This window comes from Ruegeria sp. ANG-S4 (assembly GCF_000814005.1).
In the GTDB taxonomy this organism is placed as follows: Bacteria; Pseudomonadota; Alphaproteobacteria; order Rhodobacterales; family Rhodobacteraceae; genus Ruegeria.
On the sequence record NZ_JWLK01000001.1, the window covers coordinates 225,619 to 336,116 of the forward strand.

119 protein-coding genes and 1 tRNA gene (1 of these 120 running past the window's edge) are annotated in these 110,498 nt (G+C 58.8%); 66 read left to right on the plus strand and 54 right to left on the minus strand.

Annotated elements, in window-relative coordinates; all coding sequences use genetic code 11:
* Positions 1-273 precede the first annotated feature (273 nt).
* Positions 274-444 carry a hypothetical protein gene (locus RA28_RS22740; RefSeq protein ID WP_193747336.1) on the minus strand — a complete coding sequence of 57 codons (171 nt, stop codon included), beginning with the start codon at positions 442-444 and terminating at the stop codon, positions 274-276.
* 219 nt (positions 445-663) lie between these two features.
* A tRNA-Ser gene (locus tag RA28_RS01180) sits at positions 664-753 on the minus strand.
* A gap of 595 nt (positions 754-1,348) precedes the next feature.
* Between RA28_RS01180 and RA28_RS01185 the strand changes: the two genes are divergently transcribed.
* Positions 1,349-2,254 (plus strand): FecR domain-containing protein, encoded by a 906-nt coding sequence (locus RA28_RS01185; RefSeq protein ID WP_052261333.1) that lies wholly within the window; start codon positions 1,349-1,351, stop codon positions 2,252-2,254.
* 45 nt (positions 2,255-2,299) lie between these two features.
* Positions 2,300-4,549 carry a CHASE2 domain-containing protein gene (locus RA28_RS01190; protein ID WP_241481042.1) on the plus strand — a complete coding sequence of 750 codons (2,250 nt, stop codon included), beginning with the start codon at positions 2,300-2,302 and terminating at the stop codon, positions 4,547-4,549.
* A 214-nt stretch (positions 4,550-4,763) separates the two neighbouring features.
* Here the strand turns inward: RA28_RS01190 and hemC are convergent, their stop codons facing one another.
* A complete protein-coding gene (hemC, locus tag RA28_RS01195) occupies positions 4,764-5,723 on the minus strand; it encodes a hydroxymethylbilane synthase (protein ID WP_039522835.1) in 960 nt (319 codons plus the stop codon).
* 106 nt (positions 5,724-5,829) lie between these two features.
* On the opposite strand from hemC, the gene hemE reads away from it, so the two are divergent.
* The 7 genes from hemE to uvrC all read left to right on the plus strand — a co-directional run bounded on the left by hemE (position 5,830) and on the right by uvrC (position 13,714).
* On the plus strand, positions 5,830-6,864 hold the full coding sequence (hemE, locus tag RA28_RS01200; RefSeq protein ID WP_039522837.1) for a uroporphyrinogen decarboxylase: 1,035 nt from the start codon (positions 5,830-5,832) through the stop codon (positions 6,862-6,864).
* Between the two features lie 175 nt (positions 6,865-7,039).
* Positions 7,040-7,969 carry an ABC transporter ATP-binding protein gene (locus RA28_RS01205; protein ID WP_039522839.1) on the plus strand — a complete coding sequence of 310 codons (930 nt, stop codon included), beginning with the start codon at positions 7,040-7,042 and terminating at the stop codon, positions 7,967-7,969.
* On the plus strand, positions 7,966-8,727 hold the full coding sequence (locus RA28_RS01210; RefSeq protein ID WP_039522842.1) for an ABC transporter permease: 762 nt from the start codon (positions 7,966-7,968) through the stop codon (positions 8,725-8,727). The genes RA28_RS01205 and RA28_RS01210 overlap by 4 nt, the downstream gene beginning before the upstream one ends.
* A 104-nt stretch (positions 8,728-8,831) precedes the next feature.
* Entirely contained in the window at positions 8,832-9,629 is a 798-nt protein-coding gene (locus RA28_RS01215) for a S49 family peptidase (RefSeq protein ID WP_039522844.1), read from the plus strand.
* A gap of 168 nt (positions 9,630-9,797) precedes the next feature.
* On the plus strand, positions 9,798-10,748 hold the full coding sequence (locus RA28_RS01225) for a calcium/sodium antiporter (protein ID WP_039522849.1): 951 nt from the start codon (positions 9,798-9,800) through the stop codon (positions 10,746-10,748).
* A gap of 21 nt (positions 10,749-10,769) precedes the next feature.
* Positions 10,770-11,549 (plus strand): SDR family oxidoreductase, encoded by a 780-nt coding sequence (locus RA28_RS01230; RefSeq protein ID WP_039522851.1) that lies wholly within the window; start codon positions 10,770-10,772, stop codon positions 11,547-11,549.
* Between the two features lie 290 nt (positions 11,550-11,839).
* Positions 11,840-13,714, plus strand: a complete 1,875-nt coding sequence (gene uvrC, locus RA28_RS01235; protein ID WP_039525476.1) for an excinuclease ABC subunit UvrC — start codon at positions 11,840-11,842, stop codon at positions 13,712-13,714.
* Here uvrC and RA28_RS01240 read toward each other — a convergent pair.
* On the minus strand, positions 13,711-14,595 hold the full coding sequence (locus RA28_RS01240; RefSeq protein WP_039525479.1) for a DMT family transporter: 885 nt from the start codon (positions 14,593-14,595) through the stop codon (positions 13,711-13,713). The two genes, uvrC and RA28_RS01240, sit on opposite strands and share 4 nt — an antisense overlap.
* Before the next feature lie 174 nt (positions 14,596-14,769).
* Here RA28_RS01240 and pgsA point away from each other — a divergent pair, with 174 nt between their 5' ends.
* From pgsA to RA28_RS01255, 3 genes are read left to right on the plus strand one after another with little or no spacing between them, the layout of a single operon-like run.
* Positions 14,770-15,438: a CDP-diacylglycerol--glycerol-3-phosphate 3-phosphatidyltransferase gene (gene pgsA / locus RA28_RS01245; protein WP_039522853.1), complete on the plus strand. Its 669-nt coding sequence runs from the start codon at positions 14,770-14,772 to the stop codon at positions 15,436-15,438.
* A 3-nt stretch (positions 15,439-15,441) separates the two neighbouring features.
* A complete protein-coding gene (gene moaD, locus RA28_RS01250) occupies positions 15,442-15,687 on the plus strand; it encodes a molybdopterin converting factor subunit 1 (RefSeq protein ID WP_039522855.1) in 246 nt (81 codons plus the stop codon).
* Between the two features lie 4 nt (positions 15,688-15,691).
* Positions 15,692-16,135, plus strand: coding sequence for a molybdenum cofactor biosynthesis protein MoaE (locus tag RA28_RS01255; protein ID WP_039522857.1), 444 nt, complete (start codon positions 15,692-15,694; stop codon positions 16,133-16,135).
* Between the two features lie 5 nt (positions 16,136-16,140).
* On the opposite strand, the gene RA28_RS01260 is transcribed toward RA28_RS01255, so the two are convergent.
* The 3 genes from RA28_RS01260 to ubiA all read right to left on the minus strand — a co-directional run bounded on the left by RA28_RS01260 (position 16,141) and on the right by ubiA (position 19,411).
* Complete coding sequence (locus RA28_RS01260; protein ID WP_039522860.1) at positions 16,141-16,461, minus strand: hypothetical protein; 321 nt, start codon at positions 16,459-16,461, stop codon at positions 16,141-16,143.
* A 1-nt stretch (position 16,462) separates the two neighbouring features.
* Positions 16,463-18,382, minus strand: a complete 1,920-nt coding sequence (locus RA28_RS01265) for an OmpA family protein (RefSeq protein WP_039522863.1) — start codon at positions 18,380-18,382, stop codon at positions 16,463-16,465.
* 66 nt (positions 18,383-18,448) lie between these two features.
* Positions 18,449-19,411 carry a 4-hydroxybenzoate octaprenyltransferase gene (gene ubiA / locus RA28_RS01270; RefSeq protein WP_039522867.1) on the minus strand — a complete coding sequence of 321 codons (963 nt, stop codon included), beginning with the start codon at positions 19,409-19,411 and terminating at the stop codon, positions 18,449-18,451.
* Between the two features lie 12 nt (positions 19,412-19,423).
* Here ubiA and RA28_RS01275 point away from each other — a divergent pair, with 12 nt between their 5' ends.
* The 6 genes from RA28_RS01275 (at position 19,424) to pheS (ending at position 25,326) form a co-directional block, all read left to right on the plus strand.
* Entirely contained in the window at positions 19,424-20,149 is a 726-nt protein-coding gene (locus tag RA28_RS01275) for a 16S rRNA (uracil(1498)-N(3))-methyltransferase (protein WP_039522870.1), read from the plus strand.
* The gene (locus RA28_RS01280) at positions 20,119-20,994 is read left to right on the plus strand and encodes a GNAT family N-acetyltransferase (protein WP_241481043.1); all 876 of its coding nucleotides are present in this window, start codon (positions 20,119-20,121) and stop codon (positions 20,992-20,994) included. The genes RA28_RS01275 and RA28_RS01280 overlap by 31 nt, the downstream gene beginning before the upstream one ends.
* On the plus strand, positions 20,991-21,518 hold the full coding sequence (locus RA28_RS01285; RefSeq protein WP_039522875.1) for a hypothetical protein: 528 nt from the start codon (positions 20,991-20,993) through the stop codon (positions 21,516-21,518). Before RA28_RS01280 ends, RA28_RS01285 begins: the two co-directional genes overlap by 4 nt.
* Before the next feature lie 65 nt (positions 21,519-21,583).
* Entirely contained in the window at positions 21,584-22,954 is a 1,371-nt protein-coding gene (locus tag RA28_RS01290) for a glutamate--cysteine ligase (RefSeq protein ID WP_039522877.1), read from the plus strand.
* Between the two features lie 148 nt (positions 22,955-23,102).
* On the plus strand, positions 23,103-24,173 hold the full coding sequence (locus RA28_RS01295; protein WP_039522880.1) for a Hint domain-containing protein: 1,071 nt from the start codon (positions 23,103-23,105) through the stop codon (positions 24,171-24,173).
* Between the two features lie 79 nt (positions 24,174-24,252).
* Positions 24,253-25,326: a phenylalanine--tRNA ligase subunit alpha gene (gene pheS / locus RA28_RS01300; protein WP_039522885.1), complete on the plus strand. Its 1,074-nt coding sequence runs from the start codon at positions 24,253-24,255 to the stop codon at positions 25,324-25,326.
* A 29-nt stretch (positions 25,327-25,355) separates the two neighbouring features.
* Here the strand turns inward: pheS and RA28_RS01305 are convergent, their stop codons facing one another.
* Positions 25,356-25,739 carry a hypothetical protein gene (locus RA28_RS01305; protein WP_039525483.1) on the minus strand — a complete coding sequence of 128 codons (384 nt, stop codon included), beginning with the start codon at positions 25,737-25,739 and terminating at the stop codon, positions 25,356-25,358.
* A 284-nt stretch (positions 25,740-26,023) separates the two neighbouring features.
* On the opposite strand from RA28_RS01305, the gene RA28_RS01310 reads away from it, so the two are divergent.
* From RA28_RS01310 to RA28_RS01320, 3 genes are all read left to right on the plus strand, one after another.
* On the plus strand, positions 26,024-26,818 hold the full coding sequence (locus RA28_RS01310; protein WP_152611985.1) for an alpha/beta hydrolase family esterase: 795 nt from the start codon (positions 26,024-26,026) through the stop codon (positions 26,816-26,818).
* Between the two features lie 78 nt (positions 26,819-26,896).
* Positions 26,897-29,293 (plus strand): phenylalanine--tRNA ligase subunit beta, encoded by a 2,397-nt coding sequence (pheT, locus tag RA28_RS01315; RefSeq protein WP_039522888.1) that lies wholly within the window; start codon positions 26,897-26,899, stop codon positions 29,291-29,293.
* 81 nt (positions 29,294-29,374) lie between these two features.
* Entirely contained in the window at positions 29,375-29,821 is a 447-nt protein-coding gene (locus tag RA28_RS01320) for a YtoQ family protein (protein ID WP_039522891.1), read from the plus strand.
* Positions 29,822-29,864: 43 nt separating this feature from the next.
* Here RA28_RS01320 and RA28_RS01325 read toward each other — a convergent pair whose 3' ends face one another.
* Positions 29,865-30,563, minus strand: a complete 699-nt coding sequence (locus RA28_RS01325; protein ID WP_039522893.1) for a glutathione S-transferase family protein — start codon at positions 30,561-30,563, stop codon at positions 29,865-29,867.
* A 224-nt stretch (positions 30,564-30,787) separates the two neighbouring features.
* Between RA28_RS01325 and RA28_RS01330 the strand changes: the two genes are divergently transcribed.
* Complete coding sequence (locus tag RA28_RS01330) at positions 30,788-31,594, plus strand: mechanosensitive ion channel family protein (protein WP_039522895.1); 807 nt, start codon at positions 30,788-30,790, stop codon at positions 31,592-31,594.
* A 120-nt stretch (positions 31,595-31,714) separates the two neighbouring features.
* On the opposite strand, the gene ald is transcribed toward RA28_RS01330, so the two are convergent.
* On the minus strand, positions 31,715-32,833 hold the full coding sequence (gene ald / locus RA28_RS01335; protein ID WP_039522896.1) for an alanine dehydrogenase: 1,119 nt from the start codon (positions 32,831-32,833) through the stop codon (positions 31,715-31,717).
* A gap of 136 nt (positions 32,834-32,969) precedes the next feature.
* On the opposite strand from ald, the gene RA28_RS01340 reads away from it, so the two are divergent.
* Both RA28_RS01340 and ppk2 read left to right on the plus strand, forming a co-directional pair.
* A complete protein-coding gene (locus RA28_RS01340) occupies positions 32,970-33,428 on the plus strand; it encodes an Lrp/AsnC family transcriptional regulator (protein WP_039522898.1) in 459 nt (152 codons plus the stop codon).
* A 188-nt stretch (positions 33,429-33,616) separates the two neighbouring features.
* Positions 33,617-34,534, plus strand: a complete 918-nt coding sequence (ppk2, locus tag RA28_RS01345) for a polyphosphate kinase 2 (RefSeq protein ID WP_039522900.1) — start codon at positions 33,617-33,619, stop codon at positions 34,532-34,534.
* Between the two features lie 50 nt (positions 34,535-34,584).
* Here the strand turns inward: ppk2 and RA28_RS01350 are convergent, their stop codons facing one another.
* Both RA28_RS01350 and rpsU read right to left on the minus strand, forming a co-directional pair.
* Complete coding sequence (locus RA28_RS01350) at positions 34,585-35,655, minus strand: CAP domain-containing protein (protein WP_039522902.1); 1,071 nt, start codon at positions 35,653-35,655, stop codon at positions 34,585-34,587.
* A 292-nt stretch (positions 35,656-35,947) separates the two neighbouring features.
* Positions 35,948-36,154: a 30S ribosomal protein S21 gene (rpsU, locus tag RA28_RS22365; RefSeq protein ID WP_005614280.1), complete on the minus strand. Its 207-nt coding sequence runs from the start codon at positions 36,152-36,154 to the stop codon at positions 35,948-35,950.
* A 111-nt stretch (positions 36,155-36,265) separates the two neighbouring features.
* On the opposite strand from rpsU, the gene RA28_RS01360 reads away from it, so the two are divergent.
* Positions 36,266-36,958 (plus strand): COQ9 family protein, encoded by a 693-nt coding sequence (locus RA28_RS01360; protein ID WP_039522909.1) that lies wholly within the window; start codon positions 36,266-36,268, stop codon positions 36,956-36,958.
* 64 nt (positions 36,959-37,022) lie between these two features.
* Entirely contained in the window at positions 37,023-38,009 is a 987-nt protein-coding gene (locus tag RA28_RS01365) for an NAD(P)H-quinone oxidoreductase (protein WP_039522911.1), read from the plus strand.
* An 8-nt stretch (positions 38,010-38,017) separates the two neighbouring features.
* Here RA28_RS01365 and RA28_RS01370 read toward each other — a convergent pair whose 3' ends face one another.
* Positions 38,018-38,875, minus strand: a complete 858-nt coding sequence (locus RA28_RS01370; RefSeq protein WP_039525488.1) for a DUF2189 domain-containing protein — start codon at positions 38,873-38,875, stop codon at positions 38,018-38,020.
* Positions 38,876-39,070: 195 nt separating this feature from the next.
* On the opposite strand from RA28_RS01370, the gene RA28_RS01375 reads away from it, so the two are divergent.
* Positions 39,071-40,054 (plus strand): quinone oxidoreductase family protein, encoded by a 984-nt coding sequence (locus RA28_RS01375; RefSeq protein ID WP_039522913.1) that lies wholly within the window; start codon positions 39,071-39,073, stop codon positions 40,052-40,054.
* Between the two features lie 42 nt (positions 40,055-40,096).
* Here RA28_RS01375 and RA28_RS01380 read toward each other — a convergent pair whose 3' ends face one another.
* The 9 genes from RA28_RS01380 to RA28_RS22745 form a co-directional block, all read right to left on the minus strand.
* The gene (locus tag RA28_RS01380; protein ID WP_039522915.1) at positions 40,097-40,630 is read right to left on the minus strand and encodes an outer membrane protein; all 534 of its coding nucleotides are present in this window, start codon (positions 40,628-40,630) and stop codon (positions 40,097-40,099) included.
* Positions 40,631-40,897: 267 nt separating this feature from the next.
* Positions 40,898-41,374, minus strand: a complete 477-nt coding sequence (locus RA28_RS01385) for a YHS domain-containing (seleno)protein (protein WP_039522917.1) — start codon at positions 41,372-41,374, stop codon at positions 40,898-40,900.
* Between the two features lie 232 nt (positions 41,375-41,606).
* Positions 41,607-42,215: a glycerol-3-phosphate 1-O-acyltransferase PlsY gene (gene plsY / locus RA28_RS01390; protein ID WP_039522919.1), complete on the minus strand. Its 609-nt coding sequence runs from the start codon at positions 42,213-42,215 to the stop codon at positions 41,607-41,609.
* Positions 42,215-43,495: a dihydroorotase gene (gene pyrC / locus RA28_RS01395; protein WP_039522922.1), complete on the minus strand. Its 1,281-nt coding sequence runs from the start codon at positions 43,493-43,495 to the stop codon at positions 42,215-42,217. Before pyrC ends, plsY begins: the two co-directional genes overlap by 1 nt.
* Positions 43,492-44,034, minus strand: a complete 543-nt coding sequence (locus RA28_RS01400; RefSeq protein ID WP_039522925.1) for a hypothetical protein — start codon at positions 44,032-44,034, stop codon at positions 43,492-43,494. The genes pyrC and RA28_RS01400 overlap by 4 nt, the downstream gene beginning before the upstream one ends.
* Entirely contained in the window at positions 44,034-44,417 is a 384-nt protein-coding gene (locus RA28_RS01405; protein ID WP_039522926.1) for a hypothetical protein, read from the minus strand. Before RA28_RS01405 ends, RA28_RS01400 begins: the two co-directional genes overlap by 1 nt.
* The gene (locus RA28_RS01410; RefSeq protein ID WP_039522929.1) at positions 44,402-44,920 is read right to left on the minus strand and encodes a hypothetical protein; all 519 of its coding nucleotides are present in this window, start codon (positions 44,918-44,920) and stop codon (positions 44,402-44,404) included. Before RA28_RS01410 ends, RA28_RS01405 begins: the two co-directional genes overlap by 16 nt.
* Positions 44,917-45,852, minus strand: a complete 936-nt coding sequence (locus RA28_RS01415) for an aspartate carbamoyltransferase catalytic subunit (protein WP_039522932.1) — start codon at positions 45,850-45,852, stop codon at positions 44,917-44,919. The genes RA28_RS01410 and RA28_RS01415 overlap by 4 nt, the downstream gene beginning before the upstream one ends.
* A 289-nt stretch (positions 45,853-46,141) precedes the next feature.
* Entirely contained in the window at positions 46,142-46,450 is a 309-nt protein-coding gene (locus RA28_RS22745; RefSeq protein ID WP_193747337.1) for a hypothetical protein, read from the minus strand.
* A gap of 163 nt (positions 46,451-46,613) precedes the next feature.
* On the opposite strand from RA28_RS22745, the gene RA28_RS01425 reads away from it, so the two are divergent.
* The 6 genes from RA28_RS01425 to RA28_RS01450 all read left to right on the plus strand — a co-directional run bounded on the left by RA28_RS01425 (position 46,614) and on the right by RA28_RS01450 (position 54,111).
* Positions 46,614-47,381: a uracil-DNA glycosylase gene (locus RA28_RS01425; RefSeq protein ID WP_039522937.1), complete on the plus strand. Its 768-nt coding sequence runs from the start codon at positions 46,614-46,616 to the stop codon at positions 47,379-47,381.
* On the plus strand, positions 47,378-47,977 hold the full coding sequence (locus RA28_RS01430; protein WP_039522939.1) for a metallophosphoesterase family protein: 600 nt from the start codon (positions 47,378-47,380) through the stop codon (positions 47,975-47,977). The genes RA28_RS01425 and RA28_RS01430 overlap by 4 nt, the downstream gene beginning before the upstream one ends.
* Positions 47,974-48,594, plus strand: a complete 621-nt coding sequence (locus RA28_RS01435) for a LysE family translocator (protein WP_039522943.1) — start codon at positions 47,974-47,976, stop codon at positions 48,592-48,594. Before RA28_RS01430 ends, RA28_RS01435 begins: the two co-directional genes overlap by 4 nt.
* A gap of 6 nt (positions 48,595-48,600) precedes the next feature.
* Positions 48,601-49,143, plus strand: a complete 543-nt coding sequence (moaB, locus tag RA28_RS01440; protein WP_039522946.1) for a molybdenum cofactor biosynthesis protein B — start codon at positions 48,601-48,603, stop codon at positions 49,141-49,143.
* A gap of 106 nt (positions 49,144-49,249) precedes the next feature.
* Positions 49,250-50,704, plus strand: a complete 1,455-nt coding sequence (locus RA28_RS01445) for an efflux RND transporter periplasmic adaptor subunit (RefSeq protein ID WP_039522948.1) — start codon at positions 49,250-49,252, stop codon at positions 50,702-50,704.
* Between the two features lie 5 nt (positions 50,705-50,709).
* The gene (locus RA28_RS01450) at positions 50,710-54,111 is read left to right on the plus strand and encodes an efflux RND transporter permease subunit (RefSeq protein ID WP_039522950.1); all 3,402 of its coding nucleotides are present in this window, start codon (positions 50,710-50,712) and stop codon (positions 54,109-54,111) included.
* On the opposite strand, the gene RA28_RS01455 is transcribed toward RA28_RS01450, so the two are convergent.
* Both RA28_RS01455 and RA28_RS01460 read right to left on the minus strand, forming a co-directional pair.
* Positions 54,078-54,527 carry an NUDIX hydrolase gene (locus tag RA28_RS01455; RefSeq protein ID WP_039522952.1) on the minus strand — a complete coding sequence of 150 codons (450 nt, stop codon included), beginning with the start codon at positions 54,525-54,527 and terminating at the stop codon, positions 54,078-54,080. The genes RA28_RS01450 and RA28_RS01455 overlap by 34 nt on opposite strands.
* Positions 54,528-54,531: 4 nt before the next feature.
* A complete protein-coding gene (locus RA28_RS01460) occupies positions 54,532-55,344 on the minus strand; it encodes a protein-disulfide reductase DsbD domain-containing protein (protein WP_039522954.1) in 813 nt (270 codons plus the stop codon).
* Between the two features lie 149 nt (positions 55,345-55,493).
* Between RA28_RS01460 and RA28_RS01465 the strand changes: the two genes are divergently transcribed.
* Positions 55,494-56,048: a YqgE/AlgH family protein gene (locus RA28_RS01465; RefSeq protein ID WP_039522956.1), complete on the plus strand. Its 555-nt coding sequence runs from the start codon at positions 55,494-55,496 to the stop codon at positions 56,046-56,048.
* On the opposite strand, the gene RA28_RS01470 is transcribed toward RA28_RS01465, so the two are convergent.
* Positions 56,045-56,992, minus strand: a complete 948-nt coding sequence (locus RA28_RS01470) for an L-threonylcarbamoyladenylate synthase (RefSeq protein ID WP_039522957.1) — start codon at positions 56,990-56,992, stop codon at positions 56,045-56,047. The genes RA28_RS01465 and RA28_RS01470 overlap by 4 nt on opposite strands.
* Positions 56,993-57,127: 135 nt before the next feature.
* Here RA28_RS01470 and RA28_RS01475 point away from each other — a divergent pair, with 135 nt between their 5' ends.
* The 7 genes from RA28_RS01475 to RA28_RS01505 all read left to right on the plus strand — a co-directional run bounded on the left by RA28_RS01475 (position 57,128) and on the right by RA28_RS01505 (position 63,635).
* Positions 57,128-58,831, plus strand: coding sequence for an acyl-CoA dehydrogenase (locus tag RA28_RS01475; protein WP_039522960.1), 1,704 nt, complete (start codon positions 57,128-57,130; stop codon positions 58,829-58,831).
* Positions 58,831-59,877 carry an MBL fold metallo-hydrolase gene (locus RA28_RS01480; protein ID WP_039522962.1) on the plus strand — a complete coding sequence of 349 codons (1,047 nt, stop codon included), beginning with the start codon at positions 58,831-58,833 and terminating at the stop codon, positions 59,875-59,877. The genes RA28_RS01475 and RA28_RS01480 overlap by 1 nt, the downstream gene beginning before the upstream one ends.
* 5 nt (positions 59,878-59,882) lie before the next feature.
* Positions 59,883-60,335 carry a DUF6173 family protein gene (locus RA28_RS01485; protein WP_039522965.1) on the plus strand — a complete coding sequence of 151 codons (453 nt, stop codon included), beginning with the start codon at positions 59,883-59,885 and terminating at the stop codon, positions 60,333-60,335.
* A gap of 64 nt (positions 60,336-60,399) precedes the next feature.
* Positions 60,400-62,238: a glycerophosphodiester phosphodiesterase gene (locus RA28_RS01490; protein WP_039522967.1), complete on the plus strand. Its 1,839-nt coding sequence runs from the start codon at positions 60,400-60,402 to the stop codon at positions 62,236-62,238.
* Positions 62,225-62,779 (plus strand): hypothetical protein, encoded by a 555-nt coding sequence (locus RA28_RS01495; RefSeq protein WP_052261230.1) that lies wholly within the window; start codon positions 62,225-62,227, stop codon positions 62,777-62,779. The genes RA28_RS01490 and RA28_RS01495 overlap by 14 nt, the downstream gene beginning before the upstream one ends.
* A gap of 67 nt (positions 62,780-62,846) precedes the next feature.
* Positions 62,847-62,981 carry an aa3-type cytochrome c oxidase subunit IV gene (locus tag RA28_RS01500; RefSeq protein WP_039522971.1) on the plus strand — a complete coding sequence of 45 codons (135 nt, stop codon included), beginning with the start codon at positions 62,847-62,849 and terminating at the stop codon, positions 62,979-62,981.
* Positions 62,982-63,002: 21 nt separating this feature from the next.
* Positions 63,003-63,635, plus strand: coding sequence for a hypothetical protein (locus tag RA28_RS01505; RefSeq protein WP_039522974.1), 633 nt, complete (start codon positions 63,003-63,005; stop codon positions 63,633-63,635).
* Here the strand turns inward: RA28_RS01505 and RA28_RS01510 are convergent.
* Together RA28_RS01510 and RA28_RS01515 are read right to left on the minus strand one after the other, a co-directional pair.
* Positions 63,624-63,956, minus strand: a complete 333-nt coding sequence (locus RA28_RS01510) for an AzlD domain-containing protein (protein ID WP_039522977.1) — start codon at positions 63,954-63,956, stop codon at positions 63,624-63,626. The two genes, RA28_RS01505 and RA28_RS01510, sit on opposite strands and share 12 nt — an antisense overlap.
* On the minus strand, positions 63,953-64,663 hold the full coding sequence (locus RA28_RS01515) for an AzlC family ABC transporter permease (protein ID WP_039522982.1): 711 nt from the start codon (positions 64,661-64,663) through the stop codon (positions 63,953-63,955). The genes RA28_RS01510 and RA28_RS01515 overlap by 4 nt, the downstream gene beginning before the upstream one ends.
* Between RA28_RS01515 and RA28_RS01520 the strand changes: the two genes are divergently transcribed.
* The 4 genes from RA28_RS01520 to RA28_RS01535 all read left to right on the plus strand — a co-directional run bounded on the left by RA28_RS01520 (position 64,662) and on the right by RA28_RS01535 (position 68,152).
* Positions 64,662-65,603, plus strand: a complete 942-nt coding sequence (locus RA28_RS01520) for a formate dehydrogenase accessory sulfurtransferase FdhD (protein WP_152611986.1) — start codon at positions 64,662-64,664, stop codon at positions 65,601-65,603. The two genes, RA28_RS01515 and RA28_RS01520, sit on opposite strands and share 2 nt — an antisense overlap.
* Positions 65,604-65,714: 111 nt before the next feature.
* On the plus strand, positions 65,715-66,359 hold the full coding sequence (gene mobA, locus RA28_RS01525) for a molybdenum cofactor guanylyltransferase MobA (protein ID WP_039525498.1): 645 nt from the start codon (positions 65,715-65,717) through the stop codon (positions 66,357-66,359).
* Entirely contained in the window at positions 66,356-66,862 is a 507-nt protein-coding gene (gene mobB, locus RA28_RS01530; RefSeq protein ID WP_039522985.1) for a molybdopterin-guanine dinucleotide biosynthesis protein B, read from the plus strand. Before mobA ends, mobB begins: the two co-directional genes overlap by 4 nt.
* Before the next feature lie 12 nt (positions 66,863-66,874).
* A complete protein-coding gene (locus RA28_RS01535) occupies positions 66,875-68,152 on the plus strand; it encodes a molybdopterin-binding protein (RefSeq protein WP_039522988.1) in 1,278 nt (425 codons plus the stop codon).
* Positions 68,153-68,157: 5 nt separating this feature from the next.
* On the opposite strand, the gene RA28_RS01540 is transcribed toward RA28_RS01535, so the two are convergent.
* From RA28_RS01540 to RA28_RS01550, 3 genes are all read right to left on the minus strand, one after another.
* Positions 68,158-69,153, minus strand: coding sequence for a hypothetical protein (locus tag RA28_RS01540; RefSeq protein ID WP_039522993.1), 996 nt, complete (start codon positions 69,151-69,153; stop codon positions 68,158-68,160).
* Between the two features lie 14 nt (positions 69,154-69,167).
* Positions 69,168-69,638 (minus strand): transcription elongation factor GreA, encoded by a 471-nt coding sequence (gene greA / locus RA28_RS01545; RefSeq protein ID WP_039525501.1) that lies wholly within the window; start codon positions 69,636-69,638, stop codon positions 69,168-69,170.
* Positions 69,639-69,875: 237 nt separating this feature from the next.
* Positions 69,876-70,256, minus strand: a complete 381-nt coding sequence (locus tag RA28_RS01550) for a VOC family protein (RefSeq protein WP_039522996.1) — start codon at positions 70,254-70,256, stop codon at positions 69,876-69,878.
* A gap of 87 nt (positions 70,257-70,343) precedes the next feature.
* Between RA28_RS01550 and soxR the strand changes: the two genes are divergently transcribed.
* The 4 genes from soxR (at position 70,344) to RA28_RS01570 (ending at position 75,209) form a co-directional block, all read left to right on the plus strand.
* Positions 70,344-70,799: a redox-sensitive transcriptional activator SoxR gene (gene soxR / locus RA28_RS01555; RefSeq protein ID WP_039522998.1), complete on the plus strand. Its 456-nt coding sequence runs from the start codon at positions 70,344-70,346 to the stop codon at positions 70,797-70,799.
* Between the two features lie 136 nt (positions 70,800-70,935).
* Entirely contained in the window at positions 70,936-72,582 is a 1,647-nt protein-coding gene (locus tag RA28_RS01560) for an electron transfer flavoprotein-ubiquinone oxidoreductase (protein ID WP_039523000.1), read from the plus strand.
* Between the two features lie 100 nt (positions 72,583-72,682).
* Complete coding sequence (locus RA28_RS01565) at positions 72,683-74,398, plus strand: tetratricopeptide repeat protein (RefSeq protein WP_446737310.1); 1,716 nt, start codon at positions 72,683-72,685, stop codon at positions 74,396-74,398.
* A complete protein-coding gene (locus RA28_RS01570; RefSeq protein ID WP_039523006.1) occupies positions 74,388-75,209 on the plus strand; it encodes a 4-(cytidine 5'-diphospho)-2-C-methyl-D-erythritol kinase in 822 nt (273 codons plus the stop codon). Before RA28_RS01565 ends, RA28_RS01570 begins: the two co-directional genes overlap by 11 nt.
* Here the strand turns inward: RA28_RS01570 and RA28_RS01575 are convergent.
* Complete coding sequence (locus RA28_RS01575) at positions 75,202-76,200, minus strand: polyprenyl synthetase family protein (RefSeq protein ID WP_039523008.1); 999 nt, start codon at positions 76,198-76,200, stop codon at positions 75,202-75,204. The genes RA28_RS01570 and RA28_RS01575 overlap by 8 nt on opposite strands.
* A gap of 56 nt (positions 76,201-76,256) precedes the next feature.
* Between RA28_RS01575 and RA28_RS01580 the strand changes: the two genes are divergently transcribed.
* From RA28_RS01580 to RA28_RS22375, 3 genes are all read left to right on the plus strand, one after another.
* Positions 76,257-76,472: a putative signal transducing protein gene (locus RA28_RS01580; protein ID WP_037316655.1), complete on the plus strand. Its 216-nt coding sequence runs from the start codon at positions 76,257-76,259 to the stop codon at positions 76,470-76,472.
* Complete coding sequence (locus tag RA28_RS01585) at positions 76,469-77,242, plus strand: tRNA1(Val) (adenine(37)-N6)-methyltransferase (protein ID WP_039523013.1); 774 nt, start codon at positions 76,469-76,471, stop codon at positions 77,240-77,242. The genes RA28_RS01580 and RA28_RS01585 overlap by 4 nt, the downstream gene beginning before the upstream one ends.
* 120 nt (positions 77,243-77,362) lie before the next feature.
* The gene (locus RA28_RS22375; protein WP_082029696.1) at positions 77,363-77,527 is read left to right on the plus strand and encodes a YdcH family protein; all 165 of its coding nucleotides are present in this window, start codon (positions 77,363-77,365) and stop codon (positions 77,525-77,527) included.
* Here the strand turns inward: RA28_RS22375 and yddG are convergent.
* From yddG to RA28_RS01645, 11 genes are all read right to left on the minus strand, one after another.
* Complete coding sequence (gene yddG, locus RA28_RS01590) at positions 77,524-78,390, minus strand: aromatic amino acid exporter YddG (RefSeq protein ID WP_039523015.1); 867 nt, start codon at positions 78,388-78,390, stop codon at positions 77,524-77,526. The two genes, RA28_RS22375 and yddG, sit on opposite strands and share 4 nt — an antisense overlap.
* A gap of 6 nt (positions 78,391-78,396) precedes the next feature.
* On the minus strand, positions 78,397-79,335 hold the full coding sequence (locus RA28_RS01595) for a transcriptional regulator GcvA (protein WP_039523017.1): 939 nt from the start codon (positions 79,333-79,335) through the stop codon (positions 78,397-78,399).
* A gap of 305 nt (positions 79,336-79,640) precedes the next feature.
* A complete protein-coding gene (phbB, locus tag RA28_RS01605) occupies positions 79,641-80,363 on the minus strand; it encodes an acetoacetyl-CoA reductase (protein ID WP_039523022.1) in 723 nt (240 codons plus the stop codon).
* A 237-nt stretch (positions 80,364-80,600) separates the two neighbouring features.
* Positions 80,601-80,867 carry a hypothetical protein gene (locus RA28_RS01610; RefSeq protein ID WP_039523026.1) on the minus strand — a complete coding sequence of 89 codons (267 nt, stop codon included), beginning with the start codon at positions 80,865-80,867 and terminating at the stop codon, positions 80,601-80,603.
* An 8-nt stretch (positions 80,868-80,875) separates the two neighbouring features.
* Positions 80,876-82,051, minus strand: a complete 1,176-nt coding sequence (locus tag RA28_RS01615) for an acetyl-CoA C-acetyltransferase (RefSeq protein ID WP_039523029.1) — start codon at positions 82,049-82,051, stop codon at positions 80,876-80,878.
* A 191-nt stretch (positions 82,052-82,242) separates the two neighbouring features.
* Entirely contained in the window at positions 82,243-83,076 is an 834-nt protein-coding gene (locus tag RA28_RS01620) for an EAL domain-containing protein (RefSeq protein WP_039523031.1), read from the minus strand.
* 103 nt (positions 83,077-83,179) lie between these two features.
* Positions 83,180-83,371, minus strand: coding sequence for a hypothetical protein (locus tag RA28_RS01625; RefSeq protein ID WP_039523033.1), 192 nt, complete (start codon positions 83,369-83,371; stop codon positions 83,180-83,182).
* Positions 83,372-83,452: 81 nt separating this feature from the next.
* On the minus strand, positions 83,453-84,433 hold the full coding sequence (locus RA28_RS01630) for a sterol desaturase family protein (protein WP_039523036.1): 981 nt from the start codon (positions 84,431-84,433) through the stop codon (positions 83,453-83,455).
* The gene (locus RA28_RS01635; RefSeq protein WP_039523038.1) at positions 84,430-84,816 is read right to left on the minus strand and encodes a hypothetical protein; all 387 of its coding nucleotides are present in this window, start codon (positions 84,814-84,816) and stop codon (positions 84,430-84,432) included. The genes RA28_RS01630 and RA28_RS01635 overlap by 4 nt, the downstream gene beginning before the upstream one ends.
* 59 nt (positions 84,817-84,875) lie before the next feature.
* On the minus strand, positions 84,876-85,205 hold the full coding sequence (locus RA28_RS01640; RefSeq protein ID WP_039523042.1) for a hypothetical protein: 330 nt from the start codon (positions 85,203-85,205) through the stop codon (positions 84,876-84,878).
* Positions 85,206-85,294: 89 nt separating this feature from the next.
* Entirely contained in the window at positions 85,295-85,861 is a 567-nt protein-coding gene (locus RA28_RS01645) for a TlpA disulfide reductase family protein (RefSeq protein WP_039523045.1), read from the minus strand.
* 21 nt (positions 85,862-85,882) lie between these two features.
* Here RA28_RS01645 and argH point away from each other — a divergent pair, with 21 nt between their 5' ends.
* The 4 genes from argH (at position 85,883) to RA28_RS01665 (ending at position 91,552) form a co-directional block, all read left to right on the plus strand.
* A complete protein-coding gene (argH, locus tag RA28_RS01650; RefSeq protein ID WP_039523047.1) occupies positions 85,883-87,271 on the plus strand; it encodes an argininosuccinate lyase in 1,389 nt (462 codons plus the stop codon).
* Positions 87,271-87,453: a hypothetical protein gene (locus tag RA28_RS01655; RefSeq protein ID WP_039525503.1), complete on the plus strand. Its 183-nt coding sequence runs from the start codon at positions 87,271-87,273 to the stop codon at positions 87,451-87,453. The genes argH and RA28_RS01655 overlap by 1 nt, the downstream gene beginning before the upstream one ends.
* Before the next feature lie 253 nt (positions 87,454-87,706).
* Positions 87,707-88,972, plus strand: coding sequence for a diaminopimelate decarboxylase (lysA, locus tag RA28_RS01660; RefSeq protein WP_039523049.1), 1,266 nt, complete (start codon positions 87,707-87,709; stop codon positions 88,970-88,972).
* Positions 88,973-89,008: 36 nt separating this feature from the next.
* The gene (locus tag RA28_RS01665) at positions 89,009-91,552 is read left to right on the plus strand and encodes a TIGR02302 family protein (RefSeq protein ID WP_052261231.1); all 2,544 of its coding nucleotides are present in this window, start codon (positions 89,009-89,011) and stop codon (positions 91,550-91,552) included.
* A gap of 17 nt (positions 91,553-91,569) precedes the next feature.
* On the opposite strand, the gene RA28_RS01670 is transcribed toward RA28_RS01665, so the two are convergent.
* A complete protein-coding gene (locus RA28_RS01670) occupies positions 91,570-92,298 on the minus strand; it encodes a zinc-ribbon domain-containing protein (protein WP_039523051.1) in 729 nt (242 codons plus the stop codon).
* 179 nt (positions 92,299-92,477) lie between these two features.
* Between RA28_RS01670 and RA28_RS01675 the strand changes: the two genes are divergently transcribed.
* From RA28_RS01675 to RA28_RS01690, 4 genes are read left to right on the plus strand one after another with little or no spacing between them, the layout of a single operon-like run.
* Complete coding sequence (locus RA28_RS01675) at positions 92,478-93,155, plus strand: cell division ATP-binding protein FtsE (RefSeq protein WP_039525509.1); 678 nt, start codon at positions 92,478-92,480, stop codon at positions 93,153-93,155.
* Positions 93,152-94,051: a cell division protein FtsX gene (locus RA28_RS01680; protein ID WP_039523052.1), complete on the plus strand. Its 900-nt coding sequence runs from the start codon at positions 93,152-93,154 to the stop codon at positions 94,049-94,051. The genes RA28_RS01675 and RA28_RS01680 overlap by 4 nt, the downstream gene beginning before the upstream one ends.
* Positions 94,051-94,791, plus strand: a complete 741-nt coding sequence (locus RA28_RS01685) for a lysophospholipid acyltransferase family protein (RefSeq protein ID WP_039523054.1) — start codon at positions 94,051-94,053, stop codon at positions 94,789-94,791. Before RA28_RS01680 ends, RA28_RS01685 begins: the two co-directional genes overlap by 1 nt.
* Positions 94,778-95,383, plus strand: a complete 606-nt coding sequence (locus RA28_RS01690) for a pyridoxamine 5'-phosphate oxidase family protein (protein ID WP_039523056.1) — start codon at positions 94,778-94,780, stop codon at positions 95,381-95,383. The genes RA28_RS01685 and RA28_RS01690 overlap by 14 nt, the downstream gene beginning before the upstream one ends.
* Before the next feature lie 18 nt (positions 95,384-95,401).
* Here RA28_RS01690 and RA28_RS01695 read toward each other — a convergent pair whose 3' ends face one another.
* A complete protein-coding gene (locus RA28_RS01695) occupies positions 95,402-95,995 on the minus strand; it encodes an NAD(P)H-dependent oxidoreductase (protein ID WP_039525512.1) in 594 nt (197 codons plus the stop codon).
* Positions 95,996-96,095: 100 nt separating this feature from the next.
* On the opposite strand from RA28_RS01695, the gene RA28_RS01700 reads away from it, so the two are divergent.
* On the plus strand, positions 96,096-96,674 hold the full coding sequence (locus RA28_RS01700) for a TetR/AcrR family transcriptional regulator (RefSeq protein ID WP_039523060.1): 579 nt from the start codon (positions 96,096-96,098) through the stop codon (positions 96,672-96,674).
* A 20-nt stretch (positions 96,675-96,694) separates the two neighbouring features.
* On the opposite strand, the gene lpdA is transcribed toward RA28_RS01700, so the two are convergent.
* From lpdA to mdh, 9 genes are all read right to left on the minus strand, one after another.
* Positions 96,695-98,083, minus strand: coding sequence for a dihydrolipoyl dehydrogenase (lpdA, locus tag RA28_RS01705; protein ID WP_039523063.1), 1,389 nt, complete (start codon positions 98,081-98,083; stop codon positions 96,695-96,697).
* A gap of 74 nt (positions 98,084-98,157) precedes the next feature.
* The gene (locus RA28_RS01710) at positions 98,158-98,427 is read right to left on the minus strand and encodes a hypothetical protein (protein WP_039523065.1); all 270 of its coding nucleotides are present in this window, start codon (positions 98,425-98,427) and stop codon (positions 98,158-98,160) included.
* A 2-nt stretch (positions 98,428-98,429) separates the two neighbouring features.
* The gene (gene odhB, locus RA28_RS01715) at positions 98,430-99,950 is read right to left on the minus strand and encodes a 2-oxoglutarate dehydrogenase complex dihydrolipoyllysine-residue succinyltransferase (protein ID WP_039523067.1); all 1,521 of its coding nucleotides are present in this window, start codon (positions 99,948-99,950) and stop codon (positions 98,430-98,432) included.
* A gap of 3 nt (positions 99,951-99,953) precedes the next feature.
* Positions 99,954-102,911: a 2-oxoglutarate dehydrogenase E1 component gene (locus RA28_RS01720; protein ID WP_039523070.1), complete on the minus strand. Its 2,958-nt coding sequence runs from the start codon at positions 102,909-102,911 to the stop codon at positions 99,954-99,956.
* Positions 102,908-103,450 (minus strand): DUF805 domain-containing protein, encoded by a 543-nt coding sequence (locus tag RA28_RS01725; protein WP_039523073.1) that lies wholly within the window; start codon positions 103,448-103,450, stop codon positions 102,908-102,910. Before RA28_RS01725 ends, RA28_RS01720 begins: the two co-directional genes overlap by 4 nt.
* Entirely contained in the window at positions 103,447-103,992 is a 546-nt protein-coding gene (locus RA28_RS01730; protein ID WP_039523076.1) for a DUF805 domain-containing protein, read from the minus strand. The genes RA28_RS01725 and RA28_RS01730 overlap by 4 nt, the downstream gene beginning before the upstream one ends.
* Before the next feature lie 19 nt (positions 103,993-104,011).
* A complete protein-coding gene (gene sucD, locus RA28_RS01735) occupies positions 104,012-104,893 on the minus strand; it encodes a succinate--CoA ligase subunit alpha (RefSeq protein WP_039523079.1) in 882 nt (293 codons plus the stop codon).
* A gap of 83 nt (positions 104,894-104,976) precedes the next feature.
* Positions 104,977-106,170, minus strand: coding sequence for an ADP-forming succinate--CoA ligase subunit beta (gene sucC / locus RA28_RS01740; protein ID WP_039523082.1), 1,194 nt, complete (start codon positions 106,168-106,170; stop codon positions 104,977-104,979).
* Between the two features lie 308 nt (positions 106,171-106,478).
* Positions 106,479-107,441, minus strand: coding sequence for a malate dehydrogenase (gene mdh / locus RA28_RS01745; RefSeq protein WP_039523085.1), 963 nt, complete (start codon positions 107,439-107,441; stop codon positions 106,479-106,481).
* A gap of 160 nt (positions 107,442-107,601) precedes the next feature.
* Here mdh and RA28_RS01750 point away from each other — a divergent pair, with 160 nt between their 5' ends.
* The gene (locus RA28_RS01750) at positions 107,602-108,357 is read left to right on the plus strand and encodes a sulfite exporter TauE/SafE family protein (protein ID WP_039523088.1); all 756 of its coding nucleotides are present in this window, start codon (positions 107,602-107,604) and stop codon (positions 108,355-108,357) included.
* Here RA28_RS01750 and RA28_RS01755 read toward each other — a convergent pair.
* Positions 108,354-108,653 carry a hypothetical protein gene (locus RA28_RS01755; protein ID WP_039523090.1) on the minus strand — a complete coding sequence of 100 codons (300 nt, stop codon included), beginning with the start codon at positions 108,651-108,653 and terminating at the stop codon, positions 108,354-108,356. The two genes, RA28_RS01750 and RA28_RS01755, sit on opposite strands and share 4 nt — an antisense overlap.
* A gap of 176 nt (positions 108,654-108,829) precedes the next feature.
* On the opposite strand from RA28_RS01755, the gene RA28_RS01760 reads away from it, so the two are divergent.
* The 4 genes in view from RA28_RS01760 to RA28_RS01775 are tightly spaced (at most 15 nt apart) and all read left to right on the plus strand, a layout consistent with a single transcriptional unit that may run on beyond the window.
* On the plus strand, positions 108,830-109,687 hold the full coding sequence (locus RA28_RS01760; RefSeq protein ID WP_039523092.1) for an HpcH/HpaI aldolase/citrate lyase family protein: 858 nt from the start codon (positions 108,830-108,832) through the stop codon (positions 109,685-109,687).
* 6 nt (positions 109,688-109,693) lie between these two features.
* Complete coding sequence (locus tag RA28_RS01765; protein WP_039523094.1) at positions 109,694-110,245, plus strand: NnrU family protein; 552 nt, start codon at positions 109,694-109,696, stop codon at positions 110,243-110,245.
* A gap of 15 nt (positions 110,246-110,260) precedes the next feature.
* Complete coding sequence (locus RA28_RS01770) at positions 110,261-110,467, plus strand: DUF1737 domain-containing protein (RefSeq protein WP_039523095.1); 207 nt, start codon at positions 110,261-110,263, stop codon at positions 110,465-110,467.
* Positions 110,467-110,498, plus strand: partial view of a MaoC family dehydratase gene (locus tag RA28_RS01775; RefSeq protein WP_039523096.1) — the 5' end (the start) only. The gene runs 997 nt beyond the window's last position; the window shows 32 of its 1,029 coding nt (coding positions 1-32); the start codon lies at positions 110,467-110,469; the stop codon falls past the right edge of the window. Before RA28_RS01770 ends, RA28_RS01775 begins: the two co-directional genes overlap by 1 nt.

A 110,498-nucleotide genomic window follows, 5' to 3' on the forward strand; every position in this document is an offset into this window, starting at 1 on the left:
CACTCGCATCAATTCGAGGGTATTCCACGAACTGGAATCACGGAAATCTGTTAGGCGAAACGCCAAGATGATTTCTGTGTTGGATAGTTCTCAAAACCTCGCGCAAGGTTTTTATCACAAAGGAACAGCGGACTTTGGCGCTGAACACCATGCGCACGGGCAAACCTGCCGTGCAAGACTCAGGTCAGGAATAACAGGCAACTGTCAGGAAACCACTGCCTCCGAAGCGTCAGTCCCGTTGTCGCGCGACCCGCTGGGCGCGGTCAATCAAGCTCAGGCCTCGGCCACCATCGTGCCCCAAGTGGACACAACGCCGTCGGATTCACAGATGATCGTCTCCATTCCCGTCAACGCATCCGTGCCGAAATAACAACCGGCAGACGCAGCGGAGCCAAGCAGGGTTAAGCTCAGAGCAACAAAGCCCAGAAATGCGGTAATTTTCATAGTCATCACTCCTATTTCCTAAACCGCATATGGTGAGGGCCTATAGCAGTGAGTCCTGCGGAAAAGTTAATTTTCATTAATGCAACGGAAGGCATGGCCGCCGGGTTCATTGGGCAATGCGACCTACACCGAAGCGTCAGACGGAGCTGACAGACCGCACCGCCAACGCCTTGCCAAGGCAGGACAGTCGAATTGATCAAAAATCGGAATAGGTTTAGGTGGCGGAGACGAAGGGATTCGAACCCTCGAGACGGTTTCCCGCCTACTCCCTTAGCAGGGGAGCGCCTTCGACCACTCGGCCACGTCTCCGCCGACGGGTATATCCTTGCAAGCGACGGGAATACAAGGCGAAATTTCCAATTTGTGTTCTGTTCGGACAAAACCACTGAACTTGTTGAAATTACGGTAAAACACCCGAATTGTCCGGGCGTGTTGACGGTAATTGGACTGTTGCCGCCGGGTCGGTTTTAGAACATCTGGTACAGTCAGCGGACACTAAGCCCGCGGTTCCCAAAGGCTGTATGGTCGTTCACTCAGTTGTGCATGACGGGTTGAGTAACCCTTTTGCCGAACTCTGACGAACCCTGCTGCAACTAATAAACACCTGGCTTCATTTGCTGCGATGCAAAGCGTTAGCGGCTAAGACAATCCGGCCGGTGATGAAGGGTCGAAAGTTCACAAGAAACCTAAAAGTGGTCCCATACTTGCAATACACATCGTTTTTGACGCATATTTGTTCAGATTTTAAATTCATAATGATCAAATGAAGTTAGCATTCTGAGGTGCAAAATCGGGCGTGAGGCGTTGTTGGCCTCAACGAGAACCTTTGGGGGAAGGGGACCTGATTTTGGCTTGTCTGAAGATTTTTCTATGTATTCTATTTTTTGTTTCGCTGCCCGCCACGGTGTCAGCTTCAATCGGGAAAGTGCTGAGCGTCAAACCCGGGGCCGAGGTTGTCCGCGCCGGTCAGACATTGACCCTGCGCAAGGGCATGGATGTGGCGTCCGGCGATATGATCACGACGAACCGCTCGGGTGTTGTGCAATTGGTCTTCAATGATGAGACGAAGATTGCTGTGGGCCCCAATGCTAAGATGGTGCTGGATGTCTCGATGCTGCGCGGGAACCGAAAGGCCAAGAGCTTTGCGGTTCAGGCCTTGGGCGGCAGTTTTCGCTTTATCTCCGGCAACAGCAAAAAGCGCGCCTATTCGATAAAGACACCGACGGCAACGATGGCCGTGCGGGGCACAACCTTTGATATCTGGGTGCCGTCAGGCGAACAAAGCGCGATGTTGGTTCTGGAAGGCGCAGTGCAGATGTGCAGCCTGAGCGGTGGTTGCCGGCGCGGGGATTACCAATGCAGCATGTTCGCCACCAGTCCCGGCGGTGGAGTCGGTCAGCCTGCCGATGTGGCGCAATACGATAAGGCTGTGACAACCGGGTTCCCGTTTCTGCAAGCGCAGCAGCGTCTTTTGCCGCCGTTCCAGGTGAACATTGGCGGGTGTTCTGGCGCCGAGGCGTTGTCCCCGCGTGTGCGAGTGGACACCAGCGAGCCGCAACGGCGTCCGGAAAGGGAGGCCGCCGAACCAGAGCGATCCTCAGCCTCCCGATCGGCCAGCCGTTCGGCCCCGTCGCGATCCGATCCGCCAGCCGCGCGGGCCGAGGCCCGTGCCGGTCGTTCGACCAGTGCAAGTGCCACAGCCGGAAGCGTCAACGTATCAATCGATCTGTCGGATGATGGTCCGGGCGGGTCGGGCACATCTGCCAGCGCAACCGCAGGCGGCATAACAGCGGAAGCCGAGACGAGATAGTCGTGATGCGACCCGTCTTGTCCCCTCGGCCTGCGGGAGGTTGGCGTGGCAGGTAACACCAAAGCAAGGGTTGCGCGGCGGCTGGGCTTTCGGTTGGTCGGGCTGGGGTTGATCCTGTTTGGGTGTTTCATTCGCGTTCTGGATCCCTATCCGGTGCAAATGTCCCGGTTCATATACTTCGATGTCCTGCAGCGGATTTCACCACGGGCTTATGACCCCGATCTTCCGGTTCGTGTTGTTGATATCGACGAGAAGTCCCTTACGACCTGGGGCCAGTGGCCCTGGCCGCGCACGCAACTGGCGGATATGGTCGGCCGACTGGGTGAGTATGGGGCAGCCGCGATTGCGTTCGACATGCTCTTTGCCGAGCCAGACCGCTATAGCGTGTCTCGTCTGATGCAGGACCCGGCCTTGACGGGGCTATTGCAAGCTGATCCGTCCGCCAAAACCCTGGACAACGACGTTGCATTTGGCGCCGAAATTTCCAACTGGCCCGTTGTTTTGGGCGTTGCCGCCAGGTCGACCGACAGTGGCACCATTGTCACCCCCAAGGCAGGGTTGGTCGAGATCGGGGATCAACCCGCCGCCGGTTTGGTCTCGGTTCCGCACTGGACACCACTTGCGCCGCCCTTGGGTGAGGACGCGATCGGAATCGGCGGCGTGAATGTCTCGCCCCTGGACGGTTCGGGCGTGGTGCGCCGTGTACCGTTGCTGTGGTCCGGCCCCGGTGGCGTAATGCCGGGCTTGGGTATCGAAGCGCTGCGGGTTGCCATGGGCGAGCCGGTTTACTTTGCTGAAGGATCACAGGACGAAGCTGGCATCATGTTGGCCGTCGGGGTCGGTGATTTCCTGCTGCCGACGACGGAAAACGGCGAAGTCTGGGTGCGGTATCGACGGGACCATCCCGGTCTTTACATTTCTGCCGATGATATAATGCAACATGACGATGACCCGGGTCTGCGGTCCGAGATCGAGGGACGCATCATATTGGTCGGAACTTCGGCGGCGGGCCTTTTCGATATGCAGGAAACTACGCTGGGCGAGGCTGTTCCCGGTGTGTCGATCCACGCCCAGATTATTGAACAGATCATCCTTGGCGATACGCTGAGCAGGTCAGACGTCACCGCCGCGCTTGAACTGCTTGCCTTCGTCATTCTGGGTATGGTGGTGACATTCGTAATGTCCCGCGTAGGCGCGGTCGCATCTTTTGTTGCAGGTGGTGTCGCGGCTGCCGCTGTGATGGGGATCAGTTGGCTGGCCTTTCAGAACCACGCGGTGTTGTTTGACGCGACCTTCCCCCTGGCAGGCGGGATGGCCAATTTCGGGCTTTTGGCAGGATACCTGTTCGTTTCGACCGAGCGTGAGAAACGTGTCATTCGCAGGACATTTTCGCACTATGTCGCGCCCGAGATTCTGGACGAGATGGAAGCCAGCGGCCATCAGTTGCAATTGGGAGGCGAGACCCAGGACATCACGGTCATGTTCTCGGACATCCGCGACTTTACTCCATTATCCGAGTCCGTCTCTGCAACCGATCTTGTTACACTATTGAACGCTCTGTTTTCGGAACTCGGCGATCAAATCCTGTTCGAGCATGGCACGATCGATAAATTCATCGGGGATGCCGTCATGGCATTCTGGAATGCGCCAGTGCCGGTTCGGGATCATCCGGTTCGGGCGGCGCAGGCGGCGCTGAAAATGCGCAAGGCTCTGGCCACGTTCAACGCCTCGCCCATCATGCACGGGCGACCCCAGATTGCCTTGGCCACGGGGTGCGCCTCTGGTGTGGCCTGTGTGGGTAACATTGGATCGCGCAGCCGGTTCAACTATACGGTCATTGGCGATGTCGTGAATGTTGCCGCGAGGCTGGAGCAGAATTGTCGACATGTGGATTATGACATTTTGATTTCGAACTCGGTTTATGGGGAAATTGGACAGAAACTCGCCCTGCTGGAAGCCGGGTTTGTCGACTTGAAGGGAAAGTCCAAACCGGAACCTGTGTTCGTGCTGGTCGGAGACCGCGACATGGCAGAATCCAGCGGATTCAAAAAACTGCGGAAAACACACCAATCCCTGTTACTGGCAATCCAAAAACGTGGAACGCGTGCGGAGGTGTATGGCCTGTGCCAAGAATGCCTGACCCTGGCGAGCGACATTGAGCCGGGCCTTGAAAGGTTCTATCGGGCGATTCCGGGCAGAGTGGCAGATTTCCGTGCGGAAACTCGGTCGGGTGCGGCCATATTCAGTCATCACAGCGCAGACGATAGCGGCGCAAGGGTGCAAACAGGAAGCTGATATCCAAAACAAAACGGACCGTTGCGTTTTCACGCAACGGCCCGCCGTGTTCGGTCAGATGGATCGGTCTCGCCCCCTCGAATACTATCTAAAACAAAACCGGTTAAAACTTTCGATATATTCGAGACTGATCTAACATCCGAACCGGAACACCCTCATACTGTAGCATCGCGAAAACGAGTTCAGTGAAGAAGTTCACATTAAGGTAAAAATTTTAGCTTCTCCATTCAAAAAAACCGTAACCCGCTTGTTTCAATAGGGAATTTGCCAGCTCACGACCCATATCGATTCCGTCTTCTGCCGCGGCTTCGATAGATTCTGAAATGGCCTCGGACCCGTCCGGGCGCAAAACCTGACCCCGCAAGCGCAGGCCGCCGTCTCGGAATTCGGCCAATCCAGCGATGGGAGTTTCGCAAGATCCATCCAACCCAGCCAGCAAGCTGCGCTCGGCAGCAAGGCGCTGGGCCGTCTGGGTACAGTGAATCGCCTCGAGCAAGCCTGCGGCGCGGATGTCTTCTGCGCGCCGTTCAATCCCGATGGTCCCTTGCGCGATTGCCGGCAACATGGCGTCAGGTGAAATCGCCGTCGCCGGGACATCGTGCATTTCCAGTCGGCGCAGACCGGCCATTGCAAGAAATGTACAGTCTGCAACCCCGTTGGCCAGTTTTTTCAGCCGGGTTTGAACGTTACCCCGAAACTCGACAACGTTCAGATCCGGGCGGCGGTTCAGCAATTGGGCGCGTCGTCGAAGCGACGAGGTGCCAACCACTGCTCCCTCGGGCAGATCGTCCAGCGTGCTCAGTTGCGGTGAAATGAAGGCGTCGCGCACGTCTTCGCGCGGCAGAAAAGCATCCAGCACAAGGCCATGCGGTTGCTCGACCGGCATGTCTTTGGTCGAATGCACCGCGATGTCGATTTCGCCGCGCAGCATCGCTTCTTCAATTTCTTTTGTGAAAAGACCTTTGTTGCCGATTTCCTTCAGCGGTCGGTCCGCATCGATCAGAGTGCGGTTGTCACCCGTGGTTTTGATCACCACGATTTCGAAAGCATTCTCGGGCAAGTCGAAAGCCGCGCCCAATCGTTGCCGGGTTTCATGCGCCTGGGCCAGCGCCAGCGGCGAACCACGCGTTCCGATCTTCAAGGGTGCGGCGGGAGTGGGAAGGGTCAGGGTCATGTCTTCTGCTTTAGTCGCGGCACATTGCCCTGACAATGGGTGGAGCGCTTGACAAATTGCCGCTCAGGGCCGACCCGTTGCGTCGTGTTTTGAAAAGAGGGCGGGAATGGCCGACAAAAAAAAGCTGCTGCGGGCGCTGGCAGGTGAAGTTCAGGACGTTCCTCCGATCTGGATGATGCGGCAGGCCGGGCGGTATTTGCCGGAATACCGCGCCACACGGGCACAGGCCGGGGATTTCCTGTCGTTGTGCTACAACCCCGAGCTTGCCGCCGAGGTCACGCTGCAACCCATTCGCCGTTATGGATTTGATGCGGCGATCCTGTTTGCTGACATTCTGTTGGTTCCGCAGGCGCTGGGCGCCGATCTGTGGTTCGTCACCGGCGAAGGGCCCCGGTTGTCGACCATCACGCAGAAATCGGATTTCGATGTCTTGAAACCCGTCGACGCGATCCACGAAACGCTTTCACCGGTCTATGAAACCGTGCGTATCCTGTCGCGCACATTGCCGTCCGAGACCACGCTGATCGGGTTTGCCGGTGCGCCGTGGACGGTTGCGACTTACATGATCGCGGGACGTGGCACACCGGATCAGGGTCCGGCCCATGCTTTGCGCGAGCAGGAGACAGCGTTGTTTGAGGCGCTGCTCGATCGGATTACAGAGGCCACGATCGAATACCTGTCTGCTCAGATCGAAGCGGGGGCAGAGGTGGTCAAGATTTTCGACAGTTGGGCCGGGTCGCTGAAAGGCGCGGCGTTCGACAAATACGCGGTGGCGCCCTGTCGGACGATCACGCAGGCCATCAAAGATCGCCATCCTGGAATTCCAGTGATCGGCTTTCCCCGTGAGGCTGGCGAGGGCTATGTCGGGTTTGCCAAAGCGACCGGGGTGGATTGCGTGGCCCTCGACAACTCCGTTTCGCCCGATTGGGCGGCTGCGCATGTTCAGGCGGACGGCTGCGTTCAGGGCAATCTGGCGTCGTCCCATATGGTCACAGGGGGTCAGGCTTTGGTGGACGAGACCCGCTCGATTGTTCAGGCATTCTCGAACGGGCCGCACATCTTTAACCTTGGACACGGGATCACACCCGATGCCGATCCGGAAAACGTTCAATTGATGATCGACACGGTGCGCGGCGGATAGGTAGCGAACAAGGGGGCCAGCCCCCTTCTTGGCCTGCGGCCAATTCAACCCCCGGGATATTTTTGGCCAGATGAAGGGGCGGATCGGGTGTTGATGATGGGCGCTTGTTTTCCCGAAACGCGCAATGGTATGTGCGTAAAGGACCTGCCGGAACCAGGCGGGACGAGGGAACAGCATGACGACCATTCTTTCCATCAAGGATCTGCGCAAGTCTTACGCAGGTGGGTTTGAGGCGCTGAAAGGCGTCTCGCTGGAGATCGAAGAAGGAGAGATCCTGGCGTTGCTGGGCCCCAATGGCGCAGGCAAGACCACTCTGATCTCAACCGTGTGCGGGATCACAACGCCGACTTCGGGCACCGTCACGGTGGGCGGCTATGACATCCAGGCGGACTTTCGCGCGGCGCGCAAGATGATCGGATTGGTGCCACAGGAAATCGCCCTTGAACCGTTTGAGAAGGTCTGGAACACGGTCAGGTTTTCGCGCGGCCTGTTCGGACATGGCCGCGACAATGCCCGGATCGAAGAAATTTTGCGCAAGCTCTCGCTGTGGGACAAGCGCAAGAACGCAATCAAGGAGTTGTCCGGTGGCATGAAGCGCCGCGTTCTGATCGCCAAAGCACTGGCGCACGAGCCCCGCATTCTGTTTCTGGATGAACCTACAGCGGGGGTGGATGTCGAACTGCGCAAGGACATGTGGCAGATCGTGGCTGAACTGAAACAGGCCGGTGTCACCATCATTCTGACCACGCATTATATCGAAGAGGCCGAGGCCATTGCCGACCGCGTTGGCGTCATTGACAAAGGTGAACTGCTGTTGGTGCAAGAAAAGGACGCGCTGATGGCACAGATGGGCAAGAAGCAGATCGAGGTCATGCTGACCGAGCCCATTGCCGCCATTCCCGATGCCTTGTCTGACCATGGCCTGACACTGAACGGTGCGGGCGATGTGCTTATCTACACCTACGATACAAATGCCGAGCGGACGGGGATCACCACGTTGCTGAACGATGTCGCCCAAACTGGCTTGGTGTTGCGAGATGTTCAGACCCGTCAGTCGAGCCTTGAGGAAATCTTTGTCAATCTGGTGTCGGGAGAGCCCGCATGAACTGGACCGCAATTGCAGCCATCTATCGCTTCGAAATGGCCCGGTTCTTTCGCACGCTGGCGCAGAGCTTCCTGTCGCCGGTCCTGTCGACCTCGCTGTATTTCGTGGTCTTCGGGACCGCAATCGGCAGCCGCATTCAAGAGGTCGAAGGGGTCTCGTACGGGGCATTTATCGTGCCGGGCCTGATCATGTTGTCGGTCGTGATGCTGGCGATTTCCAATGCCTCATTCGGAATCTACTTTCCGAAATTTCTGGGTACGATTTATGAATTGCTGTCCGCCCCGGTCAATTTCATAGAGATCGTGGTCGGGTATGTCGGCGCAGCAGCGACCAAATCATTGTTCGTAGGGTTGGTCATCCTGGCGACCGCCACATTCTTTGTGGACATAAGAATCGAGCACCCGCTGGCGATGGCGGCCTTTTTGATCCTGACCTGCCTCAGCTTTTCGCTGTTGGGGTTCATTATCGGCATATGGGCCAGCAACTTCGAGCAGATGTCCCTGGTGCCGCAACTGATCGTGACGCCTTTGATCTTTCTTGGGGGAACCTTTTATTCGATCTCGATGCTGCCGCCCTTGTGGCAGACAATCACGCTGTTCAATCCGGTGGTTTATCTGATCTCGGGCTTTCGTTGGTCTTTCTATGGACTGTCGGATGTGCCGATTGTGTTCAGCCTTTTGGCAATCCTCGCCTTCACTGGTGGGTGTTTGGCAATCATTGGCTGGATATTCAAAACCGGTTGGCGCATCCGCAATTAGGGCGTTGCATTTTTGTCTGTCGCGTGTGCTATTTTGGTTGTCCCGACGCCTATGATCCGAACGCTCTCTTGTTTCGGGGTGGGGCGCACTCTACATCGGCACCCATGAAACTCAGCCTGCCGTTTGTCAAAAAGCCGCCGCTCGTGGCCATTGTCCGTCTGTCCGGTGCGATCGGCATGGCCGGTCGGGCCTCGTTGAACGACACGTCTTTGGCGCCTGTCTTGGAAAAAGCATTCCGAAAGGGAAAGCCTGCCGCAGTTGCGATCGAAGTGAATTCACCCGGTGGATCGCCAGTACAAAGTTCATTGATCGGGGCGCGGATCAGGCGGCTGGCGGACGAACTGGACATTCCCGTTTATGCCTTCGTCGAGGATGTGGCCGCTTCCGGTGGCTATTGGCTGGCGGCGGCAGCGGATGAAATCTGGGCGGATGACAGCTCGGTCCTTGGTTCCATCGGCGTTATTTCGTCTGGTTTTGGTGCCCATGTCCTTTTGGCGAGGCAAGGGGTCGAGCGGCGGGTGCACACCGCCGGGCAGTCCAAGTCGATGCTGGATCCGTTCGCACCGGAAAAGAAAGAGGATGTAGCGCGCCTGAAGGTCTTGCTGGACGATATCCACGCCAACTTCATCGACCATGTCAAATCCCGCCGCGCGGGCAAGCTGGACGAAAGCGCCGACTTGTTCAACGGAGAGGTCTGGCTTGCGCGCCGTGCGCAACAGCTTGGCCTGATTGACGGCGTCGCGCATCTGAAGCCCAAGATGCAGGAAAGGTTTGGCGACAAGGTCAGATTCCGCCGTTATGGTCTTCGCAAGGCAATCTGGTCGCGCTTTGGAACAGCAATTGTACAGGACACTGTCGCCGGTCTGGAGGAGCGGGCAGCTTTTGCGCGTTTCGGTTTGTGACGTGATCATAAAGGTCGTTTTTCTGTTTCTGATTGGCATGGGTGTGCTGGCGATGTTCGGCAAATTGCGTTTCCCCGGTCAGCGGCGCCTGAGTTCCGCCAAATGCCCGCGTTGTGGGCGGTTCCGGATCGGAAAAGGCCCTTGTCCCTGTGAAAAAGGAGGCCGCCGATGACGGCGTGGCTGCTTTCCGGCCTTGGCCTCGTGATCTTGTTGCTGGCAGGGGACGCGCTTGTTCGGGGCGCCGTAAACCTCAGCCTGCGATTGGGGGTTCCGGCACTGATCGTCAGCCTGACGATTGTGGCGTTTGGCACCTCGGCACCGGAACTGCTTATCGCCATCAGTGCGATCAAAGAGAATGCCCCGGGCATCGCGCTGGGTAATGTTGTCGGTTCGAATACGGCCAATATCCTTCTTGTTCTGGGCCTGCCCGCGCTTTTGGCGACGTTGCACACAAGCGAATGCGACAGTCGCAAGAACTATGTGTTCATGCTGATCGCGTCGGTCCTGTTCATTGCGCTCGCCTTTTTTGGCGTTTTCAACCTGATCAGCGGCGCGGTGCTGCTGACGGCGTTGGCACTGGTGCTGTGGAACGCCTTTCGCGAGGCGAAAGCGCACCGCAAAGCCTGTGCAGATGATGATGAATTGGAAGGCCTCGAAGAGGTCGATCCGGACATGCCGTACTGGAAGCTGTCGATCTACCTGATCCTGGGCCTGATCGGCCTGCCGATGGGCGCGCATTTGCTGGTCGATAATGCCACGGTTATTGCCAAATACTACGGCGTCAGCGAAACGGTGATCGGATTGACGCTGGTTGCGGTCGGCACCTCGTTGCCCGAGTTGGCCACCACCGTGATGGCTGCATTGCGCAGGCAAGCCGACGTCGCGTTGGGTAACGTGATCGGTTCGAACATGTTCAACCTTTTGGCCATTATCGGCATCGCGACACTGTTTGGCCGTATCCCTGTGGATCCTGAGTTCCTGTATTTCGACCTGTGGGTCATGTTGGGCGCGTCGCTTTTGCTGGTGCCGTTTGTTTTCTTCAAACAAGACATCACACGAATTTGGGGAATGGTATTGACCCTGCTTTATGTGGTCTACGTTGCTATCCTGCTGGCTTAATTTAACAGAACGGGGGCCCCAATGAACCGAGCTTTGGTAACCGGTGCCGGACAGCGGTTGGGGCGGGCGATGGCGCTGTATCTGGCGCAGCGCGGATATGACGTTGCCGTGCATTACGCCAGTTCCGGACAAGCCGCCAAGGAAACCGTCGCCGACATCCACGCAATGGGTCAGTCTGCAGCGGCTTTGCACGCCGATCTGTTGGACGAAGATCAGGTCAGCACATTGCTGCCGCGTGCCGCTGATGCCTTGGGCGGAACGATCACCTGCCTCGTCAACAACGCTTCGATCTTCGAGTACGACAATGTCAAAACGGCGACCCGGCACAGCTGGGACCGTCACATTGAAAGCAATCTGCGCGCACCGTTCGTGTTGACCCAAGCCATGGCGGAACAGGGCCTGCAGCCAGGCAAGGACGCGATGGGCGAACCGGTGGCATCCGGTCTGATCGTGAACATGGTGGATATGCGGGTGCGAAAACTGACGCCCGAGTTCATGACTTACACGATCGCCAAAATGGGTCTTTGGGCTTTGACACAAACCGCGGCACAGGCATTGGCCCCGGCGATCCGGGTCAACGCCATCGGTCCCGGCCCGACCTTGCAGGGCCACCGGCAGAGCGAAAGCCATTTCAATGCTCAGCGTCAAGCCACCGTTTTGGAACGCGGTGCAAACCCTTCGGATATCACTGCGGCGTTGGGGTATTTTCTGGACGCTCAAGCCGTGACCGGGCAGTTGCTGTGTGTTGACGGGGGTCAGCATCTGGTCTGGCAAACGGCGGACGTTCTAGGGGTCGAATAGGCAAAATCGGCATGAGTTTTGCACCGCTCGCTTTTCTGTTACACGCGCGTTACAAAAATGTCTTTTTTTTCATATACTTGTTTCCTATCGAAAAAAATTTCTTTTAAAAACAGTATGTTAGTACGTTGCCTATTTTTTGTGCAGATTAGGGAAGCGGCAATAAATTAAGGGAAAATCTGATGCGCCAAAAACTTATCTGCACAGTTATCCACAGAAACCGTGGATTTGTTTCCTCTTGATCTGAAGCGCACAAGATTGCAGCCATCGCCAGAGAATCATATTTCATGGTCATGACGCCTCAGCACGAATCAAGTTCCGACGGCCAGCCGACCGGTTACGCCTGTATCCAGCGCTATGTGAAAACGCTGGACAGCTCGCCGGGCGTCTATCGCATGTTGGATGGCGACAGTCGGGTTCTTTACGTGGGAAAGGCGCGAAATCTCAAGGCCCGGGTATCGAATTATGCGCGACCGGGGCACTCGGGTCGGATCGAAAGGATGATCGCATCCACTGCGTCGATGATGTTCCTGACCACAAGGACCGAGACCGAGGCGCTGTTGCTTGAACAGAACCTGATCAAGCAACTGAAGCCGAAGTACAACGTTCTGCTGCGCGACGACAAAAGCTTTCCGAACATCCTGGTTGCCAAGGACCACGCGTTTCCCCAGATCAAAAAACATCGCGGTGCCAAGAAGGAAAAGGGGGCCTATTTCGGACCCTTTGCCAGCGCAGGTGCTGTGAACCGAACGCTGAATCAGCTGCAAAAGGCGTTCTTGCTGCGCAATTGCTCGGACTCGATGTTCGAAAGCCGCTCGCGGCCTTGCCTGCTCTATCAGATCAAGCGCTGTTCGGGCCCGTGCGTCGGGCTGATTTCGGAACAGGATTACCGCGAAAGTGTTCGGGATGCGGAACGCTTCTTGTCGGGCCGTTCGACCAAGGTGCAGGAGGATTTGGCCGAACAGATGATGGCGGCGTCGGAAGCGATGGAGTTCGAACGCGCAGCTGGACTGCGTGATCGTATCCGGGCGCTGACCCAGGTTCAGACGTCACAAGGTATCAATCCACGGGGCGTTGCCGAAGCAGACGTGATCGGCCTTTACATGGACAGTGGGCAAGCCTGCGTTCAGGTGTTTTTTATTCGCGCCAATCAGAACTGGGGAAACAAGGACTTTTACCCGCGTGTCGGCGCGGACGTATCAGCGGCTGAGGTTATGGAAGCGTTCCTTGGCCAGTTCTACGACAACAAGGAACCGCCACGTCAGTTGATCCTTTCAGATGCGATCGAAAACGCTGATCTGATGCAGGATGCGCTGAGTGAAAAGGTGGGGCGCAAGGTTGAAATCCTCGTGCCCCAGCGGGGAGAGAAACAGGAGTTGGTTGCTGGTGCCCTGCGCAATGCGCGCGAGTCTTTAGCGCGGCGCATGTCGGAAAGCGCCACACAGGCCAAATTGCTGCGTGGCGTTGCCGAGGCGTTCGATCTGGATGCGCCTCCCGCGCGGATCGAGGTCTATGACAACAGCCACATACAGGGCACGAATGCCGTCGGCGGCATGATCGTTGCCGGACCCGAAGGGTACATGAAAAACGCGTATCGCAAGTTCAATATCCGGGGGGATGACCTGACCCCGGGTGACGACTTCGGTATGATGAAAGAGGTTCTGAACCGCCGGTTCACCCGCCTGCAAAAGGAAGACCCGGACCGCGACAAGGGTTTGTGGCCCGATCTGCTTTTGATCGACGGCGGCGCGGGGCAGGTCAGCGCCGTGCATGAAATCATGGCGCAACATGGGGTCGAGGATATCCCGATGGTCGGCGTCGCCAAGGGCATCGACCGTGACCACGGCAAGGAAGAGTTCCACCGAATAGGTCAGCGCCCTTTCGCCCTGAAACGAAACGACCCGGTTCTGTATTTCATTCAGCGCCTAAGGGACGAGGCCCACAGGTTTGCCATCGGAACGCACCGGGCGAAGCGGGCCAAGGCGGTCGGAGCAACCCCATTGGACGAAGTCCCCGGAGTTGGCGCGGCACGGAAACGGGCACTGCTGGCGCATTTCGGCAGTGCCAAAGCCGTCAGCCGAGCCAACCTGGCGGACCTTAAAGCGGTCGAAGGAATTTCGGCGGGGCTGGCGCAGAAGGTGTATGACTTCTTCCACGACAAAGGCTAAACGCGCCGACTGCGCCAAAGAATATACAGGCCCGACGCGACAATAAGGGTGCTGCCGATCCACATGGTCTGGTCCAATTGCTCGCCAAACACTGCGACGCCGAGGCCGATCCCGAACAGCAGACGCGAATATCGGAACGGGGTCACAGCAGATACCTCGCCAGTCCGCATCGCTTTCATCAACGAACTGTAAGCGATCGCGCCGAAGACCACCGCACCTGTCAGGTGCAAACCGGTGACCGTAGATAGCGGTTGCGCCGGAGCACCTTCGAAGACCCTAAAGGCAAGTCCCGCAACAATGACGCAGAGAAAGCCGTAGAATCCTAAAACCTCGGTACTCAGCGTCGCGGGGGCCGCCCGGCTGGCCAGATCGCGCCCCGCGAAGCCCAGCATGCCCAGCACGGCAAGGATCGACAGCGCAGAAAAGCTCTGCCCCGTGGGTTGGATCACGATAATCACGCCGATCATTCCGACAAGAATGGCACTCCACCTTCTCCACCCCACGGTTTCGCCAAACACCACGGCAGCGCCTGCAACAACGACCAGCGGCGTTGCCTGCAGGATAACCGTGGCCGATGACAGCGGGGTCAGCGCGATGGCCAGAACATAAAAAAGCCGCCCCAGAATTTCAAAGACGACGCGTATCATCATCGGTCGTGACAGGACATCTGGTTGAAACAGGCGCGACCCCCGGATCGCAGCGACCAACCCAAAGATGATCGACCCGCCAAGGCCGAACAGCAACAGGATCTGCCAGATCGGCAAAACGGCTGAGGCGCCTTTCAACATGGCGTCTTCGGCAGCAAAACAGGCCATCGCCGCAATCATCCATCCGCTGCCGATCAGGTTGGATCTGGGATCGGTTTGGATACGCGGTGTCATCAAGATCAGGCCTTTGGAGATTCTCGGGTGCAATCTGGCGGCAAACCGTTCCAAGGCCAAGGGCAATTCGAGGGGAACCAAGCGATGCGCAGCCACAACCAAGCGATTGGGAACGGTGCAGTTTTTTGCGGCCCTATCTTTTCTGTCCCGAACCAGCAATGTAGGGTCCGTGACATGAAGTGGAACTTGCCGAATATCCTGACCGTCTTGCGTTTGTTGGCAGCCCCCGGTCTGGCCGTAATGTTTCTGTATTTCACCCGGCCTTATGCGGACTGGTTTGCCCTGATCCTGTTTCTTTCAGCGGCAATCACCGACTGGTTCGACGGGTATCTGGCGCGTGCATGGAAGCAAGAAACCAAGATTGGCGCCATGCTGGACCCCATCGCGGACAAGGCCATGGTGGTGATCGCGCTGATGATTTTGGTGGGATATTCCGAGGACAGCTGGACACCGTGGCTGGTTCTGCCAGCCACCGTGATCCTGTTCCGCGAAGTATTTGTTTCGGGTCTACGCGAATATCTGGGCGATGTGGCGGGCACGTTGAAGGTTACACAACTGGCCAAGTGGAAAACGACAGCGCAGATGGTCGCCATTGCTGTTCTGTTTTCCCAGGGTATCTTTGAGCACTACGCCGTGATGTCCACCTATGGCATGGACGCGGCCCTGGTCGAGCAGGTGATCGCGGGCCAAGTTGAGGATGTCAATCATCTGCGCTGGCACCTGAGCGGCATGTACTGGTCAGGCCATATCGGACTGTGGCTTCTTTGGATCGCCGCAACGCTGACATTGATCACCGGCTATGACTACCTACGTAAAGCCATGCCTCACCTGAAGGAGAACTAACGGATGGACGTGCTTTACTTCGCCTGGGTGCGCGAGCGTATCGGCATTCCGAAGGAACGCGTTGAAACCAGTGCGGCCACGGTTTCGGACCTTGTGGCTGAGCTGAGCGCGCGCGAAGATCGATATGCCGCGGCCTTCGCCGATATCTCAGCCCTGCGCGTCGCGCTGGATCAAGAACTGTCAGATTTTGATGCACCGCTTTCGGGCGTACGTGAGGTGGCGTTTTTTCCTCCGATGACGGGCGGCTGACCGGATGCGGATCGTCGTTCAGGAAGACCCGTTCGATCTGGGGGCCGAGGCCAATGCCTTTGCCGAGGGGAGTGCCGAAAACGGGGCGATTGTGACCTTCACGGGTGTCGTTCGTGATTTGGCCGGTGGCGATCTGGATGTGATGGAGATTGAGCACTATCCGGGCATGACCGAGCGCGCCCTGACCAAGATTGCGCAAGAGGCCCAAGCGCGTTGGTCGCTGGGCGATGTGTTGGTTATCCATCGTCATGGACGACTGTCCCCCGGTGATCGGATCATGATGGTCGCCACCGCCGCGCCGCATCGCAAGGATGCCTTTGAAGCGGCCGAATACCTGATGGACTACCTGAAATCCCGCGCACCGTTCTGGAAGAAGGAAATCACACGGTCCGGCGCCGAATGGGTTGCCGCCAAGGATGAAGACGAAGATGCGCTGACGCGCTGGTAACGTGTTCAGTCCGCGTTGTTGATGCGTCCGCGCAGTTCCTCGGCCTCTTGCCGGGCCGCGCGCAATCCGTCCATCGCCGCCGACAATTCCGCTTCGGTTTGGGTCAACTGATTGGTCAGTTCAGCCTCGCGTTGTTGCAGATAGGTGATCGCCTGATCGCGGGTTTCCTCGGCCTCGTGCAATTCCTGGCTCATGCGATCCAGATCCGCCACGTCGCTTTGGCGCACGCGGGACAGGCGATGGGCAAGCCAGTTGGCGAACCACCCCATGCAGAAGGCCGCAAACAGGATAATGGCTGTGGCGATAACAAATTCGGTTCTGTTCAACTTACTGTTCCTCTGCATCCGTATCGGGTGCGTCCGTGTCCGATGGTTCGGCTTCTGCTTCTTCCGACCCGGCTTCGAGTGCTTCGAGCCCGGTTTCCGTCTGCGTCGTCGGCTCCGGGCGGATCAGCGTGAACTCGATCCGGCGGTTTTCCTCGCGCCCTTCCTCGGTGTCGTTGTCCGCGATGGGCTGGGTTTCGCCGTAGCCCACGGCGGTGTAGCTGGAGGTCGGGATGCGCCGGCCGCGCAGTTCATTCAGAATGGATTGGGCGCGGGCCTGGCTCAGTTGCTGGTTCATTTCCTCGCGCCCCTGACTGTCGGTATGCCCCTGAATCTCAAGCCTGATGGGGCCGCATTCGCGCAGAATATCGGCGATCCGATTGACCGTATCACGTGAGTCGGCTGCAATGGTGGCCGATCCCGGTTCGAATGCGATTTTGCTGCTGGTCTGAATATCTGCGATCTGTTCTTCGCATTGCTCGGGATCAGGCAGTGCGTCTTCGGGTTCAGGTGGCGCAACGTAGGTAATCGAGAGGTTGAAGTCCTGGGCGTCGCCCAATTGTTCGGACAGCTGACCGGTGATGCGCGCTTTCGCATCGGGGTCATGGCTAATGCCCGTCAGCTCGACCATTTCGGGGGTAACTGTCAGGGCGCCGTTGTGGAGTTGCGACAACGCATCTAGCCCGGCAAGAACGCGCACGGACCAGTCGGCGGGCAGATCGTCTACCACCCGCGTGGCCAAATAGACCTGTTCTGAACCGAACGCGGCCTGTGCAAAGCTGTCCACCATGTTCCGCAGCGATTCGTCGCCAAGGCGGCCGCGCAGCTGCACCAGACCTTCGGGGCTGCGGGTCGCGGTGAATTCAACCGGCCCCGATTGCTCCTCGGTTTCCGGTTCAGGCAAAACACCGTGCAGAACGAATACATCGGGGAGGGCTGTTTCCAACTCGCCTACAACTCGATCGAACAGCGCGGGGTCCGTGTTCTGCGCTGCCACCAATGTGATGTCGGCGTCAGACAGGGTTACGGTGCCGTATCCAAGTTGGGACAAGGCCTGAATGCTCAGTTGGGCCGCCGTGGCCCAGTTTGGTGACGGAACGCCAAGACCAATGGTGCAGGAATAGGGCCCGGTATGACCGGCGTTCTGCGCGGCCTCAATGATCTGATCCCGGGCGTCTTCATCCTGGGCCGAGCAGGCGTCGAATTGCCCGCCATCCTCATTGATCAGGTACCGAAGCGTAAATGGCGTGATCACGGGGCGCGGGGCGGAAATTGCCAGACCAATCCGAAGGCCCGGAGGCGCGGCGCGGCTGAGGTCTTGTTCAAGCCGCTCTTTTTCGTTCTGGCTGTCAGCAATTGCAGTGATGCGAACCAGACCGGGACTGGCCGATATCTTGGCACGGGGTAGATCTGACAGCGCCTTGATCGCAAAATCCAGCGCATCGTCCCAGCCTTTGGGCGCGGGGTAATCCGCGGTCTCCATCAAATCGGAAACCGGCACATCCGAGTCCAGGCTTTCCAACCGTGCCATCAGGGCATCCCGGTCCTCGCTGGTCGGAATCAATCCGATCAACGAAATACCCGAGTCGTTTCTCAGGATCTCGGCTGAGAATTTCGGAGGAGCCAGATTGGCGGTAGGCTCAACCTCCATCTCGTCGATAACGCGTGAGGTGTCGACCTCGGTTCCCGCCGCAGTCAGGGCGTTAAAGCGAATGGCCTCGTTCGGGGCGGTCCCGGTCAGGACAACACGCAGCCCGTCAGATTGTACCTCGGCCCAATCATGGCCCTGAAGGTCAAGCGCGCGGCGGACCGCCATTTCTGACGCGTCCTCGATTTTGCTGACTGCCAACCCTGCGCCTACAAGAGACAGCACTGCGGACACGGCAAAAATCAGGGCAACGGCAATCGCGTAGGGCAGGCGCATGAGGTGAATTGAGACTCCTAAGTCGTCTGGCCCCGGACTCATACAGACCCCAAGCCAGAGGTGCAATCAGAGCAAAAGCGCGACGCAAAGGAAGATAAGCGGAATAAGGCCGGTATCGCGGTTCGAGCGGAACAATTGCAGAAGTTTGCCGTTGTCTTCGGTGTCCAACCCGCGCAATTGCCACGCCATGTGCCACCCCATGGCCCAAGGTCCTGCCAGCGCTACGGCCAAGGCCAGAATCGACGCTTGGGGCAGTCCTGCATCTATGATGGCCAATCCCATCATGCCAACAGTCAGAACCAGAAAATACTTCAACCATCTGGCAGTGTCGGTGCCGAACAGCCGGGCGGTGGACTTCACCCCGATCAGTTCATCGTCTTCGGCATCCTGATGGGCATAGATCGTGTCGTAGAACAGTGTCCAGGCGATCCCGGACAGGTACAGAATCAGGGCTGGCCAGCCGATGTTGCCGCTGTGAGCCGCCCAGGCCAGCAATGCACCCCAGTTGAAGGCCAACCCCAAAAACGCCTGCGGCCACCATGTAAACCGTTTCGCGAAGGGGTAGATCGTGACGGGCAGCAGGGCCAATACCCCCATAGCGATGGCGGCTTGGTTAAAGGTCAGCAGGATCAGGAACGCCAGCAGGCATTGCAGGACCATCCAGATCACGGCCTGACGCACGCTCACCTGGCCCGAGGGGATCGGGCGCGACCGGGTCCGTTCGACCTTGCCGTCAATTTCACGATCTGTGATATCGTTCCAAGTGCAGCCTGCGCCACGCATCAGAAACGCTCCGATTGCGCATCCGATGGCGATCCACAGGTCCTCCCACCTGGGGTCGCCATCGCTCAGAATCGCAAGCGCCAGACCCCACCAGCAGGGTATCAACAACAGCCACGTGCCAATCGGGCGGTCCGCACGGCTCAACCGCAGGTAGGGCCTTGCGAAAATGGGCGCGTAAGAGTCCACCCAATTTCCGGTTACGGCATCGGCGACCTGACCGTCTGGTGTTGGGGCATTGCCTTGCATATGTAGTGTCTCATGAGTGCAAAGATCAGACTGTATGTAGAGCACGCTCTGGGTCAGGGGCAATCCGTAGAATTGACGCGCGACCAAGCCCACTACTTGTTCGGCGTTATGCGTCTGTCTGTTGGGCGTCGAGTGGCGGTATTTAACGGCCAAGACGGAGAGTGGCTGGCCGAGGTAGCCGAGGCCGGGAAACGTGGCGGCATGCTGACGTGCGTCGAACGCACAAGACCCTTGCAGCTGCCGCCCGATTTGTGGCTTTTGTTCGCTCCGATCAAAAAGGCACGAACAGATTTCATTGTCGAAAAAGCGGCTGAAATGGGCGCGGCCCGGATCATGCCGATCCAGACCGAGTTCACGAATTCCGAGCGTATCCGTCAGGACCGTTTGCAGGCGCATGCGGTTGAAGCCGCTGAACAATGTGGCGGCACCTTTGTGCCCGAGGTCGCGGAATTGCAGCGTCTTGATCGCGTCCTAGACGCATGGCCCGATCACCGCCAGCTGATGTTCTGCGATGAGGCCGAGGTTGGCTCTGCCCTGCGTCTGTCTGCAAACAACAAAGGTCAGCCTTGGGCCATTCTGATTGGCCCCGAGGGCGGGTTTTCTGAGCCAGAGCGCAAGCGTTTGAGCCGATTGCCCTATGCGCATGTGGTGAGCCTCGGCCCCCGCATCTTGCGCGCCGACACCGCCGCAGTTGCAGCGATGACCATGTGGCAGCAGGCCTTGGGGGATTGGGCGTGATGTGGCGCGCTGCGCAGGACAGCGATCTGCCAGCAATCAATGCGTTCTTGTCTGGACACATCCAGAGCTCGATGTTCCCGCTGACAAATCTGCGCGAGTTTGGATTGAACGGATCGCGTCCGCGCGCGTTGAAAGCATGGGTGCTGGGTGAGGCTCCGCGCGCTGTTTTCAGCATCACAAATGAAGGTATGGTGCTTCCGCAATGCCCCGATTGTACGGACCGGGAATTGACCGAGGCCATAGGACTGATCCGGGGTCAAGCGCTGTTCGGAATAGCGGGCGAGGCCGCGCAGGCACGGCAGATCATGCGCCTTGCCGGTTGGGATGATCGCCCCGCAACCCTGAACAGCGATGAACCGGGATTTACACTGGACCTCAACCAGCTTGTGATCCCCGATGCCAGAGATGCCGAACTGGTTCCGTTGGGTGATGTTGATCGTACTGTCACACAAGCCTGGCGGCGCAGCTATCTGATCGAAGCGATGGATTTCGAGCCGGAACGCGCGGAACAACAGGGAACCAAGGACATCGCGGCGTATATTGAGCGCAACACGCACAAGGTATTGCTGATCGATGGCCGCCCGGTTGGAATGACCGGGTTCAACGCGCGATTGCCCGAAACCGTACAGGTTGGGGGCGTCTACACGCCCCCTGATCTGCGCGGGCGCGGCTATGCCAAATTGGCAGTTGCGCTTCACTTGGCGGAGGCGCGTCGCGCAGGCGTGACCCGCGCGGTGCTGTTTGCGGCTTCCGAATCTGCGGCGCGTGCTTATATCGCTATTGGATTCAGACCTGCAGGACAGTATTCGCTGATTCTGTTCAAAAACCCAAAGGACCCGGCATGAGTTTCTTTCGACCCGAAGCCAAACTGGCCCTGTGGCGGTGGCGCGAGGTCCTGGTGGCCGGGTTTGTCCTGCTGTTGGGCTTCAGCTGGATCAGCGGCCCCGGTGGTCTGCTGGGTTGGATCGGGTGGGTCCTGGTGGTTGTTTCGATTGCGCTGGCCGTCATCGGCATCCAACGCGCCCGGTTCCGCACCGGTGCGGGGGGTCCCGGCGTTGTGTCCATTGACGAAGGTCAGATCACGTATTTGGGCCCTTTGGACGGCGGCATCGTTGCGACCCGTGAAATCGAGCGTCTGGCGCTTGATCCAACCTCCAGCCCGGCGCTGTGGGTGTTGGAACAACCGGGCCAGCCCGTCCTTCACATTCCGGTGAATGCTGAAGGGGCCGAGGCGCTGTTTGACGTCTTCTCTGCCCTCCCGGGCCTGAAAACCGAACAGATGTTGTCGGAATTAAACGGCGGGGCCGCGCATCCGGTGGTGATTTGGGAGCGTACGCCCTCGCGCCCCGCGCATCTCAGGCTGCATTGACACGGGCGCGGTTTACGCTCAGGACTGACCGTCAAGACAGACACATCAGGATCGGAGCACGGTTCATGTCCATCCCCCAGTCCGGCGGCGGACCGATCGAACGCCATGAACAACTGGCCGAATATCTGGAATCCGGGTGCAAGCCCAAAGCGGATTGGCGCATCGGGACCGAGCATGAAAAGTTCGGTTATTGCAAAGATACCCTGAAACCTTTGCCGTTTGAGGGGACGCGTTCGATCGTGGCCGTGCTTGAGGGGCTGCGCGACCGTCACGGCTGGGCTGAGGTGCGCGAGGCGGGTCACCTGATCGGCCTGGAAAAGGACGGTGCCAATGTCAGCCTTGAACCGGGTGGCGCGTTGGAATTGTCCGGTGCTCCGCTTGAGACGATCCACGAAACCTGCGACGAGGTGAACACCCATCTGCGTGAAGTGAAGGACATTGCCGACGAAATCGGTGTGGGCTTCATCGGACTGGGCGCGGCCCCGATCTGGACCCATGATGAGATGCCGTTGATGCCCAAAGGGCGCTATCGGCTGATGAATGACTACATGGAAGAGGTCGGCACCATGGGCCGGGCCATGATGCGCCGGACCTGTACGGTTCAGGTCAACATCGATTTCGGGTCCGAGGCTGACATGGTGCAGAAACTGCGCGTAGCACTGGCATTGCAGCCGGTCGCGACGGCGCTGTTTGCGAACTCTCCGTTCTTTGAGGGCAAGGTCAACGGTCAGAAAAGCTGGCGCAGCTATATCTGGCGGCATCTGGATGATGCGCGCACCGGGATGTTGCCCTTCGTGTTCGAGGACGGGTTTGGCTTTGAGCAATACGTGCAATATGCGCTCGATGTGCCGATGTATTTCGTCTACCGCGACGGTCACTATATCGACGCGCTGGGCATGTCGTTCCGCGACTTTTTGCAGGGCAAACTGTCCGCGCTGCCGGGTGAGACACCAACGCTTAGCGATTGGGCCGATCATTTGACCACCGCCTTCCCCGAGGCGCGAATCAAGAAATTCATGGAGATGCGCGGGGCCGATGGCGGGCCCTGGCGCCGCCTGTGCGCCCTGCCTGCATTCTGGGTCGGTCTGACCTATGATCAGGGCGCGCTGGATGCCGCCTGGGATCTGGTCAAGGGCTGGGATGCCGAAACCCGCGAGGCGTTGCGGGTCGAGGCCGCGAAGGATGGACTGCAAGCGCAGGTTGGCAACATCAACATGCATGATCTGGCGCGTGAGGTTGTCTCCATCGCAGATGCGGGCCTCGCCTCTCGCGCCCGTCCCGGTGCAGGCGGTCTGGTTCAGGATGAGACGCATTTCCTCAATGCGCTCAAGGACAGCATCGACACAGGCAAAGTACCGGCAGATGAGTTGCTGGACCATTACGCCGGCGACTGGCAAGGCGACCTGACGCGGGTCTATCCCGAATACAGCTATTGATCGGACATGTCTGATCGTTCGGTGCGGAAAATGTGACGCGCCCGCGCATCGCTGTTAGCTGATCATTTGCCGTTTTCTGCAACGCTGCTTGAAACCTGCGCTGCAACTGCGGTTAAGTTGACCCTAGGAATCTGCGAGTGAGAGAGCGATGGCCCGCATCAGTGAGCTTCACTACTCAAATGCCTATGCCGCCCAGACGGGTGTTGCAGAGTTTCTTGAGGTTTCGATCGGCTCATCAGAAGACCCGGCTGATTTCACGGTTTCGTTTTATCAGTCGAACGGTCAGGTCGGTATCGAAATCCCGCTTACCGATGTACCGGGCGCCCAGGTCTTTATTGACCCGGATAATAACGAGCAGATCTTTGTCATATCCGCCGACGATTTCCCGATCCTGCTGACGGACCCGGATGGCGGAGGATCGACCAATTACGAAGCATTCGCGCTGACCAACACCTCAACAAATGAGGTGATTGATTTCTATGATATTGGCGGCGGTACGCAGAACATCGTCGCCCAGAATGGGCTGGCTGCCGGGCAGACCTCGGTAAACCTGCCGGTTCTTGTCTCGCCGAACCAGACCACAACCTCGCTGCAATTCAACCAGCCCGACCCGGATACGTTGGTCTATGGCACCCTGTCACCCGGTGACAGCGGCGCGCCCTGTTTCACATCGGGAACACTGGTGGATACGCCGGATGGTCCGCGACGGGTTGAAACGCTGCGCCCCGGTGATCTGGTGCTGACCGTCGATCACGGCGCATGCCCGGTGCAATGGGTCGGGAATCGCACTGTTCGGGGGCAGGGCCGGTTTGCGCCGGTGCGTATTTCAGCCGGAAACTTGGGGGCGCAGACAGACATTTATGTCTCCCCGCAGCACCGGTTGCTGATATCGGGCTGGCAGGCCGAGCTGCTGTTCGGAGAGGATGAGATTCTTGTCCCGGCCAAATCCCTGATCAACGGCACAACCATCACGCAGACGCCCTGCGATATCGTGCGCTACGTGCACCTGTTCTTTGACCGGCATCAGTTGGTGACAACTTCCGGGCTGGTCTCGGAAAGCTTCTTTCCTGGCGCGCAGGCCGTGGCGGGGCTGGATGAAGCTGCCGCCGACGAACTGTTCGATCTGTTCCCTGAACTGCGCGAACATCCCGGCGTTTACGGCAACACGATCCGCCCTGTGCGCAGTGGCCCGCAGGTGGCGGTTCTGACCACAACCTGAATCGCCCCCTCTTGCTTTCGCAGGCTGCTGTGATAGCAGGTCCTGAACAGGATTCAGAAGGCCCGGAACGGGAAGCGTCATGGACGATCTTAAGACAAAATATCTGGGGCAGATTGCCGAGGCGGGCGACGAAAACGTTCTTGAGGCGATCCGCGTTGCCGCCGTTGGCAAAAAGGGTGAGGTCGCGCTGAAGATGCGCGAACTGGGCAAGATGACACCCGAGGAGCGTCAGGTCGCAGGTCCGGCGCTGAACGCCCTGAAGGATGAGATCAACTCGGCCCTGGCTGCCAAGAAAGCCGCACTCGCCGACGCCGCGCTGGATGAGCGTCTGCGCACCGAATGGCTGGATGTCACGCTGCCGTCGCGCCCGCACCGTCAGGGGTCGATCCATCCCGTCAGCCAGGCGACCGAGGAATTGACTGCGATTTTTGCCGAACTGGGTTTCTCGGTGGCCGAAGGGCCTCGGATCGAAACCGACTGGCACAACTTCGACGCCCTGAACATCCCCGGCCATCACCCCGCGCGGGCCGAGATGGATACGTTCTACATGCACCGCGCCGAGGGCGACAACCGCCCGCCGCATGTGCTGCGCACCCATACCTCGCCGGTTCAGATTCGCTCGATGGAGCTGCAAGGCGCACCGATCCGCGTGATCTGCCCGGGCGGTGTCTATCGCGCCGACTATGACCAGACCCACACGCCGATGTTCCATCAGGTCGAGGGGCTGGCCATCGACACCGATATCTCGATGGCGAACCTGAAATGGGTTCTGGAAGAATTCGTGAAGGCGTTCTTCGAGGTCGATGGCGTCGACCTGCGCTTCCGCGCGTCGCATTTCCCCTTCACCGAACCGTCGGCCGAGGTCGATATCCGCTGTTCGTGGGAAGGCGGTCAGCTGAAGATCGGTGAGGGCGACGACTGGCTCGAGATCCTCGGCTCCGGCATGGTGCACCCCCAAGTGATCGCCGCTGGCGGGATTGATCCTGAGGTCTATCAGGGCTTTGCCTTCGGCATGGGGATCGACCGGATCGCGATGCTGAAATACGGCATCCCCGACCTGCGGGCATTCTTTGACTCAGACTTGAGGTGGCTGCGCCACTACGGGTTCGCGGCACTGGACATGCCGAACCTGCATGGTGGTTTGAGTAGGTGAAAAAACTGGCGGTTGCCGTGGGGTGACCGCTACCAAGAATTCACGCCGATTTTTTGGTCTCCCTTGTAAACGTCAACCGATCGGGGAGAGGTTAAAACCCAAGTCTCGCAAACTTCATTGCCACCATCGATGCCCTTCCACTTTCGGCAGAATTGGTCACCTTTTATGGACCATGTTCCTTTCAAGCTGATTTCAGTGCCATCAACTGTTTTGGCCTTTCCGTTGCCCTTCCCGTTTTTATTTAGCTTTAACGAGCCACTGTAACCTTGACCTTCGCCTCCCAATTGGAGAGTTGCGCCATTTTTGAGAAGGTCAGTTAGTTGCGCTTCCGTCATCCCACCGGATGGAGCGGACGTTACAACGCTCGGAAGAAAAAACATCGACCAAATTACGGGCCAGGCAAGGTGTTTCATCATTTCACTCCTTAAATCTATTTTTTAGCGCGCTTGTGCCGCCCATTCCGTCGCGTTTTTTGCACGATCCATAACATCTCCAATCGACGATTTGATATCGTACCACGGTTGTTGCGAAAGCGCTAAATGCTTTGAAAGAGCGCTGGAGACAGCCGGCTTTGTGACTTGATCGGCCGCAGGGCGGGCTTCAGCCCGCCATGGGCGATGGATGGTTGCCGGGCTGAAGCCCGGCCTACACCAATATGTTATGTGACAGCGCGACGATGCTCGCTAGGGTCGGGCGCATGATGTATCGACTACTCTGCCTCTTCCTGCTGACCGCCACCCACGCCGCCGCGGTCGAGACCTGCCATGGCGATACCGCCTGTCAGGTCGGGGATCGCTCGTATCACGTGCTGGAACCGGACGGGTGGGACGGCGAAACGCCTCTGCCCGTGTTGCTGCATTTCCACGGCTGGGCGCGGCAGGGCGCCGTGGTCGTAAACCATGAACGTATTGCCGGGGCCACGAAGCTGCGGGGCGTGTTGCTGGTGGCACCGAACGGGCTGAGGAAAACGTGGGATTTCTGGACGTCAGACACAGATGACGTGGGCTTTGCCGATCAGGTGCTTGCCGATGTGGCGCTGCGCTATCCGATAGACCCCGAACGTATCTATGTCTCGGGCTATTCCTATGGCGGAGCAATGGCGTGGCGTTTTGTCTGTCAGTCGGGGAATGACACGACGGCTTTGCTGGCTGTTGCCGGATCAATCCGCCAAACCGAGGATTGCCCCCAAGCCCCGCGCGAGGTGCGGCACGTTCATGGAACAGATGACACGGTGATGGCTTTCCCGTTTGGACCCGACGGCGATACGACCTATCCGGTGGCCTTGTGGCGAGCCAAGTATGACTGCAACGGCGCGACGCCGCGCGGGGATTGGAGTGTTGAGCCCTTCCTGACGCTCACGCGCGTGGAATGGACCGATTGCGCAAATGGTCGGGTCACGCTCGACACCCATCCCGGGGGGCATTTCATACCCCACGGCTGGATCGGGCGCCAGCTGGACGAGCTTTTGGGCCGCATCCCCACCTATCCGTGAAGCACGGCGCTTGCACCCCGGCGCAATCTTTGCCATTGCCTGTGCCGACTGGATGTTTGCCCAAAAAGGCCCGTTGCAATGAAATTCACACTGTCCTGGCTGAAAGACCACCTCGACACGGATGCGTCGGTTGATGAAATCGCCGAAGCACTGACCGATCTCGGGCTCGAGGTCGAAGAGATCGTGAACCCGGCGGACCGGCTGGCGGGCTTTACGCTGGGCCGTGTGAAACACGCCGAAAAGCATCCTGACGCGGACAAACTGCGCGTCTGCACGGTTGCGACCGATGAAGGCGATCTGCAAATCATCTGCGGTGCCCCCAATGCGCGGGAAGGGATCACCGTCGTTGTCTGCAAACCCGGCATGTATATTCCGGGCCTGGACCTGACGATCAGCGTCGGCAAGATCCGGGGTGTCGAGAGCTTTGGCATGATGGCCTCGGAACGAGAGCTGGAGCTGTCGGACGAGCATGATGGCATCATCGAGCTGCCCTCGGGCGAGGTGGGCGACACGTTCGTCGACTGGCTGGCCGAGAATGAGCCGTCAAAGGTCGACCCGATGATCGAGATTGCAATCACGCCGAACCGCCCGGATGCGCTGGGCGTTGCGGGGATTGCGCGCGATCTGGCTGCACGCGGGTTGGGCAAGCTGAAGGAACGGGACTACGCGCCGGTGCCGGGTGATTTCGAAAGCCCGATCAAGGTAACGATCGACGAGGATACCCTGGACGGCGCGCCGCATTTCACTGGACGTCTGATCCGTGGCGTGAAAAACGGCCCCAGCCCGCAATGGTTGCAGGATCAGCTGAAGGCCATTGGGTTGCGCCCGATCTCGGCGCTGGTCGATATCACCAATTACATGACCTATGACCAGAACCGTCCGTTGCATGTGTTCGATGCCGACAAGGTGCAGGGCAACCTGCGGGTGCATCGTGCCAAGGGCGGTGAGACGCTGGTGGCGCTGGATGAGAAGGAATACACGCTACAGCCCGGCATGATGGTGATCTCGGACGACAATGGCCCGGAATCGATTGCCGGGATCATGGGCGGGGAAGAGACCGGTTGCACCGAGGAAACGGTGAACGTGTTCCTTGAAAGCGCGTTCTGGGATTATGTGCAGATCGCACTGACCGGTCGTGCGCTCAAAATCAACTCAGATGCGCGGTATCGGTTCGAGCGCGGCGTCGATCCTGAGTACACGCTGGAAGGGTTGGAGCAGGCGACCCAGATGATCCTTGATATCTGCGGCGGCGAAGCCTCGAATGTGGTTGAGGCGGGCAAGGCACCGGATCATGCGCGCGCCTACAGACTGGATGCGGCGCGGGTGCAGTCGCTGGTGGGGATGGATATCCCGGAAAGCGATCAGCGCCAGACCCTGACCCGCCTTGGGTTCCGTCTGGATGGCGAGATGGCGCATGTGCCCAGCTGGCGCCCCGATATCATGGGTGAGGCTGATCTGGTGGAAGAAGTCGCCCGGATTGCCTCCCTCACCAAGCTGCAGGGCAAGCCCTTGCCGCGCGTCAGCGACGGTGTCCCGAAACCTGTGATGACCGCAAGTCAGCGCCGTCAGTCGATGGCGCGGCGGACCTGTGCTGCGTTGGGGTATAATGAATGTGTTACCTATACATTCATCGATCAGCCCTCGGCGGCGTTGTTTGGCGGTGGTGATGCGGCGACGATGCTGGAAAATCCGATTTCCTCGGAGATGAGCCATATGCGCCCCGATCTTTTGCCGGGCTTGCTGCAGGCAGCCGCGCGCAATCAGGCGCGGGGCTATGCCGATCTGGCGTTGTTCGAAGTTGGGCCGGTTTTCCATGATGGGGAACCGGGCGAGCAAAGGACGCAGATCGCTGGCCTGCTGGTTGGCCGCTCCGGGCCGAAGGATGTGCAAGGTGCCTCGCGCCCCGTGGATGTGTTTGACGCCAAGGCGGATGTCGAGGCCGTGTTGGCCGCCATAGGCGCGCCAGCGAAGGTCCAGATCCTTCGGGATGGCGATGCGTGGTGGCATCCGGGCCGTCACGGCCGGATTTGCCTGGGACCCAAGAAAGTGCTGGGTGTGTTTGGGGAACTGCATCCGCGCATCCTGCAGGCGATGGACATCAAGGGCCCGGCCGTGGCCTTCACCGTTTGGCCGGAAGAGGTGCCGATGCCCCGTAAATCGGGCGCGACCCGCTCGGCGCTGGAACTGCGCGACCTGCAGGCGGTAGAGCGTGACTTTGCCTTTGTTGTTGATGCGGACGTCGAAGCGTTGACGTTGGTAAACGCGGCCGCGGGCGCGGACAAGGCGCTGATCGAAGATGTGCGCGTCTTTGATGAATTCATCGGGGGTAGCCTGGGTGAGGGCAAGAAATCGCTGGCCATCACCGTCAGGTTGCAGCCGTCAGAGGCGACGTTGAAGGAAAAAGATATCGAGGCCGTCAGCGCCAAGATTGTTGAGAAGGTTGCCAAGGCCACCGGCGGCACGCTGCGCGGCTGATCTGGTTTTCGCCTTCAGCGAGAGTATTTTTGAAAAGATGAAGGGGCGGGCGCGCCCCTTTTTTCGCAAGAGGAGGAAGAGATGCTGAAGGTATATTTGTCCGGTGAGATACATACGGACTGGCGCGAGCAAATCATTGCCGGGGCCGAGGGGCTGGATGTGGCGTTCAGCAGCCCGGTGACGGATCACGCGGCCTCGGACGATTGCGGCGTTGCGATCCTTGGGGCGGAGCCGAACAAGTATTGGCATGATCACAAGGGCGCGATGGTCAACGCAATCCGGACCCGCAAGGGAATTTCAGATGCGGACATCGTCGTTGTGCGGTTCGGCGACAAGTACAAGCAGTGGAATGCGGCCTTTGATGCGGGCTATGCGGCGGCATTGGGGAAGTCGGTTATTGTGTTGCATGGCCCCGACCATCAGCATGCCTTGAAAGAGGTTGACGCCGCAGCGCTCGCAGTTGCGGAAGAGCCCCGGCAAGTCGTTGAAATCCTGAAATATGTTCTGACCGGTCAATTGCCGGGCTGACCTCCGCCTTTTTAATGGGGCGGAGATCTGGGTGAGCTCTGGATCAGTCCCGAGGGGGAGTGACCAGACCCTTTTGAACTGCGGGCCGTTCGAGAAAACGGTCCAGATAGGCGACCAGGTTGGGATGGTCGTGCCAGCCGACAACCTCATGGGCGCCATAGAACTCCAGCCCGCGCAGCCAGGGCGCGATGGCGATGTCGGCGATCGAGTATTCGCCGGCGATCCAATCCTGTCCTTCCAGTTGCTGGTTCAGAACGTTCAACAGCCGTTGAGCCTCGTTGATATAGCGGTCGCGGGGGCGCGGGTCTTCGATCTCGCGTCCGGCGAACTTGTGGAAGTACCCAAGCTGACCCAGCATCGGACCCAAACCGCCCATCTGGAACATCAGCCACTGGGTGATGCGGTGCCTGTCGGCGTCGGAATTGCCGATCAGAGCGCCGGTCTTTTCGGCAAGATACAACAGGATGGCACCGCTTTCGAACAATGCCAACGGCTGCCCGTCCGGTCCATTTGGGTCAATGATTGCCGGGATTTTGTTGTTGGGGTTGAGAGACAGGAACTCGGGGCTTTTGACATCGGCGTCAGCCAGCGTGACCTTGTGGGCCTCGTACGGCAGGCCGGTTTCCTCGAGCATGATGGAAACCTTGACCCCGTTCGGCGTCGGGAAGGAATACAGCTGTATCAGGTCGGGGTTTTTCGGTGGCCACTTGTCCATTATCGGGAAATGCGTTGCATCCAGCATGTGAAGCTCCTGTATCGCAGACGGGTTTTGCTGAGTTTGGCAATTCCTGGCGGCATTGTCAGTGATTTGACTGTGCATCACCGGTCAAGGCCTGTTTGCTCAGGAACACTTGGGGGGAAATCCCCGAAATCCAACCCCTAGACCCGAAAGTCGTTTTGGAACACACTTTCGTCCAGTCCCTGCGCGTTCTGCGCGGGTTTTCTAGTGCTGTAAAGGAGACGCGTGTGGAAGACGTCGTAACACAGGTGGGCGCGTTCGGCCCGCTGATCGCGAGCGCCATCAAGGCGCTCATCGTTCTGGTTGTTGGTTGGATCGTTGCGGGCGCATTGAGTGGCATCGTGCGCCGCCGCATCAATGCGACGCCTCATATCGACCCGACGCTTGGGAACTTTGTGGCAAGCCTTGTGAAATGGGTCCTGCTGGCCATCGTTTTTGTCGCGGTCCTGGGCATCTTTGGGATCGAGGCGACCAGCGTTGTCGCCATTCTGGGCGCGGCATCCCTGGCTATTGGTCTCGCGCTGCAAGGCACGCTCAGCGATCTCGCATCGGGCGTGATGCTGGTGGTGTTCCGACCCTACAAGCTGGGCCAATACGTGGACATTGGCGGAACGGCGGGGACGGTCAAAGACCTCAACCTGTTCACCACTGAGTTGGTCACGCCCGACAACGTCCAGATCATTGTGCCGAACGGTCAGGCCTGGGGATCGGTGATTACCAACTTCTCGGCCCACGATACGCGCCGGGTCGATCTTGTGTTCGGCATTGACTATGGCGACAGCGCGGACGACGCGATGAAGATCATTCTGGATGTGGCCAAAGCCGATGACCGTATTCTGGGCGATCCCGAGCCTTGGGTGCGTGTAACCAATCTGGGAGACAGTTCGGTCGATCTGACCGCGCGCCTATGGTGTCAGGCTGCAGATTACTGGGACGCAAAGTTCGACCTGACCAAGGCCATCAAAGAGGCGTTTGACGCCAAGGGCATTTCGATTCCCTATCCACATTCAGTGGAAATTCACAAGGAGGGGTGAGAACGCCCGTGAGAACGGGTATTGGAAATGCCCTGTTCTGGTTAGATCTGGCGCAGCTTTTGCCGCGCCAGATTTGGTGTTTTTGGTCTTCAAAAGCGACGTTCTGCTGAGCGCCAAGCTCTAGGATTTGATCACCACGTTTGGTGAAACCACGTCGATGCCAAGTGCCTTGCCAACTGCGTAGTACGTCAACTGACCGGCATGGACGTTCAGGCCCGCCAACAGATGGGGGTCGTCCTGACACGCCTGTTTCCAACCTTTGTCCGCCAGAGACAGCAGAAACGGCATCGTTGCGTTGCCCAAGGCGATGGTCGACGTACGCGCAACGGCACCGGGCATGTTGGCTACGCAATAGTGCATGATCCCGTCGACGTCGTAGATCGGGTCGGCATGGGTTGTCGCCCTGGAAGTTTCAAAACAGCCGCCCTGATCGATTGCGACGTCAACAAGCACCGCGCCGGGTTTCATGGTGGAAAGCTGGGCGCGCGTGACCAGTTTCGGTGCTGCGGCCCCGGGGATCAGAACCGCACCAATGACCATATCGGCGTCCTGAATCAATTCCGCCGTCGCGCCTGCGGTCGAGTATTGGTTCTTGAAGCGCCCGCCAAACACGTCATCCAGATAGCGCAGGCGTGGCAACGAGCGATCCAAAACGGTGACATCCGCGCCCATGCCGGCGGCAACCTGCGCGGCGTGTGTGCCAACGACGCCTCCGCCGATCACAACGACTTTTGCCGGTCCAACACCAGGAACGCCGCCCATCAGGACACCGCGTCCGCCATTGGCTTTTTGCAATGTCCATGAACCAACCTGCGGGGCCAGGCGACCGGCAACCTCGGACATGGGGGCCAGCAACGGCAGGCCGCCATTGTCGTCCGTTACGGTTTCATAGGCAATCGCGGTACAGCCAGACGCAAGCAGATCGTGGGTTTGGTCCGGGTCGGGCGCCAGATGCAGGTAGGTGAACAGAAGCTGGCCTTCGCGCAACATCTTGCGCTCAACGGCTTGGGGTTCCTTGACCTTGACGATCATGTCGGCGGTGGCAAAGACCTCTTCGGCCGTATCCACGATGCGCGCGCCCGCAGCGGTGTAGGCGTCATTGTCAAAGCCAGAGCCCATCCCGGCATTTGTCTCGATGATGACCTCATGACCGCGCGCCACCGCTTCGCCGGCGGCATTCGGTGTCATGCCGACGCGGAATTCCTGAGGTTTGATTTCCTTTGGGCAACCGATTTTCATTGGGAGTCTCCGTTCACAAACTGCCTAAATTATGTGCAGAATCCGGCGCAATTTTTGTGAAACCCTGCTTGAAAAGTACCTGATGGACAGGAGATTATCCGAAAGAACCGAGTTTTCATGCAACGAGTGTGCGCAAATGAGTTTAGATGCAACGGATCGTAAGATTCTGGCTGCCCTTCAGCGCAAAGGCCGGATGTCCAATGCCGAGTTGTCCGATCAGGCCAACCTGTCGCCCTCGGCCTGTCATCGGCGGGTGCAGCGACTGGAGGCTGAAGGCTATATCAGGGACTATGTCGCTTTGCTGGATGCACGGAAACTCAAGGTTCCGACAACCGTATTTGTTGAGATCACCCTGCAGGGGCAAGCCGAAGAGGTGCTCGAAGCTTTCGAAAAGGCGGTTGCCCGAATTCCCGACGTGCTCGAATGCCACCTGATGGCGGGTACGGCGGATTACATTCTGAAGGTTGTCGCCGAAAACACCGAAGACTTTGCCCGTATTCACCGCCAATATCTGTCGCGCCTGCCCGGCGTTGCGCAAATGCAAAGTTCATTCGCCTTGCGCACCGTATTCAAAACCACCGCACTGCCGGTCTGACATCTTGGGGTTGCGTCAATTCTGACGCTTGTATCCTGACCCGGCTGCGTTCACATTTAGGTCTTGGCGTTCGTGTTTGAATTCTTGACCTGCGGGAAGGTTGCACGCGGGTCTCGGCCCTTTTTGACACCTCATTTTTACACGACGTCGATACGGTCCGAACCCGAAAAAACGATAAGGAGCAGACCTTGGCACATGACATAAACGACGCTGCGCAGGACTGGTTGGAAGCCGAGCTGGAAGACACGCTGGACGAAGATTTCGAGATCGAGTTCAACGAGCCGATGCTGTCGATGGAGATCCGCAAAATCTACAAGGCGCAGCATCCCGATATGCTGGACCGCAAGGTGTACTTCCGCAACCTGTTGCGCCTTCAGGCCGAACTGATCAAGGTTCAGGACTGGGTGCAGCACACCGGTGCCAAAGTCTGCATTTTATTCGAAGGCCGCGACAGCGCAGGCAAGGGGGGCGTGATCAAACGGATCACTCAGCGCCTGAACCCGCGTGTTGCCCGTGTCGTTGCGTTGCCCGCACCCAGCCGTCGCGAGCAAAGCCAGTGGTATTTCCAGCGCTATGTACCGCACCTGCCCGCAGCGGGCGAAATCGTTTTGTTCGACCGGTCCTGGTACAACCGGGCCGGGGTTGAGCGTGTGATGGGGTTTGCATCGGAAAATCAGGTTGAACAGTTTTTTCAGGACGTTCCCGAGTTCGAGCGGATGTTGGTCCGGTCTGGGATCATCTTGCTAAAATACTGGTTCTCGATCACGGATGAAGAACAGCAGTTGCGGTTCCTGATGCGCATTCATGATCCGATGAAGCAGTGGAAGCTGTCGCCGATGGACTTGGAGTCCCGCATACGGTGGGAGTCTTACACAAAGGCCAAGGAAGACATGCTTTTCCGCACAAACATCACCGAAGCGCCTTGGTATATCGTCGAGGGAAATGACAAGAAACGCGAGCGTTTGAACTGTATCGAGCACTTGCTGACCCGTATCCCTTACGAGGATGTGCCTCAGGAAAAGGTCAACCTGCCGGACCGTCGATATAACCCGGAATACGAGCGGCGTGTTCTGCCGGACGATCTGTACGTTCCAAAAGTCTATTGATCCAAAGATCAAAGTGACGCGGGGCCATTGGCCCCGCACCTTCGTCTTTCTTACACGAAATCAAATCCGCAGGTCGTGTCGAAGAACGGCACACAGCAGACATCGTCGGTTGTATCTTCAGCTACGTCGATATCCGTCTCAATGATGTCGTCGTCCGAGAAGTCGAATCTGAAAGTGAATTCAAATTCGTTTGCACCAGAAGCCGGATCGTCCTGCTCGGGTACATTCCAGTCGAATTGATCAAAGCGCGCCTGAAGGGCGGTGACAAAAGCCTCGATCTCGGCCAGAAAACCTGCGACGTCGAATTCCACAACGTCTGGAGTGTCCTCTTCGACGGGTTCGGCGACGTCTTCTTCGATTGGATCGTCCACATCCTCGACGGGTTCGGCGACGTCTTCCTCGATGGGCTCGTCCACGTCCTCGACGGGTTCGGCGACGTCTTCCTCGATGGGCTCGTCCACGTCCTCGACGGGTTCGGCGACGTCTTCCTCGATGGGCTCGTCCACGTCCTCGACGGGTTCGGCGACGTCTTCCTCGATTGGCTCGTCCACGTCCTCGACGGGTTCGGCGACGTCTTCCTCGATGGGTTCTTCAACATCCTCCACCGGCTCAGAGACGTCTTCCGCAAGCGGCATCGGAACCGGGTCCGATGCAGGAACGCCATCATCCAGAATCACATCAGCGCTGGTCGCAGCAAAGTTCTGGGTAACCATGATGGCGTCATACCCTTGCATATCGCCGGTCTCGATGCCGATACCGATGTATTTGAAGTCCGGGTTCAGAATGTTGGCGCGGTGGCCGGGGCTGTTCATGAGGTTTTCGTGCAATTGCGCGACATCGTCGCTGATGCCGGGTGCACCGCGTTCGGACTGCCAGGCGATGTTTTCGCCCGTGCGCCAGCTTCCTTCCAGATCAAACCCGGCTGCTTGCATGCGCTGGGTTGCAGATGATCCGCCCGCGCCCGTGTGGCTGAACCTGTCCGTGTCCAGCATCCAGGCACTATGGTCCTCGGACGAGTCGTTGAGTTGTGTCTCCAGTTGTAGGGGGTCCAGTCCGCGGGATGTGCGCTCTTGGTTGATGAGCGCCAGCATTTCCCGTTCGACTGCGCTTGCTGTCGACATTTTTGCCTCCGTTTTGGTTTATGTCTGTAACAGACGCCGCCAGTTACAAGTGAGGCACCAAGGGCGAAAAGAGGCACGCGTAATCCAAGCGGGTTTTGGCATGGAGGTGCTGCCAGACCTGATTCGCTGCGCTGCAATATGCCGGTCCAAACGGGTGTCGCAGCGCTCGGCAGTTTACCGCACAGAATTGTCCGCAAATAGGCAGGATGTCTCAGGGGTGGAAACGACAAACCCCCGGGCGATGCCTCGGGGGTCGTCAAATAGTGTCATCCAAAGCTGGACGAGTGAGGTTTTAGAGCAAACCTTCGCGCTGTGCTTTCTTACGTGCCAGTTTACGGGCACGGCGGATCGCTTCAGCCTTCTCGCGCGCTTTCTTCTCGGACGGCTTCTCGAAATGTTGCTTAAGCTTCATCTCACGGAACACGCCTTCGCGCTGCAGCTTTTTCTTCAGGGCACGAAGCGCCTGATCGACATTGTTGTCGCGAACACTAACCTGCATGTGGTTGTCACCACCTTTCTAGATAGAGTTGCAAGGAAATTGCAGGAAGTGGCCGTATAGCAAAGCGCACCTATCTTGTCTAGTACTGGGCCCGAGAACCGGAGAACCGCCATGACCGTGACCTACGAAGACGCCAAAGAGAAACTATTGGACGCCATGCTGGACCACGTCCCCTTTGACGGCTGGTCTGAAACCAGCTTTCGTGCGGCCATTGCCGATTGCGATATCGACGACGGGTTGGCCCGCGCCATCTGTCCGCGTGGGGCGGTTGATTTGGCGCTGGCATTCCATGCGCGCGGTGACACCGAGATGCTGGAACGCATCAAGTCCGAGGATCTAAGCGGGCTGAAATTCAGAGACAAGATTGCGGCGGCGGTGCGGTTTCGACTGCAGGCCGTGCAGGACAAGGAGGCGGTACGCCGAGGAATGACATTGTTCGCTTTGCCGTCTCACGCGGCGGATGGGGCCAAGGCTATTTGGGGTACCTGCGATCAGATATGGGATGCGTTGGGCGATACCTCGGATGACGTGAACTGGTACACCAAAAGGGCGACGCTTTCCGCAGTGTACTCTTCGACGCTGCTGTATTGGTTGGGCGACGACAGTCCGGATCATCAGAAGACGTGGGAGTTTCTGGATCGCCGTATCGAAGGTGTCATGCAATTCGAGAAACTAAAGTCGCAGGTCAACGAAAATCCGCTGCTCAAACCGTTCCTGACTGTTCCCAACTGGCTGGCGGGTCAGATCAAGGCGCCTGTGCGTATGCGCGCGGATTTGCCAGGGATGCTGAACCCGCGTAAGTGAGCGCCACTTGCGTCTGGGCCTTTTCCCAATCGCCTGTTAGGACTTGGGCAAAGGAGAACTGCCCATGCCCCAAATGATGCGCGCTGTCGAGATTACCACGCCGGGCGGTCCGGATGTTTTGCAGCTGACCGAGCGTTCGGTGCCCGAGCCGGGTCATGGTCAGGTTGTCATCAAAGTCGCCTATGCCGGGGTGAACCGCCCGGACGCTCTGCAGCGTGCCGGGGCCTACGATCCACCTCCGGGTGCCAGCGACCTGCCGGGGCTTGAAGCGTCTGGCGAGATCGTTGCCGTCGGCGCCGGGGTTGATGGGTATGCGCTGGGGGATCAGGTCTGTGCCCTGTTGCCGGGTGGCGGATACGCCGAATATGTCGCGACACCTGCCGCACATTGCCTGCCCGTACCCTCAGGTATGAGTTTGAAAGAGGCCGCTTGCCTGCCCGAAACCTTCTTCACTGTCTGGTCCAACGTCTTTACGCGCGGTGGATTGAAAGCAGGCGAACGGTTTTTGGTTCACGGTGGCTCCAGCGGGATTGGCACAACGGCCATCCAGTTGGCGCATGCTTTTGGTGCGCGGGTATTTGCAACCGCCGGTTCAGACGACAAATGTGCGGCTTGCGTCGAATTGGGGGCCGAGAAGGCCATCAATTACAAGCAAGAGGATTTCGTGGCTGCATTGCGCGCTGAAGGCGGGGCAAATCTGATCCTCGACATGGTTGGCGGCGACTATATCCCGCGCAATATCAAGGCTCTGGCGGACGATGGCCGATTGGTTCAAATCGCCTTTTTGCGCGGCCCGGTGGTTGAAATGAATTTTGCGCTGATGATGGTGAAACGCCTGACTCTGACCGGCAGCACGTTGCGGCCCCAAAGCGATCTGGCAAAGGCGAAAATTGCGCAGGATTTGCGCGAAGCCGTTTGGCCTTTGCTGGAGGCCGGGAAGGTCGCACCCGTGATGGACAGCGAGTTTGAGTTGGCCGCGGCCGCCTCAGCGCACGCGCGAATGGAAAGCTCAGGCCATATCGGCAAGATCGTCCTGAAGGTGTCGGACTAAGCGCAGCTTCAGGCGACGGCCCGTCGATACAGGTGCCATGTGGCATGGCCCAGAACAGGCATGACCACGATCAGGCCCAGCAGCATGGGGATCGCGCCAACAACCAGCATGGCCGCGACAACAAAACCCCAAGTCAGGATGACGCCGGGGTTATGCCTTAGCACACGTACCGAGGTCACGACGGCAACCGGCAGTCCGACTTTTCTGTCCAGCAATAGCGGGAAACTGACGACGCTGATGGCCAGCGCCATCAACGCGAACAGAAAACCGATCGTCGTACCGATTACGATCATCGCCCAACCAGCACCGGTTGTGAAAACCTCTGCCGCGAAACTGCCGAAAGAGGCTGGCGGTTCGGGGCCGAGCGTTTGTGCATAAAGGCTCTGCGCCACCATCAACCAGATCAACAGCAGCATGACCAGATAGAATCCCAGGGCCAAAATGGCTCCGAAGGATGGTGATCGGAAAACGCCCAAAGCATCAAGCCAGTGCACTTCGGCGCCTTGTTCTCGTTTACGGCTGATTTCATAAAGTCCGACGGCGGCAACAGGCCCAATCAGCGCGAAACCGGCGATCAACGGGGCCAGCAGGGGCACCATGTCCATGTTCAAGCCGATGCCGAACATCAAAAGCCCGGCAATTGGGTAAATGAGGACGATAAAGATCGCATCGGCGCGGGTTTCCAGAAAGTCGTGATAGCCTGCCAAGAGGCAGGCGCGCAGATCTGAGATCGTCAGGGTCTGCACAACAGGCATTTCGTGGGTTTCCGAACTGCCCACCGTTGATACGCTTTCCGCAATATGTTCGCTGGTCGCCCCGAGGTTTCGAGCGGCCCAGCTGATTGGATTACCGATCGTTTTGTCCATGATCATCCCCTTCCCTGGCATGGCTGCGCCACGGGGTACATCCGGTAATCTGAGTTCGTAACCGGATGATCCGGCAACGCCTACACATAGTATAGCACAGTTTTGCGCCCAAGTCCGCTGATGCTCGTCTCACCGAATGGATTGCCCTGTTTCGCAGTCGTGATAGCTTGGCCAAAAGCCTTCAGGGAGAGCACAATGCAGCAGACGGCACGTACCGTAGTCATACATGAGACCGGCGGCCCCGAGGTATTGAAGATCGAGGACCGTCCGGTCGGTGATCCGGGGCCGGGTGAAATCCGCATCCGTCATCAGGCCTGTGGATTGAACTTCATAGATGTGTATCAGCGCAGCGGTCTGTACCCGCTGGATCTTCCGCATGCTCTGGGTATGGAGGCGGCTGGCGTTGTCGAGGCAGTTGGCGAAGGCGTCACCCATCTAAGCCCCGGCCAACGCGCGGCATATGCAGCAGCCCCTCCGGGTGCCTATGCCCAAGCTCGGGTTATGCCCGCGGCGCAGGTTTGCCCGCTGCCCGAAAGCATTTCGTTCCGCACCGCTGCAGCGATGATGTTGAAAGGTCTGACAGTCGAGTACCTGTTTCATCGAACGACGCCGCTCAAGCGGGGCGATACGGTCCTGTTTCACGCCGCGGCGGGTGGTGTTGGTCTGATCGCTTGCCAATGGGCCAAATCCGAGGGCATCACACTGATCGGAACCGCCGGGACCGACGAAAAATGCAGCCTCGCCCAATTCAATGGTGCGGCGCATTGCATCAACTACCGGACCGAAAATTTCGCCGAGCGTGTTGCCGAAATCACGGGCGGCAAGGGTGTGGATGCGGTGATGGACTCTGTGGGTGCCGACACCTTTGAAGGGTCTCTGGATTGTCTGAAGCCACTGGGAATGATGATTTCCTTCGGCAATGCGTCTGGGCCGGTCCCACCGGTGGATCTTAGCCTTTTGGCTCAAAAAGGATCACTCAGGCTGACGCGGCCAACCTTGTTTACCCACATCTCGGATCCCGTGGTCTGTCAGGCGATGGCGCGGCGGTTGTTTGGCAAGGTCGATGGGAAAGAGGTCAAGATTCATGTCGACCAACAGTTCCCACTGGAAGAGGTCGCGGATGCCCATCGCGCTTTGGAAGCGCGGCAAACTACGGGCAGCACCATATTGGAGCTTTAAAGAATTCGGCCCCGGCGGGTTGCGCCGGGGCCGTTGACCCGATCAGAAGCGATAGGCCGCGCGGACCTGGAAAGTTGTTGCATCCACGTCCACACCACTTGAATTGAAGTTGTTGAATTCGTGGTAAAGCACTTCACCAGCAACGCTGATGTTCGGGGCGACGATCTGCTCATAGCCGGCACCGATGAACCAGCCATTGTCGCTGCCCAGATTGTCTGTTCCGGCCTCTGCATAACCACCGGTTCCGTAGAGCAACCCTTGCGGATTGACCTTGTATCCGGCCCGGGCCTTGATGCGCCAGACGTCTTCGATCGTAGCCGCGCCAGACAGGTCGATATCCGACCAGTCGTAGTCAAAGCCGCCACCGACGACCCAATCGCCCAAGTCGTAGTCGTAACCCAGAATGATACCGCCGATCGCGCCGTCGCCGTCAACGCCCGACGCGTTGGTGTCCGCATCGGCATAACCGAACTGACCACCACCGTAGAACCCGGTCCAGTCGCCAGATGCTTGTGCCATTGCCGAGCCTGCCGCCAAAGTCGCGACAGTGGTGACGATAGCCAATTTTCCTGTCATCTTTTATTCCTTTCATAAGCGTTGCGAAATGACCGCCTTGTGTCCAAGACGCGCATCGCATGCGGTTAATCCGCCCAGGGGGCTGGATTTCTGGTGGATTGGTTTCTCCGTACCAAGAGCATCGCCGCCCACTCGAGCTGGCGGCGATTGGTCCATTTTTTGCTGGACGCTTGTTGTGAAACACGATGTAGGAACGCGGAAATTGCCTTTCAAATTAAATCGGCGACAGGAATGGACCCGTCGCCGAAATTCGCCTTGATCAGCGGATTATTGCTGCTGCAGTTCTGCCGGGCTCTTGTCCGCAATGGTTTCCCAATTGGTGCTGGCCTGTTCGATAAAGCCCGGAATGTCGCCTTCCCAACGCTCCTGAATGTCTTCCGACAGGTTCAGGTAAAGCGTGTTGTCCACGATCTTCCAGTGGTTCGGGTCGCCGTCAAATTTGAAGCCCATTGCGGCGCCGAACGCACAGTATCCGCCGTATGCAGGCAGGTAGGCTTCGGGGTTTTCCTCAAACGCTGCTTTGTTCTCTTCCGTCGCAAACCGGTACATCGCGTCGTTGTGCAGCGCGGTGATGCGATAGTCGCCTTTGGTCGGCTCGCCCTCGGTGAAGTATGCAACCGGGTCGTAGCCTTGCAATGCCAGACCGGTCGAGCTTGCATTGAGTTCTACGCCCGCAGCAAGGGTCGAGCTTGCAATGGCAACAGAAAGCGCAACGCCACCAATGATGGATTTTATCTTGTTCATGGTATTCACCTTTCGTGAACAGAGCCGTTTTCGGACATCTGAATACTGTCCCTACGACCCGGATTGTTGTTCGTGCAGCCGGTAATTGGCCGTCACAGAACCCGAGTTGGGAAACGCTGTGATCACGTTCAAAGCAATCAATTGTGATTGTGCTGTGGCGAACGAAAGCTGTGCAAACGCGCACTTCGTCACGGTGCTTGCCAGCTCACCTAGACCCCAGGCTTTCGCAGGCTCAGGACTTGGAGCCGATCCGCGGTTCCGTGCCAGCTTTGATGCGCGAGATGTTCTCGGAATGCCGCCAATAGACCAGCAGGGTCAGGACGATGCCAAGGCCAAAGGTCGAGCCACTTGTCAGGACCATGACCCAGGTAGTCGACAAGGCAGCAGCGGCCAATGCGCCGACGGATGAGATGCGCCAGATTGCGGCAGCAACCAGCCATGTCAGGCAGCAGGCGACACCGACGCGCCAGTCCAGCGCAAGCCACAAACCCAGAAAAGTCGCGACACCCTTGCCGCCTTTGAATCCCAGCCAGACGGGAAAACAGTGGCCCAGAAAGGCCATCAACGCAGCGATCTGTGCAGCACCTTCACCGGCCAGCGCGCGGGCCAGCAGGACCGCGACGACGCCCTTTCCGCCGTCCATCAACACCGTCAGGGCGGCGGCGGTCTTGTTACCGGTGCGCAATACGTTCGTGGCACCAATGTTGCCCGACCCAATCTCGCGCAAATTGCCCAGACCCATGACTTTTGCAATCACAATGCCAAATGGGATCGAACCCATGAGATACCCAAGAACGGCCCAAAGGATGAGCTGCATGATAGAGCTGTCAAAGGGTGGCATCAGGGTCTCCGGTAGACGTCTTGTCCCGCAACGAAAGTTGCGCTGACCTTACCCTGCATACGCTGGCCGTCAAATGGTGTGTTCTGCGATTTAGACTTTAGCGTAAAGCGGTCCAGAACAAACGGAGCGTCCGGATCGAAGAGCACCAGATCTGCGGGCGCACCGACCGACAGCCGACCACAGTCCAAACCCAACCGCTTGGCCGGATTCAAAGCCATCGCGCGGAACAGGGTCTGCAGATCCACTTGCTCCGCATGGTAAAGCCGGAGCGCGGCTGGCAGCAGCGTCTCAAGCGCGACCGCGCCCGAGGCCGCCTCTTCAAACGGCAGGCGTTTGCTTTCTTCGTCTTGTGGGGTGTGCATGGAACTGATCGTGTCGATCAATCCGGTTCGGACCGCCTCGATCACCGCTTGCCGATCCGCTTCGGATCGCAGCGGCGGTTTGACCTTGAAGAAGGTGCGGTAATCCGCGACGTCCAATTCGTTCAATGTCAGGTGGTGGATCGATGTCCCGGCAGTGATGTCCAACCCGTTCCGCTTGGCCCGTTCAAGCGCGGGCAGGGCGCGGGCCGTGGTGATCTGATCGGCGTGATAGGCGGCGCCGGTCATTTCCAGCAGCGCGATGTCACGATCCAGCCCCATCCGCTCGGCCATCGGCGATACGGCAGGAAGGCCGCGCAGCGCCGCAAACTTGCCACTTGTCGCGGCGGCCCCCGCACTCAGGCCGGGCTCCTGCGGGTGGGCAATCACAAGCGCGCCGCAGGACTTTGCATAAGTCAGGGCGCGCGAAAACACCTTAGTGTTGGTGACGACATGATCGCAGTCGGTAAAGGCAACGGCTCCGGCGTCCTGCAGGAACCCGATCTCGGTCATCTCGCGTCCTTCGCGTCCCTTGGTCAGGGCGGCCATAGGCAGCACGTTCACCGGCGCATCCGCCTGCGCCCGGCGCGTCGCAAATTCCAGAGTTTCCGGCGTGTCGACGGCAGGCAGCGTATCGGGACGGGTGACAATCGTGGTCACGCCGCCAGCGGCTGCGGCGAGGCCCGCGGATTTGTAACTTTCCTTGTGCCGCTCACCCGGTTCGCAAACCTTGACGCCAATATCAACGATACCGGGGGCCAGACATTGCCCGCCACAGTCAATAACCTGCGCGTTTTGTACCGGCGCATCTCCAATATCGCGTTCGGCTATCCTGCCGTCAACGACCTGCAACCAGCCGGTGCTGTCCGTGCCGGCCTCGGGGTCGATCAGGCGCGCATTGGTGAAAACAACAGCGTTCATGTGTCAGCACTCCGATCAGCGCTTTGCAGCTGGATATTCCTTATCTTTCTATAAACGGCCTTTCCATCGGCGATACGCTCAAAACCGATGGGTCTTGTTTTGACCGAACCTTTTGTTTGCATGGTCTCTGACGCAAAGAATACACTGGCTGGTGATCCGTCGATCAACCTGAGGTCTGCATCTTCGTTTATTACGTAAGAGGCGAGCCTCTTTCCCAGCAATGGAAGATCGGTTGCGATGAAGGCGCGGCGGTCGCTCAACGTGTACCACGTGCGGTTGCGCTTAAATGAGTCCCAGAACAGAGCGTGCAGAATAATCCCTACGCCCACAGAAAAGTGCAAAAGCCCGAACATCCAGAACCCACCGCCGCCCTTTGCGGCTTGGGTCATCCAAAACAAGGCGAACGAGGCAAAAAAGAGCCCAAAAATCCCCTCGAATATGCGGAATGGATGCGGCGCAAAGCCGGCGTCGGGGCGCCCCTGCCAAATAACTTGCTCGCCGGGATCTAAAATTTGGTCCCATGCATCGTTGGATTTCATCAAATGGCCCTTTCAATTGCGGCTTTGGTGGCGGCTGGGTCCGCCTGGTATTTGATCAGGTGCTTGTCGCCGCTTTTGGTGACGATCTGAACAAAGCTGCCAATCGTGTTGACCGCTTCGATCTGGTTCAGCGCGACCTTGCGCGGGCCGGGGCCGGTCAGGGCGGTTTCTGACATTTCCCAACTGGCTGTCAGTTCCTCAGAGGCCAGGTACCACGCGCGGATACCGATCGCGGCCAATCCGGCCGGTGCGCCGGTCCAGACATAAGAGTTTCCGATCAACCACAGCACCACCATCGCGCCCGCCATCGCCAAGGCGGCCAGCCACGCATTTGTGCGGATATACGCGCCTTTGTCCGGGGTAAAGATTACAGGATCAGCCACAGAATGCCTCCGATAACGATCAGGACCAGCACCGCAACCAGAGATGAGCCGACGCGGCGCGGTGTGTCATCGTCCGGCAGGGTTTGCAGGGCCGAAAAGGGCTTGGCGCTTTCGGTTTTGATCCTGCCACCGGTCCAGTTGGTTGCCTCTTCGGTGAACAACCCGATCAGATGCAATCTGGGGTCGGGTGACAGTGTTGCTGCGCGACCTCCAAAAGCGGCGCTGCGCACGACCATGACCCAGCCTTCCACAGCCTCAAGCTTGGTTCGGTTCAATTGGTCCTCGGATACGCCGCAGCCCTCGTGGAGGTAGCCATAAAGCCCAAGATCGTCGAGGTCGGCTACTGGGAAAATGTCGATTTGTTCGGGGTCCAGACCTTCGACGCCCAGCACCTGATCGACCGCGCCGGGCTCGCGCAGAAACATTGCCTCTTCGGGGCGCATGTCCAGCGCAAACAGGCGGATCACGCCGCGTTCGTGGGGGGCGACGATCAGATCACTCATGCGGCCTCGCTCAGGTTGCGGGCAAGCAATTCCATCGCGGCCATGCGTACGGCGACGCCCATCTCGACCTGTTCCTGAATGACGGATCGGTTGATATCGTCCGCCAACGTCCCGTCAATCTCAACGCCTCGGTTCATTGGACCGGGATGCATCACGATGGCATCGGACTTGGCCAAGGCCAACTTAGCCGCATCCAACCCGTAGCGATGATAATACTCGCGCTCCGAGGGGATGAACCCGCCATCCATGCGTTCTTTCTGAAGACGCAACATCATGACGACATCCACGTCTTTCAGGCCTTCATTCATGTCGTCGTAGATCTCGGCCCCGAATTCCGCAAACTGCGCAGGCACCAGTGTCGGTGGGCCGACAAGGCGAATACGGTTTTCCATCTTGCCCAACAGGATCAGGTTCGAGCGCGCGACGCGAGAGTGCGCCACATCTCCGCAGATCGCGATGTTCAGACGGTGCAGGCGGCCCTTGGCCCGGCGGATGGTCAGCGCGTCCAGCAGGGCCTGCGTGGGGTGTTCGTGCCGACCGTCTCCGGCGTTCAGCACGGCGCAGTTGACCTTTTGCGCCAACAGATCGACCGCTCCGGAATGCGGGTGCCGCACCACCAAAAGATCGGGATGCATCGCGTTCAGCGTCATGGCGGTATCGATCAGCGTCTCGCCCTTTTTGATCGAACTGGCCTGCATCGCCATGTTCATCACATCCGCGCCCAGCCGTTTGCCCGCCAATTCAAAACTGGCCTGTGTGCGGGTCGAGTTTTCAAAGAACATGTTGATCTGGGTCAGCCCGGACAGCACATCCGAGTGCTTGGAAGACCGGCGGTTCAGGTCGACATACTTTTCAGCCAGATCGAGGATAGCGGTGATATCGGATTGCGACAGATGCTCGATGCCAAGAAGGTGACGATGGGCGAAACGCATGGGCGGGCTCCTGTCTGACAATCGGCCTGCTTATAGAAAGCCGCGCGGGCTGAGGCAACCTAAGGTTCGGTTTCCTCGGGCAGTTTCTCGCACCCGCCTTCTGGCAGGCATCGCTCGCCGGGTTTGCACCATTTGCCGTATCCGCAGTCAATTGCTTTGACAGGCACGCACCCTTGTTGATCAGAACATTTGAAACCAGGTCTGCATTGCGATCCGGTTTCTTCGCACAAAAACCACCCCGGGCGTGAGCATCCGCCGCCCGGCAAGCAAGTCGACCCGCGTCCGCAGGTCAATCCATCGTCACAGGTGGCTGGTGGCGATGGGTCGAAATCCGGCGTCGTCCGTTCGCATTCGCCGCGCGCGTTGCAAAAGCTGCCGCCGGGACAGTCAAGGCGCGAGGTGCACTTGTTGGCGCCGATTGGTGCACACCGCGTCCCACCCGCCACACATCTTTCGAACGGGCCGCAGGACCTGCCGCCGCCGCAATAGGTACCGCCGGGTCGAATGCAATGACCATCAAAGCTGCACCTCTGGCCGACAGAACAGCAGCGACTTCCACATTGGAACTGGCCACCTCTGCACTGACCCGGACGGTCATGGAAGGTAGCAACAGCAGGCCCGCCCAAAGTTGCGGCAAGCATTAGCCCGATCAGAAGGAATCGCAGGATCAACAGCATGAATGCGACCATCGTCGGTGCGCCTGTCTTGCAAGACAAGGTCTATTCGCTTTCCCTCAGCCCTCAGGCGAGTAAATTGAACCCATGGAATCGGGTTTGGACTTTCATACTGCGCGCGTGCTGCTTGAATGGCAGATTGAACTTGGCGCAACCGAGGCAATCGGGGATGTGCCGGTCGATCGATATGCTTTGCCGGAAACGACCCCGAAACCGAAGAAACCCGTCGCCGCCCCTGAAACCCACACCAAGCCCGCGTCCATGGACCCGGTCGCTGTGGCGAAGCAGGCCGCAAAATCTGCGAGTTCGCTGCCAGAGTTGCGCGCAGCGATGGACGCTTTCGACTTGTGCGACCTGAAGCGGGGTGCACGCCAGTTGGTATTTGCCGATGGAACGCCGGGTGCGCGCGTCATGATTATCGGTGAAGCGCCGGGACGAGATGAAGACCGCGAAGGCAAGCCTTTTGTCGGTCGCGCGGGGCAATTGCTGGACAAGATGTTGGCGGCGATTAGCCTGAGTCGGGCGGAAAACGTTTATATTACCAATGTGTTGCCGTGGCGACCGCCGCAAAACCGTGACCCGAAACCCGAAGAAATCGGGATGATGAAGCCATTCCTTGACCGCCATGTGGCGTTGGCCAAGCCGGATGTTCTGGTGGTCATGGGGAATATCAGTTGTCAGGCCGTATTGGGCAAACGCGGGATCACGCGGCTACGCGGGAAATGGGATCAGGCCCTGGATCTGCCTGTTCTTCCGATGTTCCACCCCGCCTACCTGCTGCGGCAACCGCAGATGAAACGGCAGGCGTGGGCGGATTTGCTTGAACTCAAGGCACGGTTGAGGGAGCGCGGATGAAGGTTCTGGCATTTTCGGACCTGCATATGGCGCGCAGCCGGGCGGCTGATCTGGTCGCTGCCAGCGCCGAGGCCGATCTGGTCATCGGAGCCGGGGATTACTGCAATATGAGGCAGGGACTGGGCGACGCGATGGCGATGCTGTCTGGCATAGCGGCGCCCTTGGTTCTGGTTCCGGGTAATGCCGAAAGCGCGGAAGAACTCGTGGATGCAGCCCCGCATGGGGTCCATGTCCTGCATGGTGCTGGAATGACAATTGACGGGGTGCGCGTTTTTGGCTTGGGCTATGGGGTTCCATCCACGCCCTTTGGTGATTGGTCGTGCGATTTGTCCGAGCCTGAGGCCGCTGAGCTATTGGATCGATGCGAGGTTGCGGACATCCTTATCGTGCATTCTCCGCCCAAAGGGCATGGCGATACCACGTCGCAAGGGTTATCCGTTGGCTCGACCGCCGTGCGGGACGCGGTGGAGAGAATCCAACCAACACTGGTGGTTTGTGGTCATATCCACGACAGTTGGGGATATCGCGGGGCGATCGGGCGAACGCAGGTTGCGAACCTGGGGCCAAAACCCAATTGGTTCGAGGTTGGCGGATGATCGAAACCGTGACGCTATTGGCCTTTTTCCCGGCGGCCATGGCGCTGAACCTCACGCCCGGGGGCGACATGATGTTCTGCTTTGGACAAGGGCTGCGGTCGGGCCCCAAACCAGCGATTGCCGCAAGTGCAGGAATTTCAATCGGATCGATGGCGCATGTTCTGCTGGCGGGTTTGGGGCTGGGCGCGGTCGTTGCGACCTTGCCTTGGCTGTTCGATGTGATCCGATGGGTCGGCGTCGCCTATATGCTCTACCTCACATGGAGCGCGATCCAAAACGGAACGGTTTCGCGGGACGCGCCAGTGCGCCCGACACATTGGGCATTTCGCGACGGGATGCTTGTGAACCTAACAAACCCCAAGGTCATCCTGTTCGTTCTTGCGTTCATTCCACAATTTGTAAACCCGGCTCAGGGCTCGGTCCTGCTTCAATTCCTGACACTTGGCGCGATCATCGCCATTGGCGGGTTTTTCGTGAATGCGATGGTGGGTATCTTTGCCGGCGGTGCAGGTCGGGTTCTGGTAGGAAACCCGCGTGCATCACGCACTCTTGGCTGGATCTCAGGCGGTATCTTTGCCGCTTTGGCGGTACGGCTTGCCATTCTGGAAAGGGCCTGACGCCGCATGTCACGCATAGACGAAAGTTTGGAATTCATCCCGGTCCGCATCGCTGTTCTGACCGTGTCGGACACACGCTCGCTTGAGGATGATCGCTCGGGTCAGACACTGGTCGACCGGATCGAAAGCGCCGGGCATGTGCTGGCAGATCGTCAGATCATACCTGACGAACGGAACGAGATTGCGTCTCAGCTGCGGCTTTGGGTTGCCGACCCCCGGATCGATGTCGTGATCTCGACAGGCGGCACCGGACTGACGGGTCGCGATGTGACTGTCGAGGCGCACCGGGATGTATACGAAAAGGAAATCGACGCGTTCGGCACCGTGTTCACCATTGTTTCGATGCAAAAGATCGGAACATCGGCGGTACAGTCCCGTGCCACGGGCGGCGTGGCGGGAGGAACTTATCTGTTCGCGTTGCCCGGCAGCCCCGGAGCCTGCAAAGACGCATGGGACGCGATCCTGGAAAAGCAGTTCGACTATCGCCACCGCCCCTGCAATTTCGTGGAAATAATGCCAAGATTGGACGAAAATCTGCGACGGAAGTAGACTGCGTGTACGTTAAACACTTCGTAAACGCTTTGTGGCTTGGCAATTTTTGCTGCCCGACTACCATTTGTATCAGGCAGCGACTGCGACCGGAGTTATAGAATATATGCGATTTCTGAGGCAAAGCCTTGTCGGCGTTTTCCTTGCGTTTGTGACGCTCGGCTTGTTGCTTGTGGCCGCCCAGATGATCTCGGGCGCGGTGCAGGATGTGCTGAACCGCGAAACCGCGCCCCCGTCCGCGCGCGAACGCGTGTTCGCTGTAACAGTTCGCACGGCTGAGCCCGAGACGGTCACGCCATACCTTGAAGCCTTCGGTCAGGTTCAAAGCCGGCGCCGTCTGGAATTGCGCGCTGCATTGGGCGGGCGCGTCGTCTCTCTGTCCGAGGATTTCGAAGATGGCGGTTCGGTGACAGCGGGTGAGTTGCTGGTCGAACTTGACCCCGCCGACGCCCAATCTGCACTGGACCGCGCCAAGTCCGACCTGCTGGATGCCCAGTTTGAAGAGCGCGATGCCGAACGATCCCTGTTGCTGGCGCAGGACGAGTTGAGGTCTGCCGAAGCGCAGGCAGAGTTGCGCGAACGCGCGTTGCAGCGCCAGCAGGACCTGCAGTCACGCGGTGTTGGCGCAGCTGCGAGTGTGGAAGAGGCAGAACTGGCCGCCACATCTGCGCAGCAGGCAGTCCTGTCCAGCCGGATTGCGCTGGCGCAGGCCGAGTCGCGTGTTGATCAAGCCACGACATTGCTGTCGCGTGCCCGGATCGCTCTCGATGGGGCCGAGCGGGATCTGGACGACATGACCATCCACGCAAGGTTTGCGGGCACACTGACAGAAGTGACACTGGTCGAAGGCCGCCTTGTTTCGGCGAACGAAAAACTGGCGGAGCTCGTCGATCCGAGTGCTTTGGAAGTCGCCTTTCGCGTGTCCACGGCGCAGTACGTAAGATTATTGGATGACGACGGGGAACTGATTGACGCACCGGTGACCGTGTCGCTGGAGGTGACCGGAGCGGATTTGACCGCAAGGGGACGCATCAGCCGTGACAGCGGTTCTGCGGGAGAGGGCCAGACCGGGCGACTGGTTTACGCGCGGCTGGATGATGCACCGGGATTCAAGCCTGGCGATTTCGTGACGGTCACGGTTGAAGAACAGCCTTTGGACAACGTTGTGCGCCTGCCGTCCTCGGTTCTGGACGCGACGGGCAGCGTCCTGGTTTTGGGTGCAGATGACAGGCTGGAACCTCTGCCGGTGCAGCTCGTGCGCCGTCAGGGGGACGAGGTGTTGCTGCGAGGCGAAGGCCTGGAAGGGCGCGAGGTGGTCATTGGCCGGACACCTTTGTTGGGTTCCGGCGTGCGCGTCCGCCCGCTGCGGCTTGAGGCGAATGCCGACGCGGTGCCGGATATGGTTGAACTGACTGAAGAACAACGCGCCCGGTTGGTGGCACAGGTCGAGGCCAGCAGCCGCATGCCCCAAGCCGTGAAGGACCGGGTTCTCGGGCAACTCAGCGAAGCCAGCGTTCCAGCCGCTCTGGTGCAACGGCTTGAAAGCCGAGCCGGAGGCTAGGGCCAATGATGCGCGACATTCCCGGCGCAGCGGGCGGCATCCTCAGTTACTTCACACGTCACCGAACTGTGGCAAACCTGCTGTTACTGGTGATGCTGGTCCTTGGCGCGGCTGCGATCCCGAACATGCGGGCGCAGTTTTTTCCTGATGTCATCCTTGAACGCGTTGATGTGAATGTCGCTTGGGATGGGGCCGGTCCCGAAGACGTCGACAATGGTATCGTACAACTTCTGGAACCTGCTTTGCTGGCCGTAGAGGGCGTGGCCAGTACAGACGCAACCTCGCGCGAGGGGTCGGCCCGTATTCGGCTGGAGTTCGAGCCGAATTGGGATATGTCCCGTGCTGTGGAAGAAGTCAGGACCGCCGTTGACGGCGTGAACGACCTGCCCGAAGATTCCGAAGAACCCACGATCCAGCGCGGTGCTTGGCGCGACCGCGTGACAGATGTCGTCATTACCGGCCCGATCGAGGCCGAGCAATTGGCCAAGTTTACCGACGAACTGATCAGCCGGCTGTTTGCGGTGGGCGTGACCCGGACGACCATCCGCGGTCTGGCGGCGCCGCGCGTTGTGGTCGAGGTTCCGACGGTTCAATTGATCGCAAATGACATCACGATGTCCGAGATCGCCTCGGCCATCGCCGCAGAGGTCACGGCCAGCCCGGCAGGCGATGTCACTGGCGCCAACGCCCGCATTCGCACCGGAGTCGAAAAGCGTACACCAGAGGAGATTGAAGGCATCGCCCTGCGTACCTTCGAGGATGGGTCGAAACTGGTCGTGGGCGACGTCGCTGAAATCCGTGTCGAAGGCGTCACCCGCAATCGCAGCTATTACGTTGGTGACGACCCTGCCATGTCTGTGCGGGTCGACCGTTCGAACCTTGGTGACGCGATTGAGATCCAGCGCACGGTCGAGGATGTCGTCGTCGAAATGCAGGCCAGTGTGCCGGAAGGCATCACGATTGAGCTGATCCGGACCCGGGCGCAAGCGATTACGGATCGTCTGGATATTCTGGTCGACAACGGGCTTGTCGGGCTCGGCTTGGTCGTCTGCCTATTGTTCCTGTTCCTGAACGCGCGGATCGCCTTTTGGGTTGCCGCTGGCATTCCGGTGGCCATGTCCGCTGCCATTGCGCTGATGTACCTGGGCGGGCTGTCGATAAACATGGTGTCGCTCTTTGGTCTGATCATCACGCTGGGCATTGTCGTGGATGACGCCATCGTTGTGGGTGAGCACGCAGATTTTCGCGCCCGCCGATTGGGCGAAGCTCCGATGGTGGCCGCCGAGCGGGCCGCCCGGCGTATGGCGATGCCGGTATTTGCGGCAACAGTAACCACGGTGATCGCCTTTTTTGGACTTACGCTTGTTGGCGGGCGTTTTGGGGAACTGATCAAGGATATTCCCTATACGGTGATTGCAGTGCTGATCGCCTCGTTGATCGAGTGCTTTCTTATCCTGCCGAACCATATGGCCCATGCCATTGCACATTCCGCCAAGGAACACTGGTATGACTTGCCCAATCGCGTTGTGAACAGGGGCTTTCGTTGGGTGCGCGATCATCTGTTCCGGCCGCTGGTCGCTTGGGTCGTCTGGGCGCGGTATGTGGTCGTTGCCGTCATGGTGGTTATCCTCGCCAGCCAAATCGCGCTGTTTATTCGCGGCGATGTGAATTGGCGGTTCTTCAACGCGCCCGAACGCGGCTCGGTCACCGGCAACTTCATCATGGTCGAAGGCGCAACCCGTGCCGATACGCTGGAAATGATGCGGATGTTGCAGCGGGCGACGGAAGAACTGGGTGAGATTTACGAAGAGCGTCACGGCCGCAATCCCATCGATTACGTTCTGGCCGAGGTTGGCGGCTCTGCCGGTTTTGGCCTGTCTGCCGCGGATGGCAAGGATGACGATCTGCTGGGCGGTATTTCCATCGAGCTGATCGACGCGGACCTGCGGCCCTATTCCAGTTTTGAGTTTGTAGGTGAGTTGCAGGACTTCGTGCCGCGCCATCCGAAGGTGGAGTTGCTGAGTTTCCGTGGCTGGCGGTCTGGCCCGGGCGGAGACGCAATTGACGTCCAGTTCTACGGCGCGGACGTGAACACACTCAAATCCGCCTCAGAAGAGTTGCAGACCGAGCTGTCGAAGTACCCCGAGGTTTCTGCGCTTGAGGACAATCTGGCCTATGACAAGGAAGAATTCATTCTGGACCTCACCGCTCAGGGTCAGGCGCTGGGCTTCCGGATCGAGACACTTGGGCGCGTCCTGCGGGATCGTCTGAACGGGATCGAGGCCGCAACCTTCCCGGACGGCCCGCGCAGCGCCGAAATCCGGGTTGAATTGCCCGAGGGCGAATTGACCGCAGATTTCCTTGAGCGCACGTTGATGCGCACGCCGAACGGGGTTTATGTGCCATTGGCCGACATTGTTTCGGTCGAGCGCAAGTCCGGCTTCTCGACCGTCCGGCGCGAAAATGGTCTGCGCGTGATTTCGGTGAATGGCGACATATCCGAAGATGACCCAACCCGCGCTGCCGAGATCGAGCGCGCCATGCGGGAAGAAATCCTGCCTGACATCGCCGCCGAAAAACAAGTTGAATGGCGCATGGCGGGCCTGAGCGAGCAAGAGGACGAATTCCTGTCCGAGGCTCGGACCGGGCTGATCCTGTGCCTGACCGGGATCTATTTGGTCCTGGCCTGGGTTTTCGCAAGCTGGACACGCCCGTTGGTTGTAATGGCGATTATTCCCTTCGGATTGGTCGGGGCAATCTGGGGGCACTACATCTGGGAGGTACCGCTGAGCATGTTCACGGTCGTCGGTCTTTTGGGGATGACCGGGATCATCATCAACGACTCGATTGTCTTGGTGACGACAATTGACGGGTATCAACAGGAACGCGGGCTTTTGCCCTCGATCGTCGAAGGCACCGCCGACCGGCTGCGACCGGTAATGCTGACAACACTCACGACTGTTCTGGGGCTCACGCCGCTGCTCTACGAAGGGTCGCAGCAGGCGCAATTCCTTAAACCGACGGTAATTACACTGGTCTATGGCCTTGGTTTTGGGATGTTGCTGGTTCTTTTGCTGGTTCCGGCGCTCCTTGCCATTTTGAATGACGTATCGCGTCCCATCACGGCGATGCGACGTGCCTTGAAAGCACCGGACCGCGTGGTGAAGGGTTCCGTGACAATCACCAGCGCCGTGTTGGCCGCGTGGCTCGCAGTTTGCATGATTTGGCCGGCTGTTACCGGAGCGCCGATGGCGGTGCTGGCCGGATTCTATCCCGGAGAGGACGGGTTGGCCATTCTGCGCATGGGCTTCGGCCTTTTCGCAGCCGGGGCTGCCGTCATTCTTGCCTTGAGTGTTCTGGTTTCCGGATTGCTTTACGGACGCTTGTCCGGACGCGCGGCTGGTTGATCGACGCGCATGGCGCGGGCCAAAAGGTCGGGCACGCGCGCGCTCATTGGCAAGGCGCCGTCCAGAATTTGTTGCATCGGAAACCAGCGGGCATCCTGCGCATCATCGGCGGCAACCGGCGTACCCGACTGATACCGGCACATCACGCCAACCAAAAGATAATGTGTCTGTACCCGACCTTGCGCGTCGTGTTTCAGCAGATCCAGATTGTCGATATAGACGTCCGGTTGCGCGGTCACGCCGGTTTCTTCCAACAATTCACGCGCCGCGGCTTCGCGAACGGTTTCGCCCCATTCGACGTGACCGCCGGGAAACCCCCACAACCCGGCATCGGGTTGTTTGCTGCGCTGAACCAGCAAAACGCGATTTTCATGCAGCACAACGGCCAAAGCGCCGATCTTCGGGGTGGGGCTCATCTTGCTAGCCTGCGGTGCACCCAATGATGTCTACAGCATGATCGGCGCCAAGCACCGTGATCCGTACCTCGGACCGATCCAGAGCGAACGGGCCGCCGGTGGCGCTGATTACCTCGGACCGCGCAATCAACGTGCTCCCCTGCCGCGTGGTGTCGGCCTGCGAAGCCCAAAGCATCGGATTTCCCGGCTCGATCACGGCGATCTCGGCGCCGCCCGCCGACGGCATTTTGATATGTGCCTCGATCTGCATTCCGTCGTCGGTCGGCTTCAAGCGGCATTCGGTTTCAGCCACACCTGCCTCGCGCGCAGAAAACGGACGCTGGGCAAGAGCTGCCGCGATCGCCGGATTGCGCCCGGCCTGAGAATCCAGTGTATGATCGAAACCCAGACGTCCCGGAACGCACACATCCTTGCAGACACCCAAATCCATCTCACCTCGCAGGCGAACGGGTTTTGCCGGGTTCTTGGGCGTAATCTCGACCGGCAGCACGAGTTGATCTGCGTATCCGATGGATTGCAGACCGTTCTGGTCAAACACGCTGGGCGCGGGCCATATGATCTTGATGTCACCGACATTGCCGGATCCGGCCCAGTTGAACTGAGGCGGGATGCCAGCATCACCCGGCGCACGCCAGTAGGTTTTCCATCCGTCTTTCAGTGTCAGCCGCAAGGCACCCTGATACGTGCCCTTCGCGGTTCGCCCGCCGTCCAGAATGTCCAGCTGAACAAGCTGATCAACGCCCTGCGCAGCGCTGGGCGAGGTCAGACACAGACCGGCGGCTAGCGCGGCGGCTGCCTTTTTTCGGATACACATCATGGTCTGTAAAATGCGCTTTGCAGACCGGATTGCCAAGTCACGTTCAGGTCACTTTGGTGAAATCTTCCGGAATTCCGGCTGACGCCTTGCCATTCCCCGCCTTCCGGGGCCATTGTTGCAGGGGAAGCTGAGACAAGAGACTCCTTCACATGGACCTGACCGGAAAATTGCTGATTGCCATGCCTGGAATGGGCGACCCGCGTTTCGAGCACTCGGTAGTGTATATCTGCAGCCATGCGGACGATGGTGCGATGGGGCTGATTGTGAACAAGCCGTCGGATTTGCGGATAAAAACCTTGTTGGAGCAGCTCAATATCCCGTGCCCCATTCCCGTTGTAGGTGAGCGTTTGGTCCACTTTGGTGGTCCGGTCGAGATGTCACGGGGTTTTGTTCTGCACTCTTCGGATTACGAAGCGAATCTGCACTCAATGCAGATCAGCACCGATTTCAGCATGACGGCCACGCTGGACGTGCTGGAAGATTTGGCCTCGGGTACAGGACCGCTGAATGCCATGGTCGCACTGGGTTATGCGGGCTGGGGGCCGGATCAGCTTGAGGATGAGATCGCGATGAATGGCTGGTTGACCACGGATGCTAGCCCCAAACTGGTATACGATCTGCCGGATGACGAGAAATGGGAGGCCGCTTTGGCAACCTTGGGCGTTGATCCGCTGAGCTTGTCGGCAAGCGCAGGTCGGGCCTAGTCGCGCGGCGCAGCGGCTCGCTTGAGTCGGTCGTTGATTGCGACACCCAAACCGTCGTTTGGGATCGGGCTAACGGCAATCGGGCGACCGGTTTTGTCCAAATCATGCAGTGCCGCGAACAGGTTTGCCGCCGCTTCATTCAGATTGCCATCAACCGACAAGTTGTAATCGCAGCCGACCGCGCCAAAACCCAACAGTAGTTCGTCGCCCTGTCTGGTCTGCGCATTCAATCGAACAGACGACTCGGGCGCGTAATGTGATTGCAGTTGACCGGGGGCTGTCAGAAGGTCGCCAGACTGGTGCAGATGCAACCGGGAGCCCAGAACATCTTCAATCGCTTGCAATTCCACGCCGCCGGGTCGCAACAACGTCGGCGTACCGGCAAGTCCAACGATGGTTGATTCAAGCCCGACGCCGCAGGGGCCATCATCCAGAACCGCGGCGATGCGGCCGTCCAGACCCGCGCGCACATGGGCAGCTGTTGTGGGGCTGATCCGTCCGGACGGATTGGCCGAAGGTGCCGCGACCGGCCCATCAAGCGCCTCGAGCAATGCCTGCGCCGTCGGGTGGGCCGGAACCCGAACCGCAAGCGTCTCAAGACCCGCTGTAACCAGAGACGATACACCATGCCCATCGCGCAGGGGCAGCACCAGCGTCAGCGGACCCGGCCAGAACGCGTTTGCCAAAACTTCGGCCTGATCCGACCATTGCACGTATCGTTGGGCGGCTTTGACCGAACCGACATGCGCAATCAGCGGGTTGAAGCTCGGCCGACCCTTGGCAGCGTAGATGGCCGCCACGGCTTCGCCATTGCGGGCATCACCGCCCAGCCCGTAGACAGTCTCGGTCGGGAAGGCGACCAGCAATCCCCGGCGCAAAAGATCAGCGGCCTTTGCCAGCCCGTTTGGATCGGCGGACAGGTACTGAGTGTGACAAGGGATCATAGGTCGTGACGCCGCGTTTTGGTTGATTGCAACATTGGGACAGGTAGGTAATCGTGCCAACGCACATGAATACCGGCGTGGCTTGCGAATTCCAAGCCCGCACGCGAATTCCGACAGACAAGCCCGAGGGAAGCCATGCCATATCGCGCCCCAATCTCCGACTATCAGTTTCTTCTGGATAAAGTGGTGGGTTTCGATCAGATCGCCGCGACCGAGATGTTCTCGGAAGCCAGCGCCGATGTGGTCGGCGCAATCCTGTCAGAAGCGGGCAAGATGTGCGAGGAAGTGCTGGCACCCCTTCAGCGCCCCGGTGACCTGGAGCCTGCTCGGATGGAAAATGGCATCCTGCGCACTTCACCCGGTTATGCGGACGGGTGGAACGCGATTGCCGAAGGCGGCTGGATCGGCATGAGCGGTGACCCCGAATACGGCGGCATGGGCCTTCCCATGACTGTGACGACAGCCGTGAACGAGATGATGAGCGCGGCATGCCTGTCCCTGCAACTGGCGCCCCTGATGACCCAAGGCCAGATCGAGGCACTGGAGCATCACGCCAGCGATGAGCTGAAAGATCTCTACCTGCCCAAGATGATGGCAGGCGATTGGTCGGGCACCATGAACCTGACCGAACCGCAGGCGGGGTCAGATGTGGGGGCGCTCACCTCAAAGGCAGAGCCAAACGGAGACGGCACCTATGCGGTGACCGGACAAAAAATATACATTTCGTGGGGTGATAACGACTTTTGCGAAAACGTGTGCCACCTGGTTCTGGCGCGTTTGCCGGACGGTGTACCGGGGACCAAGGGGATTTCTCTGTTTCTGGTGCCAAAGTATATTCCGGATGAGAATGGCAATCCTGGCGTCGCCAACGATCTGAAGGTGGTCTCGCTTGAACACAAGATGGGCCTGCACGGCTCGCCCACCTGCGTTATGCAATATGATGGCGCAAAAGGCTGGCTTGTCGGTGAAGAACACGGCGGTATGGCGGCCATGTTCACGATGATGAACAACGCGCGTTTGGGTGTTGGCGGTCAAGGCGTCGGAGCAGCCGAAGGCGCATATCAGCACGCGTTGACCTATGCGCTGGAGCGTAAGCAGGGCAAGACGCCCTCGGGCACGATCATTGACCATGCCGACGTGCGCCGAATGCTGATGGAGATGCGCGCCGACGTGTTTGCCGCAAGGGCAATCCTGTTGGCCAATGCCGCGGCGATCGACATGGCGCAGGCCACCGGTAATCCCGAATGGGCAGCGCGTGCGGCTTTGTTGACACCGATCGGAAAGGCGTTCGGAACGCAGACAGGTATGCGCGTCGCTGAAACCGGCGTTCAGGTCCACGGCGGCATGGGTTTCATCGAGGAAACCGGTGCGGCCCAGTTCTATCGCGATGTCCGGGTAACGGCGATCTACGAAGGTACCAACGGCATTCAGGCGATGGACCTTGTCGGGCGCAAGATGATGGATGGCGGTGATGCCGCCTCGAGCCTTTTGGATGAGATCGAAGACCAGGCCGAGCGTGCCCGCGCCACGTTGCCGGAACTGGCCGGCCCGGTGTGGGAGGCGACGGAGTCCCTTCGCGAAGCTACCGAATGGCTGGTGGCGCAAGGCGACATGAACGATCGGTTTGCTGGTGCCGTACCGTATCTGCATGCCTTTGCGCGGGTTCTGGGCGGGCACTATCACTTGTCAGCAGCTTTGGCCGACCCGGATGGGCCGCGCGCCAAACTGGCGCGGTTCTACATCAACGCATTGCTGCCGGAACATGCGGGACTTCTGGCGCAGGCGCAGAACGGCGCTGACGATCTCTATGCGCTCAGTGCGGAGGAGATGGCAGCCTGATGGACGGTGATGCGTCGCAGACTATTCGCTATCCGTGGGGGCAACCACCCGCACCCGGAGAGCATATTGAAATTGCCGAAGGGATCTTGTGGATACGGTTGCCGCTGCCCATGGCGCTGGACCATGTGAATGTCTATGCGTTGGATGACGGCGACGGTTGGACGCTCATCGACACGGGGCTGTCATCGAAAAAGACGCGGGCGATCTGGGATAGTCTGATGGCCGGGCCTTTATCCGGAAAACCGGTCAATCGGATTGTTGTGACCCATCACCATCCTGATCACGTGGGAAATGCGGGGTGGTTTCAGTCGGAACATGAGGCCGAGTTGGTAACAAGCCGAACGGCCTGGTTGTTTGCGCGGATGCTGACCCTGGATGAACAGGAAAACTGGCCGGAAGAAACGCTTCGTTTTTATCGAAGCGCGGGCATGTCCGCTGATGTTCTGGCGAAACGAATGGCAGAGAGGCCATTCAATTTTTCCGATGTCGTATACCCGATGCCGCTGGGATACACGCGCGTCAAACAAGGCGATGTGATCCGTATCGGTGGGCGAGACTGGGACGTGCACATGGGCAATGGACATGCCCCGGAACATGTCACGCTTTGGAGCCGCGATGACAATCTGGTTCTGAGCGGTGACCAGATTCTCAGCTCGATCAGCTCGAACCTTGGCGTCTACGCGACAGAGCCGATGGCCGATCCGGTTGCCGATTGGATGGAGTCGTGCGAACGTCTTTCGACGCTCGCTCGGCCAGAGCAATTGGTGTTGGGCGGACACAAGTTGCCCTTTACCGGATTGCCGGTTCGAATGCGGCAGCTGATCGAAAACCACCACGGGGCACTCGACCGTTTGCTGACTGAACTGGATAGGCCGAAATCTGCGTCAGAGTGTTTCGCGGCGCTGTTCAAACGTCAGATTGGCGATGGCGAGTATGGGCTTGCTTTGGTCGAAGCGGTTGCGCACCTCAATCATCTCTACCACATTGATGCTGTCACCCGGACGCGGCGCGCGGATGGGGCATGGGAGTATCAGCGCAAAGGGTAGATCAGATGCAGGATGAAATCGAAACCTCGGCCGAAGCCGCAGAAGCCGCAGCCTTGCCCCGCTGTTACGAGGTACACGCCAACTCCGCTGCCGACTCCGGCCCGAAACAACTGCCAAAACCCCTGCAACAGCCCGTCGAGACCAAAAGCCCGGCCCAATGGGCCTATGAGCGGCTGATTATGTACATCCAGAATTTTGAAAAGACTCTGGACGGCGATCAAGAAGTCGCAATGGGCTTTACCGGGGGTGACGCCGGGGTGATGCGGATCGAAGGAATGGGTTACTTTGATCCCGACATGGTCACCTTCTATGGCTCGGATGGGGCTGGGGGCCGCACGCAATTGGTGCAGCATGTCACCCAGTTGAACGTGATGCTGCGCGCCTTGCCCAAGCCCGTCGAAGACAAACCCGCAAATCGCATCGGCTTCCGGTTGGCGGCGGACTTGGAAGAAAGCTGACCACCTGACTTGCAATTCACGTCTGCGCAGCCTTGAATGAGTCTATCGTTCAGGAGGGCGCCGCGTGACCAATTTCTCAGCCGTTACAAATGCCTATGCGGGTGCGTGGGCGCGGCGTCGAATGTTCGTGCCGATCTATGTCGCGGTGCGCCTGCTGCTGATCGCGCTGATCGCACCCGGTGTGGCAGCGGCAGTCAACTTTGCCGTCTCACTATCTGATCAGACTGCATTGACCGATCAGGACATTGCGATGTTTTTGTTGTCGCCGTCAGGTTTTGTGGCGGCAATTGTTGTCCTAAGCCTGTTTCTGCTGGCCGAAGTGTTGGTCTTTGCCGTCATGGCCGGATCGCTGAGGATGGGCGAAAGCGACCCGTGGCGTGCGGGCGGATCGGCAATCCGACTGATAATTGCCCGTTTGCCTGCACTGTTCGGGTTTGCCGTGCGCCTGATCCTGCGCGTCCTTTTATTGGCGCTGCCCTTCGTGGTGGTGGCCGGGGTAATCGCTTGGTGGACGCTCACGGAATATGACATCAATTACTACCTGACGTTTCACCCGCCGGCGTTCTGGGTGGCCGTGATTCTGATCGGATTTGTTGTTCTGGCATTGGCCTGGGTTCTGATCCGCAGACTGTCCGGGTGGGCGTTGGGTCTCCATCTGGTCCTGTTCGAAGCAACGACACCTTCAGGTGCGTTTGCCGAAAGCCAAAACCGTATGCAGGGCAATCAAGGCCGCTTGAAGATCGAGCTTGCGATCTGGCTGTTGATCCGTATCGCCATTGCCACAGCGATTGGCACGGTGGCCGGGCTTCTTTTTGCGCTCGTGCCTTTGGAGGAAGGCGTAAACCTGCGGTTCGCGCTTATTCTCAGCCTGATCGTTGCCGCTATGTGGTCGCTTGCGGGGCTGGTGCTGGCGGCGTCGGCTTTGGGGGCGTTGGCTGTTGTTCTGGATGAATTCTTTGAGCCGAAGACCGATGCGTTGCCTCATCCTGAACCCGGAAATGTACGTACGCCGGTTCTGGTTACAGTGGCGGTAGCGGCGGCGGCCGTTTTGATCGGCCTTTGGTCCGGGCAAGAGCTGCTGAAACGAGTTCAGGCACCCGATCATGCGGATGTCATCGGTCATCGCGGGGCGGCGGCGCTTCGGCCAGAGAATACAATGGCATCCGTGGTCAAGGCGATCGAGGACGGTGCAGACTGGGTCGAGATTGACGTGCAGGAAACAGCGGATGGCGTTGTCATCATTGCCCATGACAGCGATTTCATGAAACTCGCGGGCGTCGACCTCAAGGTCTGGGACGCCACCATGGAAGATGTGGCCGAGATCGATATCGGCAGCTGGTTCGACGATGAATACGCCGCAGAGCGTGCGCCAACGCTTCACGATGTCCTGAGCGCGGCGAAGGGCAAGTCCAAGGTCATCATCGAACTTAAATACTATGGCCACGATGTAGACCTTGAAAACCGCGTTGCGGCCATCGTCGAAGAGCTGGATATGCAGGATGATATAGCGACCATGTCGCTGAAATACCCAGCCGTGCAAAAGATGAAAACCATCCGCCCCGATTGGCGTGCGGGTGTTCTTGCGGCCACGGCGGTCGGGGACCTGTCCGGGCTCGAGGGGGATTTCGTCGCCGTGAACGCCGCGACGGTTTCGCCCGGCCTGATCCGGCAGATCCATGACGCGGGCAAAGACATCTATGTCTGGACGGTCAACGATCCGCTGCAAATGTCAGCGATGGCCTCGATGGGTGTCGATGGTCTGATCACCGACCGCCCGGCGATGGCCCGCGAAGTTCTGCGCGTGCGGGCCGAGATGGGACCGGGCGAACGCCTGCTGCTGTGGCTGGCAACAACCTTTGGATTGTCGGTCGATACGCAAGAGATGCGCGATGCCAGCCCCTAAGTGGATCGCTGCGGCGATGTGCTTGACCTCTCCGGTCGCCGCGCAGGACCTCATGCGCGGGGTCGAAATGCCGGCACATCGTGCGCTGATGGCTGTCAAAGAAGACGCGCCTCTGACCGGGTTCGAAACCGACGGATGTTCGGGCGGGTTGTCGTCAAGCTGGCGATTGGTGGCGGATACGTTCCCCAAATTCAGCGCCCTGTACGAGGCGCACCCGCCGTGGGAAAACTGCTGCATTACCCATGACCGGGCCTACCACAACGCAGCGGGCGCACAAAACGCAGAAGACAGTTTTGACGCGCGTCTGGCAGCGGATGACGCGTTGCGTGCTTGTGTAAAGTCACATGGTGAAGATCATGCCCAAGATTACGCTGTGCGATATGATATGACACCTGACCAGATCCGCTCGGTTCATTCGATAACGGCAGAGGCCATGTTCATGGCCGTGCGCTTTGGTGGCGGCCCTTGCAGTGGGCTGCCTTGGCGCTGGGGTTTCGGCTATTCGGGGTGTACAATTTTCTCAGCGCCTGTGCGCGAATGACACCGTGACAGGCCAGAAAATTTCCAGTATCCAAACGTCAAACACGCGAATTGGGAATCTTTTAGACATGGCGGAACACAAGCACGGCGAAATGGACATCACCGTCCAAACCAAAACCTTCGACGGGTTCATCAAGTTCACCACATGGTGCGTGGTCGCGATCGCGTTCCTGTGCCTGTTCCTGGCGGTATTCGCGTCGTAAGCCGTTCTGAGGTCGGTCTCTGTGTTCAGGATTCTGATTGTCTGCCTTGTGGCAGCAACCGTTGCAGGATGCACCGGATCGCAACGCCCGCAGTCCGATCAGGCCGAAATCGTGGCCCGATCCTATCGTGATCCCGGCCCATCGACCCTTACGCTTTATACGATGATCAACACCCGCACCGGGTCCGGTGCGCATACCTCGCTGATGATTGGCGGCAGTGAGCGTGTGATTTTTGATCCCGCAGGGTCGTTTCGGGCGGATGTGGTGCCAATCAAGGATGATGTGCTTTACGGGATAACACCCGCGGTGGAGCGCGCGTATCGCAGTGCACATGCGCGGGAATCCCATTATGCGCGCATCCAGACCATTCAGGTTACCCCGCAACAGGCCGAGGTTGCCCTTCGCCTGGCTAAGCAGTCGGGGCCTGTCGCCGGGGCCTACTGCGCCAATTCCACGGCGCGTTTGTTGCAGCAGGTGCCCGGCTTCGAGCAGATCGATGTGACGTTTTTTCCGGTCAACCTGTCTGATCAGTTCGGACAGATCCCAGGGGTCATAACCTCGGAGTACCGCGAAAATGACGATGCCGACCTGCAAAAGGGACTGGCGCAGAACAACGCACGTCTGAACCAATTGGATGCGGTTTCAACCAACTAGGTACAGCAGGCCGTAAAGCGTGGCCGCGCCGCTGAACATTGCAGCCAAAACGTTTTTGGACCAGAGGCCGACGCCAAGCGTGACTGCGGCGGCGGCCATTCGTGGCACATCCGGTTGTCCTTCTGTTGCCGAGGGCCAAACAACCAAAGGTGCGATCAACGCGGGCACAATCGCCACTGCCGTATACCGCAGGTGTCGCAGCAACCAGGGTGGCATCGGCCGATCACCGACCAGACCGATGAAGGTGAACCGCAGGAGGTAGCTGCCCACCGCAAGACCGATGATGATGATCCATATGCTTGTTTGGTCGGGTTGGATCATGTCGTCCTCCGCGCCAGCATCAGCTCGGCCTGCGCCCCGGCAACCATCCCGGCCATACCCGCGATCAGAATGCCAAGGTTGTACGGTACCGCGACGGCTGGGAGGGAAACCAGGATGGCAACCAGCGCGGCCACCACGTGCGGCAGCGTGCGCATCATCGGTCCGATCAGCGCCAAAAAGGTGATTGGAAGGGCAAAGTCCAATGCCCAGCCGTCAGATATTTGTGCCCCCAGAATTGCGCCGAAATAGCTTGCCAGCAGCCAGGTCGGAGTGACCGGCGTGACCGAACCAAAGAAATAAGCCATGCGTTGCCGCAGGGTCATCGAGGGCTCTTTTTCGAACCTTACAATCGAGACCGCATATGAATTGTCCACAATCAAATAGGCCGCGCAGGCCCTTTGCCAGAGGGGTGCGGCCCCCAGATAGGGGGTCAGTGACGCAGAATACATTGCTACGCGCAGGTTAACGGCCAGCGCCGAAGCCAGGACGATTACAGTGGGTGCATTTTCCTGAAACAGCTGCAGTGCAGTGAACTGCGCCGCACCGGCAAATACAGCGGCGGAAAAGGCCATGATCTGACCGATGTTCAACCCGGCCTCGGACGCAAAGACGCCGAACAATGTTCCAAACGGCGTTGCCACCAGAATAAATGGCATCCCGTCGCGAAAACCCTTCCAGTAATATGACTTGGATATGGAGATTGCCATGGCTAAATCCTATGGTGACCTCCGCAGCAGTAGCGGTCTTGAGAGAGGGTTGCAATTGGTCACTGAACTGGACTTGTCAGACTATATTATCGCTCCGGACCCCGGCGCCGCTCGCCTGACCCGAGCGGTGGAAGGGGTTGACCAGAATGGCGAAATCAGCCGAATCTCTGTTGTCGAGGAACGCCCGCTGACGATTTTCCTGAATTCTCAGGAAATCGTTACGGCGATGACCATTGGTGATTACCCGGAATATTTGGCGCTCGGGTTTTTGCGCAATCAAGGCATGCTCAAACCAGACGATGAAATCACCCGTGTCGAATACGACGACGATCTGGAGACCGTTATTGTACGGACCCAACTTGAAACGTCCTATGAAGACAAGCTGAAGAAAAAGACCCGCACCAGCGGCTGCGCTGTCGGGACGGTCTTCGGGGACATGATGGAAGGGCTGGAAGACGTGCGTTTGCCTCAGGGTAGGGTTCGGACGTCATGGCTTTATGAACTGGCGTCCAAGATCAACAGAACTCCGTCATTGTACCTTGAGGCCGGGGCCATTCATGGCACCGTGCTGTGCCGTGAAAATCAGCCATTGGTTTATATGGAGGATGTCGGTCGCCACAACGCGGTCGACAAGATCGCGGGCTGGATGCTGTCCGAAGACGAAGAAGCCGCAGACAAGATCCTGTACACCACCGGTCGCCTGACCTCGGAGATGGTGATCAAAACCGCGATGATGGGCATCCCGGTTCTGGCTTCGCGATCCGGTTTTACCGCCTGGGGTGTAGAAATCGCGCGCGAGGTTGGTCTGACGCTCATCGGACGAATGCGCGGCCAAAGGTTCGTCTGCCTTGCCGGAGAAGATCGTTTGGTGCGCGATGTCGATCCGTCCAGCGTGCCGCTGGAGGACAAAAAACACCACCGCAAAAGTGCGGGGTCGTGACCGCCCCCTGTATGGGGCTGCGTCATTGTTGCGGTCAGAGCTGCTATTGGATTGATCGGCGCGTCAATAACTGGGAATGTGGCGTTTGAAATTCGCGAACAGGGGGTCAGCATGAAACGCCCTTATGGTGCCATCTTGGCCGGAGGGTTGGCGACGCGTATGGGCGGCGGCGACAAAGGCCGGTTGTTGATCGGTGGGCAGACATTGCTGTCTCATGTCATTGATCGCCTTTCACCTCAGGTCGAAGGGCTTGTTTTGAATGCCAATGGTGATCCGGGCCGTTTCGCAGATGTGGGTTTGCCGGTCGTCGCGGATTCCGTCGATGGATTCGCCGGCCCGCTCGCCGGGGTTTTGGCAGGTCTCGATTGGGCGGCAGATCAGGGTGCCACTTGTGTCGTGACGGCTGCGGCTGACACGCCGTTCTTTCCCCGAGATCTGGTGCATCGCCTGATGCAGGCGGCTGAGGGTCAAACGCACCCTTTGGTTCTAGCAACCACCCCGCGCACCGGAGACGAGGCGCTGAAATCAGGCGGCGGCAGTCGCGTCAATCGTCACCCGACGTTTGGTCTTTGGCCCGTGGCGTTGCGCGATGATTTGCGGGCGGCATTGAAGGACGGGTTGCGCAAGGTCGTGCTGTGGACCGACAATCACAATGGGCGCGAGGCCTTGTTTTCAGCTGATCCGTTTGATCCCTTCTTCAATGTGAACACGCCCGAGGATCTTGCGAAAGCTCAGAAAATGTTGGCGCTGTTATGAAGATCTACGGCGTCACCGGTTGGAAAAACGCCGGGAAAACGGGCCTGGTAGAGCGCTTGGTCGCTGAAATCTGTGGGCGCGGTTACACGGTTTCGACGGTGAAACATGCCCATCACGCCTTTGACGTTGATCAGAACGGTACGGATAGCTACCGACACCGAACGGCAGGAGCGTCCGAGGTACTGCTGGCCTCCGCTCAACGTGTCGCTTTGATGCGGGAATTGCGCGATGCGCCTGAACCTTCGCTGGACAGCCTTCTCACGCGATTGGGCCCCGTCGATCTTGTGTTGATCGAAGGTTACAAGCGGGAACCACATCCGAAGATCGAAGCTTTCCGGAAAGACGCCGGGAACGCGCTTATTGCCCCGACTGACGACACGATCCGTGCAATCGCAAGCGACACGCCCTTGTCGCTGGACAAGCCGGTGTTTGATCTGAACGATACATCGGGGATTGCAGATTTTATCTTGCAGGACGTTGGTCTGGATCTGGTGCGAAGCTGAAGGGATTTTGCGTTGACGACACGGCAGACGAAACCGGACATCGCGCCCCCGCCGCTCAAGAACGATTGCTTTGCCCTGCCGGCAGGCGTGAACTGGACACCCGTCGACACGGCACTTGATCTCTTGCGCGACCGGTTGCAACCGGTTGTGTCGACGACCCGTGTTGCTCTGCCTGACGCATTCGGCAGGGTTTTGGCCAAGGACGTATTCGCAACTCGGTCCAACCCGCCTCAACCCAATACGGCCGTTGACGGATACGGCTTTTCCGGCGGCGTGCCTGACGGAGAGCATGTGATGCCCTTGATCGATGGGCGCGCGGCGGCGGGCGTCCCGTTCGATAACGCGGTGCCAAAGGGCTTTGCATTGCGTGTCCTTACAGGGGCCGCATTGCCCGAAGGCGTGGAGACGGTGATTCTGGAAGAAGATGTGACGGCGCGGGACGGGCATATCGCCTTTCGCGGTCCATTAAAGCAGGGTGCGAATACGCGCCGCGCGGGAGAAGATATTGCTGCCGGCGACTTGGCGCTGCCCGCTGGGCGCAATCTGACTTCGGCGGATCTGGCACTTTTGTCAGCGGTTGGTGTATCCGCTGTACCGGTTTATAGCCGACTGCGCGTAGCGGTTCTGTCGACCGGAGATGAGTTGGTCGAGCCCGGCGAGACTGCGGGGCCGGGTCAGATTTTCGATGCCAATCGCCCCATGTTGCTGTCTCTGATCGACCGGATGGGCCTTGACGCGGTTGATCTGGGTCGTGTCGTTGACGATCCCGACGCGTTGCACAGACGCCTGAATCAGGCGTCAGAGCGGGCGGACGTTATTCTGACAAGCGGGGGGGCTTCGGCAGGGGATGAGGATCACGTCTCGGCCCTTTTGCGTCGGGAAGGAGCGATGCAGGAATGGCGCATTGCGTTAAAGCCCGGGCGACCGCTGGCTTTAGGGATGTGGAACGGCACCCCAGTTTTCGGCTTGCCGGGAAACCCGGTCGCAGCGATGGTTTGCACATTGGTCTTTGCGCGGCCAGCGCTTGGTCTTTTGGCCGGAACGGGGTGGCAATCGCCACAAGGATTCGACCTGCCAGCCGCGTTTGAAAAGCGAAAAAAGCCCGGTCGCCGCGAGTATTTGCGCGCGCGGGTACGCGATGGGCGGGTCGAGGTATTCCGATCCGAAGGGTCAGGTCGAATCAGTGGCCTCAGCTGGGCCGAAGGACTGGTCGAAATCGAAGACGGCGAACGCCACATTCTTCCGGGCGATCCGGTACGGTTCATCCCGTATGGCAGTTTCGGACTTTGAATACCCTAGTCGAACGTACCCGCCACGCGACCCAACAGCATGAATGCGCGGGCCGTCCGTGTTTCACCCATCGCGGTCAGATCCGCGTCGCTGGCATCCGGCTCAAAATCGGCAATCATGTGATCGAATCGGCGCAGGAAGTGATGCGCCGCGTCGCGGAAAATCGGGTCCTGTTTCATCCGTGCGGCCGTCAGGGCCAATGACGAACGATCCCGGATACCCCCCAACGCCGCAACCGCGCGTCCTCGGGCCCCCTGCGCAAACTGACGCCAAACTTCGGGCCGGGCCATGTCGGGGCGAAGATCGTCCATGTAAATCCCTTCCTGGCTGAGAAGGGTCAGAACATCCTGTGATGCCTGAACCAGCTTCGAGGCTTTGCGATCCTTCAGCGCCAGACGCAACGCATCAAAACCGCGCGCGTCGTCCTGAGTTTCAGGGAAGTTGAGCGCCCGAATGAAAACGTCCCGTGTTAGTGGCGGCGCGATCGCCTCGGCAGGCGTGCCCAGCGCAAGGGTCGTCTGATCATCCGATGTATTCTGCGGCGCATTGGTGCGAACAGGTTCATTGCGGGCCGTGGAAAAGGTGGCGACGGCGCTTTCCGTCTTTTTCGCGCTTTGGGCGATTTCGTCCAGCTTTCTTCCGACTGCCGGCTCGTAAGTGCTGGCGGCGCGCTGCTGTTGCGTGACATAGGCGTGTCGAATGGCGTCAATTGCCGTTTGCAGACGTTCGCTTTCTTCGCGCATGATCCGACTTGCCCGCATTGCCGTCGCGGCGACCCAGATCATCGCAACCGGCAAAAAGACAGCCAAAAGGGTGACGATGAAACCGCCACCGTCCTGGGAACCGGGCAGAACCAGAAACACCACCGAAATCACGAGCCAAATCGCGCTGAGCGCGAGGGCCGCAATCTCGATGCCGGTCACAGCAGGTTGCGCCGGGCGATCATAGATCCCCAGCTGCGTTGGTCTTTCGGTGTCTTGATCTGAATTTTGCCCCGACATGGCAAATGCTCCGGTCAGGCGTATTCGATGCTCAGAATCTCGTAAGACCGCACGCCGCCCGGGGTGCGAACCTCGACGCTGTCGCCTTCGTCCTTGCCGATCAGGGCGCGCGCGATCGGGGATTTGATGTTCAGAAGCCCGTTCTCGATATTGGCCTCATATTCCCCAACGATCTGCCAGGTTTTCTCTTCGTCGGTATCTTCGTCCACCAGCGTGACCTTGGCACCGAACTTGACGGCACCCGTCAGCTTGGCAGGGTCGATCACGTCGGCCAGAGAAAGGATGCTCTCAAGCTCTTTGATGCGCCCTTCGATGAACCCCTGTTTTTCGCGGGCGGAGTGGTACTCGGCGTTTTCCTTCAAATCGCCCAGTTCCCGGGCCGAGGCGATCGCCGCGATAATCGCCGGACGCTCGACGGATTTGAGGTTCTTGAGTTCCGCCTCGAGCGCGGAAAAGCCCGCGGGCGTCATTGGAATCTTTTCCATGGTCTCTTCGTCCACGCATAAAGTGTTACGCCCCGTCGCATGTAAACAGCGCCGGGGCGAGTGATGGGTCGTCAGATACCTGACCTAAATGCAGCGTGAAATGCAAGAGGCGTCAGCGGTTCCAATGTTCAATTCGCGGCTTAACGCCGCTCGGTCGGGGCCGGATGCCGCCTATGGCGGTGATCCGCGTGCTGGCCCTTTCGCCAGCGGCGCGGAGGGGTGCAAAGCCACAACATCTCAATCATATTGAACCACTTCGAACTCGATGCCGTTATCGTCATCGAAGTAAAACCGTTTGCCGGGTTCATAGTCTGCGTGATTGTGGGGTTCGAACCCGGCTTCGCGCACCTTGGCCTCGGTCGCGTCGATGTCTTCGACCAGAACGCCCACATGGTTGAGGCCGCCAACAATGTCATAGCTGCTTTCGCCCGCTGGCTTTGGATCGCTTGGGGCATAAAGCGCAAGATATGTATGCTGACTGCCGACATGCACCGTATAACCGCCTGCGATCGCCGGACCTTCCCAGCGCGTTTTCCAGCCAAAGACTTTCTGCATCCAGGCGGCCGAGGCCTTTGGGTCACGTACGGTGAAATTGGTGTGTTCAAGCGTCGCCATCATGGGGTCTCCTTTGCGAATTGAGGCTTGTCACGACTCACCGTAATTTCTAAACCTAACTTTAGGTCAAGGAATTTTTCTGGAGGTGATATGGCAATTTCCGAAGGGTTGGCCATCGGCGCATTGGCCCGACGCACCGGGCTGGCGGATTCCGCCATCCGGTACTACGAAGCCCAAGGTTTGATTACACCGTGGAGAAACGCTGGCGGGCAACGACGCTATCAACGGGCCGACATCCGACGGCTGAGCTTTGTTATGATCGCCCAGCAATTTGGCCTGACATTGCCCGAGATACGCGAGGTCCTGTCCGGCCTTCCCGGCAATCGCACGCCGACGCCGAAGGATTGGACGGACATCAGCAAGGGACTGCGCGCGCGGCTTGATCAGCGAATCGATACTCTTACCCGATTGCGCGACAATCTGGATGGGTGCATCGGCTGCGGTTGCCTGAGCCTGCCCAAATGTGCGCTTTACAACCCCGATGACCGGGCCAAATCCCATGGTAGCGGTCCCAGATACCTGATGGGTGATGCACCAGACGCTTGAAGTGTCGAATACCGCCGTTGTTACGCCGTGTTTCGATTGACCAAAGTCTTTTCGAGCATGTAATCAGCCGGGAAACATTATTGCGCCGACCGCAAAAGAAAAGCGCCAATTCGGAAAGTTAGCTAGGGAGCCCGCGATGGCCGAGATTGAACGCGAAGCGATGGAATATGACGTGGTGATCGTGGGCGCAGGCCCCGCGGGCCTGTCAGCGGCCATCCGTCTTAAACAGCTGGATGCCGACCTGAACGTTGTCGTTCTGGAAAAGGGCTCGGAAGTGGGGGCGCATATCCTGTCAGGCGCGGTTCTTGATCCATGCGGTTTGGACGCGCTGATCCCTGATTGGAAAGAAAAGGGTGCGCCGCTGACCGTCCCGGTCAAGGACGACAACTTTTATATGTTGGGCGAGGCCGGTCAGATCCGCATCCCGAACGCGCCAATGCCGCCGCTGATGAACAACCACGGAAATTATATTGTCTCGATGGGCAATGTGTGCCGCTGGATGGCGGAACAGGCCGAGGAATTGGGCGTTGAAATCTTCCCCGGCATGGCCTGTTCCGAGCTGGTGTATGGCGACAATGGTGAGGTCAAAGGCGTTGTCGCCGGCGTCTTTGGTCTGGAGCCCGATGGTTCCATCGGTCCGAATACTGAGCCGGGCATGGAACTGCACGGCAAATATGTCTTCCTGTCCGAAGGCGTGCGCGGATCGCTGTCCAAGGAAGTGATCGCGAAATACGACCTGTCTGCGGGCAAAGAGCCGCAGAAATACGGCGTCGGCATGAAAGAGATCTGGGAGATTGATCCGGCCAAGCACAAGGAGGGCTCGGTCACGCATACGATGGGCTGGCCATTGGGCAGCAACGCAGGCGGCGGATCGTTCATCTATCACCTTGATAACAATCAGGTCTATGTCGGTTTCGTGGTCCACCTGAACTACAAGAACCCCTACCTGTATCCGTACATGGAATTCCAGCGCTTCAAGCATCACCCGATGGTGGCCGACCTGCTGAAAGGCGGCAAGCGCGTTGCGTATGGCGCGCGCGCGATCACCGAGGGCGGGTATCAGTCGATGCCCAAGCTGGTGGCGCCGGGCGTGGCGCTGCTGGGCTGTTCGGCGGGCATGGTCAACGTGCCGCGCATCAAGGGCAACCATAACGCGATGTTGTCCGGGAAAGCCGCCGCAGAGGCCGCGTTTGAGGCCATCAAGGCTGAGCGTTCGGGTGACGAACTGACCGCGTATGAGACAGAGGTAAGAGACGGCGCAATTGGCAGCGACCTCAAGAAAGTGCGCAACGTCAAACCCATGTGGTCAAAGTGGGGCCTGACCGCCAGCTTGGCGCTGGGCGGGTTGGACATGTGGACCAACACGCTGGGCTTTTCGCTGTTCGGGACATTGGGTCACGGCAAAAACGACGCCGAGGCGACAGAAGATGCCAGCAAGCACAAGCCGATCGATTATCCCAAACCCGACGGCGTGCTGTCGTTTGACCGCCTGACCAACGTGTCCTTCGCGATGACCAATCACGAGGAAAGCCAGCCCTGCCACCTGAAACTTGGCGATCCCGACATTCCGGTGAAGGTCAACCTGCCCAAATTCGATGAACCGGCCCAACGCTATTGCCCTGCGGGCGTCTACGAGATGGTTCAGGATGATGACGGACCGCGATTCGTGATCAACTTTCAGAACTGCGTTCACTGCAAGACATGTGACATCAAGGATCCCAGCCAGAACATAACGTGGACTACGCCTCAGGGTGGGGATGGGCCGAATTATCCCAACATGTAAGCAAAAAGACGGGCAGTGGCGGGGTCGTGAAGGCTCTGCCATTGCCTCTTTACGGGCAAAGCCCTAGCTTATTGCCAGTTAACGACAACAAGGCAGTATTTTGGTGTTTTCCCAGGTTCGTCGCGCGGCGGTTGCCGCGCTTCTCACGTCGTCGGTTGCATGGCCGGTATCTGCGGATACAGGCTCGGGCTCTTATCTGGCCGGGCGTCAGGCGATTTACCAAAGCGACTATGTCGCTGCCGAGCGCTATTACAGCCAGGCGCTGAGGTTCGATCCGCAAAACACAAAACTGCTGGAGAGTGTGCTACTGGCGCGCATCGCGTTGGGTGATATCGAAGGCGCGTTGCCGGTTGCCGAAATCACGGATGCGGGTGAAGGCCCTAACCAACCTGGGCGTATGGTGATCTATGCTAACCTTATCGCGCAGGAGAAGCTGGACGAGCTTTTGGCGCGTGACCCGGAAACACAGGGCGTCGGACCTTTGGTAGACGGGCTGGTGATTGCCTGGGCTCATATGGGGAATGGCGCTGTTACACAGGCTATGGAGCAGTTCGATTCCGTTGCCACGCAAGAAGGTCTAAGCGAATTCGCGCTTTATCACAAAGCAATGGCATTGGCGTCGATTGGTGATTTCGAAGGCGCCGAAGAGGTGATGGGCGCGGAAAACGCTGCCGTTTCCCGAATATCTCGCCGGGCTGCATTGGCGCGGGCTGAAATCCTGTCGCAACTGGATCGGAACGAAGACGCATTGCTGTTTCTCGATGATGTTTTCGCGGCCGGGAATGATCCTTTCATCGAAAATTACACCGCGCGTTTGACGGCAGGGGAAACATTGCCCTTCACGCATGTTCGCACCCCGCGCGATGGCATGGCCGAGGTCTTCTATTCAGTCGGTGCCGCGTTGAATTCGGATGCTGCGGATGACTATGTCCTGCTGTATTCGCGCGTCGCCAGTTTCTTGCGCGAAGACCACATCGACGCCGCGCTGCTGACCGCGGAGCTTCTTGAAGAATTGCGACAATACGATCTGGCGGTAGAGGCCTATCGGTCGGTGCCGCCGGACAGTTTTGATTATCATGCGGCGGAACTTGGCCGGGCCGAAGTCCTGCGCCAGTCCGGAAAAACCGATGCTGCGATTGAGGTACTGCAGAACCTCGCGTTGCAACAGCCTGGCCTGCCGGGTGTTCATGTTGCTCTGGCCGACCTTCTTCGCCAACAGGAAGACTATGCAGCCGCCGTTTCGTCTTATGACACCGCCATCGGCCTGACCGACGCTGGCGTCGGAGCCAGCTGGTTCCTTCACTATGCGCGCGGAATCTCACATGAACGGCTCAAGAATTGGGACAAGGCCGAGGCGGACTTTCGCAAGGCGCTTGAGTTGAACCCCGACCAACCGCAGGTCCTGAATTACCTTGGCTATTCGCTTGTAGAGCGGCGCGAAAAATTGGACGAGGCGCTGGACATGATCGAGCGCGCCGTCGCCGCACGCCCCGATAGCGGCTACATCGTCGACAGCCTGGGCTGGGTCCTGTTCCGCCTTGGCCGGTATGACGAGGCCGTTGATCACATGGAACGGGCGGTTGAACTGATGCCGGTGGATCCGGTGGTCAACGACCATCTGGGCGACGTGTACTGGGCGGTGGGCCGTGCCCGAGAGGCGGAATTCCAGTGGAAACGCGCCTTGTCCTTCATCGATCCGGAAGACACCGATGGCGAGGCTGACCCGGACCGCATTCGTCGCAAGATCGAAGTTGGTCTGGACGCGGTGTTGAACGAAGAAGGTGCGGAACCCCTCAAGGTGGCCAATGACGGTTAAGGCCTTTGCGCCTGCCAAAATAAACCTTACCCTGCATGTGACTGGCCAGCGTTCTGACGGCTATCATCTGCTGGATTCTCTTGTCGTTTTTGCCGATGTTGGGGACAGCGTGACACTCACGCCCGGGCCTGAATTATCGATGGACGTTGTGGGTGAGCTTGCGGCGGGCGTACCGGCGGATCATCGCAACCTGGTTTGGAAAGCCGCCAAAGCCGTCGGCTGGACAGGTCACATTGAACTGGAAAAGGCCCTTCCCCACGGAGGAGGGGTTGGTGGTGGCTCCGCGGATGCAGCCGCCGCACTTACCGCATTGTCCGCGCAGGGTGTGCCCATCCCGCAAGACGTCCCGCTTTCGCTTGGCGCGGATGTTCCGGTCTGTATTTCGGCCAAGTCGACCAGAATGCAGGGGATCGGGGACGCACTGACCCCCGTTCCCTTGCCGCACCTCCCGGTGGTTCTGGTCAACCCGGGCGTATCCGTGCCGACGCAATCGGTTTTTGCGGCCCTGTCAGCACGGGACAACACCCCAATGCCAGATGTCATTCCCGATCTCGCTACGCCTCAGGTGTGCGCCCAGTGGCTGCGCAATCAGCGCAACGACTTGGAAAACCCGGCATTGCAGTGCGCTCCGGAAATTGCCGGTGTCTTGGACGAGCTTGAACAGACGAGCAGTGCTTTGCTGGCCCGAATGTCAGGGTCTGGCTCAACCTGTTTTGCGTTGTACCCGACGATGAAAGACGCGCATCTGGCAGCTTATGACATCGGCGCTGCACATCCCGATTGGTGGTGCCGCGCCACCCGGCTCAATTGAGGCGTGAGACGACATAGTCGGCCAGATCTCGAAGCAACGACCGGATTTCATGATCCGGCACCTTGTCCAGCGTCGATTTCGCCTTTGCGGCCCACTCAAACGCGTCATCGCGTGTTGCCTGAAGCGTTCGGTACTTGTTCATCAAGGACAACGCATGATCCAGATCGCCGTCTTCCTGACGACCCTTCCCGATCGTACGCTCCCAGAATGCGTGTTCTTCGGGGGTCGCCTGCGCGATGGCCTTTATGACCGGCAGAGTGAGTTTGCGTTCGCGGAAATCGTCACCGACGTTTTTGCCCGTGGTCTTGCTGTCGCCCTGATAATCCAGCAGGTCATCGGCAATCTGGAACGCAACCCCTAGCGCATCACCGTATTCAAACAGCGCCCGGACCAAAGGTTCTGGTGCGCCTGCAATGACCGCGCCCACCTCGGTTGCGGCTGAAAACAAGGCCGCTGTTTTTCCGCGCACCACCTGAAGGTAGATGCCCTCGTCTGTTCCCAGATCGGTCGCTGCCGTCATTTGCAGCACTTCGCCCTCGGCAATCGTGGCCGATGCGTTGGCGAGGATATCGAGAACACGCAATGACCCGGTCTCGACCATCAACTGAAAACTGCGGGAAAACAGGTAGTCACCAACAAGAACGCTGGATTTGTTGTCCCAAAGCAGGTTTGCCGTTGGACGCCCGCGCCTTTGGGCGCTTTCGTCGACCACATCGTCGTGCAACAGCGTGGCGGTGTGAATGAATTCGACCGTCGCAGCCAACCTGACGTCGTGATCGCCCTGATAATCAAACAAACGCGCCGTTGCCAACGTGAGCATCGGACGCAGGCGTTTGCCGCCGGCTTCGACAAGGTGCGCCGTTACCTCGGGGATTCGCGGTGCATGGTCGGATGCCATGCGCGTCTGGATAAGCGTATTGACGGCCTCCATCTCGGTGGCGAGAATTTCTGCCAGCCGTTCGTGAGGCTTTGAGATTGCGCTGACTGTCATCACACTCCTGACACAAGGCTCGACTTCCGCCTCACCTTGCCCTTACATCCATCCCCATGAAAGAACTATTGCGCAGTACCGATCCGACAATCCTGGCCTTTGCATCCGCCCTTCTTGAGGGCGAGGATATAGACTGCTTTCAGATGGACGTAAATATGAGCATCCTCGAAGGCGGCATAGGAATCTTCCCGCGTCGTCTGATGGTGCGTGCCGACGATCTAACCCGCGCGGAACGCGTGATGCGGGACAATGAAATTCCGCTGGGGCGATGACGCGTTTTCCTGACAGTGATCTGACCTGTAATGATTTTCTGGGTGGCCGCGTACGTCTGTGGCAACCGCGGGCAGGCTATCGCGCTGGCGTAGACCCTGTGCTGCTGGCCGCGTCAGTTCAGGCGCGGGGACAGCAATCCGTGTTGGAGCTTGGTTGCGGCGCAGGGGCAGCGATCCTGTGCCTTATGGCCAGGGTACCCGGGTTACAGGCCGCCGGGGTCGAGTTGCAGATGGAATACGCAGAACTGGCGCGCAGAAACGCTGCAGAGAATGGGGAAACACTGACTGTGGTCGAGGCCAACCTGACAGATCTGCCCGCCGACCTAAAACAACAGCAATTCGATCACGTTCTTGCCAACCCGCCTTATTATCTGGCCGGTGCCCACAGCCCTGCAATGGATCAGGGGCGCAGGCTTGCCCTGGGTGAGCAGACAGATTTGGTTGATTGGGTCGATGTCGCCGCCCGACGGTTGGCACCGCGCGGCTATTTTCACATGATCCAAAAAGCTGACCGTTTGCCTGACCTTTTGGCAGCCTGTTCCGGCCGCCTCGGGTCCGTCGAAGTTCTGCCATTGGCCCCGCGTGCGAACCGTCCGGCAGAATTGGTGATTCTGCGTGCGCGAAAGGGCGGTCGTGCGGCCTTTCGTCTTTTGGCACCTGTCGTTTTGCATCAAGGTTCGCGGCACGAACACGACGGAGACAGCTATACCGCCGAGGTTTCGCAGGTGCTGCGTGATGGTGCCCCGCTTGGTGGTTTTTCCACCAGCTAGGCAAAGACTGGCCGAGTTTGTCGGATTTGTAACAGATTCTGTGCGTCTGCGGCGTGACAGGGTGGAAACGATGTGGTCAAATTCCTACGTGACATATCACAACACACAAGGAGGATCGCCATGAGCGTGAGCGCACATCTGACGGAACTGAAGAAGAAACACGAAAGTCTCGGTCTCCAAGTGGAAGAAGCCCAACGCTCGCCAGGTATCGACGATCTCCATATCGCCCAACTCAAGAAACAAAAGCTAAAGCTCAAGGAAGAGATTGAGCGACTTTCAAACTAAGACCGAAGGCTGGCGCGCGCCGCAATCGCGGCCCCGCCGGTCACAAGCAAGGCCGCGATCGCAAGACCCCAGGATGGAGCAGCGATCCCGGCCACAACCAGCGCCAGTGTAGACAGCAGAGGGGCCGCGTAACTGGCAGTGCCCAAAATCTGGATGTCACCGCGTTTCACCCCGATGTCCCAGACATAAAAGGCCAGTCCGACAGGCCCTAACCCAAGGGCCAGGACGGAAGTCCAGCCTAGTACGCTGTTGGGTAAGACCGTTTCCTCAACCGCAAAGTGCAACACCCAGGACGCGATGGCAGTCAGAATGCAAAACACCGCAACCGAACTGGTCGGGACATCCCCCAGCCGTCGGGACAAAACGGAATAGCCCGACCAGGTTAACGCACAAAGCAGCGCCAGACCGTAACCCGGCAGATGCTGGGCCTGAAATCCGGCGCTGCCGCCGCCGCCGATGATGACGGCAGCGCCTGCAAAACCCAAGCACGCACCCAAAAGATGGCCAAGGCGCAAGGTTTCACCCGGCAGCAAGCCGGAAAACAGCACGATCAGCAAAGGCCAGAGATAGGCGATCAGTCCCGCTTCGGCGGCGGGTGCCATTCGCAGCGCGGAAAAATACAGGGCGTGGTAGCCAAATAAGCCGATCGCGCCAAACAGGTACGTCATCCACGAGACCTGGCGGAGGTGTCGCAATCCCCCCGTCGCGAAGACCCAGATCAGGCCCAGCGAACCGCCGATGGAAAAGCAGATCGCGTTCAAAAGCAAGGGCGGTGTCGGAACCGATCCAACCGTGAACAGCGCGAGAAGCGACCAAAGCAATACCGCGACAAACCCAATTGCCGTCGCGCCCATTTTTGTCATCGGGAATCAAACCTCTTCGACCGGAATAATTTCGAATTCATCCGAGATATGCGCGGTCTTTTCAATCTCTGTCAGAAACCAATCTCTGAAGGCTGCGATCTGCGGTCGCGTCTCGGCGCCACGCAGGCACAGGAACCGAAACCGGGCTTGGGATTCAATTGCAACCTTGAAGCGGGCAACCAAACGACCCTCGGTCAGGTCTTTGATGATCATTGCCCGACGGCCCAACACCGCTCCGACACCTGCAACTGCCGCATCAATCGCATGATCGGCGTTGGAAAAATGTGCCCCATGCGAGGGCGTAAAGTCCACTCCGACCGCCCGGAACCAAGTGGGCCAATCACTGGGCGGTTGCAGATAAGCAATCGAGTCGTCGAATATCAGCGGCGCATCCCGCAGACTGTCCGGGGTTGGGAACTGTTCAGCAAGCTCGGGCGTCATAACCGGAGTCAGCCATTCCTTGCGCACCGGTATGGAATACAAGCCATCGTCGTCGCCGTAACCGAACCGGATGGCCACATCGACGTCGTCCCGTTCAAGGTCCATGTTGCGCAGCGTGGCAGAGAACTTCAGGTCGATCTCCGGATGCGCACGTGCGAACTCGTAAAGCCGCGGTGCCAGCCATTTTGCCGTCAGTGCGGGGCCTGCGGTGACAGTCAGGCTTGTGTCGTTGCCCTGTCTGCGCGCCGCCTGCCAGGCGGCCTGCAGGGCGGCAAACCCTTCGGCCGCACCGGGAGCCAAAGCCCGCCCTGCTTCGGTCAGTTCCACCGCTCGGTTGAGGCGGCGGAACAGCGGGCGGCCCAGATGCTCCTCCAGTGATTTTATCTGAAAGGACAATGCGGCGGGTGTCACGTGCAACTCTTCGGCCGCTTTGGCAAACGACATGTGCCGGGCGGCGGCATCAAACGCCCGAAGCGCCGTTAAAGGGGGGAGGTAATCACTCATTTACGCACAAGTTTTTCTTAACTGAAATCCGCAGAAAGCTCGTTTGTCTGATAGTTTGATAGGTCACATACTGAATGAAAGTCAAACAAAGCTGAACTGAAAGGATGACTGCCATGATCGAAATGACGACCAACCCCGCAGCGGTACGTGCCTTTCGCCGCGCCCATGCCGAACGCAGCCGGGTAATCGTGCGGTTGTTTAGCAGGCTGTTCGGTTCCCGCTGAGCGCAGCGCGCGCGTTCTTACGGGATAAGAAACGGGCTGGTCGAAACAGACCAGCCCGTCCATTCTTTGTAAGCGACACGATCAGACGAAGAACTGCGCCCCGTTGGCCGAAATGGTCGACCCATTGATGAACTGAGAGTCGTCGGAGGCCAGGAACGCAACGCAGCGCGCGATTTCTTCCGGCTCGCCCAGACGGCCCGCAGGGATTTGACCAATGATGGATTCCCGCACTTTTTCCGGCACCGCCATGACCATCTCGGTCGCGATATAACCCGGGCAGATTGCGTTGGCCGTGATGCCGGCGCGTGCGCCTTCCTGCGCAAGCGATTTAACGATGCCCAAATCGCCAGCTTTTGTTGCGGCATAATTCACTTGTGCAAACTGGCCTTTCTGACCGTTGATCGAACTGATGACGATGACACGGCCAAACTTACGTTCGCGCATGCCGGACCAGACCGGGTGGACGGTGTTGAACACGCCAGTGAGGTTCGTATCGATCACCTGATGCCATTGTTCGGGCGTCATCTTGTGAAACGGCGCGTCGCGGGTGATACCGGCGTTCGCGACCACGATGTCAATTGGCCCTACTTCGGCTTCGACCTTTTCGATGCCGGCTTTGGATTCGTCGTAATCGGCAACGTTCCACTTGTATGTGGCGATGCCGGTTTCCTCGGTGAACTTTGCCGCCGCTTCGTCGTTTCCGGCGTAGGTGGCGGCAACGTTGTACCCTTCGGCCTTAAGCGCCTTTGAAATTGCTGCGCCAATCCCGCGAGAACCGCCGGTGACGAGTGCTGTACGTGCCATTCTGGACTCCTCCAATTTTAATCATCTTGGTAATGCTGTTACTATTTCATGACTCTGGGCGCAATATTGTTGCGCCCAGAAAGATTCGCGTCGCCAATTTCCACGATACGTGTGCTTTTAAGGCAATGTAAGTCCACGATCTTTTCCCAATGCGCGGCAATAGTCTATCCAGTCCTTGTTCTCGTTCAACAGAAGTGGTCGACCAAAGCGCCCGTCCCACTTTTCGAGCAGCCGTGTCTACTCGGACTGAACGTATTTGTATGGGTCGGGCACGTTTTCCTGTGTGGCCTGCGAACGGGCCTCCACAACGAATAACGCCGCACTGGCAAGTGCGGCGTCGATCGTTGTCTGGTCTTTGTTTCGGCGTGTGCCGAGCTCGGCAAGTTCAGTAAAGATGACGCTGCACTCCGTCAGGCTCGTTGAAATCGGCTGACGGTTCTGTGCGTGTGCGGCTCCTGCAAGTCCAATCGCAAGAGCCGCTGCAAGATTGAGCCGAGCGGACACGCTCGGGGTCAGTCGCGTTCGACGCAGAGGGCAACGCCCATGCCGCCGCCGATGCACAAGGTCGCAAGACCTTTCTTTGCATCACGGCGCTTCATCTCGAACAACAGTGTGTTCAATACACGGCAGCCGGATGCGCCGATCGGGTGTCCGATCGCAATTGCGCCACCGTTGACGTTCACGATCGAAGGATCCCAACCCATGTCCTTGTTCACAGCGCAGGCCTGCGCGGCAAATGCTTCGTTGGCTTCGACCAGATCCAGATCGTCAACCGACCAACCCGCTTTTTCCAACGCCTTGCGCGATGCGTAAATCGGGCCAACGCCCATGATCGACGGGTCCAGACCTGCAGTCGCGTAGGATGCGATCCGGGCCAAAGGCTCAATCCCGCGCTTTTCGGCGTTTTCTGCCGACATCAGCAGGGTGGCAGCCGCGCCGTCATTCAAGCCTGATGCATTGGCTGCCGTAACCGAACCTTCCTTGGTAAAGGCTGGGCGCAGCTTGGCCATGGCTTCCATCGTGGCCCCGTGGCGGATGTATTCGTCCTTGTCCATCACGATGTCGCCCTTGCGGGTCTTGATGGTGAAGGGCACGATTTCATCTTCGAATTTGCCGGCCTTTTGCGCTTCTTCGGCTTTGTTCTGCGACGCAACGGCGAACTCGTCCTGCATATCGCGGCTGATCTGCCATTTTTCGGCGACGTTTTCGGCGGTCTGACCCATGTGATACCCGTTGAAGGCATCCCACAGTCCATCGCGGATCATGGTGTCGATGTACTTCATGTCACCCATTTTGTGACCGGCGCGCAGGGCGGCGGCATGGGGGGACAGGGTCATGTTCTCTTGTCCACCGGCCGCGACAATCTCGGCATCACCCAGCTGGATATGTTGTGCGCCCAGAGCAACCGCCCGAAGACCCGAACCACAAACCTGATTGATGCCCCACGCCGCGCTTTCCTGCGGCAGACCGGCATTGATATGCGCCTGACGCGCAGGGTTCTGGCCTTGGGCAGCGGTCAGGACCTGGCCCATGATGGTTTCGCTTACCTCGCCTTTGTCGACCCCGGCGCGATCTACGACCGCTTCAAGAACGGCGGCACCCAGATCATGTGCGGGGGTGTTCGCAAAAGAACCACTGAAACTGCCGACACCGGTGCGCGCAGCGGATGCGATTACTACGTTCGTCATATAGTCAATCCTTTACCGTCATGGACCAGCCGGGGCTCGGGTGGCTCAAATGCACCCTCGGCGTTTGTGGAACAAAAGCGCCAACGATCCCTGCTGTTGTGTGCCCCGGAATACCCCAAGGCTGCACGTGCAGCAATGGACAGCTTGTCTCAGCGTCAAGTTTGGCAAAGTGTCGCGCCCGCTGGTTCTGGTTAACTTGCGGTTTTGACGTCGTTTTCCCCAACCCAGGGCGGCGTGACCGAAGGCGCGCCGAACAGGAAGCCTTGCAGACAGTCCACACCGTTGGCGACCAGAAACTCGGCATCTTCCTTGGTTTCGACCGATTCGGCGGTAACGAGGATCTCGAACTCACGCGCGACGGCAATCAGAGCCCGAATAAGCGCCTGATTGTCCGAGTTTTGACTGATACCGCGCACGAATTGCCCGTCGATCTTTGCGGCGTCAAAAAGAAACTCTCTGAAATGTCGAAAACTGAAATTGCTGGCTCCGAAATCGTCCAGCGCGAAGGCAATCCCGCGAGCCTGCTGTCGGTCCATGAAATCCGTGACAAGTTCCGGAACCTGCATCGCGGAACTTTCCGAGATTTCGAGAATCAACCTTTCGCCCAAAGTGCTGTCTTTTTTCAGGAACCGATCCAGAACGCGGGACCATCGGGCGTAGCCGATGGATCGGGCGGACATGTTGATGGACAGACGAATATCGGGATTCTGGCGCAGGGTGCGCAAGCCTTTTTCAAGCGCGATGCAATCCAAATCCCGCCCGATCGGGCTGCTTTCCACCTGTGGCATGAACTCACGCGCCGGAATGACGCGGCCCGTTTCGTCCAGAACGCGAATGAAACCTTCGTAGAACGCCACGTGATAAGGTGGCCGCGCTTGCATTACGGGCTGAAATGCCAGTTTGCATTGTTTGTGTTTGACGGCCTCGGCCGCCATTTGCACCACCGAGCGATCCCGCGCTGTGACCGCCGCGTTCAGCGGGCTGTCCGATCCTTCGGGCAGGTCATTTATTTGTTTGTCCCGCATGGAACACCGTTTGCTGTGCCTGTTCCAGCACAGTGTCGGGTCAAACAAGTGAATCCGCGGTTAAAGCCGCCCAAGAAATATCGGGTGTCCAGCCGTGCTGAGATCAGCGTGTCGATTGCCACGCGCGTGTGACCGAAGCCGCGGCTCCGAACAGCGCCCCAAGCAAACCGATCAACATCAGGGAAAACCCAAATGCCAGAAGGGCGGCGGGCACCTCGGGGTTCAGTGCAGTCAGCATTGTGAGAATAAGACCGGACAGGCCGGCTGCGGTGAAAAGTGTCGTCAGGCGTGTCATATCAATGCGATACTCTTAAATCGAAACATCGCTCTGATATGGCGCTTGGGCCGTGATATTCAATGCCTTGCAGTCGCGCGTCTACAGTTTTCGGATCCTTTCTGCCCGCGTATTGGGCGGAACTGTGCCGAATTGCTCGAATCCGGGCGTTCCGCGATCTTCGGGATGACGAACAAGGTGTTTGGCCTTGATTTGAACAGAGTTGTCCCGGCTTCCGTCATGGCTGTATCCGGGCGGAGCGAAGCAATATGCCAAGCGTTCACGCCAGGTCAGGCCTGGCTGTGTCGCGTCGCGCCAGATTGCCACCCATTCGTGAAAGGCAACACGCAGCGGATTGAATGTGCCGATATTGTGCACCAGCCCATAGTCAACGCGATCCTCGTCCTGCTCGGGCACAAATGTGCCGAACAGCTTGTCCCAGATGATGAAAACGCCCGCATAGTTGCAATCCAGATAGCGGGCGTTGCGCCCATGATGGGCGCGGTGGTGGCTGGGGGTGTTCATCACGGCTTCGAACCAGCGGGGCATTTTGCCGATGGCCTCGGTGTGAATCCAGAACTGATAGATCAGGTTCAGGCCGCCGACAAACAGCACCATTGCGGGATGAAAACCCAGCAGGATCAGGGGCGCGCGTACAACCATCATGAAGGTGAATGTATAGGTCCAAGTCTGCCGCAACGCTGTCGTCAGGTTATAGTGCTGCGAGCTGTGGTGATTGACGTGACTGGCCCAGACCCAGCGGATGCGATGACCAAACCGATGCACCCAATAGTAGCGGAAGTCATCGAGGACAAAGCACAAGATAATGACCGGGATCGAAGTGCCCAGATTCAGTGGCGTGATCTGCCAAAGCCACATGAAGAACGCATAGGCAATAAAGCCCAGCAGAAAGCCCGAGGCGATATTGCCCGCGCCCATGATCAGCGACGTGACGGCATCCCTTGTTTCGTAACGCCCGCCGCGTCCTTTGACTGCAATCCAAAGAAACTCAGCCAGAATCGCGGCGATAAAGAAAGGCACGGCCCATTGCACCGCATCAGGGAAACTCACGTTGTCAGTCATTCGGGATCCATCAGGTGTTGCCAGTGTCGACGTTCGGTTTCGTCCAGTCGGATAATAGCGCGTGGTGTTCCGAACTCGTGGAACTGAACCTCGAACCCAACCGGATGCTCGATCCAGTCGAAATCCAGCAAGTGCCGGGCCACGGTATCGGCGCCAAGAGACCAAAGAAGCCCGGCGCCAACGCCGGTTCTGACCAAAGCTGAATGACCGTCATTCGCAAGTGTAACGTCGATGATTTCGTCATCCGGAAAATGCCGGATCCATTCGCTGCGGGCCTCGTCGGGCGTCATCCGACGCCTTCGGGATCTGCCAGTGAGATGCAGCAAAAGGGTGATCCCGGCAAGGCCGCCGACAACCAGAACCAAGAGTATTTCAAGCGGCATCCCACCCTCCTGCTTTCAACCTGCAAAGGAGGATTGCACCTGTCAAAGGTGGCGTGGCGTCAGTTGCGCTCTAGCCGATCAAGGATTTCATGCTGCACGACCCGCTGCACAAAAGGACCCAACCCTTCGGGCCCCGAACTGCGATCCTTCAGGTGAATGCAAATATCCGGTCGGCGTGCGGCGATGATCCCCACCATTTCGCCCCGAACAGTATCATCGAGTCCCGCGCCCATGATTGCGCAAGCGATACGGGGTTCGGCATCCAGCTGTCGCCGAACCTCATCCTGATCGTGTGCGCCCAGCCATTGAATTGGCATATGGTCAAGCTGTTGTGCGACGTCGCCGATCACATTGGGCAGTTTCCCGATCAGCAGAACCACCGGCTTCATTGTATGTGTCCCCTCTGGTTAGCGCTAAAAAACGGCCCGATGAAGGCCGGTTCAAGACTACCACAAATCCGGTTGAGCCGCCCGTACTGTTAGCTTTCGGCCCCAACCAAGGTCGAGATGATCGCTTTCGCGCTGTCCGAATTCCACTCGGCATCACCAATCAGCCGCGCGATTTCCTGACCTTCGGGGTTGAGGATAACGGTGATTGGCAAGGCCAGCACGCCAAATTCGCGGGCGGCAACCTGCTTGGGGTCTTGGTGGCGCGGCAAATTCTCGATGCCGTTTTCGTCGAAGAATTTCTTGATTCCCGCCGGCGAGTTGCGCCCGGTTGCCAGCGTCAGAACCTGGAATTTGTCGCCACCGAATTCTTCCTGAAGCTCGGCAATCTGCGGCATTTCCTTCCGGCACGGCGCGCACCATGTCGCCCAGAAGTTTATCAGAACGAATTTTCCAGCATAATCTTCCAGCGTGCCGACCCCGCCATCATCTTCCAGCTGGAACTCGATCGTCTTGGCAGGTTTCGGCTCTTTATGCAGGATCAGGCGTTTCAGCGTTCCGTCACGCAGCGGCTCGAGGGTCTCGACATCCGCCGCGATTGCGGCGTTTGCACCCAGCGCAAGGGCCATATAAAGGGGGATCAGACGAAATAGGCGCATATCAACTCCGGGTTCTCTTACATGACCGATCAATCCTCGAACCAGATGTGGGGCGGCCGCTTTGCCGCCGGTCCAGACGCGATCATGGAGGCAATCAATGCCTCGATCGGGTTCGATCAGCGGATGGCAGCCCAGGACATCGCAGGCTCGCGCGCCCATGCCGCCATGCTGGCCGCCACAGGCGTGATAACTGATAGTGATGCCGAAGCCATTCGGGAAGGGCTGCTCACCGTTTTGTCAGAAATTCAGAGCGGTGCGTTTCAGTTCTCGACCGCGCTGGAAGACATCCACATGAATGTCGAGGCACGGCTGAAAGAAGTGATCGGAGAGCCCGCAGGCCGTTTGCACACCGGCCGCAGCCGGAACGATCAGGTGGCGACCGATTTCAAACTCTGGGTTCGTGATCAGTTGGACGCGGCCGAAACCGGCTTGCTGGCCCTGATCCGCGCGCTTTTGGCGCAGGCCGAGGTTGGGGCCGATTGGGTGATGCCCGGTTTCACGCATCTGCAAACCGCGCAGCCGGTGACATGGGGCCATCACATGATGGCCTATGTCGAGATGTTTGGCCGCGACCTGAGCCGCGTGCGCGACGCCCGCACCCGGATGAACGAGTCCCCCTTGGGTGCAGCTGCGCTGGCAGGCACATCCTTCCCCATCGACCGGGAAATGACAGCCAAGGCGCTGGGTTTTGATCGCCCCGCCGCCAACTCTTTGGATGCCGTCAGCGACCGCGACTTCGCGTTGGAGTTCCTGTCGACCGCCTCAATCTGCGCTGTCCACCTGTCGCGCTTTGCTGAAGAGCTGGTGATCTGGTCCTCGGCCCAGTTCCGCTTTGTCACGCTGTCGGATCGCTTCTCGACCGGCTCCTCGATCATGCCGCAAAAGAAAAACCCCGACGCGGCGGAACTGATCCGCGCCAAGGTGGGCCGCGTCTATGGCGCCAACACCGCGCTGATGATGGTGATGAAGGGCCTGCCGCTAGCTTATTCAAAGGACATGCAGGAAGACAAGGAACAGGTCTTTGACGCCGCTGACAACTGGATGCTGGCGCTGGCCGCGATGGAGGGGATGGTCAAAGACATGACCGCCAATCGCGAAAGCCTTGCCGCCGCCGCAGGCTCGGGCTTTTCGACCGCAACCGACCTTGCCGACTGGCTTGTGCGGGTGCTGGGGCTGCCGTTCCGCGATGCGCATCACGTCACCGGCACGCTGGTGGCCATAGCCGAGGGCAATGGGTGTGACCTGCCCGATCTGAGCCTTGAGGACATGCAATCGGTCCACGCGGATATCACCGATGACGTCTATTCTGTTCTTACGGTCGAAAATTCGGTAAACTCCCGTCAGTCTTACGGAGGCACCGCACCGGATCAGGTGCGGACCCAGATCAAGCGATGGAAGGCGCTGGTGTGATGCGGATACGACGCGTGGTGCTGTTGATGGCGGTTGGTGCAGCCTTGGCCGGCTGCGGTGCGGATGGCGAGCCCATTCAACCGACAATGAGCGCCAATGTTGGCGTCGGCACCAGCGGCACCTACGGCGGCGTCGGGGTCGGCCTGCGCCGTGGCGGATTAGGCGTCTATCTGGGGCTGTAAACTGAGTTGTCCGCGCGGTGTTTCTTTGACGGGTGTTTGATGAAAAGGGCTGGCCTCATTCTATGCCTCGCCGCGCTTGCGGCTTGTGAGCCAAGTCGTCCGTCGCAACCCACGTCAACGTCCGAACCCAGCGGCTCTGGTATTTCCGTTTCAGGATATGCGCGGGCCGGAGTTTCGACCACTTTCTGAATGCCTGCACGTTTCCAGCGGAATCATTTGATCCACAGGGCGTTTTTGGTCTAAGCGCGCAGGCATGGATCATTTTCTCTACCGCGACGGCGCGCTTTTCGCCGAGGATGTCCCGATCTCCGAAATCGCTGCCGCGGTCGGAACCCCGTTCTATGTCTATTCGACTGCCACCCTGCTGCGGCATTTCAAGCTGTTTGATGATGCGTTGGAGGGCACGGATCACCTCGTCTGTTACGCGATGAAAGCCGCCAGCAATCAGGCGATCCTGAAGACTCTGGCCCAGGCTGGCGCGGGGATGGACGTGGTTTCGGGCGGGGAATACCTGCGGGCGAAGGCCGCAGGTGTGCCCGGAGACAAGATCGTGTTCTCGGGGGTCGGCAAGACGGCAGAGGAGATTCGCACCGCGCTGACCGGCGGCATTCGTCAATTCAACGTCGAATCCGAGCCTGAGATGCAGGTGATCAGCGCCGTTGCACAGGAATTGGGCGTTATCGCGCCGATCACCGTTCGGGTGAACCCGGATGTGGATGCCAAGACCCACGCCAAGATCGCCACGGGCAAGTCCGAAAACAAGTTCGGCATTCCGATCTCTCGCGCCTCCGAGGTTTATGCGCTTGCTGCCAGCCTGCCGGGGCTCGAGGTGATCGGGATCGATGTGCATATCGGCTCGCAACTGACCGAGCTGGACCCGTTTGAACTGGCCTACAATAAGGTCGCCGAACTGACCGAGCGTTTACGGGCCGAGGGTCATACGATCCGCCGTCTCGATCTGGGCGGTGGATTGGGCATTCCCTATACCCGGTCCAACGACGCGCCGCCCTTGCCTGTCGAATATGGCGCGATGATCAAGAAAACACTGGGTCATCTGGGGTGTGAGATCGAGATCGAGCCCGGTCGCCTGATCGCGGGCAACGCGGGCCTGATGGTGTCGAAGGTCATCTATGTCAAATCCGGCGAAGGCCGCGATTTCCTCATCCTCGACGGCGCGATGAACGACCTGATCCGCCCCGCGATGTACGAGGCGCATCATGACATCGTGGCGGTTGAAGAACCCGCCGCGGGGGTGGAACAACAACCTTATGATATCGTTGGGCCGGTCTGTGAATCCGGCGATACATTTGCCAAGCAGCGCAACATGCCGCCGCTGAAATCCGGCGATCTGATCGCCTTTCGCAGCGCAGGCGCTTATGGCGCGGTCATGTCCAGCGAATACAATACACGGCCTTTGATTCCCGAAGTCCTGGTGCACGGGGATCAATTTGCTGTAATTCGTGAACGCCCGAGCTTTGACGAAATCATAAACCGCGATACCATACCAGAGTGGCTTTGATGCGATAATCGCTCAGGCCCGTTCCGGAGGCCTGAATTGACCTACAAACCGAACCTGCCTATTCCGCGACTTTCCGTATGGTTGACCCACGCGGGAATGCTGGCCGAGCAGGTATTACGTGCGTTCTGGCCTTTTTTTTCAATTTTGATGGTTGTTCTGGCGTCCCTGATGCTGGGTCTGCAGGATCTGGTCAGTGTCGAAACCGTCTGGATTGTCGGTGCGGTCGCCTTGCTTTTGACATTGGGCGCAGTGGTTTTCGGCGCGCGCCGTTTCCACATGCCGACCCGGGCCGAGGCTTTGGTGCGATTGGACGAAACCTTGCTGGGGCGTCCGATCCAGGCGTTGATGGACGATCAGGCGATTGGAGCGTTGGATGCCGACTCGGTGGCGTTGTGGCGGGCCCATCAATCGCGCATGGCGCAGCGGGCATCGCAGGCAAAACCGGCACGGCCCGATCTACGGCTGGCATCGCGGGACCCGTACGCGTTGCGATATGCGGCTATGCTGGCATTGGTTGTTGCCGCTTTGTTCGGCTCGTTCTGGCGGATCGGGTCGGTTGCAGAGATGACACCGGGCGCCGCGGTCGCGGGTCAGGGACCGACTTGGGAGGGTTGGGTCGAGCCGCCACGATATACCGGTCTGCCAACGCTGTACCTGGCCGATCAAGAGGACCCGACGCTGTCCGTTCCGCAGGGAAGTCGCGTAACGCTTCGGTTTTATGGCGAGGTTGGAGCGCATACGTTGACCGAGACCACATCGGCCGCCGGAACGGAAACGGCAGGCGAGCCCGAGCAGGATTTTGTGGCAGAGCGCTCTGGTCAGGTGCGCATCGAGGGTCCCGCGGGACGTGAGTGGTCCATTGATGTTATCGAAGACACAGCGCCGCAGATAACTGTTGCCGGTCGCGCAACATCCGAGGCCGGCGGCCAGATGAAACTGCCGTTCACGGCTAGCGACGACTACGGCGTTGTTTCCGGTTCTGCTGTTATTGAACTCGATCTGGCCGAGGTGGAACGGCGCTATGGTCTTGCCGTTGATCCCGAGCCACGCGAAGAGATCGAAGTTCAGTTACCGATGCCGATAACCGGAGATCGGTCAGAATTTACCGAAGACCTGATCGAAGATTTCTCGCAGCACCCATGGGCACATTTGCCCGTTACGATCACCCTGAGCGTCGTGGATGACGCAGACCAGCTGTCCACGTCGGAGCCGTTTCAAACGGCCCTGCCGGCGCGTCGTTTTTTTGACCCGCTTGCCGCGGCCGTGATTGAGCAGCGTCGAGATCTGTTGTGGGCGAAGGCGAATGCTGCACGGGTCGCACAGATGTTGCGGGCGGTGTCGCACCGGCCCGAGGATTTGTTCCGTTCGGACACCGCTTATCTGCGTTTGCGGGTGCTCCTGCGAAGGTTGGAGACTTTTACACAGTATGATCTGAAACCGAAGCAGCAGGAAGAAATTGCGCAAGCGCTTTGGGATCTGGCTGTGCTGATCGAAGATGGCACATTGGCCGACGCGTTGGAGCGTATGCGACGGGCGCAGGAACGCCTGACCGAAGCGATGCAGAACGGCGCAAGCGATGAAGAGATCGCCGAGTTGATGCAAGAGCTTCGCGAAGCAACGCAGGACTATCTGCGCCAGCTACAGCGCCTTGCACAGGAAAACGGGCAAGACGGCGACGGGCAACAAGGCCCGAACGGCGAGTCAATGCAGATGACCCAGAACGATCTGCAACAGATGATGGATCGCATTCAGGAACTGATGGAACAGGGCCGCATGGCCGAGGCGCAGCAGGCGTTGGAAGAGTTTCAGCAGATGATGGAGAACATGCGCGTCACCCAAAGCCAGGGTCAGGGTGGCCAATCCGAAGGCCAGCAGGCCATGGAGGGTCTGGCCGAAACGCTGCGTGAACAACAAGGCCTCAGCGATCAGGCGTTCCGCGACCTACAGGAACAGTTCAACCCCGGCGCTCAGGCGGGTGAAAGCCAGGGCAACGAAGGCCGCTCGGGCGGGCAGGGTCGCGGGCAAAGTCACGAAGGGCAGGGCGGTCAAGGACAGGGCCAGGATCCGGCAGGCGAAGGCCAGCAGGGTCAAGGATCACTCGCGGATCGTCAGCAGGCCCTGCGGGATGAGCTTGGTCGGCAACAACAGGGTCTTCCCGGTGCAGGCACACCGGAAGGCGACGCCGCACGCGATGCGCTGGATCGCGCGGGTCGCGCGATGGATGAAGCCGAAGACGCATTGCGCGGCGATGATCTGGCAGAAGCCATCGACCGGCAGTCCGAGGCGATGGAGGCGCTGCGTGAAGGCATGCGTTCGCTGGGCGAAGCTATGGCGCAAAACCAACAGAACCAACCGGGGCAGGGTGCGCAGGACGGCGACATGCAAGCCAACAGCCGCGATCCATTGGGACGCAACCCGGGCGCAGCGGGGTCGATCTCGACCGAAGACAACTTGTTGCAGGGCGAAGACGTTTACCGGCGCGCGCGCGAATTGCTGGATGAAATTCGTCGGCGGACTGGAGAGTCAGACCGTCCGCAGATCGAACTTGAGTATCTCAAAAGACTGTTGGAGCGGTTCTGATCCGACAGGCGCAAACCCTAGTTTTGCGCCGCGCCACCTGTTTGGGCCTCAAGCCACAGGCGGGCTTGATCAACAAATGACACGTAGGACTTCAACACCGGGTCAGCTTGCGGCACAGCCTCGCTGATTTGCGTGGCATTGCTGTATACCAAAAGCAGCACAACACCGATAATCAGGATCAACGCAAATCCCCGCAAGAAGCCGCCCGATTTCCGCGGTGCTTCAGCAGTTTCATCGGCGCTGTCATCGCTCTTTAAGCCGGTATTGATGGTTTCGACATCTGGCAGAGCGTCTTTTTGTCCGGCATCGGATGCCGTTGCGGTCGCTGCCGGGCGTTTCGGCTCGACCTTTTTCTCGGGCGGTTGATCCAGCGCAAGATCAGGTTGGCTTTCCAGACTGGTGGTGCCTTCCTGAGCGCGCAATTCGGCCTCGCGCGCGGCTTCCTCCTGAAGGATGCTTGCAACGGCGGGATCCACATTCCCGGTATCTGCCTCGGCCTTTTCCGGTTCCTTGGTATCCTCGACCGGCTCGTTTGGCGTCTCGGCGGGCTGTTCGGGTTCGTCGGTCGGCGGGGGTGTATCATCGTCTGTCTTGACAGGCTCGGCCTGATCCGTCTGCGGCTCGGGGTGCTTTGGCTGGAACCAGGTATGTTCACAATTCGAGCATTGGACATCCCGTCCACTTTCGGGAATGACGTCGTCCGGCACTTCGTACTGAGCGCTGCATTTCGGACATGTGAGTCGCATACTGCCTCCTGGCCTGACTGCTGGCCTGATATGTTTTCTTGGGATGATATTCCGTTAAGCCCCAACAGCAAAGCGTGTTTTCAGCCTCACGGGCCAAGTGTCGCCAATTGGCCCCTTCGCAGGCATTGAAACTATCGCCACGCTCGGGCAAGACAGGCTGTATAACAAAGGGGACAGGCGTGATCGAGCTGGAAAGTGTCAGCTACAGCTATGGCGGCGGCGAACTGCTGAGCGATGTGTCGCTCCAACTGCAGTCGGGGTCGTTTCACTTTTTGACCGGACCTTCGGGAGCGGGAAAAACAACGTTTCTGAAACTTTGCTACGGTGCGTTGTTGCCGACCTCTGGGCGGCTCAGCGCATTTGACGAAGACATTTCAAGCCTCGACCGCGATCAGATGGCCGTGCTGCGCCGTCGGATCGGTATGGTCCATCAGGACTGTCGATTTCTGGATCACATGACGCTGGCCGAGAACGTGGCGCTGCCGCTCATGGTGTCAGGACGCGTGGCCGGGGCGGAACAGGACAATCTGACCGAGCTTTTGAACTGGGTCGGATTGGGCGCACGCCTGGGTGCGTATCCGCCAGAACTGTCGGGTGGGGAACGGCAGCGCGCCGCTTTGGCACGGGCGGTGATCCTGTCACCGGATATCGTTCTGGCGGACGAACCTACCGGCAATGTAGATTGGGAGATGTCGCAACGCTTGCTGCGCCTGCTGATCGAGTTGAACCGGATGGGCAAGACCGTTCTGATTGCAACGCATGACCTTAGCCTGATCCGCGCAGCCAAAAGCCAAGTACAGGCGCGCGTGCTTCGGATTTCCCAGCGCAGGTTGCAACTGGCGGGAGCGGATTTATGAGCGGCGATGATTTCCGCAACCTGCTGCGCCGGGATCGCCGTGCCGACCGGGTTGTTCCACCCACAGGTTTCACGGCCCATCTGACCCTGTTTGTGTCGGGGGCGATGGCATTTCTGGCCGTCTTTGCGCTTGCACTGTCGCTTGCGTCCGGGCGGTTGGCGGATCGTTGGGCTTCGGAACTGGCCGGGGCCGCGACGTTGCGGATTAATGCCCCGGCGGATCAACTTGCTGCACAGACCGAAGCGGCGTTGACCGTTTTGCAGCAGACACCCGGTGTCGCGTCTGCCCGCGCGCTGACAACCGAAGAGCAGGCGGCCTTGTTGTCCCCTTGGTTTGGGCCCGATCTGCCGCTGGATACGCTGCCGATCCCGCAATTGATTGAAATAACTGAAGGCGAGCCCGGGCTGGATGCCGCCGGCTTGCGCCTGCGTTTGGGTGCCGAGGTGCCGGGCGCCGTTCTGGACGACCATTCGCGCTGGCGCGAACCACTCGTGACAGCGGCGAACTCGCTCAGGCGTCTTGGCTGGATATCCATCATTTTGATCGGTGGAGCAACGGCGGCGATGATAACACTTGCAGCAAACGCCTCGCTGGCGGCAAATGCCCAGATCATCGAGGTTCTGCGGCAGGTTGGGGCCAAAGACCGTTTTATCGCGGGCGCTTTCGTTCGGCGTTTTACCTTCCGCGCGCTTTTTGGTGCGGCAGTCGGTACCCTGCTGGGCATGAGCGGCGTTCTATTGCTGCCGGAGGCGTCAGAAGAGGGCGGTTTTCTGACCGGTCTTGGGTTTGAGGGCATCGGATGGCTGTTGCCTGTCTTCATCCCTCTGCTGGGGGCTTGCGTTGCGTTTGTTGCCACGTGGTCTGCCGCACGGCGCAAGTTGAAGGAGCTTTCTTAATGTCCAAGGCGGTTCAATGGCTGCGCTCTTTGATCTTCATGGTAACGATCTATGCCTGGATGCTGTTTCTGGGCATCGTCTTCGCCCCATACGCGTTGTTCTCGAAACGCGGTGCGTTGCGGGCATGCAAGACCTATGCCCGCAGCACCATTTGGTTGGCAAGCTGGATGGTAGGTATCCGGTGCGAGGTGCGCGGCGCAGTTCCGACTGACGAGGTTGTCGTCGGCGCAAAGCACCAGTCGTTTCTGGACATCATCATGATTTTCGACGCCGTTCCGCATGGAAAATTCATCATGAAGCGCGAATTGTTGTGGACGCCGATCATCGGCCTTTATGCGCGCAGATTGGGCTGCATTCCAGTCAATCGCGGCAAAAAGGGTGCTGCGGTCGCCAAAATGGTCAAGGATGTGGCCAAAGAGTTCAGCGAACCCGGGCAACTGGTTATTTACCCGCAGGGCACCCGCGTCGCGCCGGGCGTTCAAAGGCCATATAAAGTCGGTACTGCGGTCCTTTATGAAGGACTCGGCTTTCCCTGTATTCCTGCGGCGACGAATGCTGGCGTATTTTGGCCAAGATCCGGCATATTGCGTAAACCCGGCTTGGCGATCGTCGATTTTCTGGATCCGATCGAGCCCGGTGTTTCACGCACGGACTTTTTGGCCCGGTTGGAAAACGTGATCGAGACGCGCTCGGACACACTGATGCGAGAAGTGGGGTTTGATCCGGATGGAGTTCATTGAAGATATCGAAACGCTCGAGGCGCTTTATGGAACGCCGGGCGCACCGTCCATTCGTAAAGTCGCTCGGCGGCTGACTCCGCTTTATCGCAAATGGATTATGACCTCGCGACTGTGCGTTCTCAGCACCGTTGGACCCGAGGGCGTTGATGGTAGCCCGCGGGGCGATGACGGCCCTGTCGTGCTGGAACTGGACGAACGGACATTGGCGCTTCCTGATTGGCGGGGAAACAACCGTCTGGATTCACTTCGCAATATTGTCCGCGATCCGCGTGTATCGCTGATGTTCATGGTGCCGGGCTCAAACAATGTTGTGCGGGTGAATGGTACTGTGCGATTGACAACGGACGAAGACCTGCGCGCTCGGTTCGAAAAACATGGCAAGCAGCCAGCAACCGTGGCGGTTATTGAGATCGCAGAAATTTACACGCAATGCGCCCGCGCCTTGATCCGCGCGAAGACATGGACCAGTGGTGATGAAAGTGGGGCGTTGCCCAGCGTTGGACAGATACTTGCCGAGGTATCTGAAGGCGAAGAAGGCGGCGCGCAATATGACCGAGAGTGGGCCCCGCGCGCCGCGAAAACAATGTGGTAGGTTGCAGCAGTAGCGCCATTAAGCTGCCGCTGCCCCGATCCTGGCGACCTTTTCAATCCAGCGATCCACGCTGCCGGGTTTTGGATAACTTGCCCCTGCGAAGTACGTAAAGCGTGTGGGTTTGAACCCGACGAACCCGAGGATTTGGTCCCTGACCTGCCGGATCATTGCCCGTCTGTAGACCAGACGCATAAACCAGCCGGGCGTGTCCGAGGTCAGTATGACCCGCGCGGTTCGTCCCGTCAGCATTGGCGCGGGAAATCCGATTTTGGTTGTGTTGCGCGTGTCGAACGTACGTCCGGGTATGAACATGCGGTCGATCAGCCCCTTCAGCTTGGCGGGCAGACCTCCCCACCACATCGGTGTCGTCAGAACCAGATGCTCGCTCCATTCAACGTCTTGCAGAACCTGCTCAAGCACCGGCTCCAGCGGTTTGAAGTCTTGGTAATTGCCCTGACCAAAATCGTGGTCAAAGTTCAAATCGCTCAGATGCACTATTCGCACATCGTGACCTTGGTTGCGGGCGGCCTCTGCATATGTCTGCGCAAAGGTGCGTGACAGGCTGGCTTCTGCGGGGTGTCCGTCCAGGACAAGGATCTTTTTGGGTTGCATGAGAATCTCCATAATTGACCACGGTCAGTTTATAGAATCAAAAAATGACCACGGTCAATATAAAATTTGACCACGGTCAAAAATCGTGCGAGAAGACACCATGCAAAAGGCAATCCAGAAACGAAAGCTCAAGACCCGCGCCCGGCTTTTTGCCGCGGCCGAGGATGTCATTGAACGCAACGGCTATGAGGCGTTGCGCGTCGAAGAGGTTGTTCAGGCGGCAGGTGTCGCCAAAGGCACTTTCTTTGCCCATTTTCGCGACAAAGACGCGTTGATGGAGATTCTGATCGGTCAGAAGCTGGTCGATTGCTTTGACTCGGTCGAGCAAGGACCGACCCCAACCACGGTGCCAGACATCATCAACGCGCTGGCCCCCATTCACGCGTTCATGACGTCCGAGCGCTATGTTTTTGATCTGATCCTGCGATACTCAGGCGCGACCGCAATCGCCGAGATCGGGCCGATTGCGATGTGTTTTGAACGCTATGTGAGGATGGTCGCGAAATGGCTTGAGCACGCTCAGGTGCGGCGCGACGTGTCGCCAGACTTGCTTGCAGATGGGGTCCAAGCCTTTGCGATTCAGTCGATGTCTCTGACGTATTGTGCTTTGCACACGTCCCAAAGTTTCCAGAACCGGCTGGAAATCTATCTAAAGGCATGGCTGACCCCGACAGGCTGAATGCTGCCGGGGCCTGAACCTTAGCTGTGGATCGGGCCGTCGCCGCAGGCAAGCGCTGCTTCGCGCACGGCTTCGGAATAGGTTGGGTGTGCGTGGCAGGTCAGGGCCAGGTCTTCGGCTGAGGCACCAAATTCCATTGCAACGCAGACCTCGTGGATCAGGTCACCCGCCGCAGGGCCAATGATATGGGCCCCCAGAATCCGGTCGGTTTCCTTGTCGGCCAGGATTTTCACGAACCCGTCCGCCGCGAAATTCGCCTTGGCGCGCCCGTTCCCCATGAACATGAACTTGCCGACCTTATACGCGCGGCCCTGTTCTTTCAGCGTCGCCTCGGTCTCGCCCACGTTGGCAACCTCGGGCCATGTGTAAATCACACCCGGAATGACGCCGTAGTTCACATGCCCATGTTTACCCGCGACCTGTTCAGCAGCGGCCATGCCTTCATCCTCGGCCTTGTGGGCCAGCATCGGGCCTTCGGTCACGTCGCCGATTGCATAGATGCCGGGTACGTTGGTCTGCCAGTCGGCGCCCACCTTGATTTGGCCGCGCGGTGTCATCTCGACCCCCAGCGCCTCCAACCCCAGACCGTCGGAATAGGGCTTGCGCCCAGTGGCGACCAGCACGGTGTCGGCGTCGATGACGTGTTCGCTGTCATCCTTGAGCAGCTTATAGGTGACCTTGGCCTTGGTCTTTGTCGCCTCGGTCTTTTGCACCGCCGCGCCCATGATGAAGGTCAGCCCCTGCTTCTTCAGGATACGCTGAAAGGTCTTCTGCACCTCGGGGTCCATGCCCGGCGTGATCTCTTTGAGATACTCGATCACCGTGACGTCTGCGCCCAAACGGCTGTAGACCGAGCCAAGCTCCAGCCCGATCACACCCGCACCGATCACCACCATCTTCTTCGGAATCTTGCCAAGCTCCAACGCGCCGGTCGAGGTCACGACAACTTTCTCGTCAATATCCACACCCGGCAGCGAAGACGGTTCAGACCCCGAAGCGATGATGATGTTCTTTGCGGTATGGACCTCATCCCCAACTTTGACCTGACCGGGGGCAGGGATTGAACCCCAGCCTTTCAGCCAGTCGATCTTGTTCTTCTTGAACAGAAACTCGATGCCCTTGGTGTTGCTGTCGATGGTTTCCTGCTTGTAGGTCAGCATCTGTTTCCAATCGACCGACGGGCTTTTGCCCTTCAGGCCCATCTTGGCAAAGTTATGTTCAGCCTCATGCAGTTGATGGCTGGCATGCAGCAGCGCCTTGGACGGAATGCACCCCACGTTCAGGCAGGTCCCGCCCAGCGTCTCGCGCCCTTCCACACAGGCCGTTTTCAGACCTAGCTGAGCGCAACGGATGGCGCAGACATAGCCGCCGGGGCCAGATCCGATTACGATGACGTCATAGTTAGCCATTTTATTCTCCCAAACCCCGCGGAGTTCATTTCTTCAGGCAGCGCCCCGCTGGCCGCAGGGCGCACAGTCTAAGTTCAAACAGGCTCAAGCACTTTGACTTGAATATGCGCCACGCCACCCCGTTCGTGGTGCATGGCCAATTCTTCCGAGTCAAAGAACTCTCGCGCCCGTCCCAGGTCGGCGATTTCGAACATCGCTACCGCATGGTCTTTCTGATCGGGGTCTTTCCAGATGTGAAGGTCGTGGATACCCGCGGCCTCTCGCATCGGTTTGTCCTCTCGAAAGACTTTCAGCCAGACATCGAAATCGGCCACATCGGCCTGCCAAAGTACATGCGTTGCCATGATTACAGGTCCATCAACAGGCGGCGCGGGTCTTCCAGCGCCTCTTTCACGCGGACAAGGAAGGTCACCGCGCCTTTGCCGTCAACAATACGGTGATCATAGGACAGCGCCAGATACATCATCGGGCGGATCTTGATCTCGCCATTGATGACCATGGGGCGGTCCTGGATCTTGTGCATACCCAGAATACCCGATTGCGGGGGGTTCAGGATCGGCGAGGACATCAGTGAGCCATAGACACCACCGTTCGAGATGGTGAAGGTGCCACCCTGCATTTCGGCCATCGACAACTTGCCGTCGCGGGCGCGTTTGCCTTTCTCGGCGATGGCTTTCTCGATCGCCGCAAAGGACATCGAGTCCGCGTCGCGGATCACCGGCACCACAAGGCCCTGAGGCGTACCAGCGGCAACACCCATATGCACGAAGTTCTTGTAGACGATGTCATTGCCATCGATCTCGGCATTCACTTCGGGCACTTCCTTCAGCGCGTGACAGCACGCCTTGGTGAAGAAGGACATAAAGCCCAGACGCACCCCGTGCTTCTTCTCGAACTGGTCTTTGTACTGGCTGCGCAGGGCCATCACCTCGGTCATGTCCACCTCGTTATAGGTGGTCAGGATCGCGGCGGTGTTCTGCGCATCTTTCAGGCGCTTGGCGATGGTCTGGCGCAGGCGGGTCATGCGCACCCGTTCCTCGCGTGAGGCGTCTTCGGCCGCAACAGGCGCGCGCGGTGCTTGCGCTGCGGGGGCCGGTGCAGCCGCCACCGGGGCCGGGGCCGAGGCTGTCGCAACCGCCTTGGCCACGTCTTCCTTCATGATCCGGCCATCGCGCCCGGTTCCTGTGACCTGATCGGCAGACAACCCGGCCTCGGCCATTGCTTTTTCGGCCGATGGCGCATTGGCGATGTCTTTACCGCCAACATCGCTGCCGCCCGTCGCAGGAGCCGCGGCCGGAGCAGGAGCGGGTGCAGCACCTGCCGCCGCTCCCGAGATCACCGCCAGCTTGGCGCTGGCATCAACGGTGCTGCCCTCGGGCGCAACAATCTCGGCCAGAACACCCGCTGCCGGGGCGGGAACCTCGACCGAGACCTTGTCGGTCTCCAGTTCGCACAGCATCTCATCCTGCGCGACGCTTTCGCCAACCTGTTTGAACCATGTCGAAACAGTCGCCTCGGTCACGGATTCACCCAGCGTCGGCACCATCACGTCCACGCTGCCGCCCGACGCTGCCGGGGTCGCTGCCGCAGGGGCCGGCGCCGCCGCTGCCGGAGCAGGTGCCGCACCTTCACCAGCCGTGATCGTGGCCAGAAGCGCATCGACGCCAACGGTTTCACCTTCGGCTGCAACGATCTCACCCATCACGCCGGCTGCGGGCGAGGGCACTTCGACTGTGACCTTGTCGGTCTCAAGCTCACACAACATTTCATCAACGGCCACGGCGTCGCCAGGTTTCTTGAACCATGTCGCAACGGTGGCTTCGGTGACAGACTCGCCCAGCGTGGGAACACGAACTTCAATCGTCATCGTTTACTTTCCTTCAATGGTCAGCGCTTCGTTCACCAGCGCTTCTTGTTGGGCTTTGTGTTGGCTCGCCAGGCCCGTTGCGGGCGAGGCAGATGTGGCGCGACCGACATAGCGCGGTCGGGTGTTCTTGGCCTTGATGCGGGTGAGAACCCATTCGATATTGGGTTCGATGAAGGTCCACGCCCCCTGGTTCTTGGGTTCTTCCTGGCACCAGACCATCTCGGCCCCCTTAAAGCGCTCAAGTTCATTGATCAGCGAATGTGCCGGGAACGGATAGAATTGCTCGATCCGCATCAGGTAAACATCGTCGATGCCGCGCGCATCGCGTTCTTCAAGCAGGTCAAAATAAACCTTGCCCGAACACATCACGACCCGTTTGATTTTGTCATCCTTGACCAATTTGGTCTCGGAATTTCCGTGCTGCGCATCGTCCCACAGAACCCGGTGAAAGCTGGACCCGGTGGTGAATTCTTCAGCCTTGCTGACCGCCAGCTTATGACGCAGCAGCGATTTGGGTGTCACCAGGATCAGTGGTTTGCGGAAGGTCCTGTGCAATTGACGTCTTAGGATGTGGAAATAGTTCGCAGGCGTGGTGCAGTTGGCAACGATCCAGTTGTCTTGCCCGCACATCTGCAGGAACCTTTCCAGTCGCGCTGATGAGTGTTCGGGGCCTTGCCCTTCAAATCCATGCGGCAGCAAGCAGACCAAACCGGACATACGCAGCCACTTGCTTTCGCCTGAACTGATGAACTGGTCGAACATGATTTGAGCACCGTTGGCAAAGTCGCCGAACTGAGCCTCCCACAGGGTCAGCGCGTTGGGTTCTGCCAGCGAATACCCGTATTCAAAACCCAGCACCGCATATTCGCTGAGCATCGAGTCGATTACCTCGTAATGCGACTGCCCTTCGCGAACATTGTTCAGGGGATAGTACCGTTCCTCGCTTTCCTGATGCACAAATCCGGAATGGCGCTGGCTGAACGTCCCGCGCGTTGCATCCTGTCCGGACAGGCGCACCGGATAGCCTTCGGTCAGCAGCGACCCAAAGGCCAGAGCTTCGCCCGTGGCCCAGTCGAACCCGGCGCCGGTCTCGAACATCTTCTTCTTGTGGTCCAAAAGGCGCGCCACGGTTTTGTGCACCGCGATATCATCTGGTGCATGGGTGAGTGCGACGCCGATCTCGGCCAGTGTCTCGGGCTTGATCGCAGTTTGACCGCGCACATATTCGTCCTTGTTTTTGTCCAGGTGAGACCAGCGCCCATCCAACCAGTCCGCTTTGTTCGGCTTGTAGTCCTTGCCGGCCTCGAACTCGTCATTCAGATGCGCTTGGAATGCGGCCTTCATATCCTCGATCTCGCCTTCGGGGATCAGACCATCCTTGACCAGACGCTCGGTGTACAAAGACAGCGTCGTTTTATGCGTCTTGATCTTCTTGTACATGATCGGGTTGGTGAACATGGGCTCGTCGCCCTCGTTGTGACCAAACCTGCGGTAGCAGAAGATGTCGATGACGACGTCCTTGTGGAACTTCTGGCGGAATTCGGTTGCCACCTTCGCCGCATGCACCACCGCCTCGGGGTCGTCGCCGTTCACGTGGAAGATCGGTGCCTCGACCATCAGCGCGATATCCGTGGGATAGGGGCTGGAGCGTGAGAAGTGTGGGGCCGTCGTAAAGCCGATCTGGTTGTTGACGACGATATGCATGGTGCCGCCGGTCTTGTGCCCGCGCAGACCGGACAGGCCAAAGCCTTCGGCCACAACACCCTGACCGGCAAAGGCCGCATCGCCATGCAGCAGAATGCCCATCACCTTTGTGCGGTCGGTGTCTTTCAGTTGATCCTGCTTGGCGCGGACCTTGCCCAGAACCACCGGGTTCACGGCCTCCAGGTGGCTTGGGTTGGCGGTCAGCGACAGGTGCACGCTATTGCCGTCAAATTCGCGGTCGCTGGATGCGCCCAGGTGATACTTCACGTCGCCCGAGCCGTCGACATCTTCGGGCTTGAAGCTGCCGCCCTGAAACTCGTTGAAAATCGCGCGGTAGGGTTTGCGCATCACGTTCGCCAGGATGTTCAGACGGCCCCGATGCGGCATCCCGATGACGATATCCTGAACCCCAAGCGCGCCACCGCGTTTGATGATCTGCTCCATTGCAGGGATCAGGCTCTCGCCGCCATCCAGACCAAAGCGCTTGGTTCCCATGTATTTGACATGCAGGAATTTCTCGAAGCCCTCGGCCTCGACCATCTTGTTCAGGATCGCCTTGCGGCCCTCTTTGGTAAAGGCGATTTCCTTGCCATAGCCCTCGATCCGTTCCTTGAGCCATGCCGCCTGTTCCGGATCGGAAATGTGCATGTACTGCAGGGCAAATGTGCCGCAATAGGTCCGCTTCACGATTTCGACGATCTGGCGCATACTGGCCATCTGCAGGCCCAATACGTTGTCGATAAAGATCGGGCGATCCATGTCGGCATCCGTGAACCCATAAGTTTTAGGGTCCAACTCGGGATGTGTGCTGGCCGCGCGCATGCCCAGCGGGTCCAGATCGGCGGCCAGATGGCCCCGGATCCGGTAGGCCCGGATCAGCATCAGTGCCCGCAGACTGTCCAGCACGGCGCGCTTGATCTGATCCTCGCTGACTGTAACGCCTTTGGCTTCGGCCTTGTCTTTGATCTTGTTGCCTGCCGCCTTGGCGTCAATCTCGGCCCATTCGCCGGTAAGCGCACCGGTCAGATCGTCCGCAGGCATCGGAGGCCAGTCGCTGCGCGCCCATGAGGGGCCCTCGGCCTCTTTCTGCACATCCGGCGTGGCATCGCCCATCTGCCTGAAAAACTCGACCCAGGCCGCATCCACTGCGCCGGGGTCTCGGGTGTATTGGGCGTAAAGCTGTTCCAGATATTCCGCATTGTGCCCCTGCATAAAGCTTGAGGCATGAAAGGCAGAGTTGGGCGTATGTTCGGTCATTGGGCTACCTCATATGGGTTGGGACCGTATTGGTTGGTGCCGGGTTCGCTGGGTCGGGTCAGCCACCACAGAACCAGGAGGGGCGACACAAAAAGGATCAGCAGTGTCGGAATGACGATCAGCAGGGTGGCGCGGGTGAAGAGAATATCCAGATTGCCGCCGTGCTGGAAACTGGAGGCAAGGCCGATGCCAAAGATCAACACCGCGAAGGCCCCGAGGATCAGCAGGATCGGCAGCAAAGCATAAAGCCCGCTGCGCCCGGTATCATGCATCCGCCGCCATGCAACGGCGAGGTGCGGGAAAAAGACGATCAGGCCGACGATGCTCTGCACCGGCTGCGAGGACGTGGCCGCGACAGATTTCGACGTCTCGGTTTCAGTCACGGCGACCTGAGTGAAAAACTGCGCGTCGATGACCCCGGCAATGATGTTCCAGATCACGATGAACAGGAAAAAGAACCAGTATTCGGGCCGCGAGGCGCGCCCTGAGAAGGTGAAGAACTTGGAGAAACAGGTGCGTATGGCGTCGGAGAAAGTCATGCGGTCAACTCCGAAGCATTTGGCCCGTATTCGTTGGTTCCGGGTTCAGAAGGAGTTGTGCCCCACAATACGATTACTACGAATGCCAAGAGCGAAAGCACGAGTTGTGGTACCCCTAGTAAGAAAGCAAAAATCAACGCGATGTTCACTGATATCAGCCCTAATAGACCCACAAAAAAGGACAGCATAGGGCCAAAGAAAAATGCTAGAAAAAGCGCGAGCCAAGCATACCAACCCGGGAATCCAATATCATGCACTCGACGTGTGAGCATTGCCGCAAAAGGTATGAGGACCAAAAGCGACACAACAAGGCTTCCAATTCGAGGGCTGTAATCAGTGACATTGGATATCTCGTGCGTCTGTTCACCGGTCAGCAAATCTGTAGTCGTGGTAAATTCTTGATAAGTCGTTGGACCAAGAGCCAATAAATCGAATGCCAGAGCAGCTAACAGCAACAACAGTATCGGGGTCACATACATCCAGTATTCCGAGCGGGAGGCCCGCCCGGAAAATGACAGAAGTGTTTTGACACTAAACTGCATAGCTCTGAGCTGATTCCTATCAACCAATCGCTTCCAACACAGCCTCACCCAGCTGCGCCGGGCTTTCGGCCACGACGATACCGGCCGAGCGCATGGCTTCGATCTTGTCCTCGGCACCGCCTTTGCCCCCGGCGACAATCGCGCCCGCGTGGCCCATGCGGCGGCCCGGAGGGGCTGTGCGGCCTGCAATGAAACCGGCGGTCGGCTTTTTGCGGCCCTTCTTGGCCTCATCCGCGAGGAACTGCGCGGCTTCTTCCTCGGCCGAACCCCCGATCTCACCGATCATGATGATCGAGTGGGTCTCGTCATCGGCCATGAACCACTCCAGCACGTCGATATGCTCGGTGCCCTTGATCGGGTCGCCGCCAATGCCCACACAAGTGGACTGGCCCAGACCCACATCGGTGGTCTGCTTGACGGCCTCGTAGGTCAGCGTACCCGAACGCGACACAACACCGACCGAGCCGCGCTTGTGGATATGGCCGGGCATGATGCCGATCTTGCAGGCGTCCGGCGTGATGACACCGGGGCAGTTTGGGCCGATCAGGGTGGACTTTGAACCCTCAAGCGCACGCTTGACCTTCATCATGTCCAGAACCGGGATGCCCTCGGTGATGCAGACGATCACCTCCATCTCGGCATCAATCGCTTCGAGGATCGAGTCCGCTGCAAAGGGCGGCGGAACATAGATCACCGAGGCGTTGGCTTCGGTCACATGCTTGGCTTCGTGGACCGAGTTGAACACGGGCAGGCCCAGATGCTCCATCCCGCCTTTGCCGGGGGTCACGCCGCCGACCATCTTGGTGCCATAGGCGATGGCCTGCTCAGAGTGGAACGTGCCCTGCGAGCCGGTAAAGCCCTGACAGATCACTTTGGTATTTTCGTCGATGAGGACTGCCATCTGGCGTTCTCCTTTGTAGGGCGGGCTTGAGCCCGCCAAAATCTTGGGAAAGGTAGGCTGAAGCCCACCCTACGGGATGACAATCAGCCTTTAACCGCCTTCACGATCTTCTCGGCACCGTCCTTCAGGTTGTCCGCCGCGATCACGTCCAGGCCAGAGGTGTTGATGATCTCTTTGCCTTTCTCGACATTCGTGCCTTCCAGACGCACGACCAGCGGAACCTGCAGGCCGACCTCTTTCACCGCGGCGACAACGCCCTCGGCGATGACGTCACAGCGCATGATGCCGCCGAAGATGTTGACCAGAATGCCTTTGACGTTCGGGTCCGAGGTGATGATCTTGAACGCTTCGGTCACTTTCTCTTTGGTGGCACCACCGCCCACGTCAAGGAAGTTGGCAGGCTCGGCCCCATACAGCTTGATGATGTCCATCGTCGCCATCGCCAGACCGGCGCCGTTCACCATGCAACCGATCTCGCCATCCAGCGCGATATAGTTCAGGTCGTATTTCGAGGCTTCCAGTTCCTTGGGGTCTTCCTCGGTCGTGTCGCGCAGCTCGGCGATATCCGGATGGCGGTAAACCGCGTTGCTGTCGAACCCAAGCTTGGCGTCCAGCACCTTGAGGTCGCCACCTTCGGCCACGATCAGCGGGTTGATCTCCAGCATCTCCATGTCCTTCTCGACGAAGGCCTTGTAGAGGATGCCCATCAGGCGCACGCACTGCTTGACCTGCGCGCCTTCCAGACCCAGCGAGAACGCGATGCGGCGGCCATGATACGGTTGGTATCCAGTCACAGGGTCCACCGAGAAGGACAGGATTTTCTCGGGCGTCTCGGCAGCGACTTCTTCGATGTCCATGCCGCCTTCAGTTGAGCAGACGAACGAGATGCGGCTGGTTTGCCGATCCACGAGCAGGGCCAGATAAAGCTCGCGTTCGATCCCCGACCCGGCTTCGATATAGATACGGTTGACCTGCTTGCCCGCAGGGCCGGTCTGATGCGTGACCAGCGTGCGGCCCAGCATCTTCTTGGCTTCCTCAGCTGCTTCTTCGACCGATTTGGTCAGACGGACACCGCCTTTTTCCCCGGCATCGACCTCTTTGAATGAACCCTTGCCGCGACCACCTGCGTGGATCTGCGCTTTGACCACCCACAAGGGGCCATCCAATTCACCGGCTGCGGTTTTGGCTTCCTCGGCCCGCAACACGGCGCGACCATCGGAGACCGGAGCGCCATAGCTGCGCAAAAGCGCTTTGGCCTGGTATTCGTGAATATTCATCGAAATTGTCCCGTCTGACTATGATTAAACCGTTATAGGCGTGTCTAAGGGCCAAATTTAAAGAGTTTTTTGACGTGTCACGGGAAATTGTCGAAGATTTTCGACATTTGTGATCACGGGTTTTTGGGGTGTGATCACAAACGGGACGAGGCTTGCGAGCTTGATTCGATTACATGAGATTGTGCAGGGAAATTGCTTTCATGTATGAGATTTGCGGCGTTTGCGCCAACATCTCTGAGCCCCTTTGCGCGGCTCAAACGAAAACCGGCCCATCAAAGGGCCGGCTCTGAATTCTTGATTGCGGGGGTTTACGCCAGCGAACTGTCGATCCCTTTGCAGGCCTCGATCAGACCCTTCACGGCGTTGACCGAATTGTCGAACCCGGCCTGCTCTTCTTCGTTGAGCTTGATGTCGACGATCCGCTCGATACCGCCTGCACCGATCACGGTGGGGACACCCACATACATGCCTTCTACGCCCAGTTCGCCGTCGCAATAGGCGGCGCAGGGCAGAACGCGTTTCTGGTCCTTGAGGTAGGCTTCGGCCATTTCGATCGCCGAGGTGGCAGGCGCGTAAAAGGCTGAACCGGTTTTCAGCAGACCCACGATCTCGGCACCGCCGTCACGGGTGCGCTGGACGATGGCGTCCAGTTTTTCCTGCGTGGTCCAGCCCATTTCAACCAGATCGGGCAGCGGGATACCGGCAACGGTCGAATAGCGCACCGAGGGCACCATCGTGTCGCCATGGCCGCCCAGAACAAAGGCGGTCACGTCGCGCATCGAGACGTTGAACTCTTCCGACAGGAAATGGGCGAACCGGCCCGAGTCCAGAACGCCCGCCATGCCGCAGACCTTGTTGTGCGGCAGGCCCGAGAATTCGCGCAACGCCCAGACCATCGCGTCCAGCGGGTTGGTGATGCAGATGACAAATGCATCCGGCGCGTGGGCGCCGATGCCTTCGCCGACCGATTTCATGACCTTTAGGTTGATGCCCAGCAGGTCGTCGCGGCTCATGCCCGGTTTGCGCGGCACACCTGCGGTGACGATGCAGACGTCCGCGCCGGCGATGTCCTCGTAAGACTGGGTGCCTTTCAGCTTGGCGTCGAACCCTTCCGAGGGACCAGACTCGGCGATATCCAGCGCCTTGCCTTCCGGGGTGCCTTCGGCGATGTCGAACAGCACGACGTCACCAAGTTCTTTCATTGCTGCGAGGTGGGCGAGCGTGCCGCCGATCTGACCTGCGCCGATCAGCGCGATCTTGGGTCTGGCCATTTGGAATATCTCCGATGGGATTTAAATCGCGGTTGTGCTAGTCGCAAATGCGACGTCGCGCAAGCCTTCTGCGGCGCGGCATGCCACCGCATACCGTTTGCACAGCCCGCACCGATTGCGCTAAACCGCTTATGAATCATGCCAATTTCCGGAACGCCCCATGTTCGAAATGAACCTGATGTTTTTTGCCGTAGCGATCCCTGCGGTGATCTTTGCGGGCATCTCGAAAGGCGGGTTCGGCTCGGGCGTGGCCTTTGCATCCTCGTCGATTCTGGCGCTGATCCTGACGCCCGGGCAGGCACTGGCGCTGATGCTGCCGATCCTGATGGTGATCGATGTTGCCACGCTTGGCCCCTACTGGAAACGCTGGAGCTGGCCGGATGCCCGCCTGCTCATGCTTGGCGCGGTGCCGGGTGTTGCGCTGGGCACGTGGCTTTATCGCGCAACCGATGATGACCTGCTGCGCCTGCTGATCGGCGGGATCTCGATCGGATTTGTGATCTGGCACGTCGCCCAGACAAAGGGCTGGGTGCGCGGCTTTGCCCATCGTTTACCAGCCTACGCGGGTTTGTTCGCCGGATTGGTCGCGGGTTTCACCAGCTTCGTCAGCCATGCAGGCGGCCCACCCGCCGCCGTATACCTTCTGTCACAACGCCTGTCGAAGACCCAGTTTCAGGCCACAACCGTATTGGTCTTCTGGGTCATCAACATCGCAAAGTTCATCCCCTACGCCTTTCTTGGCCTCTTCACATGGCACACAGCGCTCGCTGATCTGTTGCTGACGCCCTTTGCAATCCTCGGTGCATGGCTTGGCGTTCGGGCCCATTTCATGCTGTCCGAACGCGTGTTTTTTGGCATCGCCTATGTTCTGCTGACCTTGACGGGGAGCAAGCTGATCTGGGATGCGCTGGTTTAGATGTTCGGCGGCAATGTCTCGGCCAAAACCTCAAAAGACCGGCCTGAGGCGATCAGGCAGGTCATCCCATCGGGCAGCGTCACCGTGATTGTCCAACTGCCGGTTCGGTCCGAGGCATAAACCTCCATCACTGCCCCCTGACGTGCAATCCCGATGCCCCGGCGGGTTTCGCCATAGGTTTCGGACAGCCGCTCTACGACAGCTTTACGTGGTGCGCAGTTTTGCGCCCAGACCTGCTGCGCAGCGATCGCCAAGATACCCAGCCCAATTGTCATGTTCAGGAACATCCTCTTCATGCCTCACCCTTTCGATTCCCTTCGTCAAGCAGGGTGCGGTGCGCGGACCGAAATCGCGTTAAGGCACCGCACGTTGCGTCAACGGGCGGGAATGCTGCGCTGCGGCGATTTTGTTCTTGAACTTTCCGACAAAAAATGCCCCATTCCGCGCAACATTCTTTCAAAGGGAGAGGCCAATGGATCCCCGTCAGCGCCCCTATCGCTCTGTTCTGTACATTCCCGGCTCGCGTGACCGGGCGCTGGAAAAGGCCCGCAACTTGCCGGTGGACGCCATCATCTTTGATCTGGAAGATGCCGTTTCCGCCGATGAAAAAGACAACGCCCGCGAAACACTCAAGGCCGCTTTGGCCGTTGGCGGTTATGGCGCGCGTGTCAAAATTGTTCGCATCAATGGGCTGGACACCGAATGGGGCCGCGCTGATGCCGAAGCCGTGCGCAACATGGATGCGGATGTTGTTTTGCTGCCCAAGGTGAACGCGGCCTCTGACGTGGATGAACTCGCCAAAATCACCGGTGACCTGCCGATCTGGGCGATGATGGAGACCCCGCGCGGAATGCTGAACGCCGCCGAGATTGCCGCGCATCCGCTGACGGCCGGGTTTGTCATGGGCACCAACGACCTCGCCAAAGAGCTTCAAACTCGCTTTCGCCCGGATCGCCTGCCGTTGATGACCTCGCTTGGTCTTTGCCTGCTGGCCGCCAAGGCCGAAGGGATTGTCATCGTCGATGGCGTATACAACGCCTTCAAAGATGCCGAAGGTCTGGCCGCCGAATGCGAACAAGGCCGCGATATGGGATTTGATGGAAAAACCCTGATCCACCCGGCGCAGGTTGACGTGGCCAATACGGCCTTTGCCCCAACCGAGAGTGAAATCGACCTCGCACGCCGCCAGATTCAGGCGTTTCAGGAAGTCAAGGCGCAGGGTCAGGGTGTCGCCGTGGTGGACGGCAAGATCGTTGAAAATCTGCACGTTGAAACTGCGCGTGAAATTCTGGCAAAAGCGGAGGCGATTTTAGACTTGCAAGCGGGGTAGCTAGCAATGGGTTTCGGCCTTCTGATCCTTGGGGTCGCTCTGTGGTGGGCGGCGCATCTTTTCAAACGAGCGATGCCGGCGCAGCGGGCTGCGATGGGCGATGCGGGCAAAGGCGTGGTCGCCCTTGCGCTCGTCATCGCAATCCTGTTGATGATTTTCGGCTATCGCATGACCGATTTCATCTATGTTTGGGCACCACCTCCGTTTTTGTTCCACATCAATCACACGCTGGTGCTGATCGGCATTTTCATGATGAGCCCCGCAGGCACCAAGGGTCGCTTGCTCAACCGGTATCGCCACCCGATGTTGAGCGGGTTCATGCTGTGGGCCTTCGCCCACCTTCTGGTGAACGGGGATCTGGCCTCGATCGTTCTGTTTGGCGGACTGCTGTCCTGGGCGCTGGTCGAGGTTGTCGTGATCAACACATCTGAACCTGACTGGAGCCCCGGCGAACCCGGAACCTATGGCAAGGACGCCATGTTCTTTGTCGCGTCGATCATATTGCTGGGCATCATCGCCTATATTCACGGGCTGGTCGGCCCGTCACCCTTTCCCTAGTGAGGAGCAACGACAATGGCACTTCTTTACCGCCTGCTGACAGAGGAAGACACATCTGCCTTTTGTCATAAGGTGTCCGAGGCGATCGCCAAGGGATGGGAGCTTCATGGCTCTCCCTCCTATGCGTTCGACCCGTCCCAGAATGTCATGAGGTGCGCACAGGCTGTGACCAAAACGGTTGAGGCCGACTACACTCCCGAAATGAAACTGGGACAGCAGTGATGGCCAAAACCAATCCAGGCAACTTTTTCGA

What these genes read in the sequence shown, in the direction of transcription:
- RA28_RS22740 (WP_193747336.1), bottom strand. Translation starts at nt 444, where the DNA reads ATGAAAATTACCGCATTTCTGGGCTTTGTTGCTCTGAGCTTAACCCTG.
- hemC (WP_039522835.1), bottom strand. Translation starts at nt 5,723, where the DNA reads ATGACCCTGACCCTTCCCACTCCCGCCGCACCCTTGAAGATCGGAACG.
- hemE (WP_039522837.1), top strand. Translation starts at nt 5,830, where the DNA reads ATGGCCGACAAAAAAAAGCTGCTGCGGGCGCTGGCAGGTGAAGTTCAG.
- RA28_RS01205 (WP_039522839.1), top strand. Translation starts at nt 7,040, where the DNA reads ATGACGACCATTCTTTCCATCAAGGATCTGCGCAAGTCTTACGCAGGT.
- RA28_RS01210 (WP_039522842.1), top strand. Translation starts at nt 7,966, where the DNA reads ATGAACTGGACCGCAATTGCAGCCATCTATCGCTTCGAAATGGCCCGG.
- RA28_RS01215 (WP_039522844.1), top strand. Translation starts at nt 8,832, where the DNA reads ATGAAACTCAGCCTGCCGTTTGTCAAAAAGCCGCCGCTCGTGGCCATT.
- RA28_RS01225 (WP_039522849.1), top strand. Translation starts at nt 9,798, where the DNA reads ATGACGGCGTGGCTGCTTTCCGGCCTTGGCCTCGTGATCTTGTTGCTG.
- RA28_RS01230 (WP_039522851.1), top strand. Translation starts at nt 10,770, where the DNA reads ATGAACCGAGCTTTGGTAACCGGTGCCGGACAGCGGTTGGGGCGGGCG.
- uvrC (WP_039525476.1), top strand. Translation starts at nt 11,840, where the DNA reads ATGACGCCTCAGCACGAATCAAGTTCCGACGGCCAGCCGACCGGTTAC.
- RA28_RS01240 (WP_039525479.1), bottom strand. Translation starts at nt 14,595, where the DNA reads ATGACACCGCGTATCCAAACCGATCCCAGATCCAACCTGATCGGCAGC.
- pgsA (WP_039522853.1), top strand. Translation starts at nt 14,770, where the DNA reads ATGAAGTGGAACTTGCCGAATATCCTGACCGTCTTGCGTTTGTTGGCA.
- moaD (WP_039522855.1), top strand. Translation starts at nt 15,442, where the DNA reads ATGGACGTGCTTTACTTCGCCTGGGTGCGCGAGCGTATCGGCATTCCG.
- RA28_RS01255 (WP_039522857.1), top strand. Translation starts at nt 15,692, where the DNA reads ATGCGGATCGTCGTTCAGGAAGACCCGTTCGATCTGGGGGCCGAGGCC.
- RA28_RS01265 (WP_039522863.1), bottom strand. Translation starts at nt 18,382, where the DNA reads ATGCGCCTGCCCTACGCGATTGCCGTTGCCCTGATTTTTGCCGTGTCC.
- ubiA (WP_039522867.1), bottom strand. Translation starts at nt 19,411, where the DNA reads ATGCAAGGCAATGCCCCAACACCAGACGGTCAGGTCGCCGATGCCGTA.
- RA28_RS01275 (WP_039522870.1), top strand. Translation starts at nt 19,424, where the DNA reads ATGAGTGCAAAGATCAGACTGTATGTAGAGCACGCTCTGGGTCAGGGG.
- RA28_RS01285 (WP_039522875.1), top strand. Translation starts at nt 20,991, where the DNA reads ATGAGTTTCTTTCGACCCGAAGCCAAACTGGCCCTGTGGCGGTGGCGC.
- RA28_RS01290 (WP_039522877.1), top strand. Translation starts at nt 21,584, where the DNA reads ATGTCCATCCCCCAGTCCGGCGGCGGACCGATCGAACGCCATGAACAA.
- RA28_RS01295 (WP_039522880.1), top strand. Translation starts at nt 23,103, where the DNA reads ATGGCCCGCATCAGTGAGCTTCACTACTCAAATGCCTATGCCGCCCAG.
- pheS (WP_039522885.1), top strand. Translation starts at nt 24,253, where the DNA reads ATGGACGATCTTAAGACAAAATATCTGGGGCAGATTGCCGAGGCGGGC.
- RA28_RS01305 (WP_039525483.1), bottom strand. Translation starts at nt 25,739, where the DNA reads ATGAAACACCTTGCCTGGCCCGTAATTTGGTCGATGTTTTTTCTTCCG.
- RA28_RS01310 (WP_152611985.1), top strand. Translation starts at nt 26,024, where the DNA reads ATGATGTATCGACTACTCTGCCTCTTCCTGCTGACCGCCACCCACGCC.
- pheT (WP_039522888.1), top strand. Translation starts at nt 26,897, where the DNA reads ATGAAATTCACACTGTCCTGGCTGAAAGACCACCTCGACACGGATGCG.
- RA28_RS01320 (WP_039522891.1), top strand. Translation starts at nt 29,375, where the DNA reads ATGCTGAAGGTATATTTGTCCGGTGAGATACATACGGACTGGCGCGAG.
- RA28_RS01325 (WP_039522893.1), bottom strand. Translation starts at nt 30,563, where the DNA reads ATGCTGGATGCAACGCATTTCCCGATAATGGACAAGTGGCCACCGAAA.
- ald (WP_039522896.1), bottom strand. Translation starts at nt 32,833, where the DNA reads ATGAAAATCGGTTGCCCAAAGGAAATCAAACCTCAGGAATTCCGCGTC.
- RA28_RS01340 (WP_039522898.1), top strand. Translation starts at nt 32,970, where the DNA reads ATGAGTTTAGATGCAACGGATCGTAAGATTCTGGCTGCCCTTCAGCGC.
- RA28_RS01350 (WP_039522902.1), bottom strand. Translation starts at nt 35,655, where the DNA reads ATGTCGACAGCAAGCGCAGTCGAACGGGAAATGCTGGCGCTCATCAAC.
- rpsU (WP_005614280.1), bottom strand. Translation starts at nt 36,154, where the DNA reads ATGCAGGTTAGTGTTCGCGACAACAATGTCGATCAGGCGCTTCGTGCC.
- RA28_RS01360 (WP_039522909.1), top strand. Translation starts at nt 36,266, where the DNA reads ATGACCGTGACCTACGAAGACGCCAAAGAGAAACTATTGGACGCCATG.
- RA28_RS01365 (WP_039522911.1), top strand. Translation starts at nt 37,023, where the DNA reads ATGCCCCAAATGATGCGCGCTGTCGAGATTACCACGCCGGGCGGTCCG.
- RA28_RS01370 (WP_039525488.1), bottom strand. Translation starts at nt 38,875, where the DNA reads ATGGACAAAACGATCGGTAATCCAATCAGCTGGGCCGCTCGAAACCTC.
- RA28_RS01375 (WP_039522913.1), top strand. Translation starts at nt 39,071, where the DNA reads ATGCAGCAGACGGCACGTACCGTAGTCATACATGAGACCGGCGGCCCC.
- RA28_RS01380 (WP_039522915.1), bottom strand. Translation starts at nt 40,630, where the DNA reads ATGACAGGAAAATTGGCTATCGTCACCACTGTCGCGACTTTGGCGGCA.
- RA28_RS01385 (WP_039522917.1), bottom strand. Translation starts at nt 41,374, where the DNA reads ATGAACAAGATAAAATCCATCATTGGTGGCGTTGCGCTTTCTGTTGCC.
- plsY (WP_039522919.1), bottom strand. Translation starts at nt 42,215, where the DNA reads ATGCCACCCTTTGACAGCTCTATCATGCAGCTCATCCTTTGGGCCGTT.
- pyrC (WP_039522922.1), bottom strand. Translation starts at nt 43,495, where the DNA reads ATGAACGCTGTTGTTTTCACCAATGCGCGCCTGATCGACCCCGAGGCC.
- RA28_RS01400 (WP_039522925.1), bottom strand. Translation starts at nt 44,034, where the DNA reads ATGAAATCCAACGATGCATGGGACCAAATTTTAGATCCCGGCGAGCAA.
- RA28_RS01410 (WP_039522929.1), bottom strand. Translation starts at nt 44,920, where the DNA reads ATGAGTGATCTGATCGTCGCCCCCCACGAACGCGGCGTGATCCGCCTG.
- RA28_RS01415 (WP_039522932.1), bottom strand. Translation starts at nt 45,852, where the DNA reads ATGCGTTTCGCCCATCGTCACCTTCTTGGCATCGAGCATCTGTCGCAA.
- RA28_RS22745 (WP_193747337.1), bottom strand. Translation starts at nt 46,450, where the DNA reads ATGACCGTCCGGGTCAGTGCAGAGGTGGCCAGTTCCAATGTGGAAGTC.
- RA28_RS01425 (WP_039522937.1), top strand. Translation starts at nt 46,614, where the DNA reads ATGGAATCGGGTTTGGACTTTCATACTGCGCGCGTGCTGCTTGAATGG.
- RA28_RS01430 (WP_039522939.1), top strand. Translation starts at nt 47,378, where the DNA reads ATGAAGGTTCTGGCATTTTCGGACCTGCATATGGCGCGCAGCCGGGCG.
- RA28_RS01435 (WP_039522943.1), top strand. Translation starts at nt 47,974, where the DNA reads ATGATCGAAACCGTGACGCTATTGGCCTTTTTCCCGGCGGCCATGGCG.
- moaB (WP_039522946.1), top strand. Translation starts at nt 48,601, where the DNA reads ATGTCACGCATAGACGAAAGTTTGGAATTCATCCCGGTCCGCATCGCT.
- RA28_RS01445 (WP_039522948.1), top strand. Translation starts at nt 49,250, where the DNA reads ATGCGATTTCTGAGGCAAAGCCTTGTCGGCGTTTTCCTTGCGTTTGTG.
- RA28_RS01450 (WP_039522950.1), top strand. Translation starts at nt 50,710, where the DNA reads ATGATGCGCGACATTCCCGGCGCAGCGGGCGGCATCCTCAGTTACTTC.
- RA28_RS01455 (WP_039522952.1), bottom strand. Translation starts at nt 54,527, where the DNA reads ATGAGCCCCACCCCGAAGATCGGCGCTTTGGCCGTTGTGCTGCATGAA.
- RA28_RS01460 (WP_039522954.1), bottom strand. Translation starts at nt 55,344, where the DNA reads ATGATGTGTATCCGAAAAAAGGCAGCCGCCGCGCTAGCCGCCGGTCTG.
- RA28_RS01465 (WP_039522956.1), top strand. Translation starts at nt 55,494, where the DNA reads ATGGACCTGACCGGAAAATTGCTGATTGCCATGCCTGGAATGGGCGAC.
- RA28_RS01470 (WP_039522957.1), bottom strand. Translation starts at nt 56,992, where the DNA reads ATGATCCCTTGTCACACTCAGTACCTGTCCGCCGATCCAAACGGGCTG.
- RA28_RS01475 (WP_039522960.1), top strand. Translation starts at nt 57,128, where the DNA reads ATGCCATATCGCGCCCCAATCTCCGACTATCAGTTTCTTCTGGATAAA.
- RA28_RS01480 (WP_039522962.1), top strand. Translation starts at nt 58,831, where the DNA reads ATGGACGGTGATGCGTCGCAGACTATTCGCTATCCGTGGGGGCAACCA.
- RA28_RS01485 (WP_039522965.1), top strand. Translation starts at nt 59,883, where the DNA reads ATGCAGGATGAAATCGAAACCTCGGCCGAAGCCGCAGAAGCCGCAGCC.
- RA28_RS01495 (WP_052261230.1), top strand. Translation starts at nt 62,225, where the DNA reads ATGCCAGCCCCTAAGTGGATCGCTGCGGCGATGTGCTTGACCTCTCCG.
- RA28_RS01500 (WP_039522971.1), top strand. Translation starts at nt 62,847, where the DNA reads ATGGCGGAACACAAGCACGGCGAAATGGACATCACCGTCCAAACCAAA.
- RA28_RS01510 (WP_039522977.1), bottom strand. Translation starts at nt 63,956, where the DNA reads ATGATCCAACCCGACCAAACAAGCATATGGATCATCATCATCGGTCTT.
- RA28_RS01520 (WP_152611986.1), top strand. Translation starts at nt 64,662, where the DNA reads ATGGCTAAATCCTATGGTGACCTCCGCAGCAGTAGCGGTCTTGAGAGA.
- RA28_RS01515 (WP_039522982.1), bottom strand. Translation starts at nt 64,663, where the DNA reads ATGGCAATCTCCATATCCAAGTCATATTACTGGAAGGGTTTTCGCGAC.
- mobA (WP_039525498.1), top strand. Translation starts at nt 65,715, where the DNA reads ATGAAACGCCCTTATGGTGCCATCTTGGCCGGAGGGTTGGCGACGCGT.
- mobB (WP_039522985.1), top strand. Translation starts at nt 66,356, where the DNA reads ATGAAGATCTACGGCGTCACCGGTTGGAAAAACGCCGGGAAAACGGGC.
- RA28_RS01540 (WP_039522993.1), bottom strand. Translation starts at nt 69,153, where the DNA reads ATGTCGGGGCAAAATTCAGATCAAGACACCGAAAGACCAACGCAGCTG.
- greA (WP_039525501.1), bottom strand. Translation starts at nt 69,638, where the DNA reads ATGGAAAAGATTCCAATGACGCCCGCGGGCTTTTCCGCGCTCGAGGCG.
- RA28_RS01550 (WP_039522996.1), bottom strand. Translation starts at nt 70,256, where the DNA reads ATGATGGCGACGCTTGAACACACCAATTTCACCGTACGTGACCCAAAG.
- soxR (WP_039522998.1), top strand. Translation starts at nt 70,344, where the DNA reads ATGGCAATTTCCGAAGGGTTGGCCATCGGCGCATTGGCCCGACGCACC.
- RA28_RS01560 (WP_039523000.1), top strand. Translation starts at nt 70,936, where the DNA reads ATGGCCGAGATTGAACGCGAAGCGATGGAATATGACGTGGTGATCGTG.
- RA28_RS01570 (WP_039523006.1), top strand. Translation starts at nt 74,388, where the DNA reads ATGACGGTTAAGGCCTTTGCGCCTGCCAAAATAAACCTTACCCTGCAT.
- RA28_RS01575 (WP_039523008.1), bottom strand. Translation starts at nt 76,200, where the DNA reads ATGACAGTCAGCGCAATCTCAAAGCCTCACGAACGGCTGGCAGAAATT.
- RA28_RS01580 (WP_037316655.1), top strand. Translation starts at nt 76,257, where the DNA reads ATGAAAGAACTATTGCGCAGTACCGATCCGACAATCCTGGCCTTTGCA.
- RA28_RS01585 (WP_039523013.1), top strand. Translation starts at nt 76,469, where the DNA reads ATGACGCGTTTTCCTGACAGTGATCTGACCTGTAATGATTTTCTGGGT.
- RA28_RS22375 (WP_082029696.1), top strand. Translation starts at nt 77,363, where the DNA reads ATGAGCGTGAGCGCACATCTGACGGAACTGAAGAAGAAACACGAAAGT.
- yddG (WP_039523015.1), bottom strand. Translation starts at nt 78,390, where the DNA reads ATGACAAAAATGGGCGCGACGGCAATTGGGTTTGTCGCGGTATTGCTT.
- RA28_RS01595 (WP_039523017.1), bottom strand. Translation starts at nt 79,335, where the DNA reads ATGAGTGATTACCTCCCCCCTTTAACGGCGCTTCGGGCGTTTGATGCC.
- phbB (WP_039523022.1), bottom strand. Translation starts at nt 80,363, where the DNA reads ATGGCACGTACAGCACTCGTCACCGGCGGTTCTCGCGGGATTGGCGCA.
- RA28_RS01615 (WP_039523029.1), bottom strand. Translation starts at nt 82,051, where the DNA reads ATGACGAACGTAGTAATCGCATCCGCTGCGCGCACCGGTGTCGGCAGT.
- RA28_RS01620 (WP_039523031.1), bottom strand. Translation starts at nt 83,076, where the DNA reads ATGCGGGACAAACAAATAAATGACCTGCCCGAAGGATCGGACAGCCCG.
- RA28_RS01625 (WP_039523033.1), bottom strand. Translation starts at nt 83,371, where the DNA reads ATGACACGCCTGACGACACTTTTCACCGCAGCCGGCCTGTCCGGTCTT.
- RA28_RS01630 (WP_039523036.1), bottom strand. Translation starts at nt 84,433, where the DNA reads ATGACTGACAACGTGAGTTTCCCTGATGCGGTGCAATGGGCCGTGCCT.
- RA28_RS01635 (WP_039523038.1), bottom strand. Translation starts at nt 84,816, where the DNA reads ATGCCGCTTGAAATACTCTTGGTTCTGGTTGTCGGCGGCCTTGCCGGG.
- RA28_RS01640 (WP_039523042.1), bottom strand. Translation starts at nt 85,205, where the DNA reads ATGAAGCCGGTGGTTCTGCTGATCGGGAAACTGCCCAATGTGATCGGC.
- RA28_RS01645 (WP_039523045.1), bottom strand. Translation starts at nt 85,861, where the DNA reads ATGCGCCTATTTCGTCTGATCCCCCTTTATATGGCCCTTGCGCTGGGT.
- argH (WP_039523047.1), top strand. Translation starts at nt 85,883, where the DNA reads ATGACCGATCAATCCTCGAACCAGATGTGGGGCGGCCGCTTTGCCGCC.
- RA28_RS01655 (WP_039525503.1), top strand. Translation starts at nt 87,271, where the DNA reads ATGCGGATACGACGCGTGGTGCTGTTGATGGCGGTTGGTGCAGCCTTG.
- lysA (WP_039523049.1), top strand. Translation starts at nt 87,707, where the DNA reads ATGGATCATTTTCTCTACCGCGACGGCGCGCTTTTCGCCGAGGATGTC.
- RA28_RS01670 (WP_039523051.1), bottom strand. Translation starts at nt 92,298, where the DNA reads ATGCGACTCACATGTCCGAAATGCAGCGCTCAGTACGAAGTGCCGGAC.
- RA28_RS01680 (WP_039523052.1), top strand. Translation starts at nt 93,152, where the DNA reads ATGAGCGGCGATGATTTCCGCAACCTGCTGCGCCGGGATCGCCGTGCC.
- RA28_RS01685 (WP_039523054.1), top strand. Translation starts at nt 94,051, where the DNA reads ATGTCCAAGGCGGTTCAATGGCTGCGCTCTTTGATCTTCATGGTAACG.
- RA28_RS01690 (WP_039523056.1), top strand. Translation starts at nt 94,778, where the DNA reads ATGGAGTTCATTGAAGATATCGAAACGCTCGAGGCGCTTTATGGAACG.
- RA28_RS01695 (WP_039525512.1), bottom strand. Translation starts at nt 95,995, where the DNA reads ATGCAACCCAAAAAGATCCTTGTCCTGGACGGACACCCCGCAGAAGCC.
- RA28_RS01700 (WP_039523060.1), top strand. Translation starts at nt 96,096, where the DNA reads ATGCAAAAGGCAATCCAGAAACGAAAGCTCAAGACCCGCGCCCGGCTT.
- lpdA (WP_039523063.1), bottom strand. Translation starts at nt 98,083, where the DNA reads ATGGCTAACTATGACGTCATCGTAATCGGATCTGGCCCCGGCGGCTAT.
- RA28_RS01710 (WP_039523065.1), bottom strand. Translation starts at nt 98,427, where the DNA reads ATGGCAACGCATGTACTTTGGCAGGCCGATGTGGCCGATTTCGATGTC.
- odhB (WP_039523067.1), bottom strand. Translation starts at nt 99,950, where the DNA reads ATGACGATTGAAGTTCGTGTTCCCACGCTGGGCGAGTCTGTCACCGAA.
- RA28_RS01720 (WP_039523070.1), bottom strand. Translation starts at nt 102,911, where the DNA reads ATGACCGAACATACGCCCAACTCTGCCTTTCATGCCTCAAGCTTTATG.
- RA28_RS01725 (WP_039523073.1), bottom strand. Translation starts at nt 103,450, where the DNA reads ATGACTTTCTCCGACGCCATACGCACCTGTTTCTCCAAGTTCTTCACC.
- RA28_RS01730 (WP_039523076.1), bottom strand. Translation starts at nt 103,992, where the DNA reads ATGCAGTTTAGTGTCAAAACACTTCTGTCATTTTCCGGGCGGGCCTCC.
- sucD (WP_039523079.1), bottom strand. Translation starts at nt 104,893, where the DNA reads ATGGCAGTCCTCATCGACGAAAATACCAAAGTGATCTGTCAGGGCTTT.
- sucC (WP_039523082.1), bottom strand. Translation starts at nt 106,170, where the DNA reads ATGAATATTCACGAATACCAGGCCAAAGCGCTTTTGCGCAGCTATGGC.
- mdh (WP_039523085.1), bottom strand. Translation starts at nt 107,441, where the DNA reads ATGGCCAGACCCAAGATCGCGCTGATCGGCGCAGGTCAGATCGGCGGC.
- RA28_RS01750 (WP_039523088.1), top strand. Translation starts at nt 107,602, where the DNA reads ATGTTCGAAATGAACCTGATGTTTTTTGCCGTAGCGATCCCTGCGGTG.
- RA28_RS01755 (WP_039523090.1), bottom strand. Translation starts at nt 108,653, where the DNA reads ATGAAGAGGATGTTCCTGAACATGACAATTGGGCTGGGTATCTTGGCG.
- RA28_RS01760 (WP_039523092.1), top strand. Translation starts at nt 108,830, where the DNA reads ATGGATCCCCGTCAGCGCCCCTATCGCTCTGTTCTGTACATTCCCGGC.
- RA28_RS01765 (WP_039523094.1), top strand. Translation starts at nt 109,694, where the DNA reads ATGGGTTTCGGCCTTCTGATCCTTGGGGTCGCTCTGTGGTGGGCGGCG.
- RA28_RS01770 (WP_039523095.1), top strand. Translation starts at nt 110,261, where the DNA reads ATGGCACTTCTTTACCGCCTGCTGACAGAGGAAGACACATCTGCCTTT.